This window comes from Legionella stuttgartensis, assembly GCF_977063405.2.
The window spans coordinates 115,344-230,686 of record NZ_CDRUHA020000108.1 but is presented as its reverse complement, the minus strand read 5'-3'; the positions used below and the strand labels follow the sequence as shown (position 1 = coordinate 230,686).

Genomic DNA, 115,343 nt, shown 5'->3' with positions numbered 1-115,343 from the left:
GAATCGAGTTATAGAATTTTTAGGAATACAACGTGGCGGCTTTCACCGCCAGGCTATATGCTAAATAGTCCGCGAAAATATTGTAGGTTTTCAATAGTGCCTAAGAGAACTTCATTTCACCATCTTTATAAGTCACTTTAATTGTATCACCTGACTTGAATTTCCCGGTCAATATATCTTGAGCTAAAGGATTTTCAAGCTGTTGCTGGATGGTGCGTTTCAAAGGCCTTGCACCATATACCGGATCAAAACCTGCTTCTGCTAAGTGTGATAATGCTTCTTTCGTTACATCAAGATGGATATCTTGTTGTTTCAAGCGTTTTTGCAAGTAACTAATTTGAATTCCTGCAATTTTCGCAATTTGATCTTGAGCAAGAGCATGGAAGACCACTGTATCATCAATTCGGTTAATGAATTCAGGACGAAAGTGTTGGCGTACCATTTCCATTACAGCATCTTTAATTTGGTCGTATTTAAATTTATTGCCCATTTCTTGAATCAAATTGGAACCAAGATTCGAAGTCATGACAATAATGGTATTACGAAAATCAACAGTACGTCCCTGACCGTCAGTCAAGCGTCCATCATCCATAACTTGCAGAAGTATATTGAACACATCTGTATGCGCTTTTTCTACTTCATCAAGTAAAACTACAGAGTAGGGTCTGCGACGGACTGCTTCTGTTAAATACCCTCCTTCCTCATAACCTACGTAACCAGGAGGTGCACCAATCAGACGAGCCACGGAATGTTTTTCCATAAATTCAGACATGTCGATACGTACCATTGCTTCTTCTGTATCAAAGAGAAATGAAGCCAAAGCCTTACACAATTCCGTTTTACCCACTCCTGTAGGACCAAGGAATAAAAACGAACCTATAGGACGGTTAGGGTCGGATAAACCGGCACGTGACCTACGAATGGCATTGGATACAGCATTTATTGCTTCGTTTTGGCCTATAAGGCGATGATGAAGCACTTCTTCCATACGGAGTAATTTTTCTTTTTCACCTTCCATCATTTTGGCTACAGGTATGCCTGTCCATTTGGATACGACTTCTGCAACCTCATCCTCAGTCACTTTATTACGGACTAATTTGTTCTCATGTGACTCAACTTCTGCTACTTGGGTTAGACGTTTTTCAAGTTCTGGAATGCGTCCATATTGTAATTCAGACATTCGACTCAAATCTCCAGCACGACGTGCAGTTTCCATTTCAAGTTTTGCTTGCTCGAGCGCCTCTTTAATTTGAGTAGCCCCATGCATTGTGGCTTTTTCTGCTTTCCATACCTCTTCCAAATCAGAATAATTTTTTTCTAATTCGTCAATTGACTGTTGCAGATCCTCAAGTCGTTTTTTAGAGGCTTCATCATGTTCTTTTTTAAGCGCCTCACGCTCGATTTTTAATTGGATCAAACGTCGCTCTAATTTATCCATGCTTTCGGGTTTGGAATCTATTTCCATACGAATCAAACTTCCTGCTTCATCAATTAAGTCAATTGCTTTATCAGGTAATTGTCTGTCAGTAATATATCGATGTGATAAAGTAGCTGCTGCAACGATCGCAGGATCAGTAATTTCAACACCATGATGCACTTCATAGCGCTCTTTTAAACCACGAAGAATAGCGATGGTGTCTTCAACACTCGGTTCATCAACCAAAACTTTCTGGAAGCGTCGTTCTAAAGCGGCATCTTTCTCAATGTATTGTCGGTATTCATCCAAAGTCGTTGCACCGATGCAATGGAGTTCGCCGCGTGCTAAAGCGGGTTTTAGCATGTTTCCCGCATCCATGGCACCCTCAGCTTTTCCTGCACCAACCATGGTATGAAGTTCGTCAATAAAGAGAATAATTTGACCTTCTTGTTTCGCTAAATCATTAAGAACTGCTTTGAGTCGTTCTTCAAATTCACCGCGATATTTTGCTCCTGCAATCAAGGCGCCCATATCCAAAGAAAGTAAGCGTTTATTTTTTAGACCTTCAGGAACTTCGCCATTAATAATGCGTTGTGCTAATCCTTCAACAATTGCAGTTTTACCTACACCAGGTTCACCAATCAAAACAGGATTGTTTTTTGTACGTCTTTGTAATACCTGAATGGTTCTACGAATTTCATCATCACGACCAATTACCGGATCAAGTTTGCCTTGTTCTGCTCGGGCGGTTAAATCAAGAGTATATTTCTCTAAAGCTTGGCGTTGTTCTTCGGCATTGGCGTCATTAATGCTTTCCCCGCCTCGCAACTCACTAATTGCATTTTCTATTGCTTTGGCTTCGCCGCCAGCTTGTTTAAGCATCCTCGAAAGACTACCGTCTTCGTTTATGGCTGCTAGAACAAAAAGCTCGCTGGAAATAAAATTATCCTTTTTTTGTTGAGCCAGTTTATCTGTAAGGTTTAAAAGACGATTTAATCCGTTGGAAATATGGATATCACCTCCCATCCCGGATACTTTCGGAAGTTTATCTAATGCTTGGTCTAAAAGAGTCCTTAATAAAGGGATGTTGACGCCAGCTTTACTCAGTAGGGGTCTACAGCTGCCTCCTTGTTGATCCAAAAGGGCTTTCATTAAGTGCTCTGGTTCGATGAAGCCATTATCTCGTCCTAAAGCGAGAGATTGGGCATCTGCCAAGGCTATTTGAAACTTTGATGTTAGCTTATCCATTCTCATGATATATAACCTTCTAATGGGTTAATGGGTGTTAATTTTCTTGTATCTACCGTAAAATGAGGCCTATTTTAATTTTTTCAAGTGATGATTATGACAAACAACCATTCTCCTAATTCTACTTCGGATTCTCAAGCATTGCTGAATCAAATCATTATTGATTATATGAAAGAAGCAAAAAGGAAACGCCGATGGAAGTGGTTTATGCGTGTTATTTATTTACTTATCATTATGTTTATAGTTTATCAAGTACTTATAAGTACCAATGAGGACCTAGGTACTAATATTAAGCCCCATGTCGGTATTATCGATATAACGGGTGAAATGGCAGAATCCAAAGCCAATTCTGATGATTTCGCCAAGGGATTGGACTCTGCATACAAAAACTCTGGATTAAAGGCGGTCATCGTACGTATTAATAGTCCTGGTGGTAGTCCTGTGCAGGCTGAATATATGTATAACCTGATAAAGTTTTATCAAAAAAAATACCCTGATATAAAAATTTATGCTGTTTGTGTGGATGCATGTGCTTCTGCTGCATATTATGTTGCTGTTGCTGCCGAAAATATTTATGCAAGTCCGGCAAGTATGGTTGGCTCAATAGGTGTTCTGTATAACGGTTTTGGTTTTGTGGACCTAATTAACAAAGTTGGAATTACACGCCGATTACAAACCTCTGGTGTAAATAAATCATTGTTGGATCCGTTTACTCCTGAAACAGATTTTGCAAAGCAAAAACTACAGGTTATGCTGGATCAGGTTCATGAGCAATTCATTAATCGAGTAAAAGAAGGTCGAGGAAACCGTTTACATATTGATGATGATACATTCTCTGGACTTTTTTGGACTGGAGAGCAAGCTCTGGCAATGGGGTTAATTGATGGTTTTGCGAGTAGTGGGCAGTTAGCTCGTGAAGTAGTTAAGGTTCCTGATGTTATTGATTATACCCATAAACAAAATCTTTTTGATCGGGTGACGAAGAATCTAGGGACTGCACTGGCGGATGAACTTCCCTTAAGCTTTGGAGTGAAGCCGGGGTTTAAATAAAACATAATCCTATCTTTTGTAGCCCGGATTATCCAGGCTACAAAATGAGATTATGAACTCTATAATTTACTTCAAAACAGGAGAAATGGTTTGTAGTAATGATTTAAATACTTTAGGTGTTCCAGCTACAATGTCTCCATGTTTGAGAAAATCATCCCCACCTTGTAAATCGCTAATCAAGCCACCTGCTTCTCTAATTAGTAATGATCCTGCCGCTATATCCCAAGGACGTAAACCAAACTCCCAAAATCCATCAAGGCGTCCGCTGGCAACATAAGCTAAGTCAAGCGCAGCAGATCCAGTTCTTCTAACGCCTGCGCACTTGCCAAATAAGGCTTCGAATGTTGGTAAATATTTTTGTGCGATGCTGATATCGCGAGCTGGGAAGCCAGTTCCTAACAGCGAGGAAACGAGTTGAGTTTGTTTGGAAACACGTATTCTTCGATCATTTAAGCGTGCCCCGCGTCCTCGGCTTGCAGAAAAACACTCATGGCGTAATGGATCATAGATAACGCCATGCTCTATTCTTCCTTTAACTTTCACTGCTATTGAAACAGAGAAGAAAGGGAAGCCATGTAGATAATTCGATGTTCCGTCTAATGGATCAATAATCCAGATCGACTCATTATCACCTTCTTGAAGACCGCTTTCTTCAGCGAGGATCCCATGATCTGGATACGCTTTATGAATTGCATGAATAATAGTTTGTTCGGCTTTGATGTCTACTTCGCTAAAATATTCATGGTTATTTTTAGCAGTAATTTTGAGACGATCCACTTGCTCCATATGTCGAATTATGATTTCACCGGCTTGTCGTGCTGCGTTAATTGCTATATTTAAAAGTGGTTCCATGAATATACTCTTTAATCTACAAAACCGGTGATTCTATCATATTTTTTTTGTGCAAATAGAGTTAAATATGAAAAAAGCAAAAATCGTAAAAAAGGAAGTTCAATGATATGATATAAAGATCTCAATGCATTAATAAAAGTTTGTATATGAAGTTAAGTTCAATTCGCATTATTCTAGTAGCAACATCTCATCCAGGTAATATAGGCTCTACAGCCAGAGCAATGAAAACAATGGGATTAAATTCACTCTATCTTGTTACGCCGAAATCGTTTCCTGATTATAAAGCAAAAGAAATGGCCGCTGGTGCCGATGATCTTTTAGAGAGTGCTGTAGTTACTGAGACTTTAGAGGAAGCCCTAATTGGTTGTCAGCTAATTTTAGGGACTAGCGCGAGACCAAGAGGGTTGTCTTTGCCGGGCTTACTTCCTGCATCCTGTGCAGATTTGGTAAGTAAGCAAGCAGAAGATACTCAAATTGCGATAGTCTTTGGGCGAGAACATGCAGGTCTTACTAACGAAGAACTGCTAAAATGTCATTATCATATCCATATTCCTAGCAATCCTGAATATGGTTCGCTTAATCTGGCACAAGCAGTACAGATTGTTGCTTATGAATTGCGAATGAAGTTATTAGCGCCTAAAGCAGAAGTTGCATTACGCCAGGATGAATATGCTACAGCGGATGAAATTGAACAGTTTTATGAACATTTAAGAGATGTTTTTATTGAGATTAAATTTTTAAAAGCGTCAAATCCTCGTCGTTTAATGCAACGCGTACGACGATTATTTAATCGCATAAATTTGGAAAAAATGGAAGTCAATTTATTACGTGGTATGTTAAGCCAAGTACAGAAATCGCTGGAATGGGCAAGCAAAAGGGGCGGGAGTGAGCGAGATAATTAAAATACCAATCTATTTTGATTATATGGCAACAACACCGGTTGATCCGAGTGTAGTAGAGCACATGATCCGTTATTTAGGACCAGATGGGGATTATGGCAATCCTGCTTCTGTAACTCATGAATACGGGCGAGTGGCTGCTCTTGCAGTAGAGCATGCACGTTTACAGATCGCGGATTCAATCCATGCATCGACACAAGATATCGTATTTACTTCAGGTGCTACAGAAGCGAATAATTTGGCAATAATAGGCGCAGCTCACTTCTATAAGAATAAAGGGAAGCATTTGATTACTATGAGTACAGAACATAAGGCAGTACTCGATAGTTTTAACCGCTTGGAAAAAGATGGGTTCGAAATAACCTATCTGCTTCCTGAAGCAAATGGTTTACTCGATATTGAGAAGCTAGGCCAAGCATTAAGACCCGATACTATTTTGGTATCCATCATGCATGTGAACAATGAAATTGGTGTAGTCCAAGATATTGAGGCCATTGGTACTTTATTACGTAATAAAGGAATTATTTTTCATGTGGACGCCGCGCAAAGTGCTGGAAAGATTCCCATTGACCTCACTCATCTTTCTGTAGATTTAATGGCGCTATCGGCACATAAAAACTATGGTCCTAAAGGTATTGGGGCACTTTATGTGAGGCATAAACCACGAATTCGGCTTCAACCACAAAGTTTTGGTGGTGGGCATGAAGGTGGTTTACGCTCAGGAACTTTGGCCACGCATCAAATTGTTGGAATGGGAGAAGCATTCGCATTAGCCGAGCGCCTACGAGAAGAAGAGCAAGCACGACTTTTAACCTATCGTCAGCGTTTATGGAACGGCATTAAACATTTACCTGGCATTCAGATTAACGGGGATGAACAAAAACGAATCGCTGGTAACCTGAATATAAGCTTTGCTGGCTTAGATGGGGATTCGCTACTTCTGGCATTAAGTGATTTAGCTCTGTCAACAACATCAGCCTGTAGTTCTGCCAGTATTCAACCCTCTTACGTATTGAGAGCTTTAGGATTAAGTGATGAGTTAGCACAAAGTACAATTAGATTATCTTTAGGGCGCTTTACTAAGGAAACAGAAGTGGAGCATGCAATAAATGTTATTTGTACCCAGGTAACTCGGCTACATGAAATGTCACCATCATGATGTATAATAAAACTGTACAAGATTGTTTTTTTGCACCAAAACATGTGGGTGTTGTCGCTTTAAATGATCATTCGGTAGTTGTTAAAAACAACCAAAAAGGTCAGGGTGTTATTGAACTCTATATGCTGTGTAATCCAGATGGTACAATTGTACGAGCTTGTTTTAAAACCAATGGTAATCCGTATGTAATTGCGAGCTTGGAGTGGTTATGCAGGCAGCTGGAAGGAAAGACCATAAATGCTGCACCACAGATTGATTATCAGCTTATTGTGAACGAATTAGATATCCCTGTCGCTCAGTATCCCATAGCATTAAGGATTATTGACGTTTATAAAGAAGTATTGCTTTTAATGAAGAAGATAAATCGAATCGAGAGGTAACAAATGAGTGTAGTAGTGCATCATGTAGAAAGTACAGTGCCTGAAATCAATTTTACAGAAGCAGCGGTAAAGCATTTGGTTTCTTATTTGCAGAAAAATTCTGAATATACTGGGATTCGTTTGTCAGTAAAGAAAACTGGATGTTCTGGTTTATCTTATGTAGTGGATTATGTACTGGCCCCTCAGGAAGGTGATTTGGTGCTTCCTTTAACTGAAAATTATGGTGTATGCATTGATAAGTCCAGTTATCCCTTTCTAAAAAATATGAGTGTTGATTATGTAAAACAGGGATTAAATTATAAATTCATTTTCAATAATCCCAATCAAACAGGGCAATGTGGATGTGGAGAAAGTTTTACAGTAGATTAGAATGCACCCCGAGCGAAGGGGTGAACTCCTGATTTGAGCGAATGGAGAGCCCTCATCATGTCTTCTAATTCATCTTAAGTTTTACGTGCCTTATAACAATACCTACGTCCCGCGGCTCATGGATTGAGGCGCTAAGTTCGCTTTTTCCTTGATGCTGCGAACAGGTCGCAGCACGTAGGGCTCTGTAGCTCTCAAATAAAACTTAAAGTAAATTGGAGCGTTCGGCATGACGTATGGTTATTTGGATTGACAGTGCGTCAATTATTGGAAAAACGAAAACTGGACTGATGTTCTTTAAGTTGTTTCCTACTTAATTGCTCCTTATTTGAAAAAAAGCTTAGTAATCGATTAAATTCATTTTTGACAGAACCATCAAAAATTAGCTCGTCATCTGTACCCAGAACCACTGGCTCGCTTAGATCCTGATAAATGAGTGATGCTGGGTGGGGTTCTTTTTCGAGGTGCCAGTTCAATTTACTATGGCAGCTGGGGCATACCTCGATAGGTATCCCAAGCTTTTTGATACGGTCTTTTTGTTCTTGAGTAAGAAAAATACAATGACCTAAGCGTACTTTTCCATGCAATGGATTCTTATCTTCACTAGGATGCAGAGATCTCCACTGTTCTAATGCATTTAAAACTGAATCGGTATCTTGTCGCTCTCGCTCACTATCAGATTCACCAGCATGAATAGCAATCGCGATACCCTTATTTAAAGCTAGATGAACTAACTTCGTGAGATCTTCTCCTGCAAGTGTTCTATTTGCTACAGGATTTCCTGAAATATCTAAACCTACTAATACTCTATTAGGACTTGTTAATATGCGATCGATAAAATAGCTTGCATCTTCTAAAGTATGAATGGTTCTGTCCAGACTCAATAATCCAACAGCTTTTTTATTAGTTATCTGTTGATTGGCTTGTATTAGTCCGGATACAAATGCATCGATATACTTATCTCGTGTTTGATGTTCCATTTCTTTTGGAGTTGTTCTGATCTCGAGGTACTTCGCCTCTGAGCTTTGTACTACATCGACAACACCATCAGAAATATCAGCAAGCGTTTGAATAATTTTGTGAACCAGCCCAAATTGTTTCCAAATGATTGCGATTAGCTCATTAGAATAGCCACTTTCTGGTTGTTGAATAGTATTTAGGAGGTATTCTGAGCGTATACGAATTAATTCTTCATATAATTCAATGCAATTATTTTTTTTGGCTACCTTTTCTAGAAAAGCCAAACTAAAACTGCCATTAAGGTGACAATGCAAGTCACCTGTATGTTTTTTTGTCATATTTGTCCTTAAAAATCAAATCTCAGTTTATTAGAATAACTCTAAAATAAAAAGAAAATTACAATTTTTAGAGGAAAAAATAAACAAACTTTCTGATTATTTTACGCTTATGGGAAAGAAATAGCTGATATAAACCAATTAATTACTAAATTCGCCTTGTCGATTTAACTTGTAAAGTGGTAAAATTTTTTTTCTTAATATTTCCTTAAGAAATGAATATCATTAAAACAATATTTACACTCTTTGAGATGTTTGGTACTATATAGTCCAGAGTGTTCGGTGAGTGTATGTACTGGGCATAATTTTATTGATTTAATTAATTTGTACTAGGAGACTTAAATGAGCACAGATACAATGGTGCAAAGCAGCGAAGCACTTACTCATCAAGTAATTCATGCTGTTAAGGGCTATTTAACCAGTGTTAGTAATAAAGATTCTAACTTAAACTTATATCAATTAATCGTTGAAGAAGTTGAAGCGCCGTTATTTCGCACTGTAATGGAATTAACTCGTTATAACCAATCAAAAGCTGCACGTGTTCTTGGTGTAAGCCGTGGTACTTTGCGTACTAAATTAAAGCGTTATTTCGATGACGAATTTATTGGAACTCGTGACTTCTAATTGATTAAAGCAATCTATTTCCCTGTTTTTTTCATATTAAATTTAGCAATATAGTGGTCTTTGACTAGGCACTCTGCTACTATTGGTAACAGAGTTGGTCAGACAATCGCTCTTTGTTTTACAAAGGGAGGAAAGTCCGGGCTCCAAAGGGTAGAGTGCCAGGTAACGCCTGGGAGGTGTGAACCTACGGAAAGTGCCACAGAAAATATACCGCCTCTTTGAGGTAAGGGTGAAATGGTGCGGTAAGAGCGCACCGCGCGTTTGGCAACAGACGTGGCAGGGAAAACCCCACTCGGAGCAAGACCAAATAGGAGTCCATTTGGCTGAAAAGTCATTACGTGTGACCCGCACGGGACTCGGGTAGGTCGCTTGAGGTATGCGGTGACGCATGTCCCAGATGAATGATTGTCCATGACAGAACCCGGCTTATCGACTGACTCTTTTACTTCATTGCCCAACCATCTTTCCGCTGTTTTAATTTATTTCTTTAAATTTCAAAATCTTCAAACTGTTAGGTATTTTTTATTATCCTCAAAGGCAAGACCTTGCTCTTTTTTATAAGCTTGGAGCTTCCCCAGTTCAGGCAGCCCCTATTTTTAAGTAAAATATTGATCCCTCCCTTTAATTATTATCCATAATGATTGAAATATGTTCAGTCAATTATACAAATAGTGTATAATATGATCACCATGTTTTTTATACGTCAAACTTAAAATGAAAAATCAGCAGCTACAAATGCAAAATCAGCAGCTACGAGCCATTTATATTAACCCAAGTGAAATCTTATCTGAGCCGACGCTCCTTGAGCAAATTCAGGAGCTTGCCGAAATAGGGTTTAATAAAGAATTCGAAGAAGACATCAAGTCAAAAGCAGATAAAATTGAGTTATATATGTCCCCCACAGAATACACTGAGGGCTATTTGGATTTCCTAAATTCCATGCTTTCAGCTTTGTCTTTAGCAAAAGAGGATATCAATACAGATATTATTCGTCAGGTTCGTGCTAAAAATGAACATTCTGCAAGGACAAATCCTCTATATAAAAGTATTAAAAGTGTTGAAAAAAATGAGACTCTCAAAAGCAATGTTAGCGAACGACTTGATGCATTTATTAAAAAGTTAGGGGTAATTCGAAATCAACAACTAATCCTCCAAGCTAAGTCTTTAGTAAAATCAGCAAACGATGATTTCGTTGACAGCCAGGCTAGCTTGATATCAAAGCAAAAGAGTTACGTTCAGTTGATTGCAAATTCAAAATATTCGCTTGAATCACTTACTAAGTTTGATCAGGAGCTTCAGCTTTGGTTTGTTGAGAAATTTTCTTCCATAGCAGAAAAACTTGATGAAAAAAAACGCATTATAGATAAAGCTCTTAAGGTATGTGAAGCAAACCCTGTTGATGCAGAAGCGATTAAGAAAGAGCAAACTGAGCTAGCTAAACAAAGAGAAAGCTTTGAAGCGAGTAAGAAACAAGCCGAAGATTTAATGAGTTTAATGGCCCAGCTTAAACAAATAAAAAATATTGAATCCCAGGTTGCAAAAAGTGCTGAGGAGTTATTAATACCTTCAGATGCCATCAAACTTCAGGAATTTCTCAAATTCATTACAGCTCAAGAAGAAGAAATAAAGCGTGTAAAACAAAAAATTAATGGTACCTCAGAAATACATACAAAAACTCTTCAAGCTATTGGAGTAATTGAACAATCCATTCAGGAAAGAAAGAAGCAGGCCGAAAATGAGTTAGAGGCTATTCGAAATCAAAAATTGCTCCTCCAAGCTAAGTCTTTAGTAATATTAGCAACCGAAGATTTGGCTAAAAATAATGGAAATCTAGAGTCAATTCAAAAACGCTATTTTGAATTACTTATAAAAGCAGACTATTCACCAGAGGCATTTGAAGAGTTCGAGCAGAACTTTGAAATTTATTTTGGTGCTCAATCTATTTTAACATGGAAACAGAGTTTTGATAAAAAAAAACGCAGCATGGATGAGATCTTAAAGGAATGTGAAGCAAGCCCTGAGGAGATTAGGAAGGAACAAAACGAACTCAATGGTCTTATAAGCAAATTTGAATCCATCCTAAAGGAAGCAGAACAGTTAAAAAACTTAAAAGCTCTGTTTGAACAAATCAAGTCGATTGAAGCTGCTGTAAAAAAACAAGAGGACCAGTTAAAACCAGAAGATGTTGATAGTCTTCAAGCCTTTATCCAATTTACCAGCGCTAAATTGGAAGAAATAAAGGAGCACAAACAAGGGTTTAAAGGGGAAATTCCTCTTCAGACTGCCAAGACTATTCAGGAAATTGAAAAATCCATTCAGAAAAAGAAGGAAAATGCTGAGTCTGATTTGCAGAAAATTAAGCATGCACGAATTGAAGTGCAACAAGAAGTTAGAGAAGAAGTAAGTAAAGTACCCGAGAATGGTTCCAGTGTCGAAGAGAGAGAAAAAAAGGACCCAGGTTCCAATGGGGAAGGTGAGAAAGTAAATAATGAAGTAGCACTCGCAGAAGAAAAGAAAGAGAGACTGAAAAATAGACTGAGAGAAGCGATTTCATTGATCACAAAATATAAAGAGATTCTAGACGGCGAACAAAAAAAATGCTCCATAACACTTTTCCATCAATCACGAAATCAAGCGAAACTTGAATACTGCAAGTTATTAGAAATAAAACTTGGATCGAAAGTTGATACTATAACTTCTGAGAGCAACATATCTCAAATTATTAATGAGGTTCATGATAGCATAATCAAAGACTCCAAGAACAAGATTGCTAAAAAGGAGATCACCAAAGGGGGCAGTTACTTTGGTACTAGTCGCATGCTTAGTTTACAAAGGCTTTTGGATATTAATGACGCTTGGGGAAAAGGACACTCCAAACTCTTTGGAATTTCAATTCGTGATGATTTTCATGGGCTTAAGTCCTCTGGTGTCGTTGAGAAAGAACGAGCGACTGTGAAACAGTTTTATCTTGGCGGAATTGGAAGTGATGAGAAATTCCATGAACTAAGAGATAAAGCCTTCCCACCTGAGGCCTCTAACAAGAAACAATCTTATACTTAACCTCAATTATTTTGAACTCAGGGATGAGCGCATTTTTACTGTCTTAAGTTTTATCTTTATATAATGGACTATGCCATAAAGATCTCGAAAGTACTCACCCAGATTGACTCCAGAAATTATTTTACAAGGCGCGTTAACGAGCTGAAGTAAACGTCAATTTCAGAATATTGCCTTAAAAAGCGGGGACCACTCATTTTTTGTCAGGGTAGCTGGATGTAGCGAAGCGAAACCCTGGTTTTGCTGACAAAGAGTTCCTGACGCTTTTACACTTGCTGAAAAACTAGTCCATTTCTATTTCGACGTCCCGCGGCTTGTCCGCGGGATCCAGATATTCTAAAACTTTGGCCCCACAAACAAGTCGTGTAGGGTAGGCAAAGGTTTAATCAGAGAGAATAAAGAGTCCTCGAGCTAATTTCTTTTCTTGTTCGAGTATTATCCATCACCAGCTAAATGTTTTTTTAGAAGGACATTGATTTGCTCGGGATTCGCTTTTCCTTTGGTTTGCTTCATGATTTGGCCTACAAAGAATGCGAGTAGTTTCTCTTTTCCTGCTCTATAATCTGCTGTCTGCTCAGGATATTGTTGAATTAATTTAATAATCATTTCTTCCCAAGCCGCAGTATCATCTACTTGTTGATATCCTTCACGTTCAATAATGGCTTCAATATCCTGTTCACCTGCCCAAAGTAAAGCGAAAATAGCGCGTGCATTGTTTAGAGAAATAGTTGCGTCATGTAATTTATTTAAAAGATGCGCCATGAGTTCCGCGGATATACGTGGGGTATTAAACGTTAAGCTCTCTTCATTTAGAGCGGCAGCATATTGTCCTTTCAACCAGTTAATAATCACTTTCTCAGAAGCACGACAGTGTGCTTTAATCGATTTGAAGAACTGATAAGCTGCTGGGGATGACAGAATAAAATTAATGTCTTCTTCATTTAGAGACGGTATATTTTTTAATTCAGCATGAATTTTATCAGGTAAATCCGGTAAATTATTTTTTACTTCCGCAATGAGAAATCGGGTGATTTGAATTGGTAATAAATCAGGATCTGGAAAATATCGGTAATCGTTTTCGTTTTCTTTACTACGCATCGGATGTGTCGTATGCGTGTCAGGATTATAAAGACGCGTTTCTTGGATTATTTTCTGACCACTTTCAAGGACATCCTGATGTCGTGCTTGTTCATAAGCGATGGCTTTCTCGATAAAACGAAATGAATTCAAATTCTTCAATTCAGTTCGTGTTCCTAATACAGAAGAGTTTTTAGGTTTTAAGGATAGATTAACGTCACAACGGAAACTTCCTTCTTGCATATTTCCATCACAAATCCCTAGAAATTGCACTAATTGATGTAGTTTTTTAAGGTAGCTTACGGCTTCATGGCTTGAAAACAAACAAGGAGCAGTGACTATTTCCAATAGGGGGGTGCCGGCACGATTAAGATCAATACCACTATAGCCCGAATGCACTCCATGCAATGATTTACCTGCATCTTCCTCCAAATGGGCGCGTACAATCAAAATATCTTTTTTGCTGCCGTCACTTAAAGTAATTGCTAATTTACCATTACTCACTATAGGTTTTTGAAATTGACTGATTTGATATCCTTTGGGCAAATCAGGATAAAAATAATTTTTGCGCTCAAAAACAGATTGATCATTAATGTCTGCTTGGATAGCTAAACCAAACTGAATTGCCATAATTACTGCTTCCTGATTCAACACCGGCAAAACCCCAGGAAATCCTGCATCGATAAAGCAGGTTTGAGAGTTAGGAGCAGAACCGAATGCAGTAGATGCGCCAGAAAAGAGCTTTGATTTTGTTTTTAGCTGAGCATGGACTTCAAGGCCAATGACTGTATCCCATTCCATAATTCACCTTTATTGCTTTGGACTGGCCAAATGCCAGTTGGTCTGTTGTTGATAATGATGGGCAATCTGGAGCAAACGACTTTCACCAAAATGTTTGCCCATGAGTTGCATTCCTATAGGTAACCCTTTAGCAAAGCCTGCGGGTATGGAAATCGCGGGAAGTCCAGCAAGATTAGCAGCGACAGTAAAAACGTCAGCCAAGTAATTTTGAATTGGATCAGCAACTTTTCCACCCAGTTTAAACGCACATGTTGGGGTTGTAGGGCCCAGGATAACATCAACAGATTTAAGTGTAGTAACAAATTCGTCCTGGATAAGACGACGAATTTTTTGTGCTTGTAAATAGTATGCATCATAATAACCCGATGAAAGTACGTGGGTACCCGTCAGAATTCGACGCTTCACTTCAATCCCAAAGCCTTCACTTCGTGTATTTCGAATCAGCTCTGTTAGTGTAGATGCATTGTCACTGCTATAGCCAAAGCGTAAGCCATCATAACGTGATAAGTTGGAGGAAGCTTCAGCACACGCAACTACATAGTAACAAGGTACCCATAAAGGTTGAAGCTCCAAATTCAAATGAATAATTTCAGCTCCCATCTGTTCAAAAACCTTAACTGCTTCGCGAATCGCTTGCTGTACTTCTTGTTCTACCTGCGGTTGAAAAAAACACGAAGGCAAACCAATTTTTAGTTTAGCAAGGGGGTTATTGAGTTCCGTATAATAATCGGGAATTGTGATCTCAACAGAAGTAGAGTCATGGGGATCAAAACCTGCCATAGCTTGCAGTACCAATGCAAGATCCTCAGCACTTCGAGCCAATGGACCTGCTTGATCCAGGCTGGATGCATAAGCAATCATGCCATAGCGGGAAATGAGTCCATAAGTGGGTTTAATACCACTAATTCCACATAAGGCAGCAGGTTGTCGTATTGAACCACCAGTGTCAGAACCTATAGCGAAAGGAACTAAGCCAGCCGCTACAGCAGCGGCTGAGCCTCCAGACGATCCACCTGGAACACGTTCTCTATCCCATGGATTTTTTACAGCACCAAAGTAACTGTTTTCATTGGAAGATCCCATGGCAAACTCATCCATATTGGTTTTACCAATCAGAATGGAACCTTGTTCGCGTAATTTACTGGATAAGGTTGCTTCATACGGGGATTGGAAATGCTCCAGCATTTTGGAAGCACAGGTGGTCGGCATCCGCTTGGTGCAAAATAAATCTTTCAACGCCATGGGGATACCCGTAAATGTTTTCCTATGGCCTTTTTTTAATTCGTGATCCGCTTTTTTTGCTTCAAGAAGCGCATGTTCTTCATCTATACTGATAAATGCATTTAAGTCTTTATGCTTTTGGATTTGCGTTAAATAATGTTGGGTTAATTCAACACTAGAAAGTTTGCCCTGATGTAAAGCCTGCGATAATTGTTTTAAGGATAAATTTTCCATGATTATTTACTCTGATCTATAACTTGAGGTACTAAATAAAGATCTTGCTCAAATTTGGGGGCGAGTGATTCTAATTCATTCAGGCAATTTTCTTCAGTAACCACATCAGTTCTTAAGCGTTGATTTAAAGCAAGAGGGTGAAAAAGTGGTTCTACTTCTTGGGTATTAACAGAACGTAGTTGGTCGACAAAATTCATTATTGCATTAATGTCTTCAATGAGTTTTGGTGAGTGTTCTAAATCTGTATCCAGATAGGCTAGGTGAGAAATCTTCTCTAAATCTTTTGCCGAGATGGTCATAAAAAAATACCTTAAAGAGTTAACATCTCATTATACCGATGATGTTATAACTAAAAAATATAATTATAGCCTGAAGTGCAAATATAAGTATTCTATTGCAACAATAGCTTTTCATGTCGTAATGCTTATTTATAGGGAAAAAATATTTTTCGTTTCATCATGTACTTGCTTTGTATGATTGGTTTTGCTTTTAAAAAAATCACTCACCAAAGCTTTGACACCTGGAGTAGGAGAGGCTGGTGGTTTGACAAGAAATTGATATCCCTGGATAGGAAGAAGTCCATTTTCAACCGTTCTTAACTCGCGCCCGTTGATGGTCATCGCCCCAAAATGAAACAATTCATTTTTGTTATCGACATAAACAGTATGATGATCTGTCGCATCGAAACACCTTACATCAGAAGCGATGCAAGTGAACCCTTTATGGTTTTGACTGGGCCCCAATTGTCCTTTTGTATTCAACCCACTGGCAATTAATGACTTATCATGAGTCATTATCAAACAACCTAAAGCAGTGGCCTTAATTTGTTCTGCTCTAATATCTGGTAATTTAGTCCAAGTATCAATAAACAAATTTTCTGGGTTTAATCCCAATAATCCGGATTCATTATTTCCGCATACATAGACTTCTCCTATTGTAGTTAAAAGAAGAGCATGATTATCAGACACTGAAATATTTGCAACGTCTAAGTTAGTCGGAGGTATGGGGGTCCATTCGGGTAAAAAGAGTGTAATGCGTCCAAATTGATAACTATTTAATTTATTACCCATTAACTCAAAAGGTTTACCGGATGAGTCGGTATAAAATAATGCGCTTGTATGATTTACAGTAAAAATAGTTTTTACCGATGGTACTTCTATAAGAGTGGGTACGTAATAGCTTGAGGTATTAGACTCTGGTTTTATTTGCTGTTCGTCATTTCTACCCATAGCAAAGACTTTACCAGACATACTTAATAGCATGGAGTGTGAAAATCCGCTTGAAATATGATTAATACGCTCTGGAAGAGGAGTTTCGGTTAATACACTAACTTGTTTGATATCTAAACCGAGTCCAAGTTGTCCTCGTGAATTACTTCCTATAGCTAAAACACGTCCTCGACTTAGAAGAATCAGAGTGAAGTCTTGCCCACAACTTATTTCTTTTATTTTTAACTCATCGTTTAAATAATTAGATGCTAAAGTATTAAATGCTTTGGACACATTTTTCAGTTTTTGTATTTCAATTAATGAGAGTTGATCAAGAATTTGAAATAAAACTTCTTGTGGAAGTTTCATCATATCCATGTGTTGCAATAGCTTTAGATTTAAACTAGGTATACCCATAAAATGTACTCCAAGTATCTTGTTACAGGTATGCCATAGTTCAAACTAAACTTTATAAGTTTTTTGGCTTTCTGCAGAAAATGAATGTTCCTCATTTTCGTTTAAAAAATCAACAATTTTTTTCAAAACATCCAGGTTTGTTGGATTGATGGTCTCATTAGACTGAATTAAATCATGTTTTTTGAGATATGAGAGCCAAAACCCCTTTGATTTATCAAATGCAGGTAATAAAGAGGATAAGGATTCTTCATTTTTATTAAATGAAACACCTTTCCATATGAAGTTGTTCGAATTTCTCTCAATACACCGTGCAAATACTGATTGAGTCGCTATTTTTATTGCTGTTTCAGGGGTAAGCTCGTTATTTCTTACTTGAGTACTTAATAGGTTAAGTAAATCGAGTTTTACACAGTTCTTCGATGTATTTTGTATAAATTCTTTTGAACAATCTAAAAATGTGATGGCAACTTGTTGTTTTCTATCCAGCTTTTCAGGCTGATTTGTTTTAGAAGTGCAAAAGAAGTTTCCTCTTGTAGAAGATGCTTTTGTTAGCTGTTGGATAAAAGACATACTTGAAACAGCGGTATCTTCTGCTTTGCTGTGCTTAACTTCCTGTGAGTCATAGCAACAAACCAAATTGCTTGTCATATCGGGATATGGGTAGTTACTCATCAAAAAGGCGCCATAACCTAGTTTGGTAAAGCCCATAACTACAGCCCATGGATCTACGATGGTGCATTGAGATAAATCTGTTAAGTTATCTGAATTATGATCGAGAAGAAGATATGTATGAGAGCCTAAGTCGTTTTGATGACTTACCATCTTGATATGTATAGGAGGTAATAGCCCTTTTTCTATTGCAACTAATAAATGATCGGCTGCTAACTGAGCAAATGTATGACATGCACCCATCCCCATACTTCGTACTGTGTTCGCTGTTTTGGCAATCGAGCTTCGATCATAGCTTACAAGAGCCCCTCCTAATCCAATAACAGGTGGACCTTTAATATTTTGTTTTGATTTTGCCAAAACAGTTTCTCTTGCAGATGGTTCAATGCATTGATCAAATCTGGCCGCATCCAGGGAGCCATATTGACCGAGATTTAAATGCCATAATTGAGTAGTTACTGGCGAGGCAATAAAAATGCTTGGATTGTGTTGACGGTTGATTGAGGGCAATTGACTAAACAACGGATCATTTATCACTAACTCAAGGACTTGTAATTCAAAAGAAGATAATTTTTTGATGTTATCGTTAATGTATTTTTGCGGATTATTTAAAAATAATTGCAATTTTTCGTCAGTGTCAATTATTTTAAAAAAGTGAGGCATAGTTAATGAGAACGCAGAGTATTCAAACATTTCGCTGGAAATAATTTTTATTAATTCCATTATCAAACTTTCAAGGGTTCTATCCTTGTTTTTTAAGAGCTTTAACAACTCTTCTCGAGACTCTTCGTATTCAAGACCTTCATAAACCTCTAGAACCAATTGTTTTACTTTTTCTGCCTCATAATCGCCATCAGCGTAGCACCGTTTTTTTATACGTTGAAGAAGCGATTCATTAAAATCGCTCAACTCTTTAATTTTTAATGTATTAAATTCGCTTTTTAATTTTAAAATTTTCGAATTGGGACTTTGTGTCGTAGTGACAGATTCATATTTGGTTTTCATGCTAAACAATTCAAAATAATAAGGCTCAAAGCCAACTATAAAGTGTATTTATTAAGGAAAAATTACTGATTTATTAAGGATTTATTAACTAAAATGGAAATTTCAATAGTTACAACGACTTGCGATAAAATATACAAAGTGAAAAAAATACAATCAATTGTGTTCTATGTTGTTTTCAAGGCGTTGGCCCAGTTTTAAAGATAAAATTAAAAGAATATGTAATCCATTTTTATTGATAAAATTTATGGTTTTAAAGGTATAAAAATGAGTCGTTAATTTATAGGGACCTAATTTTAGTAGGAACGCTATTAATAGCTTGGATGAACTGAGAAAAATCCGGGAAGCAAGGTTTCTGCTTGCCCAGATTAATAAAAACGATGCATTACTTTTTCAGGTAAGGGAACTCATCATTCAATAGTTGAATTACATTGTCTAATTGGTCCTTACTTTTTACGATAAGAAGTACGGTATCATCGCCAGCAATTGTGCCTAATATACCTGTGTTTTGGGTACTCTGAAGAGAATACGAAACAAATTTTCGGTCAATAAAAAACGCTAAGCTATTCGCATTCCCGGGATGTGTATGAAGTACAATAAGTCCATAATCTGATATTTGCATGTTCAATACCAAAGGCAGGTTGGGCATACTGAAATCCACTACTTGGTAAGTACCGCCTATTTTGGCAATTTTTAATTTTTTCAATCTTCGCGATAGAGTTGCCTGGGGGATAGTGAAACCTCGTTCCTTTAAGCTATTTTGTAAATCAATTTGTTCTGCAATTTTCTCTGTTTGCACAATATTTAATATATGCCCATCTAGAGCAGCATCTTGACTCATTCATATCTCCGCTTATTTATGATTAAGTGAATACAAAACCATTTTAAATGAAATTATATTCAAAATCTCTTGACAGAGCAAGTTGAGGTTGATAAATTTGAAAAACGCATAAAAACTGGATTTATATTCAATGAAACATATATTTTTTATTTTTTTAGCCGGTCTTGCCCTGTTGGTTTCTCTTTGTTATGCCAAGGTGTCTGAGGATAATATTCAGTATATTCATTTTGCTGTGGCGGCAGAATATCCACCTTTTGAATATAATGATCATGGTAAAATCAAAGGATTTGATGTAGATCTCGCGCGTTTGATTGCAAAAAAACTTGGAAAGGATGCATTTTTTGACACCATGCAATTCAGCAGTATTTTACCTGCCTTAAGCTCGGGACAGGTTGATGCAGCAATTTCTACGATTACCATTACCGAACAGAGAAAAAAGAATTTTGATTTTACCGAACCTTATTATTTCGAAAGTATGGCGGCTGTTTTTCCTGAAGAAAAGCCGATTAACGATGTGTCACAATTAGCGGATAAGAAAATAGCGGTGCAACTAGGTAGTACGATGGAAATTTGGTTAAAAAAGAATATGCCAAATGTCAAACTTCTAGTAATGGATAATAATAATCAAACTATCGCTGCTCTAAAAGCTGGTCATGTAGATTTGGTCCTGGTTGATGGAGTTCAAGGTGCAGTATTTAGTAAAAAAAATCCTGGATTAGCCTTTGCTGTTATAGCTAAATCAGCCGATGGTTATGGTCTAGCACTAAAAAAGAATTCTAAATTAACTCAAAAAATAAATCATGTTTTGCACGAACTGGAACAAAGTGGTGAGTTGGCTGCACTCAAGAAGAAATGGCTGGAGGACACAAAATGGAAGAGTTAAAACAAAATGTTCTTTATATTGGTGAGGGAACTTTAGTTACTTTGGTACTGTTAGCTGGTGGTTTATTGATAGGGACTTTACTGGGAACTTTAATGGCGTTACTACGATATCAAGGGATTATGAAGCCTATAATAAATGGATTTATTTCGGTAATGAGAGGAACTCCAGTAATTCTGCAACTTAGTTTTATTTATTTTGCTGTACCTGCATTAATCGGTGTCAAAGCCAATATTTTAGTGGCAGGACTTTTAACTTTCGGCTTGAACAGTTCAGCATATATTGCAGAAATACTGAGATCAGGAATAGAGCATTTGCCTAAAGGCCAGTTTGAAGCAGCAAAAACGTTACAAATCCCTAGCTTTTATTTGTGGAAAGATATTGTTTTACCTCAAGTGGTTAAAAATATTTTTCCTGCATTCATTAATGAAATGATTGCTTTGCTGAAAGAAACTGCATTGATCGCGACTATAGGGGGAATGGATTTGATGCGTAGGGCGCAATCAGTTGCCGCAGAGCAGTTTACCTATTTTGTCCCTTTGTGCATTGCAGGTTGTTTTTACTACGGTATGGTTCTCTTGATTGAGTTCCTAGGAAAAAAATTGGAACAAAGGAGGCTGTATGTTAGCCATTAACCAAGCGAGTAAATATTTTGGTGCTCTACCTGTATTAAATAATGTCAGCATAAAAGTACAAGCTCATACGGTACTGGGTTTAGCAGGACCTTCGGGAGGCGGAAAATCCACGTTGCTGCGTTGTATACAGCAACTAGAAACTTTGGATTCAGGCACAATTGAGGTAGCCGGTCATAGTGGTTTTATGTTTCAGGATTTTCAGCTTTTTCCACACATGACAGTGATGCAAAATTTGGTGTATGCACCTCGTTTACAAAACAAAACAATAAATCATGAAGAACAAGCACAGGCTTTACTTCTGAGTTTAGGCATTAGTGATAAAGCCTCTGCTTATCCTCATCAGTTATCTGGAGGACAAAAACAACGCGTTGCTTTAGCACGAAGTTTAATGATGAAACCTAATTTATTACTTTGTGATGAGCCTACATCTGGCCTGGATCTGGCAACAATTGATGAAGTGATTATCTTATTAAATTCAGTGAAGTCTTTAGGAGTTACAATGGTTATTGCGTCCCATGATCTCGATTTTCTCAGTAAAATATCAGATCGCTTGGTTGTTCTAAAAGGGGGGCAGTTAGTTGCAGATGTAATACCTAAGGAATTGGCTGAACCTATTTTACATTTAAAACAATACTATCAGGAGTAAACCATGACTGAATCGATTAAAAAAATTGTCCTTGCCTATTCAGGAGGCCTGGATACTTCAGTAATGATTCCATGGCTTAAAGAGCATTACCAGCAAGCAGAAATCATCGCCATGGTTTGTGATTTAGGACAAAGTGAAGATTTGGAGGCCATTAAAGAAAAGGCTTTAAAAAGTGGGGCTTCAAAAGCCTATGTGATGAATGTACAAGATGAATTTGTGAGTGAGTATTTATGGCGCTTAGTCAAAGCGGGAGCGCTTTATGAAAATCAATATGTTTTAGGTACGATTTCACGACCTTTAATCGCCCAAAAATTAGTTGAAATTGCAATGCTGGAAAAGGCAGATGCTATTGCCCATGGGGCTACTGGAAAAGGTAATGATCAGGTTCGCTTTGAATACACGGTAAAAGCTTTAGCTCCTGAGCTCAAAATTATCGCACCATGGAGATCTTGGAAGATTAAGTCAAGGCAAGAGGCGATTGAATATGCGAAAGCGCATGGAATTGAGGTACCAGTAACGCCTAAATCTCCTTATTCTCGTGATCATAATCTTTGGTACATTTCACATGAAGGGGGCGTTCTAGAAGATCCAACACAACCTCAACCTGACGATTTATTGCTGATGACTACATCTTTGAAGCAATCACCAAATCATTCAGAGTTAGTGAGCATTGAGTTTAAGCAGGGTGTGCCTGTCGCTCTGAACGCAAAAAAAATGAGTTCGGTGGAGCTACTTAAAGAACTCAATAAAATTGCTGGCTCTCATGGAATTGGAGTGGCGGATATTGTTGAAAACCGATTAGTGGGAATGAAAATCAGAGGCATCTATGAAGCACCTGCAGCGGCAGTTCTTTATAAAGCACATCAGATGCTCGAAAGTTTATGCCTTGATCGTGCAACGTTACATTTAAAACAATCTTTACAACAAACTTATGCCAATATTGTTTATGAGGGACGATGGTTTTCTCAAGCCAAAAATGCATTGGATGCGTTGATTGATGTGACCCAAGAGCATATGACTGGAACCGTCAGTGTGCAGTTATATAAAGGGAACATAATACCTCATGGAATGCATTCGCCATTTAGTTTGCATGATCCTGCTTTGGCGACCTTTGAAGAGGATGAAGTTTATAATCAACAGGATGCTGAGGGATTCATCAATTTATTCTCTTTATCAGCGCAAGTGTATGGCAAGGTACATAAAGGAGAGAAATAATGACGCATAAAACATGGGGAGGGCGGTTTAAGAAGGAACTCGATCCTAGAGTCATGCATTTTAATGCTTCTCTGTCTTTTGATAAGGTGCTCTATGCCCATGATATAGTGGGCAGTCAAGCGCATGCTAAAATGCTTGCACGACAAGGGATTATTTCTGACAGTGATGCCGATTTGATTTGTAATGGATTGAACGAAATAAGTCATGAAATCGAACGGGGTGTCCATGAATTTGATGCATCTAGTGAAGATATTCATATGTTTGTAGAACAATTGTTAATTACTAAAATTGGTGAAGTTGGAAAAAAGCTGCATACAGGCCGCAGCCGTAATGATCAAGTTGCTCTGGACTTAAGATTGTACTCCCGTGATGCTGGGTTACATATTAATACGCTTCTCCAAAATTTAAACCAGATTCTGGAAGAGCTATCTAGACTCCATGCTGATGATAAAATCCCAGGGTATACGCATTTACAACAAGCTCAACCCATTTATTTAGGACATTTTTTTGGTGCCTATTTAGCAATGTTTCAACGTGATTTAGAGCGCTTGCAGGAATGGCAGGCGCGAATGAATCGTTCTCCTTTAGGTGCTGGGGCTTTAGCAGGAAGCACTTTACCTTTGGATCGTAAGTGGGTGGCAGAAACTCTGGGTTTTGATGGGGTGATTGAGAATACTCTGGACGCAGTAAGCGATCGAGATTTTATCATTGAATTTTGTGCTACTGCTTCAATCATTATGATGCATTTGTCACGTTTGGCTGAGGATTTAATTCTTTGGGCAACACAAGAGTTTGGTTTCATTACTCTTGATGACTCTTTTGCAACGGGTTCATCCTTGATGCCTAATAAGAAAAATCCCGATGTCTTGGAGTTAATTAGAGGTAAAAGTGGTAGAGTTTTTGGGCATTTAATGGGTATTTTAACTGTAATGAAAGGGTTACCCCTTGCGTATAACAAAGACATGCAAGAAGACAAAGAATGTTTGTTTGATACAGTAAATACGTTGGCTGTTTGTTTGGATATCATCACTCCTTTTCTGGGGAGCGTGCAATTCAATACCAAGTTAATGGAACAAAAAGCCAACGGTGGCTATTTGAATGCCACTGCGATATTAGAGTCTTTGGTATTACAAGGAGTGCCTTTTAGGGATGCACATCATCAGGTAGGTTTGTGGGTTCAGGCCGCAATTGATAAAAATTGCTCTCTTGATGAGATTATTAAAAACAACAGTTTGTAGTGTTTAACACGGGTGTTGTATCGTTCTGAATATAGCGCAACCATTATGTTTTTTCCCTTCCCCCTTGGGGAGAATGTGCCCTTCAGTTGGATGAGGGGCGATGATGGATGAATAATTGCCCTCACCCTAGCCCTCTCCCATTATTGGGAGAGGGTATTTCATAATAACTAAGCTTCATCCTATCTACGAGCTTCTTGCAGAACACCATTTTTAAAGTAGAATGACATGTACACCATATTATTCTATCGAGTTAGTTATTCATGTTGCATTACAAAACCCAAGGGGGCGTTGAAGTCGAGTGTTCTCAAATTACCCTAGATTATCAACAGGGTATAGAGAATCTTCTTGAACATTTAGATTCACAAAGAGGGGCCTTATTTGCTTCAAGTTTTGAATATCCAGGACGCTATACATGCTGGGATATAGGTTTTTATAATCCGCCCTTAGCTTTTATTTGCAAGCAGAATCTAATTCAAATTGATGCTTTAAATCAACGTGGTAAAATCCTTTTAAAGTTTATTAGTCCATTATTGGAACATGAACAGTTTTTAGAGCTCGTATCGCACAGTGATGCAGTACTCCAAGTTAAAATCCAATCTTCAAGTGAAGTCTTTAGTGAAGAAGAGCGTAGCCATCAACCCTCTGTATTTACAGTAATTCGTCTGATACTGGCCTTTTTTAAACTAGAAGATGAGTCTTATTTGGGGTTGTATGGCGCTTTTGGTTTTGATTTGATTTTTCAATTTGAGGATTTACCAAAACATAAACAAAGAGAACTATCCCAACGTGATATGGTTCTTTATTTACCTGATGAAATTTATGTAGTGAACCATCGCAAAGAAGAAGCACTTCTTCTTCGTTATGATTTCCAATTTCAAGGTCAATCAACGAAATCATTTAAGAGGGATGGTGCATCTGCAGCATACCAATCACCAAATAAACCTGAAAAAGTATGCGATCATTTACCCGGAGAGTACGCCCAGGTTGTAAATAAAGCTAAAGAGCGTTTTGCGTGTGGTGATTTGTTTGAAGTAGTTCCAAGTCAGACTTTTTACACTCATTATGAGGAGCAACCCTCAGCTTTATTCAAGCAAATGCGTCAATTAAATCCATCTCCTTATGGTTTTTTTATTAACTTAGGTGATGGAGAGTATTTGGTTGGTGCATCTCCAGAAATGTATGTGCGGGTCCAAGGAAAAAGAGTAGAAACTTGCCCAATTTCTGGAACTATTAAACGTGGTGCAGATGCAATTGAGGATGCGGAGAACATACAGATCTTGTTGGATTCAAAAAAAGAAGAATCTGAATTAACTATGTGTACTGATGTAGATAGAAATGATAAGTCGCGTATTTGTGAAGCGGGATCTGTAAAAGTAATAGGTCGCAGACAAATTGAAATGTATTCTCGAGTGATTCATACCGTAGACCACGTTGAAGGCACTTTGAGAGAAAATTTTGATGCGGTTGATGCTTTTTTAACTCATATGTGGGTCGTTACTGTGACTGGTGCGCCTAAAATTTGGGCTCTTAATTTTATTGAGGAACATGAAAAATCTCCTCGTAAATGGTATGCAGGTGCTGTAGGTTGGTTTGGTTTTAATGGAAATTTAAATACAGGCTTGATTTTAAGAACTGTGCGTATAGAGAAAGGTGTGGCCGAAATTCGAGTAGGAGCCACCTTGCTTTATGATTCAGTTCCCGAATCTGAAGAGCAAGAGACCCGCTTAAAAGCATCTGCTTTTTTAGATATGCTGCAAAAACGTGGAATCAATCCTCCGCGCACTACAGAACATTTCCCATTAACGGGAAAAGGCAAGCAGGTATTACTAATTGATCACCAGGATTCTTTTGTGCATACTCTGGCGAACTACCTCCGTCAAACCGGGGCGGAAGTAAGTACCGTTCGTTTTGATAAAGCCTTACAGTATTTACAAAATCAAAAATATGATCTTGTCGTTTTATCTCCAGGGCCTGGAAAACCAAGTGATTTCAATTTATCCCAAACAATCGAAACTGTTGTTTCACTGGGTATACCTCTATTTGGGGTATGTTTGGGCTTGCAAGGAATTGTTGAGCATTTTGGTGGGATTTTGGATATTTTAACGTATCCCATGCACGGTAAACCATCAATCATCAACGTGATAGATAAACCAGAATTATTTTCTGGCCTGGAAGCCAGTTTTAAAGCGGGAAGGTATCACTCCCTTTATGCACGATTGAATGCAGTGCCGAAAGAATTAAAAGTTACTGCTATGAGTGATGATGGTGTTGTGATGGCCATTTCGCATCAGCAATTGCCCATTCACGCAGTTCAATTTCATCCTGAAACTATATTGTCTTTAGTTAATCAAGCAGGGCTAAAAATTATTAACAATTTGATGGGGATGGTTTAAGACAATGCGCAATAAGATATTGATGCTTTATGCTGTATCTTTTGTTTTGGGTATTGTGGTTGGTCTTGTCGGGTCAACATTTCGATTATCAATCGACATACTTGGTAACTTATTGAATAATTTTTTTCAGTTTCTTAGTCTTCATGGATGGCCAGCTGGTTTGATTTCGGGGTTGGTATCTATGGTTATGGTTTATGCTGCCTATTTTGCTGTAAAGCATTATGCTCCTCAAGCATCGGGAAGTGGTGTTCCTGAGATTGAGGGCACTTTGCTTCATTTAAAAACCATATTTTGGCGTCGATTATTACCTGTAAAATTCTTTTTTGGAATTTTAGCACTTTCTGCCCAGATGATTTTGGGGCGAGAGGGGCCCACAATTCATATAGGTGGTGGTTTGGGGGAAATGCTCGGAGGCTTATTTAACCTGACCCGACGTAGAAAGGACAGTTTGATTGCTTCAGGAGCTGCTGCGGGCTTAGCTGTTGCATTTAATGCTCCTTTAGCAGGAGTCATTTTTGTCATGGAAGAAATGCGCAATCAATTCAATTATTCTTTTACCAGTTTCAGTATGGTAGTTATTTGTTGCCTTACCGCTACAGTTATTCTTGATTTAATCATTGGTTCTCAACCAACGATTCCAATGGATGTATTTGAGTTTCCTCATCTTGATTCGTTATGGTTGTTTGCTCTATTTGGCATTGTGGTGGGTTTTGTAGGACTATTATTTAATCTCTCTTTGATGAAAACCCTAACTCTGCTGGATAAACTGACTTCAAAACAAAAATCATGTTACGTCCTTATCGTAGGGTTTTTGATTGGTGTCTTAGCAGTTTATCATCCAGCCGCCGTTGGTGGTGGAATGCATATCATTCACCAGGCGTTAACCTTGTCACCTGGATTTGGCCTTTTATGCTTTCTTTTAGTAGTACGATTTATAGGAACGATGGCATGCTATGGAACATCGGTTCCAGGAGGAATTTTTGCTCCTATCCTTGCCATAGGAACTCTTCTTGGTTTGGCCATATTCCATATTTTAGAATTTTTACATATTGATTTATTAACCCAACCAGGGATGTTTGCAGTTGCCGGAATGGCTGCACTTTTTGCTTCATCAACCCGCGCTCCAATAACCGGAGCAGTATTGGTAGTGGAAATGACTCATAATTATTATCTAATTTTTCCAGTGATGATGGCATGTATTACCGCAACTATTGTGTTACAGCTTACTCCGAATGGACCGATTTATGAGCAATTATTAAATCGCGCTCTTCGTTTGGATGCTAAGAAGTTAAATAAATAATGAAGTTATTGACGAAATTGTAGGCTGGATGAAACGAAGTAGAATTAAGGGCGATCTTGTGTATTCGAAAACCCGGGTTCTGCGTCGCTTCACCCGGCTCCACTGTTACAATATATAAGCTTAAAAAATCAATCTATATGCACGACAATTTTTCCGAAATGAGTACCTGATTCCATATGTTGGTGCGCTGCTTCAATTTGCTCCAGCTTAAACTCTGAGTCAATGATGGGAGTTAATTTTTTTGCCCTAAGATCTGCATCCCATGCGTTATGCGCTTCGTTCCACAGTTTGTTTTTTTCTTCAAGAGATTGGGAGCGGAGCACAAAGCCAATAATTTGCAATCTTTTACGCATAATCAGAGCGAGATTGCATTCCACTCTGCTTCCTTTGATGCACGCGATCTGGATGAGTTTGCTTTTAGGTTTTAGTAAGTGCAGATGTTTATCAAAATAATCACCACCTACAAAATCAATGATTAAATCTACACTATGATCCTCAATTAAGTCTTCAAAATCTTGCTTACGGTAATTGATGACTTGATCGGCGCCGAGTTTGTGCGCCTTTTCCAATTTGTCATCAGTTCCTACCGTAGTAATAACATGTGCATGACTTAATTTTGCCATTTGAATTGCCAATGAAGAGATACCACTTCCTGCTCCATGAATCAGTAAGGTTTGTCCTGATTTAAGCTTTCCTAGATCAAACAAAGTGGCATACACGGTGGTTAATGATTCAGGAAGTGCCGCAGCAAGCGCGTAACTCCAAGAATCAGGAACATGATGAGCTAGAGAGGCTTCAACAGGACAAAACTCAGCATAGGCACCACTACCAACTAATCCATAAACCTTATCGCCAGGTTTAAATTGAGTTATATTTGGCCCGACTTCAACTACTTCTCCAGCAACCTCTAAGCCAAGAACCTCAGACTCACCAGTGGGTGGTGGGTATTTACCATAACGTTGCATAATATCAGCTCGATTGAGGGCTGTTGCTTTAACGTGAACTAAAATTTGCGACTTACTGCATTCAGGTTTAGGACCGTTTTCAATGATCAATCGATTGTGTGGTCCAGGATTTTCTATGTGTACGTAGCGCAAAATATTTTCCTTGATTAACGATTAATTGGAGCCCTGGTTTGTCCAGCGGAACCAAGGAGTTTTAGTAACCGAGCATTCCTTGATTGCACTGTGCTGTACTCAGGCTATTTTTACTACTTTACTTAAACATCCATACCTATATAATGCTTATACAGACCCTCTTATATATTGGGCAATGGCTAAATTCAATCACCAACGTCTTTCTGCTTGGCTTTTTATAGTTCCACAACTTGTTGTTACCCTGATGTTTTTTATTTGGCCTGCATGTAATGCATTGTTGCAGTCCTTTTTTTATACGGATGCTTTTGGCCTCCATAAAAAATTTGCAGGATTTTCCAATTTCGTGGATCTTTTTCTCGATCCGAGCTACGGCAAAGCAATAGGGGTAACCTTTATTATTGCGATTAGCGTGACTTTTTTCACGATGAGTTTAGGGCTCTTTATGGCCATATTAGTGAATAATAGAGGTAGGACGCAAGGGGTTTATAAATCTTTATTAATTTGGCCTTATGCCATAGCTCCTGCAGTAGCAGCAATTTTGTGGCGTTTTTTATGTCATCCTACCTTAGGATGGTTGACCCATATTTTACAGTCCTTAGGGATTGATTTTGATTATGTGAATAACGTCAACCAAGCATTTGCTGTGGTAATTCTTACAGCAAGTTGGCAGCAATTCAGTTATAATTTTTTATTTTATCTCGCTGCACTTAAAGCAGTTCCTTCTTCTTTAATTGATGCAGCAATTATCGATGGTGCTTCTGGATGGCAACGCTTTTGGCAAATTATTGTTCCACTTTTATCACCAACTACTTTTTTCCTGTTCATTATGAATTTGATGTATGGTTTTTTTGATACGTTTGGCATTATTCAAGTGATGACGCATGGCGGCCCTGGTAATAGTACGACAAATTTAATTTATAAAGTCTATCAGGATGGGTTTGAAGGAATGGATTTGGGAAGTTCCTCAGCCCAATCGGTATTGCTAATGTTTATTGTCATCATTGTTTCTTTAGTGCAATTTAAATACCTCGAAAAAAAGGTTCATTACGCATGAAATCATATGTCGCTCGTATTTTATCACATGGATTTTTATGTTTTTTTGTTTTTTTGATGTTGTTGCCTGTTTATTTGGCATTTGTTGCTGCCAGTAATGAAGGCAGCGTCATGATGCAGTCTCATATTCCTATAGTTCCAGGTTCTTTATTATTCCAAAATTTAAAGGCCGTGATGACACAAGGATTGTCAGTTACAGGTGGGGAACCTATTACCTCCATGTTATTGAACAGTTTTTTTATGGCTATGGCCATTGCTGTGGGGAAGATTATTTTTGCCCTAGGTTCGGCATTTGCTTTAGTTTATTTCGATTTTCCTTTTAAAAAATTATGTTTTGCCTTAATTTTTACTACCATGATGTTGCCCATAGAAGTCAGAATCGTACCTACATTTCAGGTGGTTGCTTCTTTTGGATTATTAAATTCCTTTACCGGATTAACGTTACCTCTATTTGTGTCTGCAACAGGAACTTTCTTGTTTCGGCAATTTTTCAAAACCATACCTCCTGAGCTTGTTGATGCAGCAAAACTAGATGGAGCAGGGGCCGTCCGTTTCTTTTTTGATATTGTTTTACCTTTATCTAAAACTCAAATTGCATCATTATTCGTTATTTTGTTCGTGTACGGTTGGAATCAGTATCTTTGGCCATTAGTGATTACTACTGAAACAAAAATGGCAACAGTAGTTATGGGCATTCGTTATTTAGCAGGAGTGGCAGATCAAGTTCCACAATGGCATTACATTATGGCTGTTGCATTGATTGCTTTGATTCCACCTTGTATGGTGGTGATGTTAATGCAGCGCTGGTTTGAAAAAGGGTTAAAATAAGCATGGCAACAGTCAGTCTAATTGAAGTTTCGAAGAGTGTTGGATCAACATCGATTCTGAATAACATAAACGTTAGCATTAAAAAAGGCGAGTTTATGGTAATTGTTGGCCCTTCTGGATGTGGAAAAACTACTTTATTACGTTTAATTGCAGGTCTGGATGATATAACTTCTGGATCCATTGAAATTAATAATCAATGTGTTAATGAGATACCTGCAGCAAAAAGAGATATGGCTATGGTTTTTCAAAACTATGCGCTTTATCCTCATATGACCGTATTCGATAATATGGCGTATGGATTAAAAATGAGGCGTTTTAAAAAAGAAGAGATTAAACGCCGAGTACATGAAGCAGCACAATTATTGCATTTAACCCCTTATTTAGAGCGAAACCCCCAATCACTTTCTGGAGGACAAAAGCAAAGAGTTTCCATGGGAAGGGCTATGGTGCGCTCACCAGCAGTTTTCTTATTTGATGAGCCCTTATCGAACCTTGACGCAAAATTGCGAACAGAAATGCGTCATGAAATTCGCCGCTTACACCAACAACTAAATACTACCAGTCTCTATGTAACACATGATCAAACGGAAGCAATGACCATGGCGGAACGTGTTATGGTACTTAATCAAGGTATTGTTGAGCAGATAGGAACTCCCCAGGAACTGTATCAAAAACCAGCTACTTTATTTGTGGCAGGATTTACAGGACAATATCCTATGAACTTAATATCTGGTAGTTATGATAAATCGAGCCACACTGTACATACAGATTACGGGGTTCATTATCCAGTTCCTGAGCTAGTGCAAAATCTTGAAGATAGAGATGAATTAGTTCTGGCGATTCGAGCTGAGCATGTTTTGCTTTGTTCTGAAAATAATCCGCAAGCCATCCCAATCGATGTTGAGTTTGTAGATGATATGGGGGCAGATAAGCTCGTACATGCAAAATGCATCAAAAACGATCGAGCCCTTAATTTGCGTGTTGCTGCGGATCAACCCATCCCAAGTGGACAACTGTGGGTGGAGCTACCTAAAATTAAGTTACATCTTTTTCATAGTAAATCTGGAAAACGTATTGGAGAATGGCGTGAGTAAAGAAAAAAACGAATTAAAACCAATTGATACTCCGGTTTATCGCTATTGGTCTGCATTATATATGTCTTTCTATTCACGCCTTCTTTATGTAGATGTTGGAAAACGGTGGAGGGGACTAGGTATTTTTTATTTTTTGTTGGCTATTGCCGTATTTTCTATCCCATTTGCTGTGAGAATGAGTTTCAGTTTAGATCAATCTTTTAGAGAACAAATTACCGATCCTCTATCAAAAATCCCTGTTTTTTATATACAAAATGGCGAAGTATTTCTTAATAAGCCGATGCCATATTTTGTCAAGAATGACAAAGGTGAAGTAGTTGTGATTATTGATACTACTGACAAAATCAATGATTTTACTACGAATTACCCTTATCTTACGATTTTGATTAATAAAAATAAAATTTCTTTGAAAGTGCCAAGCCTTACTTTGTTTAATATGCCTGAATCAAAGCCAAGCAGAGGGGCTCCTATAGTGCAATCCTTTGATAAAGGAACAAATGTGGTGTTTGATGGTAAAAAGTATGCGGAAAATAGTTCAATACAAAAACTGAAATTTTTCTCAGAACTATTGATTTATCCTATGGTTGTAGCTATGTTTTTTTCTATGTTTTTAGTTATTTTCCTTGTATTAGGATTTTTAGGGCAAGTTTTTTCGAACGTATTCTTTTCATTTAATGTAAGATTTGCCCAATCATGTAGACTTTTGGCTGTTGCTTCAACTCCTATGTTATTAGTCTTGTTCATTTTGTTAATTTTTAATTTTCTTTTTCCAGGTTCAGGCTTCATTTTATCTGCATTACTTGTCATATATTACAGTTTTTCCCTGTATTCTTTACGCGCAGAAAGCAGAAGAGTTGCTCGATTATAAGGTGATAATAGATTGTTAAACCAACTTTGAATTGAGGTCAAATTTGTTTCGAAAATTTTAATTAGAATTTTTATATGGGGTATAGACAATTGGTGACATCATGAAAGAGTTGATTCATTTTGCACATGGAAATGGCTTTCCCGCTTTATGTTATAAGCAAATGCTAAATCATCTCGAGAACGAATTTGATTACTGTTACATTGACAGGATAGGCCATGACCCTTTATTCCCAGTTAGTGAAAATTGGCACAATTTAATATCAGAAGTACTAAGCAGCATTAAAAAGCAAGCCAATCGTCCTGTTATTGCTGTTGGACACTCTTTGGGTGGTGTTCTAAGTTTATTGGCGGCGATCGAGCAACCTGAATTATTCAAAGCGGTAATTATGCTGGATTCCCCTTTAATTGGTACTTTTAAATCAAGTATGGTTCGATTGGCAAAAGCCCTGGGTATTATTGATCGAATTACTCCTGCATTTAGAACCCGAGGACGTAGGATGTATTGGAAAGATCATGATCAATTAATGGATTATTTAAAGACGAGAGATTTATTTAAGACTTTTACAGATGCGTGTTTAAATGATTACATTACCTACGGTTTAGAGTATAAAGATGATGGTTATTATTTGCGCTTTGATAGACATATTGAATATCAAATTTATCGCACTATCCCACATGTCATTCCACATTTTGAAGGTAAGTTATTAATTCCAGCAGCATTAATTTATGGTGACAAAAGTACTGTGGTTGGTAAAATGGATGTGCGCTATATGAAAAAATATTTTAATGTGACAAGCATTAAAACCAAAGGGACCCATTTATTTCCCATGGAGCACCCGGATGTCGTGGCAAAACAGATTATAAAAATTGTGTCTGGTTTAAACTGAAATAGTACTTGGGGTCAGAAGACCCAAAATAATTAAGGAGAATAATGTGCTACATGCTATTTTAACGCTCATGGTTATTGGAGCTGCAGGGATATTGCTTACCAGGCAGGCCGCAATTTCAGTGTGGGCTATTAGCTTTGCTCTATTTACTGCTCTTGTCTTTGCTTATGGTTCTCCGGGGTTGGTGACTCAAATAATACTTGTTTTGATTGAGCTGATTTTAATTGCGGGTGCAATAAAGCCTTTAAGACGAATATTATTATCCAAATATTTTTTTAAAACGGTAAGTAAAGCTATGCCTGCTATGTCAGCAACTGAGCGAGAGGCTTTGGAAGCTGGTACTGTAAGTTGGGAAGGTGATCTATTTAGTGGCGCCCCCGATTTTTCCATACTGAGAAATGCCCCCACTGTTCGATTGACTGATGAAGAACAAGCTTTTCTTGATGGCCCTGTAAATACTCTATGTTCTATGATCGATGACTGGGATGTAACTCACAATCTTACTGATTTGCCTCCAGAAATCTGGCAATTTATTAAAGAAAATCGATTCTTAGGCATGATCATTCCGAAGCGTTATGGCGGTCTTGAGTTTTCTGCTACTGCACAAATGTCGATTTTAGTTAAAATCTATGGTCGTTCAATAACCGCTGCTACAACGATTTCTGTACCTAATTCACTAGGCCCAGGTGAGTTATTGCTTAAATATGGAACGGAAGAACAAAAAAATTATTATTTGCCACGATTGGCTGATGGACGAGAAATTCCATGTTTTGCTTTGACTGGACCTAATGCTGGCTCTGATGCAGCATCAATCCCAGATAAAGGGATAGTATGCCATCAAGAAGTGAATGGTGAAAAAGTATTGGGTATCCGATTAAATTGGGATAAGCGTTATATTACTTTATGCCCTGCAGCGACAGTAATTGGATTAGCATTTAGACTATTTGACCCAGATAATTTATTAGGTAAAAGTGAAGATATAGGTATTAGTTGTGCATTGATACCTGCAAATACCCCAGGTATTAAAAAGGGTCGCCGCCATTTTCCATTAAATACCGGATTTTTGAATGGTCCAACTCAAGGCAAAGATGTATTTATTCCAATGGACTACCTTATCGGTGGAGTGGCCATGGCTGGATGTGGTTGGCGCATGTTAATGGAGTGTTTGAGTGCTGGTAGAGCAATATCCTTACCTTCGAGCGCGAACGGTGGTGCACAAGCAGCTGCTCTAGCCTCCGGAGCTTATGCGCGCATTCGCAAACAATTTAATCAACCAATCGGTAAGTTTGAAGGGATTGAGGAGCCTTTGGCCAGAATTGCTGCGAATACTTATATTATTGATGCTGCTTTAACAATGGCGGCTGCTGCCATTGATAATGGAGCTAAACCTTCTGTAGTGGGTGCTATATTAAAATACCACACCACCGAGCGTGCAAGACAAGTCTCCTGTGACTCTATGGATATCCATGGCGGAAAGGGTATTTGCCTTGGTCCTAATAATTATTTAGGAAGAGGTTATCAAGGATCACCTATTGCAATTACCGTTGAAGGGGCGAATATATTAACTCGTAGTTTAATTATTTTTGGTCAGGGAGCAATTCGCTGCCATCCTTATGTATTTAAAGAACTTGAAAGTATTAGACATAATGACTTGGTTGAATTTGATAATGCATTTTTTGCTCATGCCGGATTTATTCTTGCTAACTTTACCAAATCAGTCATCTTTGCATGGACTGATGCATACCTATCCAAAGCACCGGTGAGTAGTGTGAAGCGATATTACCAACTCGTGCATAAATACAGTGCTAACTTGGCATTTCTTGCTGATTTTTCAATGACTGTTCTAGGCGGGGACTTAAAGCGTAAAGAAAAATTATCTTCACGTCTTGGGGATATGCTGAGTTCATTATATTTGGTTTCAGGCGTCTTGAAACGTTTTCATGAAGACGGTGAACCAAAAGCAGATTTACCTTTAGTTGAGTGGAGTTGTCAGCAATTATTGTACGAATGCGAGACAGCAATGCATGGCGTCATTGTGAATTTTCCAGCGCGTTGGGCACGAATTGTTTTACGCTTGATAATCAAACCTCTGGGTAATCTAAGAAACAAACCAAATGACCAATTAGGTCATAAATTAGCTAGAATGCTAATCGAACCAGGAGAGACTCGTACTCGTGTAACTCGTTTGGTTTATAGTAAGGCTGGAGACAATTGTCCTTTAGGGCGTATGGAGGAAGCCTTCCATAAAATTTGTGCTGCTGAGGAGTTAGAAAGAAAGGTAATGCGAGCAGTCAAAGATAATGTTTTAAAATCACTTACCTTGCTTGATCAGATCAATGAAGCTTTATCTTGTGGGTTATTAAATGAGATAGAGGCTAAGCAATTAAAAGAAGCCGAGTTGGCACGACAAGATGTAATTAAGGTGGATGATTTCAATGATGAGGACCTGCGCCGGCCTCATACAATAAAATCCAATAAAGCAAAAAAAGCTGTAGTTAATAAAGACGATATAGAATCAGAGATGATTTAATTCCTGATTGCAGCGGAGAGCGTATTTCGCTGGAATTCATAACTAGTACAGACCGGGGTCAGCAGTGGCCCCTTTTTTTTATTACGATATCCTGCCATAGACTTTCTGTTCTTTTTCATTTTAATTAGCGAATAGACTATACTTAGACAAAGTTATTCATTCATAGTAAATACGATTGTCTGCAAGCAGAACTCCTTAATGTTAGGGATAATGTAAATTATGGAGGTTAGCATGAAACCAAGGTCAGTGAAGGACAATATCACGGTGGCCAGACTAGTGGGTTTATTCATGCTACTAATATCCACGCTGACGTTTGCAGATCCTCCTAATCAAGTCGCCCGATTAAGCTACATTAACGGAAGTGTGAGTTTTGTACCCGCTGGGGAAACTGAATGGGTTGATGCAGCCCTTAATAGACCTCTCATCACCAATGATCAGATATGGTCAGATACCGGAGCGCTTGTTGAAATGCAATTGTCGGGAGCTGCTGTACGTATGGGAAGTCAAACGAATTTAAAAATTTTGAATCTAGATGACGAAACGGCCCAATTTCAGATTACACAAGGAACCCTTGTTTTAAGCATCAGACGCATCAATGCGAATCAAACTTATGAAGTTGATACACCAAATTTAGCCTTTGTCATTACAGAACCTGGTTATTACCTTTTCGATGTCACCACCGAAGATAATACAACGACAGTAAGTGTGAGAATGGGACAAGGGGTAGCATATGGAGAAAATGCTTCAAATACAGTTGGGGTTGGTTCTTCATGCACTGCCACTGGTACTGATTTGGAAAACTTTCAGTGTACTACTCTTGAGGAAGCCGATGATTTTGAACGCTGGAGTTTAGAACGCGATAAAATGACCGGTACAGTCTCAACACAATATATTTCTCCAGATACTATAGGATATGAAGATCTCGGTAATTATGGATCCTGGACTGAAGATAAACAATACGGTCCAGTTTGGTATCCAAATAATGTAGAAGAAAATTGGGCTCCTTACCAAGAGGGGCAGTGGATATGGCTAAGTTCTTGGGGATGGACTTGGGTGGACAATCAACCTTGGGGATTTGCACCATTTCATTACGGACGTTGGGCTTTTATTGAAAATCGATGGTGTTGGGTACCAGGACCAATAGGAGCTCGTCCTATTTATGCCCCTGCATTGACCGTATTCATTGGCGGTAATAACCCACAATTTATGCTTGATGGTGGATATGGCATTGGTTGGTTTCCTCTAGCCCCAGGTGAACCTTATATTCCTCCTTATTATGTTAGCCAAAACTATTTTAATCAGATCAATCTGAGTAACACAGTGATTAATGTTGCTTACATCAATAATATTTATAGAAATAAAAATATTAAAATTAATTACAAAAATGCACAGATTGCTAATGCAGTTACCGTTGTACCAACTAAAGATTTTATTGACTCCAGGCTGGTCAATAATTTTCGTTCACGCGTCCCTCATCAATTACTTATTAATGCAAAAAAATTAAATGTTGCTCCTTTGAGCCCACAATCTAATAGTGTATACGGAGGCAAGGGCTTTAGTAAGGCAATACCTCCTGCCGGAGTAATATCAAGGCCAATTATAGTTAAAACACAACCTTCTTCAGCAACACCTCCTTTTTCAAAAGTACAACCTCTGCTTTTAAAAAATAAAGGTAAACCTCTAACTCCAGCCGAGATTCAGAATATAAAAGCTGGAAAAAATTTCCAAGCTGTTCAACCTGCTGCACCTGGTAAACCGGCTATTATTAAGCAATCACCTCCGGTATTGGTTCATCCAGTTCCTGGTACTTATCAAACTCCAGGCGGACAGCCAGGTACAAATATGCAACCCGGCACAATTATTCCTCATGGTAAAAAAGTGCATCCATATCCTAATGTACAGCCAGGCGTGAATGTGCAACCGGGGCCGAATGTTCAACCAGGACCCAAACTTCCTCATGGTAAAAAAGTGCATCCATATCCTAATGCACAGCCAGGCGTGAATGTGCAACCGGGGCCGAATGTTCAACCAGGACCCAAACTTCCTCATGGTAAAAAAGTGCATCCATATCCTAATGTACAGCCTAATCCAAATGTACAACCGGGACCGAATATTCAGCCAGGTCCAACTCTTCATCAGGGGCCAAAAGTATATCCAAATCCTAATGTTCAACCAGGACTCAAAATTCAACCGGGTCCAAAAATTTAGCCTGGTCCCAAAATTCAACCCAGTACAGGCGCTACACCGGCGCCAATTATCCACCAAAAACCTAAGAGGCCTCCTGCTTCAGGTATACAAAATCAGCCAATAGTTAAGCCATAGAAAAGGCTTATAAAGCATCAAAAGAAGATATGGTGTGTTGAGATTGATGGTGCTCATTTGGAAGTGAGATATGGATATATTTTCAAGAGGGAAAAGAACTCAGGGACATGGACAACATTTAGGATTTTCTCAAATAAACCCATCAAACAAGATTTAATTCCATTATAAAGAAATCATCTAAAATAACTCAAAACATGATCTAATATTTACTTTGTTAAAGAAATAAACTCTAGAAATTTTGCTTTGTAAAAGAAAAAAAGAATTATTTAAAATAGTTGATCATTGGCCGAATCGACTTCGGAGCAATATCCCTTATTTCAATATAAGGTTGTATGAAAGCCTAAGCGTTTTCCTTAGCATCATCTGGCATCGTGATGTTTAGTTCAAGCACTGAATTATCTCCCATACGCTCAAGGTTCACACTCACTTGATCACGCGTTACATGTACGTATTTAGCAATGACAGCGAGAATTTCTTCCTGAAGCTTAGGTAGATAATCAGGAGTATTACGTTGAGAGCGTTCGTGAGAAATTATTATTTGCAAACGTTCTTTAGCAACAGATGCCGTAGCACTTCTTCTACGTAAGTAATTGAAAATACTCATACCGTCACTTCCTCCTTGTTTTTGCTGAATAAGCGACGCAATAATCCTTTGCGATCATTACTTATGAAGCGCATTGGTCTTTCTTCACCAAGAAAACGAGCAATTGCATCTTGATAGGCAATACCGGCATCACTTGTTTCGTCAAGAACTACTGGTGTACCTGTATTTGAAGCTTTAAGTACTGATTTTGATTCTGGAATAACACCAATTAATGGAATAGCTAATATTTCTTTTACGTCCGTAACAGAAAGCATATCACCACGCTCGACTCGCTCTGGGTCGTAGCGTGTTAATAATAAATGTTCTTGAATTGGTGTTTTATTTTCAATTGCTCTTTTAGTCTTACTAGCAAGTATTCCAAGTATTCTATCTGAGTCACGTACAGAGGAAACTTCTGGATTCGTTACTACAATTGCATGATCAGCAAAATACATAGCCATTAATGCGCCAGTTTCTATTCCAGCAGGGGAATCACAAATAATAAAATCAAATTCTTTTGCAAGCTCATTAAGTATTCTTTCAACACCTTCAATGGTTAATGCATCTTTATCTCGAGTTTGTGATGCAGGAAGTATAGAAAGGTTTGCAATTCGCTTGTCTTTAATTAAGGCCTGATTAAGATTTGCTTCGCCATTTATAACGTTAATAAAATCATAGACAACGCGACGTTCACAACCCATGATAATATCGAGGTTTCTTAAACCAATATCAAAGTCAATAACGACCGTTTTATGCCCTAAGAGTGCAAGGCCCGAAGAAATAGCTGCAGAAGAAGTAGTTTTTCCTACTCCGCCTTTACCTGATGTAATCACGATTATTTTAGCCAACGCTGAACCCTTCCTATTATTTTTGATTCAACACAATATTTAACCACCAGTGTACACGTTTATTGATAAATAATTCAAGTAGTGCAGAGTGATCTTTGGAAAAACATTTTCCAAAAAATAAATGGAGGTTAGCGACAATTTTTAACAGTTTGTAACATATTATTGATATTTTGATTGTTTAAGAAACTGGAGGAAAGTGAGGCAAATGATAATATAAGAAGTTTGAGGTAAACACAAATATAATAAGTCTATAATTATAATGTAAAATGTTGGGTTATTGTAAATTATCTGTTTAATTTGTCCACAATTTATAGTAAACTATTCGGTTAATTTAACTCCTCTAGTGAGAATAAAATGACTCTTTCTATTGTGCAGCAATCATTAACCTTCGATGATGTTCTTCTTGTTCCTGCACACTCTTTAATTCTTCCTAAAGATGTGTCTTTAAGAACAAAATTGACTCGTGCTATTAACCTAAATATTCCACTTGTATCATCCGCCATGGATACTGTAACTGAAGCTCGTTTAGCCATTGCTTTGGCACAAGAGGGCGGCATAGGTATTATTCATAAAAATATGACCATTATGGCACAGGCTGATGAAGTCCGAAAAGTGAAAAAATTTGAAAGTGGTATGGTTCGAGATCCGATTACAGTGACTCCTAATATCACCGTTAAAGAATTACTTGATGTCATGGCCAAATATAATTTCTCTGGTGTTCCTGTTGTGGACGGTGAGAATTTGGTCGGCATCGTAACCAGTCGTGATATTCGTTTTGAAACCAATTTATCTTTGAGTGTAGAAGAAGTAATGACTCCTAAGACAAAATTGGTAACCGTCAAAGAAGGGGCAAGTCGTGAAGAGGTGCGTAGCTTATTGCATAAACACCGTATAGAAAAATTGCTTGTCGTTAATGAGGCTTTTCAACTACGTGGATTGATCACAGTTAAGGACATACAAAAAGCCAAAGAAAATCCTTTTGCATGTAAAGATGCTGCAGAACAGTTACGTGTAGGCGCAGCCGTTGGCGTGGGAGAGGGCACTGATGAGCGCATTGAGTCATTAATTGAGGCAGGTGTTGATGTACTTGTTGTTGATACAGCGCACGGACACTCACAAGGTGTACTTGAACGTGTAAAATGGATTAAGAAGCACCATCCAGAGATACAGGTGATTGGAGGAAATATAGCTACAGCTGCTGCGGCTCGTGATTTATATACTGCAGGTGCGGATGCAGTAAAAGTGGGTATAGGTCCTGGCTCTATTTGTACAACGCGAATAGTAACTGGTGTTGGTGTGCCGCAAATAACAGCTATCGCAAATGTGGCACAAGAACTTAAAGGAAAAATTCCAATAATTGCTGATGGTGGTATACGTTTTTCTGGTGATGTTGGTAAAGCTCTTGCTGCTGGTGCAGATACTGTAATGCTTGGAAGTATGTTTGCAGGAACAGAAGAGTCACCAGGTGAAATTGAGTTATATCAAGGTAGAACTTATAAGAGCTATCGAGGTATGGGTTCAATTGGGGCTATGGCTTCGTCACAAGGTTCGAGCGATCGTTATTTCCAAGACGCATCATTAGGTTCTGAAAAATTAGTTCCAGAAGGAATTGAAGGACGTGTTCCTTATAAAGGATCGGCGCAAACAATTATTCATCAATTGTTAGGTGGTTTGCGTTCTTGTATGGGATATACAGGATGTGAAAATATCGAGCAACTACATACCAAGGCAGAATTTGTCCAAGTGACTAATGCAGGAATGAGGGAGTCACATGTGCATGATGTCAGTATTACAAAACAGGCACCAAACTACCAGGTGGATAATTAATAATGAGTGATTTAAAACAACATCCTTTACTGATTCTTGATTTCGGTTCTCAATACACACAATTAATCGCCCGACGAGTGCGTGAATTAGGTGTTTATTGTGAAATTCATCCCTTCAATATCACACAAGAACAATTCACTGCGCTTAATCCTTGCGGTGTCATTTTATCCGGTGGCCCATCCACTGTAACCCACCATGAGAACCCACGAGCACCTCAGTGGTTATTTACTGCAGGTTTGCCTATTTTAGGAATCTGCTATGGGATGCAAACCATGGCAGTGCAATTAGGTGGTGAAGTGCAGTCTTCCTCCATTAGAGAGTTTGGCTACGCTGAGTTGAAGTTGCATGGTCACAGCAAATTGTTTTCCCAAATTGAAGACCGACTGAATGGTGATGGTAATGCATTATTAGATGTCTGGATGAGCCACGGGGATAAAGTGACTAAATTACCGCTTGGTTTTAAGGTGATTTGCGAGACCCGAAACGCTCCAATTGCTGGAATGGCTGATGAAAATCGCCAAATGTACGGAGTACAATTTCATCCAGAAGTAACCCATACGCTACAAGGAATGCGCATTTTATATCGTTTTGTTGTAGATATTTGCAAGGCTTCGACTAATTGGACTTCTACCCTCATTATTGATGAAACAATTAATGCAATCCGTGCTCAGGTTGGTTCTGATCGAGTTTTACTCGGCTTATCGGGCGGTGTAGATTCGTCTGTTGTGGCTGCTTTATTACATAAAGCAATTGGTAAACAATTGGTTTGTGTTTTTGTAGATACTGGTTTGTTGCGTTTTAATGAAGCAAACGAGGTTATGGAGATGTTTGGCAAACACATGGGTGTTGAAGTTATTTCTGTCCATGCTGAAGAGAAATTTTTTAATGCTCTAAAAGGGGTTACTTGTCCTGAAGAAAAAAGAAAAATTATTGGACGTACCTTTATTGAAGTATTTGATGAAGAAGCGCTAAAAATTCCGGGTGTTTCCTGGTTGGCACAAGGAACGATTTATCCGGATGTTATTGAATCGGCTGCAACAAGCACAAATGGTGCCTCGGTGGTAATTAAATCTCATCATAATGTGGGTGGTTTGCCAGAAACATTGAATTTGAAATTATTAGAACCTATTCGTGAATTATTTAAAGACGAGGTTCGTAAAGTAGGCCTTGAGTTAGGATTGCCTCATGATATGGTCTACCGCCATCCATTTCCTGGTCCAGGTCTAGGGGTTCGAATTTTAGCAGAAATTAAGAAAGAATATGCAGATATATTGCGTAAAGCGGATGCTATTTTTATTGAGGAACTCAGGAAGGCCGATCTTTATCATAAAGTCAGTCAAGCTTTTGCTGTATTTCTACCGGTCAAAAGTGTTGGCGTTATGGGGGATGGACGTAAATATGATTACGTGATTTGTCTTCGTGCTGTAGAGACCGTTGATTTTATGACAGCACATTGGTCACAATTGCCTTGGGATTTCCTTGGCCATGTATCCAATCGAATTATCAATGAGGTAGACGGTGTATCTCGTGTAACCTACGATATTTCAGGTAAACCACCTGCTACTATTGAATGGGAGTAATTTCCCTGGAGTAGTGGACCATTAAGTTAAAGAACTAAGTGTCTACATCCTGCGGTTTGTCCGCGGGCTGTAGAATAAGATTTATAACCATTAACTTAAACTAAATAATGAACGATCACTATTGGATGCAAAAAGCCTACGAACAGGCAATTCTCGCCCAAGCTGATGGGGAAATCCCGGTTGGTGCTGTATTAGTGAGCAAAGACAATCAGTTAATAAGTTCAGGACGAAATTCCATCCAAAAAAGTCACGATCCATCAGATCATGCAGAGGTGTGTGCAATTAGATATGCATCACAACAGTTAAAGAATCATCGATTATTAGATACAACGCTCTATGTGACTCTTGAGCCTTGTGCCATGTGTGCTGGATTGATTGTGCATGCACGGATTAAACGACTGGTTTTCGCAACCCGAGATTTTAAAGCAGGAGCTGCAGGGTCGGTTTATAACTTATTACAGGGCTACCCTTTAAATCATAAAGTTCAAATTGATGAGGGGATAATGCAAGCGGAATGTTCTCTATTACTTACTGATTTCTTTCAGATACTGCGATAAATTTTTTGAGAGCTGCTGTTCTTCTATTAGAGATTAAGGCTAGGGATTATCTTCAGGGCTTCATATATGGATAAAATATGAGTCATTCGATAATGATATTCACTAAAAATTTGAAAGGTACAAAATTATAGAATGAAATTTTCTTTATTTCAGTTTAGGCTGGTTTCTTTCCGGTAATTCCTGTTCCTTTTTCGCAACCGACTGCCCTCTAAAAAATCTTAAGGTATCGTGTTCGACAGGCGCCATTTTTTTATCAAAATTTATAATTGCTTGATAAAAGTCAGTTGTTTCTGGCTTTCGTAATTTTTTTGGATTATGTAAGGCTTTCTCAGCAACTGCTAAAATTTTTACGTATTTTTCAGCTGGACTTAAAATAGGGTCAGTAGCAATTTTGAAAATACGTTCAACACGGTGCGGAACAATCTTCTCCTCTCCATCAACAATAATGGGTTTGCCCCCTCCTAAACCAAAAAGGCCTGTCCTCCATATTCCATTTTTTATTTCACTAGTGATGAGATCAATTACAAAACTATTGAAGAATGCATGGTATTTCATCTTGGGATTATTTTTGGGTTTATAAGTACTAACTATATCTGGGTTTGATTCCCAAGGTGCCTCTACTTTTTTTAATTGGTCATCTTTGTTTAAAAAATAAAAATTGATTTGCCCTCGTTCATAATAGGGTTTGAATTGCTCCCAATAGCGATAAAGAAAGCGAAGTTCAGCAAAAGTAATCTTGTCGAATTTTTTTTCAAAACACATCTTATAATCTATTTTGTTCAAAACAAAATGTAGCTTATGCTCGTTATTAAGCACCCAAAAAATACCCATCTTTGACATTTTTTTAATGAAGGGCACTTTATCATTTCGCTCTGTTAAGGGTGAAAACTGTTCAATTTCATTTTTTAAAATACTGGCATACGATTTAAATTTTTGTGCAGGGTCATAAAAGGGATTGGTAGATTTTGCAAAACTGGGATCGAGTAGAGGTTCAAGAAAGGGATCAATAGTTGCATTGAATAATTCATCAACCCTGGTTGCGAAAACATCTTTCCCTTCTCCCCTCAAAAAATAAAATAAACTAATACGTGAGCCACTTATTCCATAAACGAGATCTCCTTCTTCAAACCCATCTAAAAGGGTATCTAGGTTTTCTTCTATAATCTTTGGAATAAATTCTTTTAAATAAAATGGATAATGAGGTTCAGTGGGGTTTGTTATTACTTCTAAAACATGGTGAGTTTCTTCTTCTATTTCATCAGGGACTTCTTCTTCATCACCAAGATAGTCTAAAGTATTATAGCTTTTTTTAAGCTCTTCAATTTCCTCAATATTGAAGTTCCTGTATTTTCTCAATATTGATGCTACCTGTTTTTTTTTCATACGATGTCGAAATTGGATTCTTTCCTTAAGGTTAGTTAAATTATGATCTGTAAGCAAGTTTAAAGGTCAGATTATATATTTCTTAATAAATTTGGCTCGTATAATAATCTGTGGGATGTAACATGGTTTAATTTGAACTGACTAATAATTCATGGATGAGTTTTTGTTTTAAAACTTCTTTCTCATCATTATTTAGTGACTGATTTTGTTGGTTTGTAATATAAAAAGTATCCTCTGCACGTTCCCCAGCAGTTACAATTTTTGCGTTATGCAAATGAATATTTAATGTTGAAAATACTCTGCCTATTGTTGCCAGTAATCCAGGTCTATCTGCGGTAACTAGAAATAAACGGGTTTGATTATATGATCGCTCATCATAGTAATGTATTTGAGTTTTGACTTTAAAATGGGCTAAAGCGCGAGAAAGTCTCTTGCGAACAACGACAGGTAATTGATTCGTTTTAGCTAGATGAGTGCATAAATCGTGTTGAATATCTTGAGAGCGCTGTTTATCAAAAAATGCTTGGTTTTGCTCATCCAAAATAATATAGGTATCTAGATCATATTGATTGTTACAGGTAAGAATCATTGCTTCTTGGATGGTAACGTTGTGATTACTCAAAACAGTAGTAGCAATAGCAAATCGATCATCTCGATGAGGCATATAAATAAAAACCTCGGTTCCACCCTGGCTATGATGAGGCATAATCATGACCAAGGGGAATTTTGTGCAAGCAAGAATTGCTTTGGTATGGCGTGCGATGACTTCAGGGGATTCATGCAAAAAGTATCTGTCTTTGAATTGTTTCCACAAATCGTCAACGGTCTTTTCGGCTACACCTTCGTTAAGTAATATTGATAAAGCATGTTGCTTGCGTGCTTTGATAAGCGCAGTCTCATCCATCAACTCTTGTTCTCGATGTAACATATGTTTTGCAGCACGATACAACTCTTTAAGTAGAGAATCTTTCCAGGAGTTCCACAAAGTAGGATTAGTCCCACATATGTCTGCAACTGTCAGTAAATAGAGATAATCCAAATAGTGGGGCTGGGGTAAGAGTTGACAAAAGTTCTTTATGGTATTGGGATCATAAATGTCTTGTCGTTGAGCTGTTTGTGACATAAGGAGATGATTGCGTACAAGCCAAACCAATAAATCACCGTCTTCTTTTTCAATATTATGATGTTTTGCAAAATATGATGCTTCAACCGCGCCTAATTCTGAATGATCACCGCCGCGTCCTTTGGCAATATCATGGAATAATGCGCTTAAGTAGAGCAGTTCAGGTTTGTCTAAATGAGACATAATTTGCACACAGAGTGGAAATTGCTCTGCATAGCTTTTTTCTTTGAAACGAGACAGATTGCGAATGACAAATAGTGTGTGTTGATCTACTGTATATACATGAAATAAATCATACTGCATTTGTCCAGTGACCAGCGCAAAACATTCCAGATAATGTGCCAGAACACCGTATCGGCTCATTCGATGCAATGCTTCATATGGTCCATCTTCGACTTTAAGAATACTCATAAATAATTCTGTTGTTTCTGAGGATGCTTTAAAACGTTTATTCATCAGATAAAGTGATTCTCTAATTAATCGAATAGTATTGGCTCTGACTCCTTCAATATCAGGTCGTTTTGCTATCCAAAGAAATAATTTGAGCAGGGCTTGTGGATGATGAATGAATACGCGTGTGTTTCTTGCTTCAATGTAATTATTGGACAGTTGAAATTCATTATCTAGAGGAAACAGCTTTTGCTTGGGAGAATGAGCGATGGTCTCATCAAACCATTGTAATAACATCTCATTAAGTTCTCTGTTACGTTTAATTACTTTAAAGTAGTCCTTCATGAATTGTTCTATGGCTAATGAATGAGGTTTATCTTTATAGCCAAAAAACTGAGCTAATTTGATTTGGTAATCAAAGGATAGTCGTTCTTCTGCTTTTTCAGCTAATACATGTAAAGCAAAACGTACCCTCCAAAGGAAATGCTGGCAATAGGTAAGCTTTTCATATTCTTTGTCCGTAATGAATCCATAATTGATGCCATCAGCTAGTTTTTTAATATTAAAATGTCGCTTACCAATACTGAGCAGGATCTGCAAATCACGTAGGCCACCAGGGCCATACTTAACATTAGGCTCCAAGTTATAAGCTGTTTCACCATATTTAGCATCACGTTTTTTTTGTTCTTGAAGTTTAGCTAAAAAGAAATCTTGGCTAATCCACATGTGTAGAGGATGTATTTGATAAATTAACTCCTCCATTAAAGGGCCACGTCCGCATAATAGAAACATATCCATGAGACTGGAAACAACGGTAACATCTTGACTCGCAAGTTCAGCACATGAGGAAACACTAGTGATTTGATGACTGAGATCTAAACCAACATCCCAGCAATCCTGGATAAAATTTTGTGCACGATTTAATTGGGCTTTAGAAACCTTATCAGAATGTAACAATAATATATCTACATCAGAATAGAGCAGTAGCTCTCTTCGTCCATAGCTGCCTAGTGCTAAAAGACAAAAAACGTCATGATCCAGCTGATTTTTAGTAAATAAATTGATGACCAGCTCATCGATGAAGGTTACTAGCTTACGAATGATTGTGGTGATATTGGTTTTATAATCGAATTCTTCGCGTAGTTTTTCTTTAAATTGTTTTAGGTTATTTTTAAGATGTTGTAATTCTGGAGTCATCCCTTGTTTCTCTGCATCCTGTGCATGGGAAAAGGGATGATCCTTTATGTATTTACTTTCGTTCTTCATCGCGCAAAGTCAAAATTTCTACACCATTATCGGTTACCAATAAGGTATGCTCCCATTGGGCTGAAAGACTATGATCTTTAGTAACTACGGTCCATTGATCCGGTAATAATCGGGTATGATACTTTCCGACATTGATCATCGGTTCTATAGTGAAGGTCATGCCTGGTTCCAGCTTCATTCCTGTTCCAGGTATCCCATAGTGCAACACTTGCGGATCTTCATGGAAAATACGTCCGATCCCATGACCACAATAATCGCGGACCACTGAGCAACGATTTTTTTCTGCATGTTGTTGGATGGCGTGACCAATATCACCTAAATGAACTCCTGGTTTTACCATTTCAATTCCAATAAACAAACACTCATGAGCTACTTGGACTACATGCTTTGCCTTGACTGATGGAGCGCCAATAATGAACATTTTACTGGTATCGCCATGATAGTCGTCTTTAATTACAGTAACGTCAATATTAATAATATCACCGTCTTTTAAAACTTTTTTCCCTGGGATCCCATGACATACTACATGGTTAACTGAAGTGCAGATTGATTTAGGGAAACCATTATAATTCAAAGGAGCTGGAATTGCTTGTTGTGTATTCACAATGTAATCATGACAAATGGTATTAAGTTCATCGGTAGTGATACCTTCTTGTACATGAGGACCAATCATCTCAAGAACGTCTGCAGCAAGTTTGCCGGCAACGCGCATTTTTTCGATTTCATCAGGGGTCTTAATAGTAACTGCCATAGAGTGTGAATCCAAAAGTGTTATTTGATTGTTCAATATATTTTGTTCCAATATATATAGTGTAGGCTAACAAAGAGCTGTAAGTATCGAGCGATTTGGAACGAACGTCATATTAGCATAACCGATTATATATGTCACCGAATCCAAATTTGAGTCAGATTTCTTGTTCAAATTCGTAGGTTTAATTCTGATTTTGTTCATTGAATAAGTGTTAATTTTGCCTGGCTAGGATTTAATATGATCACACTGTATACTAATTGATTTTTGATCGGAATTTATCTATGCCTAAAAAATTGAAAACAACCATTGCAAGAAATCGAAAAGAAAAAAGGGAGGTTTCATTTCCCGTAAAATTCAAATCGAATCAAATACATGAGAGTTCATTCTTTTCAAAAAAATGGAAAAAAGAAGCTGATAACTTGAGAATATTAAAGAAATTAATACAAAGTCTTGGTATTGAAAACATGTCGGCTGAAAACTATATTCCCTCTACAGTAGACCAGCCAGAGCTAGTTCAAGTAATGCCAGTTAATTTATTAAAAGAGTTTGGTGGTCAAGGATTATATACTCAAATCGATATTCCAGTTGGCACATGTTTAGGGGAATATACTGGAGAACTATATCCGACAACAACCTCATTTAAAAAATATGTAGAGGAAACCTTGGGGGCAGATTGGAGTTATGCAATGACTTTGGGGTATAAAGTCATTGATGGGAAAGATAAAGGGAATTTTACGCGATATATCAACTTTTCTGATGCTCAGGCCAATGTTGAATTTCGAGAAGATGTAATAAATGGTATAAAATGCGTCAAAGTAATTACTACAAAAGATATTCCTAAAGGGAAACAGCTTCTGGTTGATTATAATTGTTACGATGAGCGAGCTTCCAAGGAATTTTTTTTTCTTAGTCCAGAGGACAGCTGGCGATCCTCACAGGAAGTGCTTGACCTTAAAGCAAGTGCATATCGATTCTATATAATGCAAACAGCGCTTCCTTTATTAAAGTTAAAGGAAAAAGATGGTTTGTATGTCACTAAAATTGGTGAAGCCATTTTTTCTGGTAAACAACTACCACTAGACCAAAAAAAGGTTATCCAAGATGATATTAATCTTCCTTTTCTTAAAACAGACTTAAAAGGAAAGGTACTGGACTTTAATCAGACTGATTCATTTACTGCATTGATGTTGGCCAGTTATTTAGGGCAAGTAGAAAATGTGAAATGGTTGGTTACGAATCATGCCAACATAGATCAACAACAAAACCATTCCGGAAATTGTGCATTATTTTTTGCATTATCGGGTTATGAAGCTTCTGAGACAATAAAGCAACAACAGGTATACATGGATGTTTTGTGTTTTCTGATTGAATCACAAGCAAATATCTTCGTTCACGATAGAGAAGATAAAACGTTTCTCCATAAGGCAATTGATACTCTTTCTTTAAGGGATTTCAAAGTACTAATGGGCCATATTGTAGGGCAAAAACAGTTCAATCCTGAAGAAGTATTAGACTATATTGATAAAAATGATCAGGATATTTTCGTGTATTGTCTTGCGAATAGAGATTTTGAAAAAGCGTCTGTTTTACTTGGACTTTGCTCTGATTATTTCAGAACGGATTATTTTAATTATGGCAGCAAATATGAAGAGAAAATCGGTAAAGATTTATTAATAAAATTAATAAATGAGTTTGATCAAGATGAAAAAGGCGCACTATTAACACTTTTAACTAGTCCTAAATTGAAATTGGACGTAGACTTTATTGATTCACTGAATTTAAGCAAAGAGAAAAAACTCTCCTGGCCAAAGTAAGGCAATAATGATAGCCCGGATGTCGTGTGTAATCCGGGCGAATACTCATATCGGAGATAAGATGTTTTCCTGCGGTCTTCTTTTTTCGGCTTCAATCAAACTATGTGTATCCACTCCCATTTTTTTAAAACTATCCCCGGGGGAATTGTTATATAAATCATAGTATCTCCATATAAGGCCAAATAATTGCCGGGTGTATCATAAACATTCAAAAATCACATTTCTATGTCATGAAATTTATTGCGCTTACTTTCATTTCGAGTACTATACTTTATTAAAATCTGGTGCCTAACTCTTAGGGAAAAGAAAATGAAACCCCGCACATATGCTTGTATATCTGCCTTAAGTTTCCTGATAAGTACTTCTGCTTTTGCTTTTGAAGGCCACGGCGTCGGAGGCGGCTACCATGGTGCGCCACCCCCCAATACCGGCTATCACAATGGCTATGATGAAAATTACAACAATTATCATAATAATAATGGATGGTATGGGGGAAGTGTAAATGTGAATACCTGGGGTGATGGGGTTTTGTACGATGATGATTTGAATGATAACACGGATGAGGTTGTTGGGGTGCCGGATGAAGGTTATTATGATCCTTCGTGTCAAACTATAGATGATTGTAGTACAGGTACTTGTGCGTTGGTAAATACATGTGATCAAGAATAATTATATGAATAAAAAAACATATCAATGGGCAGTAATCGGTGCGGGGCCTTCAGGGATCGCCGCAGTGGGAAAATTATTAGACAATGGAGTTTCGCCAGAACATATTTTATGGTGTGATCCTTATTTTAAAGTCGGAGATCTGGGTCTGTATTGGCGAAATGTTTCAAGTAATACTAAGGTCAAATTGTTTAAAAATTTTTTATTGGCAGTCCAATCTTTTCGATACCTAGAGGCTCCCGATTTTCAATTAAATCATCTGCCTATAGAAGAAACATGTACCTTGAGATATGTGGTTGAGCCTCTACAGTGGATTTCAGATCATTTTGTGCAAAAAGTCCAAGCAGTAAAAACAACAATCCATAATATGTTTTTATCAAAGCGTTTATGGTCTTTGTGTTCAGACTCACAAACCTACCAAGCTAAAAATGTAATATTGGCAACAGGTGCCTTGCCTTCAGCTTTAAATTATCCAGGCCTTAAAGTAATTCCTTTTGATATAGCAATTGATAAAGAAAAGCTCTCTTCTGTAGCTCGGCGTGATGAAACTTATGGTGTATTTGGCTCCTCACACTCTGCAATTATTATTTTAAAACATCTTGTAGAGCTTGATGTTAAAAAGATCATCAATTTTTACCGGTCTCCTTGCAGTTATGCGATTGATATGGGTGAGTGGATTCTTTTTGATAATACTGGACTAAAAGGACAGAGCGCTGCCTGGGCTCGAGAACACATCGATGGTGTTCTACCTCCTAATTTGGTGCGATACAATGTCAGCGAACCCAACATTGCTCGTTTTTTACCTGAATGTGACCAAGTAATTTATGCGGTAGGTTTTGAGCAACGTAAAAGCATTGTTATTGGTGATTATGAATATTCTCGCCACAATCCCTATGTAGGAATAATTGGTCCAGGGTTATTTGGTCTAGGTATTGCATATCCAGAAACTAAAGCGGACACGTACGGTAACGTAGAGTCTCAAGTAGGTTTATGGAAGTTTATGGTATACCTTAACAAAGTGATGCCCATTTGGTTGAAGTATCCCACTTAAATTTAGTTGAGACCAAAGATACTGATCCCTGAACTACAAGGATCAGTTCGTCAATTTAGTTCACTAGGTGCACTTAACTTTCAAAATTATATTTTTTCCTTGCTAATACGCTTTTCAATCTGAGCAACACCTACTAATATAGATCGTTTTATAATGAAGAAAAAATAATCATGCAAAGAATAGCTTTATTATTCTGTTTTTTAATAGGAATATTTATTTGGCCTAATAATGCAGAATGTGCGCTCGAGCGTGATTTTCAATCTTGGTTTAATATCACAGCTATTGGAAAAACTCATAGTGAAAATAAAATACTAGGGCGTGTACGGTATTGGTTAGAAGGGCAGCAGCGCTTTGGTGACGATAGTAGCCGCTTCACACAGACATTATTTCGCCCAGGAATAGGTTATGCGTTAACAGATAATCTTAGTATATGGCTGGGCTATGCATGGATCTATACAGGCATACCTTTTACCCCTAACCCATTTGAGGAAGATCGTATTTGGCAGCAGCTTTTATGGACCAAAACCAATCGATATTTGACCTTTACTAGTCGAACGCGCACAGAACAGCGATTTTTAGAAAATAACCCTAAAACAGCGTACCGATTTAGGCAACTTATTAAAGTTTCGGTTCCACTCAAACAATATGCCAATTTTAGTTTTGTCACTAGCGATGAACTATTTCTTCATAAGAATAATTTTGTAGGTAGAAACAGTAGTGGTTTTGATCAGAATCGATTTTTTGTGGGCTTGGGTTATAAAATAAATCCGAAAGCTACTACTGAAATTGGCTATATGAATCAATACATTCGACGTTTTGGGGTTCCCAATTTTCTAACGGATATTGTATCCATCAACTTTTTACTGAGTTTATAAAGCGAGATTTATGAAGTTCATTTTATTATAATTTCAGAATGAAGTTTAAGTAAAAAACCCGCAAGTAATTTCTTAAACATCATCCTGATGGAGGGATATTTAATGACCACCGCCAGGCCCACCTGTGCCGCCGGTCCCGCCCGCACCACCAATTCCCCCATACCCTGTTTGTTTGGTGTGAGCTGCTTCTCCGTCTCCGGCTTGTTGTGTATGACATCCAAATATCAAGGAAGATAAAAGTAATAATAATGTAATTCGTCTCATGCATGTCCTTATTGCGTTTAAAGTTTTAGTAATTTCACTTAAGCATTATAACTATTTTTATGATTGGAAAAATAGATATTTAATCTATACGAATCGTCAATCAGAAAATGGTCCTCTCAAGAAATGAGATAATATCTTGTTTTAAAAGTATGGATTATATATCTTCGATATTTGTTTGATGTAAACGATAATGCCAAAATTTCGGAAAGGCCAAACAACAAGCTGCCACACCTATAACGCATAATATACCACCTGATATTAACGCAGCAGGAATGCTAAAACTGGCAGCAATAAACCCAGCACGTGTATCACCTAATTTAGGCCCGCTTAAATAACTGATCATTTCAATTCCAGCTAATCGCCCACGATATTCTGTTGGAATTGTATTATTCCACAACGTAGTTCGAAATATTCCGCTTATCGCATCAAAAGCTCCAGAGAGTGCTAAGAAAAACAGCACAAACCAAAGGGAGTTTGATAAACCAAACCCAATGATGGATACGCCCCACAAGGCTGCGGCAATGGCAATGGCTCGGCCATCATGATTTATTTTTGAAGTCCAGCCACTGAAAAATGAAACAATCAATGCTCCTAAAGCTGGTGCAGAATAAAGTAGACCTAAAGTTTTGGCTCCACCTAGAGACTGGGCTATGGCAGGAAGCAAAGAGTTTGGCCATGCAAAAACCATTGCGATAAAATCGATAATATAGCTACCCATTAATTCTTGCCGATTAAAGGCAAAAGAAATTCCTTGTTTTAGAGAAGATAAAATGGAGGGATGTTCCTGCACGAGAGGTCTAGGTATAGTATGGATTCTGATTAAAGCAATTAATGATAGAAAAAAAGTCATTAAGTCGATAAAGAATGTGATCACAATGCCATAGTGAGCAATAATAAGCCCAGAAAGAGCTGGGGCAATAATCATACAAAAACTGAATTTGAATGTAGCCAGAGCTCCTACCTTTTTGTAATCATTGGGGTTAACAATTTGTTGTATAACACTGTCATATGCAGGACGATGTAATCCGGTAATTGCTGACATCGAAGCCGAAACGATAAAAATGAGACTCAGAGAAGGAGACGTTTGATAGGAGTTAAGTGCAAGCAGGCAGCATCCTACGGCAAGAAGTAACTCACTGATAATCAATAAACCTCGCCGATTGTAGCGATCGGCAAATACCCCACCAATTAATGCGGTGATTAATAGCGGTAATAACTGAGCTAAACTTAGTAATCCGACTGCGAGGGTCGATTGGGTAATTTGATAAATTTGATAGGGTAGCGCAACATTGCTGATCATAGTACCGATAAATGAAATGAATTGCCCCAAATAGAGTAATCTGAAATCACGATTTTTTTTAAGCAGGGAAAGGTCTAGGAACGAGCTCATTTCGAATATCCAAAGGTGGTTAAGCAGCCGAGTAATATGGAGGTAATAAAAGGAAGATTTTATGCTTTTTAATTGATTCAGTACAGTACAGAAGCCCTAAAAGATAATTATCAACAGATTTCTCTAAGATAATTCAGAATCATTATCTTTATTATTTTGTTCTTTATTTTGAATCAACAATGGTTCAATGAAGCTAAGTGAAGTGGAGTAGGTCATCGAGATTTTTTCTTTATCAAGTGCTTTTTTAATGGTTGTGAGCACCTCATCAAGTGAGCGACGTTGCTGACTAGGTTCGGGATTTGTCCACCAATATATAGTGAAATCAATTCCATTAGAGGAAAAAGAAACAACATATACTTGAATATATTTATCTTTAGAAACAGTCTTACATCGGTCCATTGCTTTTTCAATAACAGATCGAGCTTTTTCCACATCAGTGCTGAAATCAACACTACAGTTAATTTTTACACGTCTTAGTTTTGTATCGGTAAATACTTGCACTGTACTCGTATATATTTTCGAATTGGGGACAAATAGCCGGGTACCATCTGTTTTGCGCAGATGGGTATTTTGCACAGAGATGCGTTGAACATAGCCTTTCTGTGAGTCAATGCTAATAAAGTCCCCAATGCTGAATGGTTCTCTGAGTAATAAAATGATGCCTGTAAAAAAGTTTTCAAAAGTATTCCTGAATGCTAAGCCGATAGCAACAGAGGTTAATCCTAAAGTGGCTAAAATATTTGCAGTGGTAACTGATGGGATTAAGATGGCTGTAATAATTAATATCCCTATAAACCATACAATGATAATAGTTAATTTATGAAAAATTGTTACTAAATTGGCGCGAATTGCCATTCTAGGCAAAAACGAACTTACAAGACGACTGATCAATTTCGCAGCAAAATAGGTTATTATTGCAAAAAAAATTGCAAAAATGATGTTAGGAATCAGAGCAATAATGTTTTGCGCAAATTTATTTAGAGTTTTTAGAATAAGCTCTAAATAGTTCATGTCGAATTTCCTTATTCTATCTTAATTAATATGTATATAGTTAAATCCGAACTGTTGATTTTAGTGTAGCAAAAAATCCGAAAAGAAAGTAATAAGTACAATCTGTATAATCTTTTGAAATAATACGATTTGTTGTGTGAGGCACATGAAACTTAGGTCAACACATTATAATTGTGCCGTTATCTCCTCGCTTTCTTTTTTTAATTCATATAGGATATGAGTGAACTACTCTATTGTTATATAAGGAATTATGGCGATAATACGACAAGATCCCAAGTCAAAAGCTTCAAGAAGAGTGTCTTTTGCCAGTTTTGTTGGAACTACAATTGAATGGTATGATTTCTATCTCTTTGGGACTGCCTCCGCTTTATTTTTTAATATTCTTTTTTTCCCTAAAATTAGTCCCATCGCTGGAATTATGGCTGCCTATGCGACTTATGCAGTCGGTTTTTTTGCCAGACCCCTTGGAGGGCTTATTTTTGGTCACTTTGGGGATAGGATAAGCAGAAAGAAAATGCTTGTTTTTACTCTATGTCTTATGGGAGGCTCTACATTTTTAATTGGATTACTTCCTACTTATGAGCAGATAGGACTGTTCGCACCGTTTTTACTGGTGATTTTGCGCTGCATTCAAGGAATCGCAGTGGGTGGTGAGTGGGCTGGCGCCGTTGTGATGTCTGCTGAGATGAGTCGAGAAAAAGAAAGAGGGTTTTATTCAAGTTGGCCAAACTCAGGGGCTCCTTTTGGATTAGTCATTTCCATCGCAATATTCCTCGTATTTTCCGCACTACCCAAGGAGCAATTTTTATCTTGGGGATGGCGTATTCCTTTTTTACTTAGTTTCATTGTTGTTCTTGTTGGCCTCTATATTCGTTTGCAGATTATGGAAAGCAAGATTTTTATTGAGGCAACAAAACATAAGCGCCCTCCAAAGACTCCTGCTTTAGAAATGCTACGATCTCACTTTAGGAACTTCTTATTGGCAATCGGAGCGCGTTTAATTGAAAGTGCTTCATTTTACGTTCTAACTGTTTTTATCTTAAGCTATGGAACATTTGAACTGCATATCTCGAAATCAATTCTTCTCTATGCAGTGATGGTGGGAGCTATTTTTGAAACTTTTTTGATTCCTTATTTTGGTTCACTTTCTGATAGAATAGGAAGGCGTCCGGTTTATATTACAGGTGCTTTATTAATGGCTTTATTTGCATTTCCATTCTTTTGGTTATTGCAAACAAAAAATCCAGTATTGATTTTCTTTGCTGTAAATTTTGGAATGTGTATTCCCCATGCAATGATGCATGGCGCTCAGGGTGCATTTTATTCAGAACTTTTTAAAACACGTATTCGTTACAGTGGAACAGCAATTGCATATCATTTATCCGCTGCATTCTCTGGTGGATTAGCTCCATTGATTGCTACTGGTCTAGTAGAATGGGCTCATGGAGATACTTGGCCAGTGTCGGTATATCTCATTATTATGGCTGTGATTACTATAATCAGTGTTTATTTATCTGTAGAAAGGGCACAAAAAGATATTTCGGCTTAATTTATGAAGATTAAATGGGCTTTGCTTTACCCATTTTTCAATGAAGATATTCTTCCAGATTATGAAGTAATAAGGTGCTGCCTTTACTCGTAAAAATACCGAGAAATTGTTGCAAATAAATGTCGCTTATCATGAAAGATTCTAAATATATTTTAGATAAAGCCATGTGATCCGATATTTTTTGCAGTTTCTTCTGGTAAAAACTTGTTAAGCGTTATTAAAAATTTATTAGGAATTTCTTTATATTCCGGGAATATGTGTTGATAATAAGAAAGGTCCTCAATAGTCTGACTCACCGTATTTTTAATGTACTCCTTGACATACTCTTTATCTTCGAACAAACCCATCTGGCGCTTTAAATTTGATAAAATATTCAGTACATGCTGTTGGTATGCCTCAATCAATTGGTGAACACTGGAGTTCATCTCAAATAAATTAAGGCCTAATGTGCATCTTCGAATAGCGGAGTCCAACCTAACTACATTTCCATTCCAATAATCATTGTAGCGTTCTTCAAATGTAGAATTTTCGAATTTCATATAAAACCTTTTCCGGTATGCGATTAATCTCGGAAAATATTTTATATTAAATACAAATAATGTCTATAAAATAACCAATAGCAAAGAAAATGGTTTTTAATTATATAAAAAAGATAAAAGCGTGTTTGAGGCTGGAGCTAACGGTTATTTAATATTCATTTTTTAATGTCTCTTTAGAAGACATAACATCTTCCCATAAATCTCGAATAAAGTCGGAATCTTCTAACTCATGTATCGTAACAGCTGGGGGCAGAAGGGGGTTCACGTCTGCAAAATGATTTTTTACTACTTCTCCGTTTAGAAAGTCTTTTAAATCAGTTACATAAGCGATAATGCGTTCTTCGGGTAAGCGTTCGATAATGGCTTCATATTTTTTTACAAAATGAGAAACTTGCTTAGGTGATTCTTCTGGATTTAAATCGACTAAATGATCTACTAGGGGCTCGTATAAAGAAGATAACTCTATAACTCGTTCTGCTACTCCTACAATAAGCCCACTTGTTCCATTTTCAACTTCCTTGTCTTTTAGAAAGCTTGTAAATAAAACATCGAGGACAACTGTTCCTCCATAGGTAATAAGTGGTTTGTTACCTGAGATGTATTTTGCGAGTGCTTCAATGGTTACCCTGTCGAAATTTCCTCTTATTGGTAAGCCATTATCAGGAAAAGTGCCATGAATTCTATAATAGGGGACATTATGATCTATTGTTGAGGCTAATTTGCTAATAACCTGTGGTTTGGTTTTAAAAAAACTGAGGAATTGTTTTCCAATACTCATACCACCACTCCGGATAAATAAAAATACTTCAATAATCGAAATTGATTAAAGTAGAGTGCGTATTTTCGATGTCACCATGTACTAATTATAGACATTATTTGGCTTTGCAAAAAAAATGAAAAACAAAGTGAACTGTCCTATCATCCAATTTATTCCATTTGATCTCTAGATTGTAATAAATCCTGTATAGGTTGAGGCAGTATCGAACGCATTTTATGTGTTATCTGTGCCTCATTTTTTTGCCAAATAATTCCTAAGTAAATAATGGCGAAGCCGATAGCAGTCAAAGCGACAGGGAATAAGTAACTGAAATTAAATACCCGGAATGCTAAATATCCTAGATAGCAACAGGTACCTAAAGCACCAAATATTACAAATACTTTTCTATTTAAAATTACCCCAATTAAGATCAGTAAGAGATTAATACATAGATATATAAATTTAGACAGTTCACTATCTGAATGTTGGGCACTTAGACCTCCCCAAAAGGTCATAACTCCAAATATATACAACCAGAAAGCATAGTCTGCTGATTGGCTTGAGCGAACGTCCACCCAAAATGCAATTAATATGGTAATTATTCCAAAATACATAGAAACCATAGCACTTAGTTCATAGGTATAAGTATCTGGAGCAATCATGGAAGTAAGATCCATAGACATGTACCAAAGAGTAACTGCAATGGGCATAATCATAAAGGGGTAGCGATAGAGCCATGCCATTATAATTCCAACGATAAGAGTTCCAAGCTCCATAAAGATCCAGTTCCATTTGACATAGGCATGATAGTCTTGATAAACCGTATTATCTGGTGGCCACCAACCCATACCTTGTTGTAGTCCGTAGATAGCAAGCGGGGTAAGGCAAATTACAAAGGTTGCACATATTCCTGCCGGTATTTTATAACCCGTATCATGTAACTTGTGAGTCAGCGCGATACCTAGAATGGAATAGCACAATGAGAGAAATAAAATTCCCCAGCCTCCATACATTTCCCATCCTAAATTCATGAATATTGTCATAGCACCTATGGCTATAAGCCCACCTAAATAGTAAAGAACATTCGTTAAATTAAATCCTGGGCTTTGTTCGGGGAGGTTTTTTATGAATTCAATTAAATCATTGGCTTGTTTTTCAGAGATAATATTAGCCTCAATGGCTTTATTCATCATATGCCGGGAAATTTTCATCATATCTCCATAGATGTGGAATTGTTCTCCAATAGTAAAATTATAGCTAGACGAATGAAAACAAGGGTGTTTTTTTCTAATTTATTTGATCTAAGAACATTAATTGAGATTATTCCCAAAAGATTTAACGTTCAGGGAAGTGTGCTCACAATCGAACTTATGATTCTGCGTAAAAAATTAAACGGCAGGATTCTTTGTGGAAAACATAATCGATTTATCAAATCTTAATAAGGCAGGAATAATTTGACTGCTATTTTCACATTGGAGTTTTTTTCTTATATGTTCAAAATTCTTGTCTACCGTACGTTTTGAAATTTCTAGTATGCTGGCTATGCGAGGCAAACTGAAACCAAAATAATATAGGTAAATAATTTCCTTCTCTTTATGAGTCAGTTTTTTACATGCTAAAAAGCTAAATGGCAACTGCGTAAAATCAAAGGTTTTATCAAAAAATTCAGATAATGATTGCGATTTATTCGCGTAACTTAATATTTTATTATGTAAATTGAGTGTTGGGGATTTTTTATTTTCAAAAATTTCATTCACTTTTATCGTGAGGTCTTTGGGTAATATTAATAAATTTTCTTTACTTAAGAGCCTACGACATTTATTTGTTATGTCTTCACAAACTTTATCTAATATACCTAAATTATTTAATATAAAATTATTTGACTTAATTGGATCAGAAGTAGAAGCGAGAGTAACTATTTCTGTAGAAAATTTATTAGGGGTATTATTTCTTTTTATAAAATCATAAAAAAAAGTGTAGCCCCGGGCTGTCACAACTCCTTTCAGTTTATCATCTAATAAATTATCTCCGACAATGCTGGAGACATAATATTCATGATCCAGTATCTCAATATCACTTAGTATTTGCTCTGCGTAGAGCTCATTATGAAAAAAATCACTTAATAAATATTGCTCCGACATGACCTGGAAATAGTTACCATTTAAGTCATAATACATGTAACCCCAATTACAAATGGGTGATTCATCGAAAAGATGATGGTAGGCCTTATCGAGCCAACCTGTATACATTTTCATTTTATAAAACTGAAGCATGTCAATCCCTATACTCTTTGATCAAATTATAGCCTCAATTGGAACATATAATTAACAAAAGTGTGATTTAAAAAAACTTAGAACAAAATTGAGCATAATTGTTCCATAAGTGCCTCAAAATTAGTCTAAAATGAAAAGTAAATAGATAAGGAAGTCTCATGCATCTAAAAGCAATTTTAGTTTGCCTCTTATGCTCAATGCATTTGTTTGCGCAACCTGTACTTATTGGTACATCAGACTCAGGCCCTCCTTTTAAAATGTTATTAAAAGATAAAGCCCATTTTTATGGTTTTGAAATCGATCTTATTAAGGAAATCTGTCAACGTGCAGAACTAGATTGTCATTTCACGAGCATAACTTTCAATGATTTATTTAATAAAGTACAAGATGGTCAAGTTGACTTGGCAGTAGGTTCGATTGTTATTACTACTGAGAGGGAAAAAAACTTTCTTTTCAGTTTGCCTTATCTTATTGGTGGTGGGCAATATGCAACCAAAGCCTCCAGTTCAGTTAAAGAAATTAATGATATCCATGGCAAAATTGTGGGAGTAGAAAAGGGAACTGTTTTCAAGGCTTGGATTTCATCGCAATTTGGTGATTCAGCTCAAGTGCAAGAATATAATACTCTAAATGAGGTATTGCAGGCACTCAATAACGAAGAGGTCGATGTAGCTTTGTTCGATAAGGGTGTGGTTGAGTTTTGGCTTGCTAATAGTAGTGGGGGACTTAGAGTGGTCGGGGCTCCAATTGGTGCAGGTTATGGGTTTATGGCTAATAAAAACCATAGGGATCTCATTGATACCATCAACAAATATCTTATTGAATTAGAAAATGATGGGACTTATTTGAAGTTATACCGACGTTATTTTTAATAATAATTACTACTATTTGTAACGTGAAACATTCTATTGGTTCTATTAAAGTTCGGTAGGCTCAATTGAAAGGAAGGATTCTCTCTAATTCATTGACCCAACCTTAACTTATCATTGGATTGAACAATTTTTCGGGGATTCTTTCTCTTGCTCCAGTTCAGCACCGGGTGTTTTTTCTTGTTTTGGGATTATTTGTAATGTTTTTTTGAGTATATCTAGCATTGCTCCTAGGTTAGCTTTTCGTCCTGCCTTTAATTGCTCTGGACTTATATTGCTCTGAGATTAATCTGCTGTTAAGTTATTGCAGACTATAAATGTATCTCTTTTTTTTGAATTTCGCTTAAACTGTCGCTAGACGAAAGCTTTCTATTATTAAGTCATGATTAAGCTAATTTAGCTAAACAAATGTTATTCACGATTATATTGGAATGAGCCGAATAAATATTTTTATTGGCTTGAGTGATGAGCCGAATAGGTCTATTATTAAAATCAAATAATGAGCCGAATAAAATGATTAATTGGCTCACAAAGGTATAACATATGAATAACACCAATATAGAATGGATTTGGCAATCCGTAGATTGGCCAAAATTTCATTGGCAAGATGCGATTATACAGCCTTTGCTACGAGAAGTACGATTAAAGCAGGGGATTCTCATAGGCAAAACTGGGGCGGTAACGGAAGATATCTCTTTAGAATCGGCTCTGGATACTTTATTACAAAATATTATTGCTTCTTCAGCAATTGAAGGGGAACAATTGAATGAACAATCTGTTCGTTCTTCGCTTGCAAAACGCATTGGATTGCATTTAAAGCAACCTTATCCGACCACTGAGCGCTCGGAAGGTTTAGCACAAATGATGTTGGATGCCATTTATAATTTAAACACACCTTTATCACTAGAGCGCCTACTCCAATGGCATAAATGGTTATTTCCTGATAATACACAGTCTTTGTTATATCCAATCAAAGCAGGACATCTACGAGGTGAAGAGCCTATGCAGGTTGTTTCTGGGCGTATCGATAATCCTACTGTGCATTATGAAGCACCACCAAAAGCACAATTGGAAAAAGAATTATCTGCGTTTACCGATTGGTTTAACCAAAGCGCGAAGGAGTTAACATTTGATCCATTATTAAGAGCAGCGATTACCCATTTTTGGTTTATAACACTACATCCATTCGAAGATGGCAACGGGCGGATCACACGAGCTCTAACCGATTTGGCTTTAGCGCAAGAGGATAAGCAGAGTATCCGCTTATACGCTATGTCGGCCACCATTCTTGCTCATCGTAATGATTATTATCAAATATTAGAACAAAGTCAGCGCCAGACTACAGATATAACATTATGGCTCTCTTGGTTTTTAAAAACTCTAGAAAATAGTATTCAAACTGCAATCAATAAGATTGACCAAACCCTTGCTAAAAGTCGTTTTTGGCAAACTTTTCAGGAGTGTGAGCTCTCCAAGGAACAAATAAAAATTATTAATCTGATGTTCGATAATGGAGATAAAGCGTTCGAACATGGAATAAGTGCAGCACAATATAAGAAAATTACCAAAGTAAGTAAGGCTACAGCGACTAGGCATCTTGCGGATTTGCTAGAGAAAGGGTGTATTGAAAAATTGCCTGGAGGAGGGCGGAGTACTCGATACCAAATTAAGACAAAGTTGATGAAGTAAGATGGGCTAGATACGGCTATGTGCTTATATTTGGCCCCGTAGGTTTGAGAGTCTCTGTCGCATCTGAGGATAATGCTCTGAGACCTTGCATTTTTTCTCTGTAATCTTGTTGAAGTTGGGTACTTTTCTCAGCATCTTTTAACTCATAAGATAATTTATCTAAAGCTTTAACTGCATGATTTAAAGCCTTTTTAGTTTTGCTGAAATAGCCAAACTCATCATTTTTTTCCATTCCCTCGATCATGCTTATTAATTGTTTCCGTACTGTATCTACACCGCCTTTATCTTTTTTACCAACAATCTCAATGTTTTGTAAAATAATATTTAAATGCTGTAATTTATCATTTAATTTCTCTACTTCACGGTGCTGAGGTCCGTATTTTATTGATGCTTTGTTTTTATCTGCTTCAACTATCTTCTTTCGTATATTAATTTCTTCTTTTGCTATAGCGAGATCCATCTCTGCTGAAGTATTTATTAGGGAACCAAACTTAAACTCTTTAATATAATCCTGTAATGATACTCGTTTCTGCCCTGGTGCAAAGATTTCATCTCCGCTGGACCACCCTTGGAACACTCTTTTTGAAACTAAAATGGTCCCTTTATCATCGGGCTTTGCATCAATCCAATGATGAGAACCTTCTGGATCTTCTTTCTTTAGTACCAGATCATTGGTGATAATCATTCTTAGATTGTCTTTACTATGACTTGTAAACCATTTTTCTGCTAATTTTGATCCCCATTGCCCGAAATTAAATCCTTTTTTCCCATAGGCCTTGGATTCAGGAATTTCAGTATTATTCAAATCAAGAGGATTTGGTGGGTCTCCCTCGGGGAAATTTGACGTTTTCCAGGCTCTTCTTGTTCCCATAAATGTAACAACTTTTCGAAATAAAGATGAGTCTTCACCATCAACTCGGCAAAATATGGGCTTTGTATTAGGTAATTTTTCAATGTCCTTAAGTAATTTTGGACCTCTTGCTGGATTAAGATTAGATGAAAACGTTTCGGGGATGACTACACCGAGTAATGGCAAACCACTGGTATCCGAGGGGGTAACCAAGACTGCCTCCCGCACTCTATCTTTGACATCCTCCAAGATACTACTTTTTGAGTGTAAATCTGAAATACCTGTATATCCTTTATTATTTGCAGCCTGAATTACTAATTTTCTCATTTGAGAGACTTCTCGAATAACACCACCATCAACAGATACCACATCATTTCCAGATGTATCACCTTCTATTTTAGGAAGAAGTTCTGTTGATTTCTCTACAGCCGCTTTAGCGGCAAATGACTTTCCACTACCAGAGGGACCTGCAACAATAACAACAGGACGTTGTGTCCATTTCTCTCCTTCATAATGGGTGGTCGATGTTCTAAAAACTGCATTCATGTATTCAGTACTGTTCATCTCCTCTTCTAATGCTTTTTTATACAACTCAACACCATCTTTACCGAGAAACTTCTCCATTGAAATAGTAGCCCGGTCGGGATTAGTTTCTCGTGTTTTGGGATCTCCGCCATATTTGCCATCTTTTGAAGCATTTTTTTCTGCAATCAATTTTATAAGCTGTTTTCTAAAGAAGGTAGGATCATTGACTTCTTCTTTGTCCTCATCAATTGGAATACCGTGTTCTTGCTTATATTGCTTAACTTTATCTTCATACTTAAGTTTATATTCAACAATCCCGTCATAAAGTTTTTCTGTACTTTCTGATGAAAGACGAGAAGCTACAAAATGACTATCTATTTCCTTTTGATTCGTATCAGCATTGCTTGGAGATGACGATTTATAATTCCCAATCTGTGCCATTAGCTGCTCAGATTGAGTTTCCTTGTCAACTTTATTGAAACTCATAATTTGCTCCACCTCAAAGTTACTTGCTTGGAATCGATTATTAACATCTTTTATTAATTATAGTTTACGATTAGGGGGTGATCTATTTTTGCTCAGTTTGAAGTATGGGGCTGAGTTCTATTTCACTCAATTAAAGAACATTTAATGATCAGTAAGTTATTTATTTGTCCTATAATTATCTTAATTTCATTTAAAATGATCCAACATCATGCGCCAAAGTTTTTTTAGGATGAAGGAATCCAAGACCTCTAAAGAGGATTCTCTAAAACGATTTTTTAATCATTTCCCCGAAAATGAATTTTGGCGATTTTTTGTGGAACGAACGCGATATGATTTTAGACCAGAGTTATATCGAAAATTGTTTGCTAAAATGAACGGGATATCTGAAGAAAATGCAAAAAAAATCCCAGTTTCTGAAATTGAAGATCTTGTAAAGGACATCACGATAGGTCAAGTATACCAGCTTGTAGACCAATTGGGTGACCACGAGGCTTTAACTGCCCTAAACAATTTATTTCATGCTCAAAATAGAAAAGATGAGCGCATTGCTTCACTTTTTAATAAACATCAAGGTTGGCTGGGATTTGAAGATAATGAACCAGGCTATTTATTTAATGTCACTAAAGGATTTTGTTTTGTTGTTGAAAATGTATTGTCTGGAGAACCCTTTACCTTAGATTTCATTAAGGATCTGCATAAAACCAGTACTCAAGGGGTGAAAAATATGTTGGCTCAAATCTCGGGTGAATTTCGCAGTAGGGGCGCTTCATGGCAAATGGATTCTAAAATGGATTCACTCGAAGGATTAATCGAAACGATTGATTATCTAAAATCAGTAGAGACCAAAATGGGAACCGCAGGTCTCGATATTTATATACAAAGTAAGGATGGGGATGAAGATATCTCGAGTTTCCTCACTGAAGATACTCATTTACTAGCTAATAAAATATGGAATGCGTTAAAGGATGGAGCGATTATTTACTATAATGCTCGAGAAAAAAAAGAGGTTGATTCAAGTAAGTTTCTACATAGCGTATGTTCAGAGCATATTCATGAGTTAGAGGACACATTAGAAAAGGCTGAAACCAAAAAAGAGAAATTGACTGCAATTTTTACTTACTTAAAGCATGATGTATTACATCATCCCTTCCAAGATGGGGTTGGTCGCACCTATTCCATGCTTTTATTACAATACTTATTAATGCGTGAAAATCTTTTGCCCGTTTTAATTGTTAATTCAAATATTATTCCAGGCTATTCCGTAAGAGAGCTTGTAGACGAGTATTTACGAGCAGAAAAAGAAATGGAGAAAATCCTGGATTTTCCACACTATATTTCAAGTGAAGAAATGGTAACCCCTAATGTTGATACAGCAGAGCTTTTATCACGTCTGAGTAGTGAGGAAGCAGCCACTTTTGCCGATGCGCTCTCTCAGTTTCAGGAAGTAAAAGGGCATTATTTGGAATGGAATAAAACACGAGAATATGAGAGTTCCTCATTTCGGTATGATCAAACTTAGCTATAGAGCCGTCATCGGGGTACGAACTATTTTAGACTATACTAAGTAGATATAAACAATCAATTTTTGGAGTGCAAAAACTGATTCGGCTTGGAAATTTATTGTTCTCACACAGTAACACTCATGGAAGGCTAGTGATATGAGAATGAGATTGGAAACGATTGTTCATCAAGGAGTTGATATAACCGGTCATTATCTAGCTCCCCAACAACAGTATAAAGTATTTCGCCATCAAGGATTCGTATATGCTGTCAGGTATGACGATAATCCACCTAAAGCGACGGAATACATTGCGATGTGGCGGAGTCATAACAAAGAATCAGCTCATTCAAGAGTCCCTTTAGATAAAGGCTTGCAAGGAGTAGTGTTTACAAAAACAAAAGATAAAGCTGCTAAACATTTTAAAACGAGCTATCAAGATGACGATCCTTTAAAAAACTTGCACGATTCTCAAGAAATGAATCTGAAACTTTTAAATCAAAAATTTGATCTGCACCACCTTAAAATTGATAAACATTTCATTATCGGTTTACATAATAATAAAAGGGCATTGGATAAAAAGTTAGATAGGGAACATGCTCATATTGAATATATTATGCCTAAAATAGAGGAAACTCAGCATATAAATGATGATTCATTAATTCAATTTATTCATGCACTAAAAATAGCAAACGAGCATGGGTATGCGCATCCAGACTATTGCCTTTCTCCCTATCATACGAGTTTTCAAAATGAATTTTATACCGAAGATGGTATTAAACTCTTTGATCTGGATATGGGGCTTCACGAATTTTCCTCGTCTGATTTTTCCACGGATCAAAATGCTGTATATTCACGAGATCAATGGTTATTGGTATATAACCATAAAAAACAAGCAACGCCACATTGGCGTGAAGATAGTCAAACCTGGTATATGAAAAATCCAGGTAAAGCTTTATCGGAGCATCCTGTAGAACTTCTTGACCTTGTTTCGGATGGCACAATTTTATTGCCACCCGATATTGTCAAAGATTTGGAAAAACAAGCCTCACTTTTACCTCCAAAACCTAAAACCTCTTCTCCTTTTATTTCCGCGGTAAAGAAGGGCGACCTCAAGAGTGTACAACAATTAATCGCACTAGAGGGTTCTAGGGCGGAATCCAAAGAACATCGACCTCTTAAAGAGGAGTTCGATCAAGCACTCATCCTTGCAGCGAAACATAATCATATCGATATTGTAAAAGAATTACTTTCAGCTGGTGCAGATGTTAATGCGAAAGAAAATGAATATAACGCCATGCGATTTGCGATTGAAAACACAAATATACCTCTGGTAAAAGTCTTGCTAAGAGCAGGAGCAAATTCAGAGTTTCTTCTCGAAAAAATTGAGGATTGGGACAGTATGGCATTTCGAGAGATATTACATGAGGTAGGGCTTAATCAAGCTGGGGACGCATTACTAACATTAGTCGAAAACCATAATTTTGGTATGGTGCGAAAATTAGTAACAGCTGACCCTAAATGTCTTTTTATAAATCATGTTGGAGAGTCTCAAAAAACACCACTGATGTTGGCAGCTGAAAAGGGGGATAAAAGAACTGTAAAACTGTTACTTAGAGCAGGTGCGGATGATTCATTACGAGATGCAAATGGAAAAACTGCAGAGGAATTGGCTATGCCGTCGGTTCAATTTAATACATTACTTGCCGAAGTATTAGACGAAAAAAAGGGTGCGTATAGGCAAAAATGCATGCAGAAATTAACTCAGATATATGCATGCCGATTTAATGATGATGTAGGAATGACTGAGTTTATTCGCGCTAAAAAAACAGCAATAGCAAATTGCACAAATTTAAACGAGTTAGTTCAGCTTCATAAAAATTTAAATGATATCTATAAGCAATTAAAACCTGTATCAGATGCCCTAAAAACAACACTCACGGATCTTTCCGCAAAAATGGAGTTTGGAGCGAGTGCTAAAGCAAAAAGTATTGAAGAGGCTCTGGTAAATGTTCCTGTGGAAGAACGAAACCTTGACTTTGATTACGAGTCTCCCGCTAAAAAAAGTTTCCCTGTTTTAGCGGAAATGGCAAGGCCTAGGGGATTTTGGGGCAAGCCTGGTGAAGTAGAGGTTGATAAAAAAAGTGGGGTGATCGTTGAAGATAAAGCGGCCAAAACGTATACAGAATTTAGAAAAACTATGGCAACCTTACGAAAAGTGAAAGATAATACTTTGTCTTCTGATTCTGATTTCTCGCCTTAAATCTACGTGTATATCCATAAAACGTATGTTGGGCCTTGACCAATTTTGCTAGCTCAAGCCAATCAATGAGAAAGTTCAGCCAAATAAAAGGCGGCTTTTCCCGCCTTTTCATTACAATTATTAAGATATTATGAATGCGATGATATGTCGAACGAGGATGATCTCAGAAGTGGTTCTCTCATACTTTCAGAATCCGACAATCCTACTCCTTTGCCATCAGATTTCATTGCGGATACTTGTTCTTTGAATTTATCCACGTGGTTGGATTCGGATGACGCGATGCTCGATCCAACTCCCGGATCGGGGGAAGAATATATGGGCGCTTTCGGTGGGGTAAAAAGCGATTCTTTATCATCAAAAAATAAATAACGCCCTGTAACGAAACGGTTGCCTAGAGAAATAAGGGCACAAAGTGTTCCTACCCCACTGACTAGCATAGCTATATTTTTAAAAAATGCTGCATTTGAATCATTTTTAAGAGTAGAGTCCATACCCTCGATTGCATCATAGACATCATTTTGAAACTGATAAATATCTTGAGTCTTTTGGTGCATGCTTTTTCTTGAGAACTCGTTAAGTTTTTCTTCTAAACAATCTGCCAAATCATGTTTCACTTCCGTATTGTGTCTCTCAGTTTCGGTCATGCGTTCATGTGGCTTGAATGATCTGAGAAGCTCAATGTTTTGACGCACTCGCGTTTCAAAATCTTCTACATATTTTACAGGTAAGTTTGAAAACGGATCCTGTTGATTATCCGGATTATAAGATCCTGCGGTGACCGCATCACGATAAGTTAAACCTGGATGTCTAATGGAGACATAATTGCCTAATCTACGATCTGTTGGATATGCAAGCCCCGGTCTTATATTATTTTTAAGTAATATCTCTTCAATTTCTTCAAACAATTCCTCATGATCTTCTTCTTCGCCAGGCAACATATAGACTGAAATCTGCATGCCCTCTGAAAGTCGTTCGTCCTCTGCAAGAATTGGACGCATCTTAAGAAGATCAGCCGCATATTTCTCATCTATGCGTTGAAATAACGTTCTTTTATATTCGTCGATAGACAAAGTATCTTTTCTTGCACGCAGAGAATCAATTTCGGTGGGGAAGAGGCCTTCAGCGAGATGCTCTAATTCAGGTGCTTCGAGGGCTCCCTTTAAATAATTTTCAGTAAATATTTGACGCCTTTCGTCAGCTTCCATATATGTTTTATAGTGTTGTTCCCTTATTTCACGAAGTTTATTCAAATCGACTACTTTAAACTGTTGCGCGCCATTATAAAGCTTATCATGGATTAAATCCCAGGCTCTTGGGAGATCGTCAGGATGAATACTAATATGGGCCTTCCAATTTGTACCTATATCATTCGCACGTTGCCCTCGCAAAGTTTTATCTGTAAACATGACAAAACTAGTCGTATTCAAAGCTATATCAAACTTACTTCCACTTTGATCATAAGCCTTTTTAAACTCCTTCTTAACCGCCTTGTTGGGATCAACTATTTGTTCATATCGTGCTTTCATGGCAATACCTAAAAAGCAAAGGGTTTTATAAAGTATAGTACAGGGGGATATGGGGCATGTTTAATAGAAAAGAAACCTGCATGTGGAGTTGAAATTTTAAAGCTTCATTCCATGCTCGATACAAGTAGTTCAAGTTAATTAATGTTTAAAATTCAGGAGTTGCTTTTAATGCTATAATAATAGCATTGAGCTTACGGAGGAGAATAAATAATGGTTATTGATAATCTTACACCGATTATTTCATTAGTTGCTGGAATTTTAATTCTGGTTATGCCACGATTATTAAACTACATTGTCGCTATTTATCTTATTATTGCGGGCATTTTAGGTTTAGGCATTTTGCATTAAGTTAATTTTTACATTAACTGCATGAGTGTCTAATCTGATAGTTTATTTTGATAACTAATGTGTACTTATTTCAGGTCTTGATTATTCTCAAATTGGACCTTCAAAGGAACTATTTCTTTTATCAAAAAAGTCGCACTTCGATTACTTCTCTTTTTTTTCCAACTTGTGACCATCTAAATGACGTTCCTCGCGTTCATTTTCTTGTTTCGCGAGTTGCTTTTCTTTTTTGGTTCTTCCAAATTTAACACGATTTTCAGAACCGGTTTTTTCTTTTTCCAAACGAACTTTAGCTTTTCTTTTTTTATTAAGATTAACGACGTTTACCATAATACTCTCTATCATATAATGTTGCTTATACTATAGCGCATAAAATACGCGCAAATCATCTAAATACACAAATACATCAACAGAATTTGAGATTCTTATGCAATTTAAAGATCTTATCCTGCCGGAACAGTATCTTGTGACAAATTCAATGAACACTCCGAAAAACGAAAATGTGCATATTTTATCGATATCCATTAGAATCTGCCTGTGATTGCAAAAGGTAGATAATATTATGAAAGCAAAAGTAGAAGATAAATCTCCCATAGTAGACAGCGAAATACTGGAATTTATTAGAAATATCTCTGAGCCAGTAAGAACATGGGAAAGTTTCTATTTTCCTTTAAAGGAAAAGGGTTATGTTTACTTCAATGTTCAAACTCTGCAAAATTACCATTTTCAATTTTTAGACCGCATAATATTCACAGATCACGGCATAAAAAAACGTGGAACGATCATTGGAGAACATGAAGGCACATTATACATCAATCTTGATACTCATTTTTATGCTCAAGCGGTGCTACTGGATGGAAATGAAAAATTACCCATTGAAGTGGACACGAGTGGAAAAACAGATTTCCAATCGATCAGCGAGTTCCAACATAAATATCTTGGCTTTTATCTGACAACACATAACCAATATCTGCGAGATTCAGAATCTAAAAAAGGAGCAGGGTTTAGAAATAACTTTTGGGCAAAGATGGAGAGAAATGAAGCGTATATTAAAAATACTCAACTGATAGAGAAAACCTTGGACAGAGTTAAATCCTATAATGGGTTTAGCTAGCATAAGTCGGACCAAGCCCGACTTAACTTGGTTAACGGTTATAATCTTGCACTTACTCTCGGATATTCCTCTTCTGTAATATGCTCCACCTCTGCGGCCAATGGCTGATCTGGCTGATAATCGGGTCCTAACAAACCGTTGCGCGTGGTGTAGGTGGCTTTTCTCGTTGGCATAATTCGCAGTCCATGTAGCGTCATGTCCACCAGGAATTGAGTCAACATTTGTTTTGCAAATGGATTTGCCGGACAATGTCTGGGCCCGGCTCCAAACGAGAATAGGTCTGCATCGCCCTCAAGCCATTTCTCTGGAGAAAACGTTCGATTTGGTCCCTGCATAGGTCTAAAAAGAAACATCAACATTTCGCCTTTCTGAAATGATACTGTTTCTCCATTAATATTCGTTTGAAATGGTTTGAGTACTGCTCGAGGAAAATTGGGAATAGGAGTTGCTTGCCATAGCGCCTCCTGAACAACCGCACGTACATAGGGCAAGTGGGCCATGTGTTTGTATGTAAAGGGTTCTTTATTCAAAACACGAGTGATTTCCTCCCGCATCTTGTCTACAACATCAGGTCTTTGGCTGAGCACGTCGAGCATATAAAACATCGTTGCCCCTATGTTAGAAGAGGCGAAAATCGTGAGAGGTCCGTGTTCACGTATAAAGCGATCATTTTCGATAAGGTCCCGCACAATTTTTGCTTGTGAATTGCTTTCCTCAAAGTGTGTGCATTCATCAAAATTTATCTGTGGGTGCAATTGTTCGGCACGAAATACACCTAAATCCCAAATGTAATTATTTCCTTTGCAAATGTTTTCAATATTTGAAAAAAGAAGTTTCTGTGCAATATCGGCCATTGCTCTGCTGGTCACCCGAAAGTCAGATCGTAGGCTGGGATGGGCTAAACGGCTTAAGGGATCCATACTTGCTTTTGTAATTAGGCGAGTTGCTTCCATGAACGTTTTGTGTGTATCTGATGGTAGAGCGGACAGATCATAAGTACCTACAAAGCATGCAGCAATGCAACCTATAGTATGCCATGCGACAGAAGCATACAGGTCATCAAATCCTCCATTGGATGTTAGTTGCATGGAGGCAAAGGTACGATTATTAACTGCAGCGATTTTTTCGAAATTGATCGATCCACGTACAATAGTATTCAAAAAAACTTTGCGTGGCTCAGAAGCCTTTGCTCCATCTTCCGCGAAAAAAACTCTTCCTACCATATGCGTAAAAGGTTCAAGGATGTCTCCACGCCCAAGTTCTGGATGTTTTGTCAGCAGTTCTTTTGCAATTTTGCCATCTGTTACCATGTATACGCATTGAGTACCGATGAAGATTTTAAAAAATTTTTGTTTTGTGCGTGCAGCCATCTCGTAAAAGAAAGGAGAGGCTCCTTGATCCAATAAACGTCCTAAGTTACGCCATCCTTGTTGGTGCTGAGGTACTACTTTAGAGGCTGTTTCTGCTTCAGATATGTCAGGCAATGCTTCATGCGGAGACGTTGCTGACTTTCTTGTTGTATTTAGGGAGTATGGGCATGTCTTTGTGCTCGTTTTTTTCGGGTCAAATAATTTCGCTTTCATTCTTTTGGAGTCTCCCTTCGATAATTCAAAAAATAATGTTCTTATGTGGAAGATTCATAGAGTTTCATGATCTATGCTTCTATCCGTGTACCATTCAACACTTTGTTTTTTTTTAATCAGGTAATAACATAAAGATATATTATTTTCTATAACCGGCTGATTATTAATTGGATTAGGAAAAGGATCTTTAATAATTAAGTCACCAATTCCAAAATTGAACACCATTAAATCCTTTTTTAGCAGAGATTATGTATGCCAACTACTAATAAGCACTCCTATTTGTATTCTTTCTTTTAATTTTTAGGGATTATTAGCTATTTTGCCCTATGGAGATAGGAAAAAACATCATAAAAATGATGATTGGAACATTTTTTTGCTGCAAATCTGGATAAAATACTGTACAATATATGACTAGTTTTTATCCATTAACTTTAAATAAGAGCGCTATGAATGATTTAAACCTTTATAGAAATATTGGTATCTTCGCCCACGTAGATGCCGGAAAAACCACCACTACCGAGCGTATTCTAAAGCTCACCGGTAAAATCCACAAAATAGGTGAAGTTCACGATGGTGAATCAACAACCGATTTTATGGTACAGGAAGCGGAACGCGGTATTACCATCCAATCAGCTGCGGTTAGTTGCTTCTGGAAAGGTCATCGCTTCAATATTATCGACACCCCAGGACACGTGGACTTCACTGTAGAAGTTTATCGTTCACTAAAAGTTCTCGACGGCGGTATCGGTGTTTTCTGTGGTTCTGGTGGGGTTGAGCCTCAGTCTGAAACTAACTGGCGTTATGCGAACAATTCAAAAGTATCTCGTTTGATTTTTGTAAACAAATTGGACCGTATTGGCGCGAACTTCTTAAAAGTAACTGAGCAAATTAAAAAAGTATTGGGTGCACATCCATTAATTATGACTTTGCCTATAGGTTTCGAAGACAGCTTCGTAGGTGTTGTCGATTTATTAACTCGCCAAGCCTATGTTTGGGACGAATCTGGCCAGCCAGAAAATTACAAAGTTACTGATATTCCAGCCGATATGAAGGACGATGTTGAAATCTATCGTGCGCAATTAATTGAAACCGCACTTGAGATGGATGACGAATTGCTGATGGCTTATTTAGAAGGAGAAGAGCCTTCATTGGAAGAAATTAAGCGTTGTATCCGTAAAGGCACGCTTGAATTAGCCTTCTTCCCAACTTATTGCGGTTCTGCCTTTAAAAATAAAGGGATGCAGTTATTATTGGATGCGGTGGTTGACTATTTACCGGCTCCACATGAAGTTAATCCACAACCTTTGACTGATGCTGAAGGTGTGCCAAACGGCCAGTTCGCTATCGTTTCTGCTGATGAGCCATTCCGTGCCTTGGCATTTAAAATCATGGATGACCGTTTTGGTGCGCTAACGTTCATACGTATCTATTCAGGAAAACTAAATAAAGGTGATACGATTCTTAACTCCTTTACTGGTAAAACTGAACGCGTCGGCCGTATGGTTGAGATGCAAGCAAATGATCGTATTGAATTGCAAAGTGCTGAAGCAGGCGACATTATCGCGATAGTGGGCATGAAAAACGTTCGCACCGGTCATACTCTTTGCGATCCAAATAATGAGTGTACACTGGAAGCGATGGTTTTCCCTGAGCCAGTAATCTCTATTGCAGTTACGCCAAAAGATAAAGGCGCCACTGAAAAAATGGCTATTGCTATTGGTAAGATGGTTGCAGAAGATCCAACGTTTAGAGTAGAAACAGATCAAGATTCTGGTGAAACCATTCTGCGTGGTATGGGTGAATTACATCTTGATATTAAAGTGGATATTCTGAAACGTACATACGATGTTGAGTTAATAGTAGGTCAGCCTCAGGTTGCTTATCGTGAAACCATTACAAAAATGGTTCAAGACAGCTATACCCATAAGAAACAATCAGGTGGAGCCGGTCAATACGGTAAAATCGACTATACAATTCAACCAGGCGAGCCAAACACTGGATTTACGTTTATTACATCTGTTGTGGGTGGAAACGTTCCTAAAGAATTCTTCCCTGCAATTGAGAAAGGGTTCCGTTCAATGATGGACTCAGGAACTTTAGCTGGTTTCCCTGTACTGGATGTTGTAGTTGACCTTACTGATGGTGCTTACCATGCTGTTGACTCTTCAGCAATTGCATTTGAAATCGCAGCGAAGGGTGCTTTCCGTCAATCAATACCCAAAGCTGCTCCACAATTGCTTGAACCAATCATGAAGGTTGACGTTTATAGTACAGAAGAAGATGTTGGTAATGTGATTGGTGATTTGAACCGTCGTCGTGGTATGATTTCGGGTCAAGAACCAAGTGCAGCTGGTGTCCGTATCAAGGCTGATGTTCCACTTTCAGAAATGTTTGGTTACATTAGTACATTGCGTACTCTTACCTCTGGTCGTGGTCAATTCTCAATGGAATTTTCTCACTATGCTGCTTGTCCAAACAACGTAGCTGAAGCAGTAATCGCCAAAGAAAAGGAAAAGAAAGCTGCTGCTATGGCGTAAGCACGTTAATACATTTTAGAAAGCCCTATCAGTTGTGGACTGATGGGGCTTTTTTTTTAATCCAAAAAATTAGGCATTTAATATAAAAAGATTTTTTGAAGTAATGTTCAATGTGATACGCTGATTTAATTGATCCCAAGTACTCTCCCCGGATTCTCCGGCTTTTCCCTTTAATGCTGATGTTCGTGGTGTCTCATTAGTGCTTGATGCAACAGGTTTTCCTGTGGTTAGTTTTTATCGAGCGGATAAAACCAATTGAAATTGCTACATTGTGGGGATGCTGATTGTGCTGGGCAAAATAATACATTAACAGTACTGGATCCAGGCGCTCAAGCCGCCGATCACCGTGCTACATCAGTTATTTTAGACGCTGGTGGCAACCCAGTGATTGCAGCATATTGGGATACCGAAAACTCTGCGTTAAAAGTTTTGTATTGTGGAAATTCCTGCATGTAACGCTGGTAATACTATTGCATCGCCTGTAACTAGGGCGAACACTGGATTACAATCTTCGATCGAAATCGATAGTTCAACAGGGTATCCAATGGTGAGCTTTGGAACAAATACTACGATGTCGATACGGTATTGTGGTAATGCATCATGTACTACCGGGAATGTAATAACGGCTGTTGATCCAACGACAAAAGGTACGATAGTGCATTAGTGCTTGATGCAAATAATAATCCGGTTGCTAGTTACTATACTCCAACCGCTAAGCATATCAAGGTATTGCACTGTGCAACCAAAAGCTGCCAATAAATTAAAGTAATGATTGTTCATGTTGGATAACAAGGAGGATTAGTCACAATGACCTAACCTCCTTGCTCTGGTACGCTTAAAACCCACTAAAGTGTATTACCTACGTCACTTTTTAACATAGGCATTGAGTAGCTTAAGTCTTTCTCAGGGCACGCAGGCTACCATTCATTTCAGTTTTTCTAATAAAATAATATCTGAGCCACGGATATGGGAAATTTTTTTTGCTGTTACTAACGGATCTTGTAGGATTTTTTGTATATCTGAAAATAAATCAAGACCATGATGTTTTAATGAGCGTAATAAAAAATAAGCCTTACCATTATTAGCAAGGGAGTTTTCTAGCGCACGAATATAACTCTCAAAAGAACTATCTAAATAAAATCTACAACGATTTTTAAATTGGGAAGGGGAAAGAACTCCGTGGCCTAATTGGAAATAGGGTGGATTACTAATTGTCAAATCATATTTTCCTTCCCACTTTTTTTCATGTAATTGATCATAATTTAAAAGATGCCACCGAAGTTGTAATTCAGGCCGATTGACGGTAGCGATGTTTTGATGAAAATATTCAGTATAAATATCCTGGACTTCAATAAAATCAATTTGTCGTATTGCTTGAAGGTGCCATGATAGTTCGAATCCTATGACTCCACAGCCCGCACAGAGATCTAATACCCTTAATGAACCAAGATCTGGTTGGGTTTTCAATTGTGTTGCAACAAATTTTGCAAGCTGAATTGAATCAAGACTGAAATGATATTCGTCCGGTTGTTTGTAATTATAAGTAAAAGGTACGTCTAGTTCGCTCTGCATCGTTTCAATCATTTTGAAATTCTTTGTCAATTATATCCTTTTATTGCATCAATGATTAGCTGCATCTACTTGTCATTAAGTAAATTGTGGCTTGTTGTTTTCAAAGCAATATTCACATGATTTATAAGCACCAACGATACCTATTTTTTTTGAGAATGCTTGGTCTTTAGGGTTCCTAAGGAGCAAGATAAAGTTCTTCAAATCATCAATAGTTAATTCTTTTCCTTTACCGTATTGTTCACGTAATAAAATTTGCTCTTCCGAAGTTTGATGAGACGCTTTGTCATTTCCCAACCACCAAGCTAAAGTAAACGTACTATACCAAGATTGGTAAATGATAAATTTTAATTCTTCTCCATTGTATATTTTTTCTATAACAAACGAATGGTAGTCTTTGCCTATCTGTAACAGAAATATATTATTATCACATTTATTGTCTAGTAGTTTTTCTTGCAGTACATGTTCAAGAAAATATGGGATAGAAAATTGTTCTGGTTGCTTTTCAAATCGTTGTCTTCCGCATAAATAATTTATCAACTCATGTGCTAAATCTTTACAGTAATGTTTTTTGAGTTTTCCTTTCCTTATTCTTTCTTGTATGCGAGCGAATGTGCTTTTGGCACTTAATTGCTGATTGGTATTATCTAAAAAAAATTTATACTGCATATTAAAACTATCAATTTTGAATCCAAATCACCCATAATTTTATATTAAATTTTAGATTATAGTGATAAATAGATAGCATATTGGTAGAAGTTTGATGATTTGGGTCTGAAATTTAGATAGCAACTGTTAACTTATCTAGGTATCGTTTCGTCATATGAAACAACCTCTATATATTTGTTCCAATAATTAAGCCTGAATCCTTGCCTCGACCTACGCTTTTTCGATGTTAAGAGGGATTCATCCCCTGGAGTAGGTCTTGCATAGCTTTTTCAAGTTTCTCTAATACCGATTCTATACCATATTCTGAAGCCTCAAAAAGTAATCCAGAAAATATTGCTTTTTTTGCCTTGAATATATTAGGGACAACTGCATCACGAATTATTTTGGTTTTCTGTGATTCTAAGGCCTCAAGAGCATGGAGATATTCTTGCATCTCCGGGTTTGGATTAATATATTTTACTCCTTCACTAATCAGATTTTTGGTTATGAGTTGAAACATTTCATAATTCATTGCTTGTTGATATAGCGGTTCGGTAGAGGTTTTCTGACAACTTTGTAATAACGCAAAGAGATTATTAGCAGTCAAATGAGTATCTTGTTCTATGGATAACGAAATGAGGGTATGAACATCCCTAGAAAATGCAGTGAGTCCTTCTAATATTCTAATATTTTCTGGATTTTCGAAATCAGCCCATCTGCTAAAAGTTAGTACTTGCTGATGAGTCATATTGAGAACATTTTCAATCCATTTTAATTCATAAGCATCAATTTCTCGTTGTGCACCTGTTCGATCAATGCTCAATAAAACCTTACTATGCTGTCGTTTGTGTTCTCTACCCACTTCTTTTATGGATGTTTCTCTATGAGTAAGATACACCATTTTTTCAGGAGTAGGTTTTACAAATTGCTCGTGTAATACATTTTTATTGGCAATCACATCAATATATAGTCCAAAGTCGTCAAGTAATTTTTTTTGTAATTTTTTGGCAAAACCTACTCCTTCGCATACACACATCACAAGTGTCAACCGAGGGATGACATTAGGATCTTTAAATTCAGGATTTGTTAGGAGTTTTCCAAAATAAATAGCAACATCATTTAAAGTGTAGATCGTTGCATCCCCTTTTTGTTTATCAAGTACCATATCAACTAATTCTTCACGTCCATGTGCTGAAAAATATATTTTGGTATGGTTTGTAATCGGTTTGGGAAAGAAATCACGACCCTGCAAAGTTTTAAGATCGCATCCATTGGGTAATTTTACGAGTATTGCGGGGTCTTCATGTATTATAAGCGTATCAATATTTGCTGTTATTTGATCTTGGGTCAGATTGATGTAAATGAGTTTATCATATTTGGAATGCATGACAGACTCCATTCTTTATTCAGTATATTCTTAAAGTATAGAACTATTAAAAAGATTGATGGATTTAGTGACTGTCTTGAACAAACCTGTTCAAGACAGTAGCTTTTATATAATTCCTTTGAAGTTAAGGTTCTTACCATGGCTGCATTTTGAAAGGCGATGGATTAAATAGTTCCTGTTTTTCATCATCCATTTCAATTTTCTCTTCTATAGAAGTAGGCTGTGGTTCCATGGCAAGAGGATTTGGAGCACAACTTTGATCCTTTGTGAATGGGGCTTTTAATTGTGATGTTGGCACTAAATTATTGGCTAGCCGTTGAATAAATGCATCATATAAGTTTAACGTGGGCATGCTAATATGAAGAGCAATTATGTTACCTTCTTTATCTTGAGTAATGCGCGGATAGTCATCGGAACGATGATTTTCTTCTTTAAACTTATGGAAGTCTTTTATAATCGCTTCCATGAATTTTTTTAACTCTCTTCTTTGTTCTTCCGTTAATGAGTTAGGTTCACAAAGCAATTTAATGGTAAGCGTCTTCGATTCGCGATCACTGTCAACCAGCAATCGTCCTTGAGCGATCAATGCCTCAATTACTTTAGGGTCAAAACTTAGTTCACCTAAAGACTCCGGAGCAAACTCGACCATCAATTCTTCTGGAGTTTCTACTACTTTGCGAGGTTTAGTTAGAAAGTTATCTTCACCAAGACGAGCTTTTTCTTCGGGTGTCTTATCAGATTTGGCACTATCGCTTTTACCGTCAGCGCTACCGCCTCCATGTCCAGAACAAAGAGGCTTAGGGGCGATTTCTTTAAAACAAACCCGACAACGTACTTTTGCAGCTTCCTCCGCGGCTTCCTTTTTTTCTGTTTCTTTTCTAAATTGTTGTAAAGCTAATGCTATAGAAGAGATTTTAGGTTCATCTTCCGTTATGGATTTCGAAACAGGCGGATGTTTTTCGTTGGCTTTTTTCATGAGAATTCTCCAGTACACGTTCATAATGATAATTCGAATAAAGATCGACTTATCTGTTAGTATACCGAGTTACTAAAAATCAATTGTATATAAAATGTACATTGGACGTCGTATGTTTGCTTCCAGGTATATATCTATGTAAAACTTAATTGAGACAGTATTTCAGAAACTCTTTTCTTTTTGTTATTTTAAAGAAAGCTTAGGCAGAACGAATGAACGATAAATCCATATTGCTTGTAGAGGATAATATCAAACTAGCAAATTACCTTAAAGAAAGTCTCCAGGAAGCCGGTTATGATGTTTCTATTGAAAAACGTGGTGATAGAGCAGTCTATCGCATTATCCGTGAGCAACCCGCCTTAGTACTATTAGATATCATGCTTCCTGGGATGAATGGGGATCAAATATGTCACACCATTAGAGAGGACTATTTGGGAAAAATACTCATGTTAACTGCAGTTCATGACATTGAAAGTGAAGTATCCTCTTTAAACTTAGGGGCAGATGACTATCTAACCAAACCTTTTGCAGACGGGGTTTTAAAAGCAAGGATAGAAGCATTATTACGCCGACCTAATTTAGTTAATATTCAAAATCAATTTCAATTTGGAAATTTTTCTATCAACTTTAGTACTAAGAGTGTTTATCTCTTTGGTGAAGAAGTTTCAATAAGTACTACTGATTTTGAAGTTCTTGCTTTGCTGGTTAAGAATCATGATAGGCTGCTTAGTAGGGATAGCATTATGTATGCACTTTCTGGACGCGAATATGATGGAGTTGACCGAAGTATTGATTTAAAAATATCTCGTTTAAGGAAAGCATTAAACGATAATAATAACCAGCCTTATCGTATAAAAACAATTCATAAAAAAGGATATGTATTTGTGTCAGAGGCTTGGGAATGAGGAGTTAATTTTTGTAGCATATTTAAAAACAACGGATGTACAATTTATATACATTTGGCTCGAGAATTCTTGATAAAATTAAAATATCAAATTTATTTTAAGTGGAATTCGATGATATGGCTACTCCTCCTTTAATGATTGCATTACAAGTAATAACTAAACTTGGTCATGTTCCTGCTGTTAGTTATGGTTGTGTTCAATCTCCAAAAAAAGATGAACATGAGTTTATACGAACCTCAATGTCTGTTGGCAAAAAATCTAACGACTCTGAAATGGACGTTGATGAAAAAACCAGGTTTCCAGCATCTTCCCTCAGCAAAATTGTGTTTACTTATTTGGTATTGCAGATAGTCAAGGATAAGCAAATCGATTTGGACGAACCATTACATAATATATTACAATATGAGCGATTCTTAGTGGACGGTGAATATCCAAAGAAAGCTAAGGAACTAACGGCGCGACATGTATTGTCACATACTACAGGCTTGCCGAATTTTGGGGGAAGTTTATCTTCAGCGCTCGTCTTTGATCCTAAGTCGGAGCTGGGTAAGGGATACTCCTATTCAGGTGACGCTTTTCTATACTTGCAAAAAGTCATCGAAACCAAAATGGGTAAAGATTTAGAAGCGTTAGCTCAAGAGTATGTCTTTGGTCCCTTGAGAATGGGACGTTCTACATTTATGCCGCCATCTGAGGCCGACACCAATGTTGTAACTGTTCATACTGAGCTTGGAAAACCGACTTCAATTTATGTGGGCGACCCTCATCTTAATGCGGCTGGATCATTACTCACTACGGGGGAAGATTTCTCGAAATTTATGGCTGCCTGGCTAGAGAATATGAATGATCCACTTATAAAGCAAGCATTTGAACCAAGGAGCACAGCAGACTTCATGACATGTGGTTTAGGCTGGCATATCTATAGACATAAAGATGAGCTAATTGTATATCAATTTGGTGAAAACCCAAATACTCGAGCTTTTGCTGCGATTAATCTAACGACAAAAAAGGGGGCCGTATTTTTTACGAACTCAGAGAATGGGATGAGTATTGCAAATCAAGTGTTCAACTCCCATGATTTACTAGTTATTGGAAACATGCAAGAGCTTTATAAACACTTACATTATACTCAAAGTGATGAGCCAGGATGGCAAGAAACAATTCTAGGAAAAGTTGCTGAAGTTGAGGACCAATTTGAAGAGGCTAGAGGTTTTTTTCAAAGAGCCACGGAGTTAGCACCTAAGGATGAAACCAAACTGAGACGTTTAGAATGGTTTAATGCGATACATTATCTTTTTCCAGCGAAAAAATTTATCTCGTCATTAAACGCGTTGGTTGGAAATTACAAAAATCGCTATAACGATGATGTGGAGATGTCTATACGAGAGGGTAGTTTGATCTTCAAACAATTTGATCAAGAGATGAAACTGGTGCGGATAACTGAAACTGACTTTCTACCTGAAAAAGACCAATCGTTCAAAATTAGATTTGATGGAGAGCAAATGATCATTAGTTATATCCACGGTGGCCGAGATAAATTTTTATCAAAAGACCCCTCACCAAAATCATTATTACACTATAAGGACGAAATGAGACAATTAAGGGAATCACAGCCAGGTGATCTGAATACAGAGACAAAATCCGAGTTTTACTTGTGAGCTTTACAAAGAATTAAACACTTTGTCTTGGTAGCTCAATTGTGAATCGTGCGCCGTTTAATATCGGTGATTGTGTAGCCATGACTTTTCCTGCATGTAGAGTAACAACTTTCTTAACAATAGCTAAGCCTAACCCAATATGTTTATCTCCAATTTCGACGTTTTTAGCAATGGTATATTCAGAAAAAATGTCCTCCACACTATCATGGGGTAAACCTGGGCCATCATCATCGACGTGAATGAAAATATGATTATCATCCTGGGATAGGGTCAAAGAAATGTGACGCACTGCAAATTTCATGGCATTTGTAATCAAATTAGTAACTGCATGTTTTAAAATATTTTTGTCGATGTACGCTTCTAAATAATTTAACTCCGTAACATGAAATGTAATTTCAAATCTTGATGAAGAGTAAGGTTCTAATAACATCCTTAACCATACTATGATATCTGTTCTGGATTGTTTTAATTTTAATTCACTTGAATGCATTTTTGAGTAGATTAAGAAGGTGCTTACGATGCGGTTCATATCAGCAATATCTTCCTGGATGCTGTTTACTTGTTTATTGAGTAATCCATCTTCTGCGTTGTTCCTTTTGATATTCTCTGCCGCCATTTGTATGGTTGACAAAGGCGTTCTAATTTCATGTGCGACAAATCGGCACAGTTGTTTATGTGATTCAATGAGCTCTTTTAATCTCCCACCCATGTGGATGATATTTATATAAAGCCCATACAAAACAGATGTGGTCCCTATTTTCTGATGAAAGTCGAAGTTCCCTTGACTAAAGTGCTTTGTTATCTGGTATACCTTCTTCATGTTTTTCACAAAAAGCAGAGAAAAAAATGTAATAAGACAAAGAGATAAGAAAAAGAAAGCTAAGATAAAATAGTACATTACATCACTAATTCTTGTTGTAACTGGCAGGTAGTTAAGTGGGCCAATTTTGAGTATTCCACCCCTAAAACCATAGTAGAGACTACTAATTTGTGACGAATTTTTATTTGTTTCAAATGCAAGACGATCTGTTAATAAAGAATTAGTTATAGTACTTGGCAGGAGTTTACTATTGGTTTTATAAACATGAAGTGGGAAACCATATATTTTTTCTAAATTTAATAGTTCTTTAGCCCAGGTATTTTGGGGCTTTGATAGTAAATGTTTAACGATTTGTTTTAAAGTAGGGGTCATATAATGAAAAATGACTTGGCCTGGATCCGAAAAATAATAAGCTAAAGCGTAAGAACTGTCGCCAATTTCTTTATATGCGGTATGTTGTACGAGTACTAAGTTGAGAAATTGGTAAGTTGTACCTGATAAGTAAATTATCTCACCACTCTTTAACTGATTATTTTGTGAAGAGGTGAGATTCAGGCGGTCGATCGCTATGATATGGACATCATTATTCGTTTCTTTCTTTATTATATCGTTCCAGTTTGATGTTGGATTAGTAATTAATTTATTTTCTAAACTAATTAAAAGTCCTTGTGACATCGTTTTCCCTGCATTATTAACAATCGCTGACTCAACCGACTTTAAATATTTAAAAAATGCCAAAGCAAAAATTAAAAATATCACAAAGAATGCAGTTAAAATTTTAATATATACATTAAATTTCATTGATGCACTCTACTTGTTGCGTGATTCGGAGTTGAGGGAATATATTCTTCTATTCGCTTAATCATGTAGGGGAAAAACGGATTGGATGAAAGTCTAAGGATTGAATCCAAACTCATGATAAGTACATTTCGTTCACCCCGCGAAGCGGTGGTTCCTAATTGAATACCATATTTTTTCGTTTCGGAGGAAATGCCATATAGACTATCGGTTACAGGGAACGGTATAGCAACGTGTGACAAGGAGTAAACATCGGGTGGATAAGCCAATCCTATAGGGGAAACACGTTCATTTACTGTTCCAGCTTCAGTGACTCGTTCGACAGCATCGATACTGTCCAGATTCGCATTAGTGATGATTACGGTGCGAAATTTTCGCGGAGGGGCATTTAAAAGCTTTGTCACTGCCATATCTGCGGAAGGACGTAATAAAAGACCCAATTTAGCAGCTCGATTCAAATCAAATAATACTAATTCACTACCATTTGCAGGAAGGTTGGCATAAAAAGCAGTAATTATTGCACGAGTACTCACTGTAAAATCCATTACAGACTGGAACGTCAATACAGGTGGAAGTTCGATTAGTCGATTTTCATTGGCAAGACGAACTATTTGTTGTTGTAATTCTGCAGTTAAACGATGAGATTGACGTGCTCCATTAACTGGAAAAGAATTGTATTTAAATGGATTGAATTCAGGAAGTATACTGAGCCAAGCTGCTTTTGCAAATGGTGGCAAGATAGCCGGTAGGGCCGCAAATCCCACAAAGCGAGCGAAGCGGGTGATTCCTATCATGGGTGAAATTAAGATAATTCTGTCCGGTCGTGCTAATTGTTTATTTTCAAGAGAATCAAGAGCATATTTTAATACCAGTGCTCCGCCATTAGAAAAACCTACGAGATGAAGAGGTTTAGAGGGACCTATGCGTCTTCGAGCTTCACGTATGGCAAGCCTGGTTGCAGCTAACCAATCTTCCCATTTCACATCCGTTAGGGCAGCAGGTACTGTGCCGTGAGCAGGTAGTCTAATAGCAATGGCAACATAACCATGGGCGACATATCGTCTGGCAATATGACGCAGACTATAAGGTGAATCAGTTAGTCCATGTAAAAATACAACCGCCCCAACAGGGGGACTTTGCGGTTCAAGTATATAAGACCGATTCCAATCAGTGGAAAATTTTTCGGGATAAACTGGGCTTCCGGCGAAATATCGATTAATCGGAACACGCTCGTTGCTGTTTAATTTTTCAGTTACTTCAATTCGTATCGTATCAAAAAGAGCATTTTCTATTTTTATGTATTGGAACCAATTAATTTTATCTAGTTCTTTCGCATGTAGTTCTTTGGGGACATAAGTATGCCATAGTTCTAAGGAGGGGCCACGCTGTGAATCAAATATCCTTAACCCGAGTAAAATTACAAGAGATAAGCAAACAAGCTTAGTGAGTGATTTTAACAATTTAAATAATCTAGCTCTCATTGGTGGGCTCTTTTGATAATCAGACCTAAGATTTCTTCATTTAAGGATATCATTTAGTTTTAATAAAGTATCCCTATTAAAATTAATAGTGATAGTGTATCAATCCCTCAATAATTGGTTGATATAGTTTTTTCATAAACAACCGTATGAATTTGATATTTTGGACTAAATTTATGACTCGAAAAAAGTGCGATTGCTCTAGTACATAAAGTACCATGGGTTTTCAAAACGCATTATCTTCTGACATTAAAGCGCTGGTTGCCTTGGGAAGATATTACATCGCTTGCGCGTAATGAATGGATATGTTGGATTGAGTCTGCCAAAAAACAGGAGACCAGGGAGCCACGAATTGAGAAGGCATGTAATGACCTTAAAAAAGGTAAGCGCCGTCCTTGTTATTGGCCTGGCTGTCCCCATCGATAAATAACCAAAATTATTGGCTTCCCTCTAGGCTTGATTACGCTATGTATAAAAATCTCAATAGGAATGAATTGGATTGAGTTTGTTGCCCAGTCTAACCAAACCTATGTATCTATTCTACGCAATTATAAGCCCTGAATGCTGCATTGTTCCTTCATCGATAGAGTCATTTGCAAGAAACGTTTCTAATGAGTCATAAAATTCTTTTACATAGCTTATCTTTTTTTCATTTTGATAAGCAAAAGGCCCGGAAATATTAGTTTTATTTGATGTGCCGGTCTCAAATAAATTTTGGCTATGAAGATTACGAATATTGAGTAATAATCTTCCCTACGGAAATTTATACAATTTCTTCGGATTATTCTCCGAACTGCCATCTGTGGATCTAAAAAATATACGTAAGACTCATTAGTAATCTTTTTTGCACCGACAATTACAGTATGGGGAGCAAGCGGCGACTTTAGTTCTTCCTTTGTATCCCAACCATAGATTACTCTTTTACCAAAGTTTTCATTTAGTTGATGAGGTGGCTGAATATATGTATGTTTTCCTGCTTAAGCCTACTTTGTTAGAAGGGCCCCAATAGTTAAGCCCTTCGTATTGGACAAAGTAGTTGCCTAGTTATTCCTTACTAGCAGGATAACTATCTCCAGGTTTCGCCCCCACAATGACTATTGTTGCACCAGTTTTAGTATGGCTACTAAAACAAGTGTAAGCGGGTAGAATAAAATATTCTCCCTTTTTATAGGTCGTTGTTTTACCATTAAGATGAAGGTGAAGCGTTCCCTCCATGATGACAACCAGTAACTTCTGTTTATAGAAGTGTTTGGGATGGTTGTGGCCTTTAGGGAGTTTTACGATTCCTCCTTTAAATTCATTAAATAAAATTGCTTGTCTGGTGGATTTGCTATAACTATTACCGATTAATCTCCATTTCTCATGATTTGCTGTTCCCGATTCAAAATGTTCGGCATTGCCTTTGCACTCAGCACCTAAAGCCGAAAAACTTAGTAATAAGAAGAGAGGAAATAAAGTTAGTCGAATAATCCAGTTCATGATTCTTCCTTAATTTATAGACTTACGATAAGGTATAGCAGCTACTGACGTTTTTGTCTAAAAGAGAGGCAATAAATTCAAATATAGATTAATGTATTGATAGTTCTTATAAGGCCGTTTGTTTCTTACTGCTTATAAGTTATAAGGGTAAGATTTTGATAGCAAGGACATGGAACACACTTTTGACAACTGAACCGATTTTCAGAGCAGTTGTCAAAAGCGATTATCTTCATTTCTGATTCCCTGGATGAGAATCCTTCAACCGTTCAATTTTAGGTATAGTTACTCCTATCAGAGTGTCACGTGTAACTATCGTTTGAAGTTGTTCCTCGGTCCAGTTCTCAGTACCTTCAGGTCGCATAGGTAAAACTACATAACGAGTTTTTTGATTGGAATCATGAACCCTTACCTCAACATCCTCGGGTATAATTGTGCCAAATTCAGCAAGAAGCTGGCGAGGCCAACGTACCATTCTACGGCGATAATTCATGCGTTCATACCAAGCTGGTGATGTGCCGAGTAGTGGTCTTGGGTAACAAGAACACAGTGTACATACCATAGTATGATGAACTTTTGGGGTATTCTCGCATACCAGTAAGAATGTATAGTCACTGGGTGTTCCTTCGCCAGTGGGTTTGAGCCAATCGATACCTATTTCAAGGCATGCAGCTACTGCATCCTTGAGTAATCTTTTTTTAAACTCAGGATCCACCCAAGCGCGAGCAACCAAGCGAGCGCCACCCATAGGGCCTATACTTTCATACCATTCCACAAAACGACGATGATCGTCTGCCGTAAATAAACCCTTCTCAATACATAGTTCACGTATTGCTGCTTCTAAAATAGTAAACTCTTCAGCTTCTTCACGCTCTTTTATCGGGTGCAGATTGACATACTCATCTCCATGATTGTGTTCATGATGATGATCGTGTCCCTCGCAACAAGTTGAGTTTTTAGCTTTCTTTGTCATGAAATTCTCCAAAAATATATTTATATTTTCTCAATCCATCGCTCAGATAGTTCTGTTTCTAACGTATCATTGGCGGGACCGCCGTAGTCTTCCCACAGCTCTGTCATTTTAAAACGAACCATATAAAAGGGCTCTCTTCGTCCTTCATATCTACCCCATGCTTCATCTTCTGGAATAACCCAAGAGGGTCTAATCATAACGACTTCGCCTATTTTTCCGCGAGTATATCCCTGAGTTCGTGTATGAAAGAGTGAGGGTAAATCAATAACCTTTACTTTATCGCCAACCTTATATTTAGTGCTCATTTACAGGCCTCCTCACGTTTCTTAATTTGATCTAATTTCAACATCAATTCATCCGGGGTTATCAAGCCTTTATCAAGTAACATTTTCGTTGCAGCCAATAACCAGCGAGCGTAATAAGGTGTTCCACAATAGAGAGTTACACCCAAGTCATTTTCACGCCGTCTACGCTCTTCTGAAACCCAATGACCTCTCCAAGCCAAGCATTCAGCAGTCGCATGTGTATACATTTCCCAAAGTTCGGTATCATGAAGAGACTTATCAAGAGGACCATCGGGTTGACCACCAATATCATGAACTACATGGAGTATCGCTTGAGCAGCTTCAGGGGTTAATGAAAAGGGTAAGTCCATCTCCCCCCGTGATACGGGAACAAGTTTCCTAATTATCTCCACTAAAGATGTGTAATTTTCTGCTGCGTGAGACATATTAATATCCTCCTATTTCCAAACTACTTTACTCTGTTGCTCGACTCTTTGTTCCAAAACCGCAAAATTCATCCATCTGTAAATAAGAATCGAGATAATCCAACTCAGAATAAAAAACAAAACAATGAAAAAACCGATACTATTAAATCGTGCATTCTGTTGATTAATGAAATCCCAAAGTGAACCTTTTAAACCCGATTTTTCGGCTATTAAATGCAATGCCTCTATTCCTCCAATAAAAAAAGCAACCAGAGCTGAAGCGAGTGTGATCGTTAAATTGTAATAAAGCTTTTTCACTGGATTAAAAAACGCCCATCTGTAAGCGCCTAACATTAAAACCCCATCACTTGTATCAATAAGTGCCATACCCGCCGTGAAAAGAGCAGGAAATAAAAGTATGGACCATATTGAAATCCCATTCGCTGCTTGTGAGGCTGATAGTCCAAGAAGACCTATTTCAGTTGCGGTGTCAAAACCAATCCCAAAGAGCAGTCCTAAAGGGAACATTTGCCAACTGTGAGAAATGAGACTGATGAATCTACGAAAACGTTTAACAAGAAATCCTTGTTGATCAATTACTTCATTAGTATCCTTTTCGGTCAATATCTTCCCTTGACGAAGTTGTTTAAAAATCCTATAGATATCAAGAAAAATAATAACGTTTATTAAGGCTATAAATAAAAGAAATATGGCAGAGAATGAAGTACAAAGTATACCTCCAATTTCATGCCATTGAGCCCAGTTGGAATTCATGAATGCTTTAGTAGATAAGGCGATTACTATAGTTGCTATGAGAACAACAGAAGAATGGCCTAGGGAGAAAAAGAAACCTACCCCAACCGGTTTTTTTCCTTCTTGCGTCATTTTACGTGTAACATTATCAATTGCTGCAATATGGTCGGCATCTACCGCGTGGCGCAAGCCAAAACTATAGGCCATCACCGCAGCTCCAAATAGCAAGGGTGAATTATAAAATGCGTAAAAAGTCCAAAGCCATACTACAAGATTAAATACGACTAAAAATACATACATCATCATAATTTTTTGGCTAAGACTTATTTTGTTATAATCAAAGATCTTTTCCATAATCCCTCATTCAATACCATACAATAATGTTTGGTATTATTTAATTATAGATCTCATTCGAGAAAACTGATAAAAAATTGCACAGTTTATTTGTGTTTACAATAGAGGCGTATGGTATGAAGGATACTGTGATATCGTCGAAACGTTTAATTCAACGTTAAGAACTTTAAACGCCTCCAAGATCAAACTACTAAACGTCCAAATTTATAAATTACTCATTTGACCAGCTTTTTAAACCTTTATTTGTATTTGACTATAATTAGACACAGAGAATAAGAACACATGTTGATTTGTTTATTTAATAGTTTTCTAGAGGTTCGAATGAAAGAATATTTGCATCATAATCATTTGGCTCAGATTAATTATGCAAGGGGCCTAATAATGGTATGCCGCTGTTATTGCTTCATGGAGCCACACATCGATGGCAATCTCTTTCGTCCATATCGCTCGAGCTACGTACCTTTTTTCATGTTTATGCTCCGGATTTTCGTGGTCATGGCAAATCCCAAAAAAAAACAGGTCATTACTTTTTGGATGATTATTTGGCAGATATTCAATTTTTCATCCAAGAGGTGATAAAAGAACCTGTACTATTAATTGGACATTCTTTAGGGGCAATGATTGGAGGGATGCTTGCTGCAACTCAACCCTCCATGGTGAAAGCGCTAGTCCTTATGGATCCGCCTTTAAATTTAAACTCTCTTCGTCAATTAGCGCTAGGATTTTATTTGTTAAAAATAACCTACAGGGAAAGATTGAAGATAATGGGTTAAGCATCTAAAAGTAAACATTTTATGACACATTTCCCCTGTATGCCTCATCAAGCCACATCCATGTTACATCAAAAATACTTAATGAGCTCTTAATGTGCACTTAATCTACATATTATACTATATAAGCTCTTTAATTATTCAAAGGGTGTTTAATGTTATCAAAGGTGGTCAAAACATCATATGAAGGGCGATTCTTTGTGCCGACAGTTGAACTAAAAGAAAGAATAAAGTCAAAACAGGAAGTTACTCCAAAAGATTTTACCATAATAGCTTATTCTAGTTCAGGTAACGATGAACATTCCATTGAGTTATTAGAACAAACTATGGTTGCCTTTCCCAAAGAAATGGTTAGAAATTTAGTATGTTTGTATCCAGAGCGACTTATTGAACATGAGATACTCGCTCAGTTACAAGCAACCATAAAATTGGATAAGCATGTTGATGATGAAATGGATACATTTGGACATGCTTTTACCAAAGTACAAAAAAAATTAGAGGGAGAGGTATATGATGGAATTACTTCTAAAATAACTATATTACATGCCCATCTCTACGTAGATATTATAAAATTTTTTGATGACTTAGAACTTGGAAAATTAAAAGAAAAATACCCTTTTTCCTCTGATGAGTTGGAGTCCATGAAATCATTTTATTCGTCAATTTCAGGAAAGGAACCCTGGGAAAGCAATAAACAACTACTTAAAACGATATGCGCTCAGCGAGCTATGGCATCGATTTATACTCAAAGAGCACGGGCAATAATTGAACCTATTGTAACCAGTGTTATTCATGATCTTTGTGAACAAGGTGATTTAGAGCCATTAGAGTATCTAGAAAAAGAACGAGCCGTAGCATTATTTACTACTGGAGGAGTTGCTTCTGGAAAAGGAAGTTGTCTTAAACTCGTGGCAAAAGTTATAGGACAATATGAACCCCAATCTGTTGCATGGAATCAACTCGTTCATCATAATGCGGATAGACTGAAGCCTTTTCTGCAAAAACCAGAAGTGGATCCCCTGAGATATTCTCAATTTACCTATGAAGAAGCCTTATTGGTTAAAGAAAGAGTGATGCAAATTATTGCAAAAAAAAGCAGTGAATTGGGTGGAAAAAGGTATCCTTGTTTCCTTCATGATCAAACCAAATTAAAACCCGATGAGCTTAGAGAGGCGAATCAACGCTATGGGGAAGTAGATATTGTCGCGATTTCTACTGATGCAGCTGCTGCAATCGGACGAGCACATGGTCGAGGGATAGATACACAACGATACGAGCATACAGAGGGATTACTAGGATCTCATCAAGCTGTTCCTGGAGAAATGATGAAGTCATTAAATCAAGAGGAATTAATGGGTTCTAATGTATCTGTGGCGATTTTTGATAACAATAGTCCTACAAGAGAATTAACTATGTTTGCTTCGGTTAATATGAGAGAGAAAGAGATTATTATTTATAATGAGGAAATGATGCAAAATTGGATTAAAAAAGAAAACATTAATCCTAAAGCAAGACCAGGTGAATCTTTATATATAGAAAAACCGGTTCGTGCAACTGACGAATATTTTGGTCCTTTAATTGAGAGGGGTTTCGAACTTAAATATCCAACGGAAGATGCTTCTTTGGCATTTAAAGTATAATTTACCTATATACTTAGTTTAATATATAACCTGATCCAATGTCATAATTTATTCACAAGGAGTTAATATGAAATCGAAAACAGCTAGTGATGCGCAAAAATCTAGCGATAAATCAAAGAAATGGTCTTTTTTAGGTGCGTCCAAACAAGTCTTAGATGAAGAAAAAAATTTAAAGAACTCAGAAATAGAAGCAGTTAAGGATAAAAATGAGAGTATTAATAATCTAGATAATATTGTTGAAGCGGAACCAGATATAAATCAACTTCTTAAATATAAATAGTTGGCATATAAAAGGGGGGCTATCCAAACAATCTATGCCTCATACTATTGAAATAGAAGAGTTGCTCTTTTGCCATCAACTCTTCAGGTTTCATTATAGGAGTCACTCTATACATTGCATACTTCTTAATAATTATTATTCAGCATAAAACTCAATAAGTTTGCCTTCATGATGGATAGATATTTGGGATTTTTGATATAACTAGATGAAAATTATTTGATGAATCCATTCGATTGATGGCTCCAATATTCATAGTATACTTTTTTTGCATCGATCAATTCTTGATGTGAGCCTGACTCAACCACTTTACCATTTTCAAGCACAATAATTTTATCCATAGCTTTCAATGTCGAGAGACGATGAGCCACAATAATGGCTGTTTTATCTAAAATCAAAGTTTCTAGTGCTCGCTGAATAGCTTGTTCAGTGACTGAATCAAGTGCGGAGGTGGCTTCATCAAGCAATAAGATGGGCGAATCTTTTAAAATGGCGCGAGCAATAGCAACTCTTTGTCTTTGACCTCCTGATAATTTCACACCTTGCTCACCAATAACCGTATCATAGCCTTGCTCTAGTTTCATAATGAACTCATGACAATTTGCTTTTTTGGCTGCTTCAATTACCTCCTCTTTAGTTACTTTTCCACAACCATAGGCAATATTCTCAAAGATACTGCGATGAAATAAATTGAGATGTTGAGATACAGTTGAGATTTGAGAGCGAAGTGACGTTTTTTTAAAATCCGTGATATCAATCCCATCAATATAAATAGCTCCAGATGTTGTATCATACAATCGCATTAATAATTTAATTAATGTTGTTTTGCCTGCTCCAGAACTTCCAACGATACCAATTTTTTGTTTGGCAGGAATAGTTAAACTAAAGTCATTAAATACCGAAAGCATTTTTGGATAAGCAAATGATACATTTTGAATGTTTATTTCCCCATCTTGGATAATATGGTTTATTGCATTTTCCTTGTCTTGGACATCAGGATTATCTTCTAACAGACTTAATCCATCTTTTATCAAGCCAAGGTTATAAATGAGTTCTAGAAAAGCATTGCCCAGACTATTGGTTAGTCCTGCGATTGCGGTTACAGAAGTCATCACAAATACAAGTTCTCCAACACTAACCAACTTATATTCATAGCCTATGACAGAACCAATCAAGTAAAAAGCAACTAATCCATTCATTGCTAAATGTTGAATGAGCATTACTTTCGCCGCATGCTTATTCCGAATACGTTCGGTTTTAACTAAATTGTCTATGTTTTTTTGCAATAAATTTGATTCGCTTTCAATGGTCACATTTTGGATTACCGTTTGAATATTCGTTACCACATCGATCATATGTCCATTAAAGAGGCTGCATGCATTAGCAAAAATTGAAGCTTTTTCACGGCCAATTTTGGCTGCTCGATAGGTATAAATGATAATAGCACTCCCCCAAATCCATAACACCAAGCCAAAATAGGGAACCACTGTAGAAAGAAGGATCCCCGTGATTAAGATGGCTAGTGATTGTGGGAAAATAATTGTAAAGATATTTTGCGCTATGGGTTCAAGGCTAATGCATGCATTGGTCACTTTATTGGAAAGAAACCCTGATTGTTGATGCTCAAAGTAGGCAATGGATTGATCCGTTAAATGGGAAAATAGTTTATTTATCATGTGCGACTTATGGGCTGTCATGCTGAACAACATGAACAGTGCATGAACATAATAGCCAAGACTACGTAAGATATGAATAGTGATATACAAACCCACTGGAACACCTGCGACAAACCAAATTGACATTCCATTTAAACCATTGTTTTTGATTTGATCGATGATCGTTCCTAATAGATAGGCCATATAAGGCAGGGTTATAGCCCAAAATATTCCAAAGATTAGGAAAAAAACTGTGCTCCATTTATGTTGGTTTATATAATCAACCATCAATTGGGAAACATTGTGCATTTGTTACCCTTTTTATACAAAGAACCTATGATTTTATTGTAGGTTTCTTATCTTTGGCGATCAAGCGATGAGTTTTAGCGATATGCTTTATTAGGTTCCATAAACTACCATTGCTTCAGATGGTTGAACAGATTTTAGTCTAATATATAAGTGTGGGATTTTCTTCACGCAGTGAAATTCATGAGCTATGAAATTACAAGCGTATAGATTGAGATAATTACTATGGTTCCAACTGAAACAACAGGTATTGTATTGAAATATGAGGAACTTACATCGTTTTTAAAATATATGTTTGAGGGTACATACTTAGCAGATGAAATGGAAGGCTTTGGACACTGCAATGGATTTTCCAGCTTATTCATGAATAGCATGCGCCAAGGTGAGAAGGGGAGATCAGATTTTTATCGACGGATAGAAATCATCAGAGAATTACTTAAGATAAAGGACCAAACGTCCTCTATTAGTACTTTAAGTACGGTTCCTGAGCATATGCAGGACCTTATTCGAGAAGTTGTATTGTCTCTTCAACAAGAGACCAACAGTCAAGAACCTTCTTTTTTTGTAAATGGTGATCTACCTATTCTTAACGATTTGACTTCATTTGCACAAGAACTAGTGGTCTACCATGATCCAGCGTCGTTTACTGCTTTGTTTGAAGGTTCTCCTAAAGAGCCTGTTGGCCAAGTTGCTGAGCTGGTATATCCTTTAATGTTCACTCCAAAAGAATATAAAAAGTGTAGCGTCGAAAAGTTTTCGGTTGGTATATATAATAAAACAGAATTTTTACATTACTTTGATCGTCTCCATAATGCATTAGAAACAGAACCCACAAAAGAAAACGAATCACCTAATCCTGCAGTTTCCTTTTTAATGGGGACTACTACGCACTCCATTAGTATTGGTTATGATACGACAACTAAAAAATGGTTTATATCCAACAGCGAGGACATAAAAAAGGACTATTTAATCGATGGAACCCCAGATACTGGAAAGCTTGCTGAATGGGTTTTTAACGCCCTGGTAAGAAAAGATGTAGATAAGTATATTGCTTTTTCCTCTACAATATTTGCTGATACTACAAGAGTCGAAGTAATAAAGGAAACTCTTAAAAAAGATGCTGCTTGGCAAGTTATCCACGATCCCACACGAAAAGAGTGCATTAACTATCTTAGTTATAACGATATAAGACTACTTCATATACTAGTTGCAGAGGCGGATTTAAGCACGATTGCAAACTATCTCGACTTTGTAAAAAAGCTAACAACAAACACTTCACTTTTTTTTAATACGACAAATTATTTAGATCAAATCCTAAACGCTCAAGATAAATTTGGATATACACCTTTAATGTTTGCTATTGATAAAGCGGATTTTGAACGAGTAGAATTACTACTTCAATATAATCCTGATTTAAATTTAAAAAATAAAAATAGTGAAAGTGAAGGCCAAACAGCGCTTGAAATAGCTCAACATAATCTAAAGCAATATCGTGAGAGCGGTGGGGGCAACAAGCAAATCATAGAATCGTACTCAAAAATAATAGACGTCTTGGAAAATCACTTAAAACTTAGCCCTACAAGTAATAAACATTGAATCTAAGGGCAACTATTTGAGATAAAAAAAGGGCCTCTAAACTGTAAATTATAGCGCCCCTAATCATTTAATTTTTTAGAGTAGGATTATCCTGCTCTGAGGGATGCGTTGAGCATATCTGCATTACATATAGGGTTAAATACAGGGGAATATTTTTCATTTAGGAGAAAATTAGTTACATATGGTTGAATATTTTTTGGTTGTTCCATAGATAGTTGTTCTTTAATGTAGCATTCTATTTCTGCATGATTTTCAATTGGATTTTGTATCCAGGACTTCACTTTATCTGTGGATATTACAAAGTTAAGTACAATCTTATTATGTCTGATGTTGGGCTCCAGAAGTATGGTGAAGTAATATTTCTTTTGACTAGATGAATATCTGGCAAGATAGTCACCTGGATTGGTAAGTAAACACTTCGCGGCCTCGGTATCAATATTGCCGTGATACAATGGAAATTTCATCTCTTTTTTTATTTCTTTTTTTACCTTGAAGAATGCTGCTGCCTGGGGATAATTCCATAGCTTGGAGTCATTGTGTTCGCTGCAGTGTTCACTTCGTTGTTGTTTGAGCACATTCCCATAAAATAACAAAGCGCGCGCGAGCATCATTGCTGTGTAAATTTTGGATAATTGTTCCGACAGTCCTGCACTGCAAGTTCCATGTTCAATAATTTCATTTAACTGAGAATATATGGGAGCCCCTATGTTTCTCAAATTAACAAAATCAGAGTCGGCAAATCTATTTAATGCTCTCATTAAGCTCGAGTCTTTGGGGGTAGATACTTGATAGTCCTCCTCTACAAAGGTATGAAATAAAAATAGTGCAAATTCAAACTCATGGAATTGAGGAGTATTTCCAGAAAAAGCCCATTTATGTTTAAGGTGAATATTTTTGGCCTTATTTAAAATATTTTCAAACAGATTACAAAATGCCTCATTGAATAATACAGTATCTTTTACTGACGGACCTAGAGTTTTGCTCATTTGCTCTATACAGCGTGCATATACATTGGGGAACGTAGTAAATATGTTTACTAGATCGTCTCGTGAAAAACTTTCAACCCACTTCACGCTTTGCTTTGTAATTTCACTGCCGCTAATATAGTCGTCTAACAACCCCGTTTCAGCAAGACGATTTAGAAGCATAGCTTCTGTATAGGTCGAATTGTTGGAGGTGATAATGGTTCTGGGTTTCTGCTGCTCTTCGTTTTCCTTTTCAGTATCTTGGTTTTCAATTTTCTTTCTCATATATATCCACTTTGTTGATGCTATACGTTGTTCGATTTTTTGCTTTCATTCTCAACTACCCATATTTCATTTGCTGCTCGCAGGCCTGATAGGTAAGCGCCATGTACTGTGGCGGGGAATTTAGCATTAGTTGCTTCTCCTGCAAAAAACAAACGTTGCTTTACAGGTTGGGCTAAGACATTGTATGCATTACCATCACCATCTATTTTAATAAATGAGTAGGAACCATAACTAAAGGGATCAGAATACCAATGAGTAATTTTATAATAACTAGGTTGAGGTATTTTCTCACCATAGATAATGCGTAAATGACCCATTAAATCGTTTACTACTTCTGCATCACTTTCCAGTTCCATTTGCTCTGCCTGTTTTCCAGAGACAAAAGCCATAAGCGCAGGATTTTGATTGATTTTGTAAAGATTGACAATTTCGAGCCAGCGCGCGCCTTGTGCAGGAAGGTAATTGATTTCATCCACCGCACTATCCCAAAATACATGAGAAAATTGCAGATAAACCCTGTCCAAGACCCCCATAGCTAATTTAGACATTGCCATCTTTTTAGTATCAGGTAAATCGGGATGAAAATGAATAATCCCTTTTTGCAATACACCTAAGGGAACGGTACATAAGACATAGCGCGCTTTATAGCGTCCATGATTAGTAGAAACAATTATGGGGAGATTTTGATAGTCTATGTCTTGCACTACTTTATTGAGTTCTATCTTGAGTCCTTTAGCTAAGTTAACAGGCAATTGCGAATAACCATTAGGAAAAACTAAATCCCCGCCTTCAAAACTATCGTCTTGGTTGAATTCAAACATAGAAAGTTGTGATAAGTCACCTGCGTATTCATATTGAATAGAGGCAAGCAACCTATAATGAAGCAAGCGAGCGTCTTCTTCATTTAAGTTTTTCTCTATTACATAATCGTTGTATGCATTTTCTACACTAATATCTTGGTTATCATTTTCTTGGTGCTCATTTATGTAACGCATGAATTGATTTTCTAATTTGTCCATGTAAGCGTTTATTTTATCACTCAAAGGTACTCCATGAGCATTATATATTTTTGCATTATCGAAGTTGTAAGGAAGCGTTTGTAGCCCAAACTGTTTACTAAGAGCGGTGATAGGGTTCCCTTTTGTCCCCTGAATCCAGCCAGCCCCTAGTTCAAAAGGCTTTAATTGGGAATAATCAGTCCAGACTCGACCTCCGATACGATCACGAGCCTCAAGAATTAGAACAGATAATCCTTGTTTTTGTAATTGACGGGCAGCAGTAATTCCAGAAACTCCAGCGCCAATAACAATCACATCAATGGGCTTATTTGTCGCAAAACTGATAGTGCAAGGAAGTAGCAACAACATTCCTATAAACGTGAAATGGAGTCGGAGTGCTAGTTTTTTCTGTTTCAATTTTATCATCCCATTATGTCTGCAACGTGTGGCAGCCCAAATAGAGCCTCTGTTCCAAGTTTCTCATCCAATACATGTAAAATCATTTTTTAATTTTTAAATTGAATCATTATTTTCAACAAAAATAAAATATATAGAAGGGCTACTACTTCGTTAAAATGGAAATACATTACACTTGTCATCATTAAAAAGTACTTCATTTTGCGCTTCACATTAGGTGTTATTCCCTTAGGTTCTCCTATTTTAATATCAACCCGTTTTATGGAAAACGTCGCATTGACTGTTATTATCAAGTCCTTGATAATGTTTGATGGAGATAAAAAAGTAAGTGATGATGGTTTGATTAATGCGAGGTTGTCGCCTGACCATATATGGACTCTAGCTCTAACTCACTCATGATTTTTGTACTCCATACTTACTTTTTTATGTACGGATACAGCTATGAAAAAATATTATTTGATGAACAAGAAACTCTGTGTGTTGTGGATGTGTCTTTCTACGCCCATGGCTATGTCTTCCTCTGCAAATCCTTTATGGACTTTTGTTCCTTTGACCGACACTAAAGTAATTATCATTGGAAATAGTAAACAAACTATAAAATATAGAGTCACGAACCACTCGAAAAAAACACACTCTTTAGTAATGACGCCTATACCAGGTATAAGTCAATTAACAAGCCCTGGATATTGTACAGACGTATTCACCTTAGGATATAAAGAGTCTTGCATTTTAAGTCTGTATATCGATGGCAGGGTTTTGAAAGGTAATGTAGTTGGCGGACCAAAAGTATGCACCCAAGGCAACGCCCATCAATGTTATCAACCAAGCGAAGAAAATTTACTTAATATAAAGAACATACAATCATTATGTGATACAAATTCATGTACGGAGAAACTCTCGGTTTTTGGTGGTGAAAAGTCAACTTTCGATAATTATTTTACCATAGTTAATGGATATCATGTTGGGACACAAGAATACCAAGAGTACCTACCAAAAAATGTTTCTTTTATCCCAAAAAATAAGGAAAATCCGTCATTTATTAAATTATCAGCGAAACCTTCAAGTGCTTTTCCTTGTATTGGAAGGGGATACGTAGATCCAAATAATCGGGCTATAGTATCTACTGGAACATGCACTTACACGTCAGGAGCTTTTTATTCATATCGTAAGGGGTTTTATGTTAATAAAGGTTCTAAGGGTGAAACGATTAATCATGGTGGTATAGAGATTAGATTGAGAGTTGAAAAAGATGATCCCAACTTAACAATGGACCAGCTTTATCAAAAAGGGGCGTGGCCTGCTGTATGGATAATGTCACCCTACATAGATGATACATTTCGCTTTAATTCAGAAAAGTTTACACCAAAAAATCTTTGGCCATCTGCTATGGAAATTGATATTTTGGAATTAATCAACGGCGGTTGGACGGCAACTACTCCTATTATTGGTTCAATACATTATGGTTATTTAGCAAACGCAACTGCAACCTCATGGAATTATATCAATAATATAGGTGATTTTGACCGACCAATAATGCCCTTATATCCTGCAGCAGATTCATCTAACTGGCATAACTATGGCTTCATTTGGGAGAAAAAGGATGGAACCTCGATTACTCGTTATGTTCTCAGCTGGTACTATGATGGTATTAAGTACACTTCTATTACAATAACTCGTTGTAAAAGTGAGACCACAGGTAATATGATTTTTAGTGCAGAAAGAGAAGTAAACGGGGTACAGCAATTAATATGGTGTACAAGTTCTAGCCCAAGATGTTGTACTGTTGAATCAAACAGATGCAATCTAGCATTAAGTGTTCCTATGCCTTTAACCGAAGCGGAAGTGATGTTCGACTCATTAACCCATGGATTTGACAAGGGTTATTATTTGAATGTTAATCTTGCTGCTGGTGGTGAAGGAATAGGTGTGTATGACCCTAGCATACCGGGTTTCCCCGCGCCTTCCTTTGGAAAAGCAAATATGCAAATTAGCAATATCAATCGCTTTGTAATTAGATAAAAATTGAATAATGGCACGCCCCGGAATAGATAGGTCCAGGGTTAGCGCCTATCGCTATTGTCATTCCCGCGAAGGCGGGAATCCAATCCTTGAATTTTCAAAAGATGCAAATGTTTTATGTATCTCCGCTGGTTGTGATTATTGAAATATCTTTAGAAAACAATAAAATATAACATTCGTTTTAAATAACACCCACCATGCTTACTATAAAAACATTAAAAAACCTCCTGCATATTTATAAAAAACAAGAAGCTATTTTTTCTTCTACATTAGATGCTCAAACTCTGGATGCGATGCAACAAGAGTCTGACTATGTGTTCTTCTTTTTTAATCAATTCACTCATGGGGACGAGGATACTATTCTTCCCCAAGAGATTATTAGTCACATTAGGCGTTATTTCAAGAATCGTTGGGAGCTACTGAAAAAATCGAATCTAGTCTATACCCGTCATCCTTTTTTACCTGCTAATCAGTTCTGTCTCAAAATAGCGGAGGTTATTGCCGGACCTGACGAAGCAATATGTCAAATTTTAATGCCTGGGCTTGTTGGCTTAAATCGAAAAGGTGCTGATCTTAAATTTGAAACAGAGACAGAGGGGCATTTTGAGCTTGAGAATTATGTTATTAATCATGCATATAACAGGTTAATCCCTGTATCAGAAGTCTTTCAAATGGCTAAAGTGGATAGTAATCTCGTGATTGCTGATTTTCAACCACCTGAGAACCAAGTAGTCTATCAATTGAGCGGTAGAGACATGCTAAATTTAGAGCAGGTTGCAGGAAAAGCCAGTGAAACATTTATCAGAGTATTGAAGGAACACCATAGAAATAGATATGACGATAAGTCATTCGGTTTTGCTCTAGGTCAATTGGCTTTGGAGCTTAAAAAAGCGTCAGTTGCTGATTCAGGTAGTGAGGGATGGGCTGATAATGAGGTTGTTGCAGGAGCGATTAAAACGTTTTATGAACTTTGGCGCAAACTTCCCAAAGATATCAGTTTACCTGAACCGCACAAAACTCTGATTAGTAACCTCTGCCTTAAAAGTTATGGGGGTTCGAATCTTACGATTAAGAGCTATTTACTGGCTTTATTCGTACGCCATAAGGATTGTCCGCTCACTGAAGAAGAATTTGTGCAACAAAAGGCAGAAGATATTTTCCCTTGCGCCTTTCAAATTTCCAATTGTCTTTTCGAATTTCTCAATCAATACCCTGAACTCTATAAAATTCCTATTCATGCGGAAGCAACAAAAGCGAAAGAGGATTTACCCTCTCTGGCTTCTTTATTGGATGGGGTATTAAAAGTCTTAGCTCATCGTCCCCAAATGCTGGATGGTGATGATAGCGGGTTATTTTCCCTATTAATTCGATTAGTGCGTCAAAGCACGGGATATAATGTGTTCATTGCAGCCGATTTTATAGCGCCGGGAATTAAAGATTATGAACATTTTAACTATTTGACCGATACCCCTGAGCTTTTTAAAACAGTAGCCACACGTGCTCAGTCACGCCTGGATAAACTGCCCTATATGACTAAAATTCATAAACTGCTTTCATTTTTTTCTGAAGAGCAACAACAAGTCATTGTAGAGTCAAAATTTTCAGAGTTGGCGGGGGAATATAATACACCGGAAAAATATCAATTAATAATGTCCAAACTGGGCGAGTCAGTAAAGAAAAGTTTCAGACAAAAATATGCAGAGCAAATAAAAAATCATTGTATTTCCTTTGAAGCATGGAAAACTCATTTTATGCTTTGGAAAAGTGATACCGCAATTCAAGAATTATTATTAGAGCAACTTTTTTCTCAATTTAAGAATAATATAATTGATAGTAATGTATTGTTTGATCTGTTAAAGGCGACCAATGAGGAAGGACGCATAAAACTTGTTACCGAATTTAAATCACTCATTAACACCAAAGGTTTATTTGAAAAATGTTTGGGTTATATGTCTAATTCCAGTTATGAACGATTTTTAAATTTATTCCGTTTGGATTCTTTTATTTGTTCTCTCTCAGAACTGCAGTCTGTTGCCACGCTATTTCCTTCAGACAAGCTTCTAGATATTATTTTCACTCAATTTACCCCTGAAAAATTAAACTGCAAGGAAGAGGAGTTGACTTCATTAAAGTGTCAACTAGAGGTAATTACTGGTGATGAAGTAAAGAAACAATACCATGACTCTTTATTTATTTGGGCAAAAAGTTTGAAACCAGACGAACTCGAGTACTACATTACTGAAATTATCGATAAAAAATATGCTCCTGCACTTTCTACTTTTAGACTAAGAACATTTCCTGTAAAAGAGTATTTAAAAGCGAGTACGCATGAAAGTGGTGATAATCGATTAGCGTATATTTTATGTTCAGGAGCGCAAAGTGGAGCTTTAAATATGCTGCTCATCCAGGAGCTTACTCCTTTAATGTTGCAGAGGCATTTCATACCCGATATAGAAATTGCAATTAGAAATAAAAGATTTGAACAAGAAATATCTAATTTTACTCGTGATATAGAGTTTTTTGCTAAGAATGATAAACGATTTACCCATCCTTATAGCGAGGTGGGGATGTCATTATTTTATCGTGCTGTTTATGATTGGGTAGATAGTTTCCCTAAAACCACATTTAAAAGTCTAATTATGTCTTCATTTAAAAAATATGAAGCACAATCATGGGGAAGTATGTGGGGATCTTCAAGACGCTCGAGCGTTGGGAGTTATTTTGATAGTCATACTGATAGTTATTGTAATGCAAAAGCATTAGCTATGTTTTTCATGAGTGGTCCAAATTATTCAACACTTAGTGATCTTATATTTCAAGAAATAGTTAAAGAAATGAAAAAGGAATTTGGAAAAGGCCCTTCTTGTTCATATAAAGAACTAAAATATCAATTAGTGGATAATTTTGATTTAGAAAAATATAGTCATTTTTATCTTAAACACCTAAAAGATCATAGGGAGACCATTCAAGCGTCTCATCGTGAGTTATTACCCTCTACAAAATTTAGTTACAGTGGTTGTTAATAGAGATTGGTTTCAGTACGAGGAAAACTTAATTTAAATAAGAACTGGTCTATATTAGATCACCCGCTTTAAATAAAGCGCTAATATTTTTTAAGTATTTCATTTATAATTATTTTTAAATAACAAGTTTGTAATGGAGAACAATGTATGTCAGCTACTAAAAGATTAACTAATTTTTATGGATCTTTTTTTTGGAACTGCACAAAATTAGCTATTTCCCCCTATCGATTAACAATTAAGGCTTTCCTGGACTCTGAACATCCTGATCCAAATGACCTTGCTTTAGGAATCGGTGCTTGTCTTGTTTTATCCACTATCGTTCCTATTTTACCAGCAATTAGCTCCGTAACTATTGCAATTGCTTCTATTGCAGCGGTACTTGCATTAGCAACTATGTTTGTCACTTACCCCTTTACTATATTGTCTGATGCATGCAAATCCGATCATTCACATAGTCACGAATTCGTAATTTGATAATTGGTGGCTTAGTTGGATTAGCCTAGATGTTCGGACAACATTTTTAATTAAATTTTTACTAATTAATTCATTATTGGTCTCTTTTTAGAGGATTCAAGTGAGCACTATATCCGTACAATCTGAAGCGCGTCTAAAATGTTGCACTCACTTCGTGTTCTTCACTTCGTATTTTGTCGAACATCCGCTCTCCTTATTGGGCAGGGGCGGGGCGCACATTAATGCTGATTTACGCTTAATGTGGATTAGGAACCGAGCTTCTAAGGTGTGACACCTAGTTGCGGTTGCTGTGGTTCTAACTTAATTAATATTTCATTAAGTTTTGAAATAACAGTACCAATGTCAGGACGCTGAGTCGGATCTTCCTTTGTCATTTCTTTTAAAATCTCTTTTATCTCATTACGTAGGTCAGTTTCTTCTGATAACGGAATAACCTGTGAGCCTTGGATGTACTCAAATAAATTAGATCCCATCTTGTCTGGATCGTAACATCCATTTTGGTGTATTTGATCAAGTGCGAATTTAACAACCTCCGCACCACTCTGTGCATTTAACTTTTCAGGAAAGTAAAAGTTAGGATCTAAATCTGGATTTAGACACGCTATTAACAACACCCCAAGTTGAAATATGTCTCTTGCAGGAGTTACTAAGATGGTATTTGAAGATGTTATCTGAGCGAGCTCTGGGGGTAAAAAGGCAGGGCTCCCATAAATAGTATCCTTTTCACCAACTTTTAAAGCACTATCTACATCTAAAAAATTAATTTTAGAATCCGTCATAGATAAATAGGCCCGTATATTCTCTAATTTAATATCTCTGTGAACAAAATTTTTATCTGAAATTTGTGTTTTATATGCTTCCAATATAGGGAGGATGACACGTTTAACCATTGTTGCAGTATCAGGATCATTATCAGCAATGAAATTGACAACTTCTGTGTCTAGATCGCTACCTTTTAACTTATTCATGAGTGCATAACTTTTTGAAAATAAACCGAGTTGAGCGTGTGATTTTTTAACCTCGATAGGAGGTTGCATGCCTAGATGACTAAAGTTTTTCGCTTGCTGATAAGCTGCAACTGCTTCTGAGTGGCTATATGGAGCTGCACCTGTATCCAGTATGTTCTTTTGAGCATAGTGAGTGTTTTTTACTCTAATAGCTTTTTCCTCACTTGGTGTATAGGTAACCGCACCACTCGCTTTATCAACCTCAATATAACCCATAGTTCCTCTAGCCTTACTGAAAGCTCCTTTTCCTAGGAAGTCTTTACTTATAACATAGTACCTTTTAATGTTAGAATTGGTGTTTTCTTGATCAAGAATCAAATTATGAGTTATTTCTAATTCGAGAGAGGGGGTTACCTTATGTTCTCCCTTCTTTTCTAGAAAAGCTGAATCATTCTTAATCAGATAATCACCTAATGCTTGTGCTTCTTGTTGGGAATTATTAATCAAAGTGGGATCAATTTTAAGTTTCATGGCTGGATACAAATTAATACAACATGTTTAAATTATAGGCCATATATTGATAATAGGTTCTGAGGGGACTACGAGATAGAAAAATCGATTAGTTGATTTAATCTAAGCTAATGAACTATCTCACATATTTTTTAGAAAGGGCAATATCGAAAATTTTTTGTTGTTCAAGATTCAAGGAAAGGATAGATTCGTTGCTTATGAGCTTTTTTCCGGACTTCCAAATAACTTCTATAAAATATTGATATTTAGAAGTCCTGATTTATTTTTAATATGCTTGTACTTCCGAGTGAATCTTATGATCACTAAGAGTAAAAAAATGTTTTTTAGATATTTTAATTTTTCTTTTGAACTGTTTTTCCAGTAATTTTTCAATTGCCATAAAACAATCACGTAGAGCAATATATAAATTGGGGTTCTGCTTGCTACTGCTAATTTCCTTGCCAAGTAAAGTCATATTAATGCTTACACGAAACATTATCCCTTTAAGTCGATTATTTTGTTCCCTATCGATGACCACTCGGCAATGATTTATTTTTCTATAGAATCTCTTGAGTTTGTTATAATGCTTATCGATATAGCATTCAATTGCTGATGAGTATGAAATAGATCGAAATATTATTTGAACTGATGACATAGCTTAAATCCTCTTAATTTAAATTAATTTTTAAAACAAAAAAATTTTCAATTTAATGGTAAGAGATATGATTCATATATTACTAAGTAGTTGTTATTAATCCTCCTTATTAAATGCGTTGTTGATTAATCTATAGAGACATTTAAGGGAAATTTCAATGCTGGTTTTAAAAAAATTTTAGTAAAGATTACTCTTGTAAACTTAGGAATAATCCCTATATTACGACACCCATAAACATAAATAATAGCTTTGATGGCGCGAAGCATAATCAGTATTTTTTCTATTCTAGAATTATATGTAATAACCTATTTTGATTAATTTTTTGGTAATTATACCTTCAGAAAGAAATAGCTTTTTAATTGTTTCAATTGAATTCCTAGATCTTTGGATTTTATTCTTATGATTTAATCAAACCTTGATCTCGCTTGGCGGTATCAAGGCTCGCCTGATACATGGCTATGTATTACTCCCATTTCTAAATCTATACTTATATGTAGAGGTGGAGTGTTATGGGCGAGACAACGGCATTCTTTTTAGAAGGATTAAGAACATTTAAAGATGGGACAGGAGCTCTATTTCCAGAGATTGACTTGACCATGTCATTTGCTGAGATAAACAACGCTCAAATCTATGATCCGATTGAATCTTATACTGTAGAACAAATTTCACAGTTTTTAAAAACATCGAGTGTTGAGGAACAAAAAATATTTGTTGCTTATTTATTGTCTACATTTACACGAAAAGATAATCCCAATTCCGAGAAAAACCTAGAAATTGCCATTAAAGAAGCCATAATAGACCCTTTTGAATTCTTGGTTGAAAATAACTATTTTGATTCAATTCCTACGTGGGTAACCCAAATAAATCCTCAAAATTCTCTAGAATTTGTTGGAGGGGTTATCACCCAATATTTTGGAAGCGACGAAGAGCAATTCAAGGCGCGATGTGAATCTTATACTAAAAATATCATTGCAATCTCTAACACCATATCTAAGGAAAATATGATCCATTACTTGAAAAACAATCCGCAAGTCCAATTAGTTTTCGGTTTGTTTGGCCGTCTCCATCTTCCTTTGTTGGACGAACAAGGAATGATACTTGAGAGTAATCCTAATTATCGACAAATCGAGGTATTTATTGATGACAGAAAAGTGGTTTTTCATTTATTTGGTGGCAAACATGGTAGCACTGAACAACTATTAAACATAATTACCAAGGCGGAACAATGCGGTTTAGTTACGGAAGCCCCATCTAAAAATCCGGAAGCTGAGATAAAATCGTCCCATCAGAAGATGGAATCAATGATGGGTGGTTCATCAACGGCATCACATTTTTCCATTGAACATGAATCGAATGAACAAAATAGATTTAATAAAAGTGACAACAAAGAGCCTGATTATACCTTTTCAAAAATGAACACTAAAAGAGAAAATGTAACATCCTATGAATTTGATCCTTTTAAAGATGAGGAAGAGGATTTGAGTTTCTTTCAAACAAAAACTAGAGATCAGGTGGTAGAGCCGCCAGATTTTGATCCTTTTAAAGATGAGGAAGAGGATTTGAGTTTCTCTCAAACAAAAACTAGAGATGAGATAGTAGAGCCGCCAAATTTTGATCCTTTCAAGGATGACGAAGATGATCAAAATTTTTCTCAGGTCTCTCCAACCCTAAGTGAAAATAAAAAAGGAGAGCAAGAAAAATTTAATCCTTTTACCGATGAAGAAGACGAAGAAAGTATTGGTTTCCATGGTCCATAATTTATCCTATTGAGCTTCTCCATGTATTTGAATACTTACATTTCAGTAGCCGGTTTTCTAGATCTGATATTTCATATTTTTTCTTTGATCTTCGATACCAGGCGTAGGTTAGGTCATCGATCCACATAAAGAGTTAGAGTGCTTTGTGGATGAGTGAAGTGCCCCTGGATTTGGGGAAGAGCCGAGATTATTTGTTAGATCAAAACGCCACGCTTTGTGCTCTTCGCGTTCGCATTTTTTCGAACCTCGTTCGGTTCGAATATTTCCGGGCCAAAGACATAGGAGGTCTTGGCTACTATTTGGAGTGATTTTTGCTTTTATTGTTTTTATCGAAAAATGGCGCGCCCGGAAGATAGAATATCGAAATAATAGTTCACAGAGAATAATGGAAAAACTTTTGGTATTTAAAATTACCAAAAAGTTTTCTTAAATGATTTAGCTTTAAGAAAATATTTTTACAAATCCGGGTTAATGATTTTCTTTTCTTTGTTTAAAGGTTCCAATGGGACGATAAGCCATATAATTACATATGCAAGAAAAGCCGCCCCTCCAGCTAAGAAAAACACAATAAATAAAATACGAACCCAAAATGGATCAAAATTAAAATATTCTCCCAACCCCCCACAAACACCTGCAATAATTTTATTATCCCGGGATCGCCAAAGCTTTTTATAAGGGGGAGCCGTGTTATTCATTGCATCTCCAAAAATAAATTTCAGAAGTCATTTAAAGAGTATAGAGTATTTGTTTAATAAATGAGTACCATCAATCTTTCTAAGATCGTTACTCTTTATTTTTAATTTCTAAAAAGCCTTGATACAAGGAACAATTCTCTCGAATATTAGCACAATCACCATGGGCTTTATAAAATATAATATCGTAATCCCAATTGAATCTGATTGCTATAAAGGGTGTTGAAACTGGTTGGTGTTCCAATTAAACCAATATTAAAAGGACCTCCGGTATCATAGTGTCCGGTATTGGAAAATTTACCCAGATCTACAAATTGGTAATTAAAGTCAAGTAACAAACGATCACAGAGAGCATAAGATAATCCGGCACCTACCTGCCAAGCGAAGTGATTTACTGTATGACCGAATTCATTTTGCTGTACGAAAGGCCAATAAATGCTATTGGTTTTATTAGAACTCAGGCCAATACCCGCCATTAAATAAGGCATAACTGGGAGGTTTATGTCCAGGTCATAATAACCATTAGCCATAACGGTATAATTTTTGAGTTTCGCAGTACCTATTTCAGGTGCATCATCCGTTGCTTGGAACGAAATAGAAGGGCGATAAGTAAATGTAACATCAGTTCTCAATTGCGGCATGAACCGATAACCAATCCCAACACTATAGCCCAGTCTGTCTTCTATATGCGTATCGAGCGCACTGATTTGAGTATTTGAAAGATAACTCGCAGTAATGGCAGAGGGGTCATTAAAGAAGTTGTAACCTAAATCACCCCTTATATATAAATTTCTGAGTGGTGTATCTGTTCCCATGGTCCCTGAAAATAAGTTTCCAGAAAAGATTAGACCCGAAATAATATAAATTATATTTTTTTTCACTAATTATCCTTAATTTGTAGACACTTACTCTATTACTATAACGAGATTAATTTAATGATGTAAACTGTCAATCAAGATTAATTGCAATTTTAAAGTGTACGGCTCTTAGGATCTGGCTTGGACATTATTGATGTCATATAGGGATGCAACATCCTATCGAGGTTAAAAAATCTCACGCAGAACTCGTTTTATTTTCAAAAAGTTAAGCGCTTATGAATAAGTTAAAGGGTAGCGATCTCGATGCAGAAATTATCGATTTTATTAGGTGATACTGATCCTGATTGCAACCATGGTTCAACGTGTCATGCTTCCTATATTGGAAGCATATAAAACACAAATTTCCGATAAAAATTTTGTTCATAGAGATAATGACTCGAAAGAACATCACAATTGGTGTAGTGCATAATTTGCCAATGGATTTTCAAAAGGTATCATCTTCTGATACGAAGGCGCTAGCTGTATAAGAGAACATTACACCGCTTGCCCGCAATGAATGATTCTGTTGGATTGAGTCTGCCAAAAAGCAGAAGACTAGGGATTGCCGAATTGAGAGGGCATGAGATTAGAGGATACCAGGAAACGAAGCAGAAGTCGTTTTGCATGGGGTACATCGACAAACGCATCACGTGCATGGAGAATAACGTGGTTATTGATAATTAGTAAATCTCCTGCTTTCAGAGTGAAGCGTAATTCTAGATCAGGGTGAGTAGCAAGACGATCATATAAGTCAAACAAAGTTTTCGCTTCAGGATCAATTGTAACTCCGGGATGGCGGTCTGCACTTCGGAAATAATCTGAGAGATAAACCGTTTTAAGTTGACCCTCATGGTGTGCACAAGGTGTTATCCATACAACCGGGGGAGTCCCTGGAGCTTGTTCGTTGCGTAAGTCGAGTAATACAGGTTCAAACAATCGGTGTATCAGATGTGGTGATTCGTTACGTAATGCATTGAATACTGAAACGGAACTCGTCAAACGACTTTCCCCACCTTGTGCCGCAGGTCGGATGGTAAGAAGCCCAAGTAGGTCAGCGCCGTCGCAATGAGGACGAAATTCCCGGTTAGTGAGATAATTACGTGCATAGTTGATATTCGCCTCGGGGCGGTTACATATTTCCCCAATGATGTCATTTTGTAGGTTTTGGATGCCTAAATGGCCAAATTGACTGCCGAAAATTGCCATAAATAATTTAGCGCGTGATATTGACCAACGCTCAATCGGAATACCGCGGATCAGGATAAATCCTCGCCCCTTAAACAATGCAGTGCAACATTCATCAATAAGTAATTGTAAATTGGTATTACCCCAGTCTCCGGGACCGATTTCATCAAACCTGATATCTGCTGCTTCGACTTCATCAATTAAAGTATCTATAGCGTTTATTTCAGCTAAAGACACATGATGTGCGATTGTTTCAAGACGTCCAATTTCCTTAACTTTCCAGGCGCATTCTCCTTTAAGCTCTTGTGTAGGAATTGACGTATGTTTTCTATTAAGAAAATGAATGCCTTGTTCTAAAGCGGTATATGTTTTCATACGGAGACTTCTTTAGGTTCGGTACCTGGGATCAATGCGCTCAAGTTTTCGCAAAAAAGAAGGCCAGGCAAATGTACCCAAGGTTCCATCGTACCAAGCGCTCGTCATTTTTTGAACCTTTTCAGGAATGCCCTGGATTGGTTTATTAAGTTCTCTGTTATGAGTTGTGGCGCGCAACTGTATGGAGCAAGCAGATTCTAAGTAGTAAATCAGTAACCAGGCAGCCCCACAGTTAGGCCCCACCGCTAACGTTCCATGATTGCGAAGCAACATGAGATGTTTGGAGCCTAAATCATTAACCAGCTGCTCCCCTTCGTGAGAATTAAGTACAATACCTTCATAGTCATGATAGGCAAGCTCGCCACCAATAATCATGGCATGCTGCGTTAGTGGTAATAACCCTTCTGCGCACACAGAAAGCGCAACACCATCTAGAGTATGAAGATGGATAATGCATTTTGCATCGTCACGTGCCTTATGGATTGCACTGTGGATGGCAAAAGCTGCTGGATTTATCATTTTGCTTCCCGACCCAATCAAATTGCCTTCTACATCAACCTTAATCAGGCTTGAAGCGGTCACTTCTTCAAACATCAAGCCGAATGGACTTAGCAGGTAATGGTGTTTGCTCCCAGGTACTCGCATTGATATGTGAGTGAAGATCAGATCGTCCCAACCTTTCAAGGCAACAAGACGATAGAGTGCGGCTAGATCGATACGTGCGCTCCATTCGTCAATAGTCATGCCTCTAGGGCAATCTTTATAGTGTTCCGCAGCAGTTGTCATTCCTACCTCCTTCTGCCCAGGGCTTTTAACGAATAGGAAAAATGAGCTTATGAATTAGACTTGTTCCGATCTTTTTCTCATAAAAATATAGCATATATTTGCAAGCTAAATGTAACAGCGATTTGTGTGGCCCTAGGGCATAATTTCAAACATATAATATCAAATTATGCCTTAACTCAATGGAAGTGAGACTACGCTTACTGCGTTTTACTGCTTAAATTTAAAAGACAGAATTAAAACAGGATGCAACGTGGCTGAGTTGTAGCTAGCTGGTTTTTATGCAAAGATGCACATTGATTTATTAAGGGTAAAATCAACTTGGTTATGGTAGGTAATACAGCACTTCATACTATGGTAATAATAAGACACTGATACTGGCCTTTTTTTCTCGGGATCTGATATAGGTACTGACCTTAAAATCAAGAAAAATTTTAATTAAACGCTTGCTTTAAAAGACACCAAGCATTCATTAAAATTTTTTGCAGTAAGAGCAGGATGAAGTCTGGAAAAATCGTCTGTTCTGCCGCGCTAACTAGCATTCAAATTGATCTAATAATTCAATCTGTTCATTAAGATTCATCATCAGATTTTGCCAATATACCGGCGTATTAAACCATGGAAAACTCAAAGGAAATGCGGGATCGGCCCAACGTTTTGCGATCCATCCTGAATAATGCAGCATGCGTAGTGTACGCAATGCTTCGATTAAATGACGTTCACGCGGGTTAAAATCATGAAATTGACAATAACCCTGTAAAATCTTCTCCAGTTGCAAATCCATTTGTTTTGGTTCACCTGAAAGTAACATCCAAATATCCTGTATCGCAGGGCCCATCAGACAATCATCTAAGTCAACGATATGAGGACCTGATTCGCTCCATAACACATTTCCTGCATGACAATCGCCATGCAAGCGTATTTGATCAATATCACCTATAGACTTAAATATTTGATTTACTTTATGTAATGCTGTTTCAACTGCTTTGCAAAAGTTAGAGGTTAAGTAATCAGGAATAAAACTCTGTTCAAGGAGAAGTTTGTAGGGATCATGGCCATAACTTTGGGGATTTAATTGGATGCGATGTTGAAATGACTGGCATGCACTAACTCTATGTAAGCGCCCTAAAAAGCGTCCCATCCATTCTAGTTGTTCGCTATTATCCAATTCTAGTGCATGGCCGCTGCGCCTAGGAAAGAGTGCGAATCTGAAATCACAATGATGGTGTAAGGTTTGGTCGTTTATAATTAGGGGGGCAATAATGGGAATTTCATGTTGTACTAACTCAAGTGAGAATTGATGCTCCTCTATAATAGCTTTTGAACACCAGCGATTCGGTCTATAAAATTTAGCAATGAGAGGCTCGGCATTTTCAATGCCTATTTGATAAACGCGGTTTTCATAGCTATTGAGTGCGATTAGGCTGCCTGTGCAAAGAACCCCCGTGCTTTCAATTGCATCCAAAATGGTATTGGGATTGAGTTGCGCATAGGGTGTTTGATTCTCGTGATTCAAGTACGAATTCTCTGATGGATAAGTATAGGGATGTATTATACAGAAAAGTAACAGTTGCTTGGCTACTTTCGAAGCCATAGACGCAAAAAATTTGATTTTATGCCAGGATGCACAAATATTTTTGCGTCTTAAAGGAGGGCTTTTTTAGCAGAGTTTATTGTATTGAACAAATTTCTTCGCTTTTGGGTACTGACTCTTGTTCTTGTTCTCTAATTTCTGTTTGAACCTTTTTAGGCTCTGCTTGTAAGGTCTGTTTTAGCGCGGTTAATAGCATTACAAGATGGTTTTTTCTTGCTAAATTTAATTCGTCAGGTGACATCTTGCTGGTTGCGGTATCTGCAGTTAAGTTATTACAGACTATAAATGTATCGCCCTTTTTTTGAATTTGGATTCCAGGAGTTTTTGGCCCACTATTTATAGCCAAGGTGTTTTCATTAACTTTATACATTCCAAAGTCAGGATTAAGGGGAATGTTTTCTCTCAAGGGAAGTTCGGAAAACCAATTCTTAAAAGAATCATAAGAGGTTAGAACGACGTGTGTACCTGTGCTTTG

The 115,343-nt window shown here is 37.2% G+C and carries 96 protein-coding genes and 1 other RNA gene (1 of these 97 only partly in view); 49 read left to right on the top strand and 48 right to left on the bottom strand.

The features are described 5' to 3' along the window. Positions 1-100: 100 nt before the first annotated feature. Positions 101-2,671 (bottom strand): ATP-dependent chaperone ClpB, encoded by a 2,571-nt coding sequence (gene clpB, locus ACWTEW_RS34620; RefSeq protein ID WP_454782521.1) that lies wholly within the window; start codon positions 2,669-2,671, stop codon positions 101-103. A gap of 90 nt (positions 2,672-2,761) precedes the next feature. Here clpB and ACWTEW_RS34615 point away from each other — a divergent pair, with 90 nt between their 5' ends. Further along, on the top strand, positions 2,762-3,715 hold the full coding sequence (locus ACWTEW_RS34615; protein WP_454782520.1) for a S49 family peptidase: 954 nt from the start codon (positions 2,762-2,764) through the stop codon (positions 3,713-3,715). Between the two features lie 66 nt (positions 3,716-3,781). On the opposite strand, the gene ACWTEW_RS34610 is transcribed toward ACWTEW_RS34615, so the two are convergent. After that, positions 3,782-4,567 (bottom strand): inositol monophosphatase family protein, encoded by a 786-nt coding sequence (locus tag ACWTEW_RS34610; RefSeq protein ID WP_454782519.1) that lies wholly within the window; start codon positions 4,565-4,567, stop codon positions 3,782-3,784. Between the two features lie 146 nt (positions 4,568-4,713). Here ACWTEW_RS34610 and trmJ point away from each other — a divergent pair, with 146 nt between their 5' ends. Genes trmJ through ACWTEW_RS34590 form a run of 4 tightly spaced genes read left to right on the top strand, consistent with a single transcriptional unit; the run spans position 4,714 to position 7,374 of the window. Further along, positions 4,714-5,469, top strand: a complete 756-nt coding sequence (trmJ, locus tag ACWTEW_RS34605) for a tRNA (cytosine(32)/uridine(32)-2'-O)-methyltransferase TrmJ (protein WP_454782518.1) — start codon at positions 4,714-4,716, stop codon at positions 5,467-5,469. Further along, positions 5,453-6,625, top strand: a complete 1,173-nt coding sequence (locus ACWTEW_RS34600) for an IscS subfamily cysteine desulfurase (protein WP_454782517.1) — start codon at positions 5,453-5,455, stop codon at positions 6,623-6,625. The genes trmJ and ACWTEW_RS34600 overlap by 17 nt, the downstream gene beginning before the upstream one ends. Next, complete coding sequence (locus tag ACWTEW_RS34595) at positions 6,622-7,005, top strand: iron-sulfur cluster assembly scaffold protein (protein WP_454782516.1); 384 nt, start codon at positions 6,622-6,624, stop codon at positions 7,003-7,005. Before ACWTEW_RS34600 ends, ACWTEW_RS34595 begins: the two co-directional genes overlap by 4 nt. Positions 7,006-7,008: 3 nt before the next feature. Next, the gene (locus ACWTEW_RS34590) at positions 7,009-7,374 is read left to right on the top strand and encodes a HesB/IscA family protein (RefSeq protein ID WP_454782515.1); all 366 of its coding nucleotides are present in this window, start codon (positions 7,009-7,011) and stop codon (positions 7,372-7,374) included. Positions 7,375-7,631: 257 nt separating this feature from the next. On the opposite strand, the gene ACWTEW_RS34585 is transcribed toward ACWTEW_RS34590, so the two are convergent. After that, on the bottom strand, positions 7,632-8,669 hold the full coding sequence (locus tag ACWTEW_RS34585; protein ID WP_454782514.1) for an amidohydrolase family protein: 1,038 nt from the start codon (positions 8,667-8,669) through the stop codon (positions 7,632-7,634). A gap of 339 nt (positions 8,670-9,008) precedes the next feature. Here ACWTEW_RS34585 and ACWTEW_RS34580 point away from each other — a divergent pair, with 339 nt between their 5' ends. From ACWTEW_RS34580 to ACWTEW_RS34570, 3 genes are all read left to right on the top strand, one after another. Beyond that, complete coding sequence (locus tag ACWTEW_RS34580; RefSeq protein WP_454782513.1) at positions 9,009-9,290, top strand: helix-turn-helix domain-containing protein; 282 nt, start codon at positions 9,009-9,011, stop codon at positions 9,288-9,290. A 90-nt stretch (positions 9,291-9,380) separates the two neighbouring features. Next, an RNA gene (gene rnpB / locus ACWTEW_RS34575) (RNase P RNA component class A) lies at positions 9,381-9,735 on the top strand. Positions 9,736-10,025: 290 nt separating this feature from the next. Continuing rightward, entirely contained in the window at positions 10,026-12,350 is a 2,325-nt protein-coding gene (locus ACWTEW_RS34570) for a hypothetical protein (RefSeq protein ID WP_454782512.1), read from the top strand. A 432-nt stretch (positions 12,351-12,782) separates the two neighbouring features. Here the strand turns inward: ACWTEW_RS34570 and gatB are convergent, their stop codons facing one another. From gatB to ACWTEW_RS34540, 6 genes are all read right to left on the bottom strand, one after another. After that, a complete protein-coding gene (gatB, locus tag ACWTEW_RS34565) occupies positions 12,783-14,225 on the bottom strand; it encodes an Asp-tRNA(Asn)/Glu-tRNA(Gln) amidotransferase subunit GatB (RefSeq protein WP_454782511.1) in 1,443 nt (480 codons plus the stop codon). A 9-nt stretch (positions 14,226-14,234) separates the two neighbouring features. Further along, the gene (gene gatA / locus ACWTEW_RS34560) at positions 14,235-15,680 is read right to left on the bottom strand and encodes an Asp-tRNA(Asn)/Glu-tRNA(Gln) amidotransferase subunit GatA (protein WP_454782510.1); all 1,446 of its coding nucleotides are present in this window, start codon (positions 15,678-15,680) and stop codon (positions 14,235-14,237) included. A gap of 2 nt (positions 15,681-15,682) precedes the next feature. After that, positions 15,683-15,979, bottom strand: coding sequence for an Asp-tRNA(Asn)/Glu-tRNA(Gln) amidotransferase subunit GatC (gene gatC / locus ACWTEW_RS34555; protein WP_454782509.1), 297 nt, complete (start codon positions 15,977-15,979; stop codon positions 15,683-15,685). A gap of 129 nt (positions 15,980-16,108) precedes the next feature. Beyond that, positions 16,109-17,305: an F-box protein gene (locus ACWTEW_RS34550; protein ID WP_454782508.1), complete on the bottom strand. Its 1,197-nt coding sequence runs from the start codon at positions 17,303-17,305 to the stop codon at positions 16,109-16,111. 45 nt (positions 17,306-17,350) lie between these two features. After that, complete coding sequence (locus tag ACWTEW_RS34545; protein ID WP_454782507.1) at positions 17,351-18,979, bottom strand: hypothetical protein; 1,629 nt, start codon at positions 18,977-18,979, stop codon at positions 17,351-17,353. Positions 18,980-19,361: 382 nt separating this feature from the next. Further along, a complete protein-coding gene (locus ACWTEW_RS34540) occupies positions 19,362-19,817 on the bottom strand; it encodes an arginine repressor (protein WP_454782506.1) in 456 nt (151 codons plus the stop codon). Positions 19,818-19,947: 130 nt separating this feature from the next. On the opposite strand from ACWTEW_RS34540, the gene ACWTEW_RS34535 reads away from it, so the two are divergent. From ACWTEW_RS34535 to clcA, 7 genes are all read left to right on the top strand, one after another. Beyond that, complete coding sequence (locus ACWTEW_RS34535; RefSeq protein ID WP_454782505.1) at positions 19,948-20,700, top strand: substrate-binding periplasmic protein; 753 nt, start codon at positions 19,948-19,950, stop codon at positions 20,698-20,700. Continuing rightward, entirely contained in the window at positions 20,688-21,332 is a 645-nt protein-coding gene (locus ACWTEW_RS34530) for an amino acid ABC transporter permease (RefSeq protein ID WP_454782504.1), read from the top strand. The genes ACWTEW_RS34535 and ACWTEW_RS34530 overlap by 13 nt, the downstream gene beginning before the upstream one ends. Continuing rightward, positions 21,319-21,978, top strand: coding sequence for an amino acid ABC transporter ATP-binding protein (locus ACWTEW_RS34525; RefSeq protein ID WP_454782503.1), 660 nt, complete (start codon positions 21,319-21,321; stop codon positions 21,976-21,978). The genes ACWTEW_RS34530 and ACWTEW_RS34525 overlap by 14 nt, the downstream gene beginning before the upstream one ends. A 3-nt stretch (positions 21,979-21,981) precedes the next feature. Next, a complete protein-coding gene (locus ACWTEW_RS34520) occupies positions 21,982-23,193 on the top strand; it encodes an argininosuccinate synthase (protein ID WP_454782502.1) in 1,212 nt (403 codons plus the stop codon). Beyond that, a complete protein-coding gene (gene argH / locus ACWTEW_RS34515) occupies positions 23,193-24,431 on the top strand; it encodes an argininosuccinate lyase (protein WP_454782501.1) in 1,239 nt (412 codons plus the stop codon). Before ACWTEW_RS34520 ends, argH begins: the two co-directional genes overlap by 1 nt. Positions 24,432-24,691: 260 nt before the next feature. Next, positions 24,692-26,824 (top strand): anthranilate synthase component I, encoded by a 2,133-nt coding sequence (locus tag ACWTEW_RS34510; protein WP_454782500.1) that lies wholly within the window; start codon positions 24,692-24,694, stop codon positions 26,822-26,824. A 4-nt stretch (positions 26,825-26,828) separates the two neighbouring features. Then, positions 26,829-28,124, top strand: coding sequence for a H(+)/Cl(-) exchange transporter ClcA (clcA, locus tag ACWTEW_RS34505; RefSeq protein WP_454782499.1), 1,296 nt, complete (start codon positions 26,829-26,831; stop codon positions 28,122-28,124). Between the two features lie 128 nt (positions 28,125-28,252). On the opposite strand, the gene ACWTEW_RS34500 is transcribed toward clcA, so the two are convergent. Next, positions 28,253-29,221 (bottom strand): NAD(P)H-quinone oxidoreductase, encoded by a 969-nt coding sequence (locus tag ACWTEW_RS34500; RefSeq protein WP_454782498.1) that lies wholly within the window; start codon positions 29,219-29,221, stop codon positions 28,253-28,255. 175 nt (positions 29,222-29,396) lie between these two features. Between ACWTEW_RS34500 and ACWTEW_RS34495 the strand changes: the two genes are divergently transcribed. From ACWTEW_RS34495 to ACWTEW_RS34465, 7 genes are all read left to right on the top strand, one after another. Further along, on the top strand, positions 29,397-30,275 hold the full coding sequence (locus ACWTEW_RS34495) for a carbohydrate ABC transporter permease (protein ID WP_454782497.1): 879 nt from the start codon (positions 29,397-29,399) through the stop codon (positions 30,273-30,275). Beyond that, a complete protein-coding gene (ugpE, locus tag ACWTEW_RS34490) occupies positions 30,272-31,102 on the top strand; it encodes a sn-glycerol-3-phosphate ABC transporter permease UgpE (protein ID WP_454782496.1) in 831 nt (276 codons plus the stop codon). Before ACWTEW_RS34495 ends, ugpE begins: the two co-directional genes overlap by 4 nt. Positions 31,103-31,104: 2 nt before the next feature. Further along, the gene (locus ACWTEW_RS34485) at positions 31,105-32,196 is read left to right on the top strand and encodes an ABC transporter ATP-binding protein (protein ID WP_454782495.1); all 1,092 of its coding nucleotides are present in this window, start codon (positions 31,105-31,107) and stop codon (positions 32,194-32,196) included. Beyond that, a complete protein-coding gene (locus ACWTEW_RS34480) occupies positions 32,189-33,064 on the top strand; it encodes a DUF1189 family protein (protein ID WP_454782494.1) in 876 nt (291 codons plus the stop codon). Before ACWTEW_RS34485 ends, ACWTEW_RS34480 begins: the two co-directional genes overlap by 8 nt. A gap of 100 nt (positions 33,065-33,164) precedes the next feature. Then, a complete protein-coding gene (locus tag ACWTEW_RS34475; protein WP_454782493.1) occupies positions 33,165-33,950 on the top strand; it encodes an alpha/beta fold hydrolase in 786 nt (261 codons plus the stop codon). A gap of 70 nt (positions 33,951-34,020) precedes the next feature. After that, entirely contained in the window at positions 34,021-36,480 is a 2,460-nt protein-coding gene (locus ACWTEW_RS34470) for an acyl-CoA dehydrogenase (RefSeq protein ID WP_454782588.1), read from the top strand. Between the two features lie 231 nt (positions 36,481-36,711). Beyond that, a complete protein-coding gene (locus ACWTEW_RS34465) occupies positions 36,712-38,688 on the top strand; it encodes a DUF6600 domain-containing protein (protein ID WP_454782492.1) in 1,977 nt (658 codons plus the stop codon). A 454-nt stretch (positions 38,689-39,142) separates the two neighbouring features. Here the strand turns inward: ACWTEW_RS34465 and minE are convergent, their stop codons facing one another. Both minE and minD read right to left on the bottom strand, forming a co-directional pair. Then, entirely contained in the window at positions 39,143-39,406 is a 264-nt protein-coding gene (gene minE, locus ACWTEW_RS34460) for a cell division topological specificity factor MinE (RefSeq protein WP_454782491.1), read from the bottom strand. After that, positions 39,403-40,233: a septum site-determining protein MinD gene (gene minD / locus ACWTEW_RS34455; protein WP_454782490.1), complete on the bottom strand. Its 831-nt coding sequence runs from the start codon at positions 40,231-40,233 to the stop codon at positions 39,403-39,405. The genes minE and minD overlap by 4 nt, the downstream gene beginning before the upstream one ends. Positions 40,234-40,587: 354 nt before the next feature. Here minD and guaB point away from each other — a divergent pair, with 354 nt between their 5' ends. The 3 genes from guaB to tadA all read left to right on the top strand — a co-directional run bounded on the left by guaB (position 40,588) and on the right by tadA (position 44,197). Then, complete coding sequence (gene guaB / locus ACWTEW_RS34450) at positions 40,588-42,060, top strand: IMP dehydrogenase (RefSeq protein WP_454782489.1); 1,473 nt, start codon at positions 40,588-40,590, stop codon at positions 42,058-42,060. 2 nt (positions 42,061-42,062) lie between these two features. Next, a complete protein-coding gene (gene guaA / locus ACWTEW_RS34445) occupies positions 42,063-43,640 on the top strand; it encodes a glutamine-hydrolyzing GMP synthase (protein WP_454782488.1) in 1,578 nt (525 codons plus the stop codon). A 107-nt stretch (positions 43,641-43,747) separates the two neighbouring features. Beyond that, positions 43,748-44,197, top strand: coding sequence for a tRNA adenosine(34) deaminase TadA (gene tadA / locus ACWTEW_RS34440; RefSeq protein WP_454782487.1), 450 nt, complete (start codon positions 43,748-43,750; stop codon positions 44,195-44,197). Between the two features lie 144 nt (positions 44,198-44,341). On the opposite strand, the gene ACWTEW_RS34435 is transcribed toward tadA, so the two are convergent. The 3 genes from ACWTEW_RS34435 to map all read right to left on the bottom strand — a co-directional run bounded on the left by ACWTEW_RS34435 (position 44,342) and on the right by map (position 49,110). Continuing rightward, positions 44,342-45,580, bottom strand: a complete 1,239-nt coding sequence (locus ACWTEW_RS34435) for a hypothetical protein (RefSeq protein WP_454782486.1) — start codon at positions 45,578-45,580, stop codon at positions 44,342-44,344. A gap of 127 nt (positions 45,581-45,707) precedes the next feature. Beyond that, on the bottom strand, positions 45,708-48,290 hold the full coding sequence (glnD, locus tag ACWTEW_RS34430) for a [protein-PII] uridylyltransferase (RefSeq protein ID WP_454782587.1): 2,583 nt from the start codon (positions 48,288-48,290) through the stop codon (positions 45,708-45,710). Positions 48,291-48,342: 52 nt separating this feature from the next. Further along, positions 48,343-49,110, bottom strand: a complete 768-nt coding sequence (map, locus tag ACWTEW_RS34425) for a type I methionyl aminopeptidase (RefSeq protein WP_454782485.1) — start codon at positions 49,108-49,110, stop codon at positions 48,343-48,345. Between the two features lie 281 nt (positions 49,111-49,391). Here map and ankI point away from each other — a divergent pair, with 281 nt between their 5' ends. The 4 genes from ankI to ACWTEW_RS34405 all read left to right on the top strand — a co-directional run bounded on the left by ankI (position 49,392) and on the right by ACWTEW_RS34405 (position 53,516). After that, positions 49,392-50,924: a Dot/Icm T4SS effector AnkI/LegAS4 gene (ankI, locus tag ACWTEW_RS34420; protein ID WP_454782484.1), complete on the top strand. Its 1,533-nt coding sequence runs from the start codon at positions 49,392-49,394 to the stop codon at positions 50,922-50,924. Positions 50,925-51,233: 309 nt separating this feature from the next. Further along, a complete protein-coding gene (locus ACWTEW_RS34415; RefSeq protein WP_454782483.1) occupies positions 51,234-51,593 on the top strand; it encodes a hypothetical protein in 360 nt (119 codons plus the stop codon). A gap of 4 nt (positions 51,594-51,597) precedes the next feature. Further along, entirely contained in the window at positions 51,598-52,641 is a 1,044-nt protein-coding gene (locus ACWTEW_RS34410) for an FAD-dependent oxidoreductase (RefSeq protein ID WP_454782482.1), read from the top strand. 170 nt (positions 52,642-52,811) lie between these two features. Beyond that, positions 52,812-53,516 carry a DUF2490 domain-containing protein gene (locus tag ACWTEW_RS34405; RefSeq protein WP_454782481.1) on the top strand — a complete coding sequence of 235 codons (705 nt, stop codon included), beginning with the start codon at positions 52,812-52,814 and terminating at the stop codon, positions 53,514-53,516. A 99-nt stretch (positions 53,517-53,615) separates the two neighbouring features. Here the strand turns inward: ACWTEW_RS34405 and ACWTEW_RS34400 are convergent, their stop codons facing one another. The 3 genes from ACWTEW_RS34400 to ACWTEW_RS34390 form a co-directional block, all read right to left on the bottom strand. After that, entirely contained in the window at positions 53,616-53,780 is a 165-nt protein-coding gene (locus ACWTEW_RS34400) for a hypothetical protein (RefSeq protein WP_454782480.1), read from the bottom strand. A 154-nt stretch (positions 53,781-53,934) separates the two neighbouring features. Beyond that, positions 53,935-55,170: an MFS transporter gene (locus ACWTEW_RS34395; protein WP_454782479.1), complete on the bottom strand. Its 1,236-nt coding sequence runs from the start codon at positions 55,168-55,170 to the stop codon at positions 53,935-53,937. 123 nt (positions 55,171-55,293) lie between these two features. Beyond that, the gene (locus tag ACWTEW_RS34390; RefSeq protein WP_454782478.1) at positions 55,294-56,181 is read right to left on the bottom strand and encodes a mechanosensitive ion channel family protein; all 888 of its coding nucleotides are present in this window, start codon (positions 56,179-56,181) and stop codon (positions 55,294-55,296) included. Between the two features lie 250 nt (positions 56,182-56,431). Between ACWTEW_RS34390 and ACWTEW_RS34385 the strand changes: the two genes are divergently transcribed. Next, complete coding sequence (locus ACWTEW_RS34385; RefSeq protein ID WP_454782477.1) at positions 56,432-57,730, top strand: MFS transporter; 1,299 nt, start codon at positions 56,432-56,434, stop codon at positions 57,728-57,730. A gap of 152 nt (positions 57,731-57,882) precedes the next feature. On the opposite strand, the gene ACWTEW_RS34380 is transcribed toward ACWTEW_RS34385, so the two are convergent. The 4 genes from ACWTEW_RS34380 to ACWTEW_RS34365 form a co-directional block, all read right to left on the bottom strand. Further along, a complete protein-coding gene (locus ACWTEW_RS34380; RefSeq protein ID WP_454782476.1) occupies positions 57,883-58,269 on the bottom strand; it encodes a hypothetical protein in 387 nt (128 codons plus the stop codon). 148 nt (positions 58,270-58,417) lie between these two features. Beyond that, entirely contained in the window at positions 58,418-59,047 is a 630-nt protein-coding gene (locus tag ACWTEW_RS34375) for a hypothetical protein (RefSeq protein ID WP_454782475.1), read from the bottom strand. A gap of 149 nt (positions 59,048-59,196) precedes the next feature. Further along, positions 59,197-60,237, bottom strand: a complete 1,041-nt coding sequence (locus ACWTEW_RS34370) for a DUF2157 domain-containing protein (protein ID WP_454782586.1) — start codon at positions 60,235-60,237, stop codon at positions 59,197-59,199. A 177-nt stretch (positions 60,238-60,414) separates the two neighbouring features. After that, entirely contained in the window at positions 60,415-61,299 is an 885-nt protein-coding gene (locus tag ACWTEW_RS34365) for a helix-turn-helix transcriptional regulator (protein ID WP_454782474.1), read from the bottom strand. A 158-nt stretch (positions 61,300-61,457) separates the two neighbouring features. On the opposite strand from ACWTEW_RS34365, the gene ACWTEW_RS34360 reads away from it, so the two are divergent. Together ACWTEW_RS34360 and ACWTEW_RS34355 are read left to right on the top strand one after the other, a co-directional pair. Beyond that, positions 61,458-62,171 (top strand): transporter substrate-binding domain-containing protein, encoded by a 714-nt coding sequence (locus ACWTEW_RS34360; RefSeq protein ID WP_454782473.1) that lies wholly within the window; start codon positions 61,458-61,460, stop codon positions 62,169-62,171. A 540-nt stretch (positions 62,172-62,711) separates the two neighbouring features. Beyond that, on the top strand, positions 62,712-63,857 hold the full coding sequence (locus ACWTEW_RS34355; RefSeq protein ID WP_454782472.1) for a Fic family protein: 1,146 nt from the start codon (positions 62,712-62,714) through the stop codon (positions 63,855-63,857). Positions 63,858-63,873: 16 nt separating this feature from the next. Here the strand turns inward: ACWTEW_RS34355 and ACWTEW_RS34350 are convergent, their stop codons facing one another. Further along, positions 63,874-65,718 carry a hypothetical protein gene (locus ACWTEW_RS34350; protein ID WP_454782471.1) on the bottom strand — a complete coding sequence of 615 codons (1,845 nt, stop codon included), beginning with the start codon at positions 65,716-65,718 and terminating at the stop codon, positions 63,874-63,876. A 208-nt stretch (positions 65,719-65,926) separates the two neighbouring features. Between ACWTEW_RS34350 and ACWTEW_RS34345 the strand changes: the two genes are divergently transcribed. Beyond that, positions 65,927-67,237: a hypothetical protein gene (locus tag ACWTEW_RS34345; RefSeq protein ID WP_454782470.1), complete on the top strand. Its 1,311-nt coding sequence runs from the start codon at positions 65,927-65,929 to the stop codon at positions 67,235-67,237. Between the two features lie 139 nt (positions 67,238-67,376). Then, the gene (locus ACWTEW_RS34340; protein WP_454782469.1) at positions 67,377-69,479 is read left to right on the top strand and encodes an ankyrin repeat domain-containing protein; all 2,103 of its coding nucleotides are present in this window, start codon (positions 67,377-67,379) and stop codon (positions 69,477-69,479) included. Between the two features lie 128 nt (positions 69,480-69,607). On the opposite strand, the gene ACWTEW_RS34335 is transcribed toward ACWTEW_RS34340, so the two are convergent. After that, entirely contained in the window at positions 69,608-71,005 is a 1,398-nt protein-coding gene (locus ACWTEW_RS34335) for a hypothetical protein (RefSeq protein ID WP_454782468.1), read from the bottom strand. A 210-nt stretch (positions 71,006-71,215) separates the two neighbouring features. Here ACWTEW_RS34335 and ACWTEW_RS34330 point away from each other — a divergent pair, with 210 nt between their 5' ends. Beyond that, positions 71,216-71,353 (top strand): DUF3096 domain-containing protein, encoded by a 138-nt coding sequence (locus ACWTEW_RS34330; protein ID WP_454782467.1) that lies wholly within the window; start codon positions 71,216-71,218, stop codon positions 71,351-71,353. A gap of 141 nt (positions 71,354-71,494) precedes the next feature. On the opposite strand, the gene ACWTEW_RS34325 is transcribed toward ACWTEW_RS34330, so the two are convergent. Then, positions 71,495-71,680, bottom strand: a complete 186-nt coding sequence (locus ACWTEW_RS34325; protein WP_454782466.1) for a DUF4169 family protein — start codon at positions 71,678-71,680, stop codon at positions 71,495-71,497. A 232-nt stretch (positions 71,681-71,912) separates the two neighbouring features. Here ACWTEW_RS34325 and ACWTEW_RS34320 point away from each other — a divergent pair, with 232 nt between their 5' ends. Then, the gene (locus tag ACWTEW_RS34320; protein WP_454782465.1) at positions 71,913-72,464 is read left to right on the top strand and encodes a hypothetical protein; all 552 of its coding nucleotides are present in this window, start codon (positions 71,913-71,915) and stop codon (positions 72,462-72,464) included. 38 nt (positions 72,465-72,502) lie between these two features. Here ACWTEW_RS34320 and ACWTEW_RS34315 read toward each other — a convergent pair whose 3' ends face one another. After that, positions 72,503-73,948: a cytochrome P450 gene (locus ACWTEW_RS34315; RefSeq protein WP_454782464.1), complete on the bottom strand. Its 1,446-nt coding sequence runs from the start codon at positions 73,946-73,948 to the stop codon at positions 72,503-72,505. A 545-nt stretch (positions 73,949-74,493) separates the two neighbouring features. On the opposite strand from ACWTEW_RS34315, the gene fusA reads away from it, so the two are divergent. Then, on the top strand, positions 74,494-76,584 hold the full coding sequence (gene fusA, locus ACWTEW_RS34310; RefSeq protein WP_454782463.1) for an elongation factor G: 2,091 nt from the start codon (positions 74,494-74,496) through the stop codon (positions 76,582-76,584). A 255-nt stretch (positions 76,585-76,839) separates the two neighbouring features. Further along, on the top strand, positions 76,840-77,040 hold the full coding sequence (locus tag ACWTEW_RS34305; protein WP_454782462.1) for a hypothetical protein: 201 nt from the start codon (positions 76,840-76,842) through the stop codon (positions 77,038-77,040). A 468-nt stretch (positions 77,041-77,508) separates the two neighbouring features. Here the strand turns inward: ACWTEW_RS34305 and ACWTEW_RS34300 are convergent, their stop codons facing one another. The 4 genes from ACWTEW_RS34300 to ACWTEW_RS34285 form a co-directional block, all read right to left on the bottom strand. Beyond that, positions 77,509-78,168, bottom strand: a complete 660-nt coding sequence (locus ACWTEW_RS34300) for a methyltransferase (RefSeq protein ID WP_454782461.1) — start codon at positions 78,166-78,168, stop codon at positions 77,509-77,511. A 63-nt stretch (positions 78,169-78,231) separates the two neighbouring features. Continuing rightward, positions 78,232-78,822, bottom strand: a complete 591-nt coding sequence (locus ACWTEW_RS34295; RefSeq protein ID WP_454782460.1) for a hypothetical protein — start codon at positions 78,820-78,822, stop codon at positions 78,232-78,234. A gap of 226 nt (positions 78,823-79,048) precedes the next feature. Continuing rightward, the gene (locus tag ACWTEW_RS34290; RefSeq protein WP_454782459.1) at positions 79,049-80,188 is read right to left on the bottom strand and encodes a hypothetical protein; all 1,140 of its coding nucleotides are present in this window, start codon (positions 80,186-80,188) and stop codon (positions 79,049-79,051) included. Positions 80,189-80,321: 133 nt separating this feature from the next. Beyond that, positions 80,322-81,164 carry a hypothetical protein gene (locus ACWTEW_RS34285; RefSeq protein WP_454782458.1) on the bottom strand — a complete coding sequence of 281 codons (843 nt, stop codon included), beginning with the start codon at positions 81,162-81,164 and terminating at the stop codon, positions 80,322-80,324. Positions 81,165-81,376: 212 nt separating this feature from the next. On the opposite strand from ACWTEW_RS34285, the gene ACWTEW_RS34280 reads away from it, so the two are divergent. Beyond that, a complete protein-coding gene (locus ACWTEW_RS34280) occupies positions 81,377-82,069 on the top strand; it encodes a response regulator (RefSeq protein ID WP_454782457.1) in 693 nt (230 codons plus the stop codon). Between the two features lie 116 nt (positions 82,070-82,185). Further along, positions 82,186-83,727 (top strand): serine hydrolase domain-containing protein, encoded by a 1,542-nt coding sequence (locus tag ACWTEW_RS34275; protein ID WP_454782456.1) that lies wholly within the window; start codon positions 82,186-82,188, stop codon positions 83,725-83,727. 13 nt (positions 83,728-83,740) lie between these two features. Here ACWTEW_RS34275 and ACWTEW_RS34270 read toward each other — a convergent pair whose 3' ends face one another. Together ACWTEW_RS34270 and ACWTEW_RS34265 are read right to left on the bottom strand one after the other, a co-directional pair. Next, positions 83,741-85,348: a sensor histidine kinase gene (locus ACWTEW_RS34270; RefSeq protein WP_454782455.1), complete on the bottom strand. Its 1,608-nt coding sequence runs from the start codon at positions 85,346-85,348 to the stop codon at positions 83,741-83,743. Then, on the bottom strand, positions 85,345-86,826 hold the full coding sequence (locus tag ACWTEW_RS34265; RefSeq protein WP_454782454.1) for an alpha/beta hydrolase: 1,482 nt from the start codon (positions 86,824-86,826) through the stop codon (positions 85,345-85,347). Before ACWTEW_RS34265 ends, ACWTEW_RS34270 begins: the two co-directional genes overlap by 4 nt. A gap of 258 nt (positions 86,827-87,084) precedes the next feature. On the opposite strand from ACWTEW_RS34265, the gene ACWTEW_RS34260 reads away from it, so the two are divergent. Further along, positions 87,085-87,249 carry a YdeI/OmpD-associated family protein gene (locus ACWTEW_RS34260; RefSeq protein WP_454782453.1) on the top strand — a complete coding sequence of 55 codons (165 nt, stop codon included), beginning with the start codon at positions 87,085-87,087 and terminating at the stop codon, positions 87,247-87,249. Between the two features lie 618 nt (positions 87,250-87,867). Here ACWTEW_RS34260 and ACWTEW_RS34255 read toward each other — a convergent pair. The 5 genes from ACWTEW_RS34255 to ACWTEW_RS34235 all read right to left on the bottom strand — a co-directional run bounded on the left by ACWTEW_RS34255 (position 87,868) and on the right by ACWTEW_RS34235 (position 91,088). Then, a complete protein-coding gene (locus tag ACWTEW_RS34255) occupies positions 87,868-88,302 on the bottom strand; it encodes a cupin domain-containing protein (RefSeq protein WP_454782452.1) in 435 nt (144 codons plus the stop codon). Positions 88,303-88,531: 229 nt separating this feature from the next. Beyond that, positions 88,532-89,272, bottom strand: a complete 741-nt coding sequence (scnC, locus tag ACWTEW_RS34250; protein WP_454782451.1) for a thiocyanate hydrolase subunit gamma — start codon at positions 89,270-89,272, stop codon at positions 88,532-88,534. A 20-nt stretch (positions 89,273-89,292) separates the two neighbouring features. Further along, positions 89,293-89,577: an SH3-like domain-containing protein gene (locus tag ACWTEW_RS34245; RefSeq protein ID WP_454782450.1), complete on the bottom strand. Its 285-nt coding sequence runs from the start codon at positions 89,575-89,577 to the stop codon at positions 89,293-89,295. Then, positions 89,574-90,002 carry a hypothetical protein gene (locus ACWTEW_RS34240; protein ID WP_454782449.1) on the bottom strand — a complete coding sequence of 143 codons (429 nt, stop codon included), beginning with the start codon at positions 90,000-90,002 and terminating at the stop codon, positions 89,574-89,576. Before ACWTEW_RS34240 ends, ACWTEW_RS34245 begins: the two co-directional genes overlap by 4 nt. Positions 90,003-90,014: 12 nt before the next feature. Then, complete coding sequence (locus ACWTEW_RS34235; protein WP_454782448.1) at positions 90,015-91,088, bottom strand: HoxN/HupN/NixA family nickel/cobalt transporter; 1,074 nt, start codon at positions 91,086-91,088, stop codon at positions 90,015-90,017. Positions 91,089-91,474: 386 nt separating this feature from the next. On the opposite strand from ACWTEW_RS34235, the gene ACWTEW_RS34230 reads away from it, so the two are divergent. From ACWTEW_RS34230 to ACWTEW_RS34220, 3 genes are all read left to right on the top strand, one after another. After that, the gene (locus ACWTEW_RS34230) at positions 91,475-91,861 is read left to right on the top strand and encodes an alpha/beta fold hydrolase (RefSeq protein ID WP_454782447.1); all 387 of its coding nucleotides are present in this window, start codon (positions 91,475-91,477) and stop codon (positions 91,859-91,861) included. 152 nt (positions 91,862-92,013) lie between these two features. Then, a complete protein-coding gene (locus ACWTEW_RS34225) occupies positions 92,014-93,498 on the top strand; it encodes a hypothetical protein (protein ID WP_454782446.1) in 1,485 nt (494 codons plus the stop codon). 67 nt (positions 93,499-93,565) lie between these two features. Then, positions 93,566-93,778, top strand: a complete 213-nt coding sequence (locus ACWTEW_RS34220; protein ID WP_454782445.1) for a hypothetical protein — start codon at positions 93,566-93,568, stop codon at positions 93,776-93,778. Between the two features lie 212 nt (positions 93,779-93,990). Here the strand turns inward: ACWTEW_RS34220 and ACWTEW_RS34215 are convergent, their stop codons facing one another. Beyond that, on the bottom strand, positions 93,991-95,739 hold the full coding sequence (locus ACWTEW_RS34215) for an ABC transporter ATP-binding protein (RefSeq protein WP_454782444.1): 1,749 nt from the start codon (positions 95,737-95,739) through the stop codon (positions 93,991-93,993). A gap of 222 nt (positions 95,740-95,961) precedes the next feature. Between ACWTEW_RS34215 and ACWTEW_RS34210 the strand changes: the two genes are divergently transcribed. Next, positions 95,962-97,332, top strand: a complete 1,371-nt coding sequence (locus ACWTEW_RS34210; RefSeq protein ID WP_454782443.1) for an ankyrin repeat domain-containing protein — start codon at positions 95,962-95,964, stop codon at positions 97,330-97,332. Positions 97,333-97,418: 86 nt separating this feature from the next. On the opposite strand, the gene ACWTEW_RS34205 is transcribed toward ACWTEW_RS34210, so the two are convergent. Together ACWTEW_RS34205 and ACWTEW_RS34200 are read right to left on the bottom strand one after the other, a co-directional pair. Beyond that, positions 97,419-98,582: an SH2 domain-containing protein gene (locus ACWTEW_RS34205; RefSeq protein ID WP_454782442.1), complete on the bottom strand. Its 1,164-nt coding sequence runs from the start codon at positions 98,580-98,582 to the stop codon at positions 97,419-97,421. Between the two features lie 20 nt (positions 98,583-98,602). Continuing rightward, positions 98,603-99,997: a flavin monoamine oxidase family protein gene (locus ACWTEW_RS34200; protein ID WP_454782441.1), complete on the bottom strand. Its 1,395-nt coding sequence runs from the start codon at positions 99,995-99,997 to the stop codon at positions 98,603-98,605. 441 nt (positions 99,998-100,438) lie between these two features. Between ACWTEW_RS34200 and ACWTEW_RS34195 the strand changes: the two genes are divergently transcribed. The 3 genes from ACWTEW_RS34195 to ACWTEW_RS34185 all read left to right on the top strand — a co-directional run bounded on the left by ACWTEW_RS34195 (position 100,439) and on the right by ACWTEW_RS34185 (position 105,513). After that, positions 100,439-102,016, top strand: a complete 1,578-nt coding sequence (locus tag ACWTEW_RS34195) for a glycoside hydrolase family 16 protein (protein WP_454782440.1) — start codon at positions 100,439-100,441, stop codon at positions 102,014-102,016. A gap of 197 nt (positions 102,017-102,213) precedes the next feature. Continuing rightward, on the top strand, positions 102,214-105,039 hold the full coding sequence (locus tag ACWTEW_RS34190) for a hypothetical protein (protein WP_454782439.1): 2,826 nt from the start codon (positions 102,214-102,216) through the stop codon (positions 105,037-105,039). 147 nt (positions 105,040-105,186) lie between these two features. After that, positions 105,187-105,513, top strand: coding sequence for a hypothetical protein (locus ACWTEW_RS34185; RefSeq protein WP_454782438.1), 327 nt, complete (start codon positions 105,187-105,189; stop codon positions 105,511-105,513). A gap of 260 nt (positions 105,514-105,773) precedes the next feature. Here the strand turns inward: ACWTEW_RS34185 and ACWTEW_RS34180 are convergent, their stop codons facing one another. Both ACWTEW_RS34180 and ACWTEW_RS34175 read right to left on the bottom strand, forming a co-directional pair. Beyond that, positions 105,774-106,991, bottom strand: coding sequence for a protein kinase domain-containing protein (locus tag ACWTEW_RS34180; RefSeq protein WP_454782437.1), 1,218 nt, complete (start codon positions 106,989-106,991; stop codon positions 105,774-105,776). 265 nt (positions 106,992-107,256) lie between these two features. After that, positions 107,257-107,625 carry an HPF/RaiA family ribosome-associated protein gene (locus ACWTEW_RS34175; RefSeq protein WP_454782436.1) on the bottom strand — a complete coding sequence of 123 codons (369 nt, stop codon included), beginning with the start codon at positions 107,623-107,625 and terminating at the stop codon, positions 107,257-107,259. A 509-nt stretch (positions 107,626-108,134) separates the two neighbouring features. Here ACWTEW_RS34175 and ACWTEW_RS34170 point away from each other — a divergent pair. Beyond that, positions 108,135-109,382 carry a hypothetical protein gene (locus ACWTEW_RS34170; RefSeq protein ID WP_454782435.1) on the top strand — a complete coding sequence of 416 codons (1,248 nt, stop codon included), beginning with the start codon at positions 108,135-108,137 and terminating at the stop codon, positions 109,380-109,382. A gap of 455 nt (positions 109,383-109,837) precedes the next feature. On the opposite strand, the gene ACWTEW_RS34165 is transcribed toward ACWTEW_RS34170, so the two are convergent. From ACWTEW_RS34165 to ACWTEW_RS34140, 6 genes are all read right to left on the bottom strand, one after another. Then, positions 109,838-110,077 (bottom strand): PspC domain-containing protein, encoded by a 240-nt coding sequence (locus ACWTEW_RS34165; protein ID WP_454782434.1) that lies wholly within the window; start codon positions 110,075-110,077, stop codon positions 109,838-109,840. A gap of 167 nt (positions 110,078-110,244) precedes the next feature. Further along, complete coding sequence (locus ACWTEW_RS34160) at positions 110,245-110,955, bottom strand: outer membrane protein (protein WP_454782433.1); 711 nt, start codon at positions 110,953-110,955, stop codon at positions 110,245-110,247. 531 nt (positions 110,956-111,486) lie between these two features. Continuing rightward, positions 111,487-112,491 (bottom strand): TauD/TfdA family dioxygenase, encoded by a 1,005-nt coding sequence (locus ACWTEW_RS34155; protein WP_454782432.1) that lies wholly within the window; start codon positions 112,489-112,491, stop codon positions 111,487-111,489. A 12-nt stretch (positions 112,492-112,503) separates the two neighbouring features. Next, positions 112,504-113,277 carry a class II aldolase/adducin family protein gene (locus ACWTEW_RS34150; protein WP_454782431.1) on the bottom strand — a complete coding sequence of 258 codons (774 nt, stop codon included), beginning with the start codon at positions 113,275-113,277 and terminating at the stop codon, positions 112,504-112,506. Between the two features lie 532 nt (positions 113,278-113,809). Then, positions 113,810-114,790, bottom strand: a complete 981-nt coding sequence (locus tag ACWTEW_RS34145) for a serine/threonine protein kinase (protein ID WP_454782430.1) — start codon at positions 114,788-114,790, stop codon at positions 113,810-113,812. A gap of 154 nt (positions 114,791-114,944) precedes the next feature. Beyond that, positions 114,945-115,343: the 3' portion of a hypothetical protein gene (locus tag ACWTEW_RS34140; RefSeq protein ID WP_454782429.1), read on the bottom strand. Its footprint extends 555 nt past the window's final position; the window shows 399 of its 954 coding nt (coding positions 556-954); the start codon falls outside the window, past its right edge; it ends in the stop codon at positions 114,945-114,947.

What these genes read in the sequence shown, in the direction of transcription:
- clpB (WP_454782521.1), bottom strand. Translation starts at nt 2,671, where the DNA reads ATGAGAATGGATAAGCTAACATCAAAGTTTCAAATAGCCTTGGCAGAT.
- ACWTEW_RS34615 (WP_454782520.1), top strand. Translation starts at nt 2,762, where the DNA reads ATGACAAACAACCATTCTCCTAATTCTACTTCGGATTCTCAAGCATTG.
- ACWTEW_RS34610 (WP_454782519.1), bottom strand. Translation starts at nt 4,567, where the DNA reads ATGGAACCACTTTTAAATATAGCAATTAACGCAGCACGACAAGCCGGT.
- trmJ (WP_454782518.1), top strand. Translation starts at nt 4,714, where the DNA reads ATGAAGTTAAGTTCAATTCGCATTATTCTAGTAGCAACATCTCATCCA.
- ACWTEW_RS34595 (WP_454782516.1), top strand. Translation starts at nt 6,622, where the DNA reads ATGATGTATAATAAAACTGTACAAGATTGTTTTTTTGCACCAAAACAT.
- ACWTEW_RS34590 (WP_454782515.1), top strand. Translation starts at nt 7,009, where the DNA reads ATGAGTGTAGTAGTGCATCATGTAGAAAGTACAGTGCCTGAAATCAAT.
- ACWTEW_RS34585 (WP_454782514.1), bottom strand. Translation starts at nt 8,669, where the DNA reads ATGACAAAAAAACATACAGGTGACTTGCATTGTCACCTTAATGGCAGT.
- ACWTEW_RS34580 (WP_454782513.1), top strand. Translation starts at nt 9,009, where the DNA reads ATGAGCACAGATACAATGGTGCAAAGCAGCGAAGCACTTACTCATCAA.
- ACWTEW_RS34570 (WP_454782512.1), top strand. Translation starts at nt 10,026, where the DNA reads ATGCAAAATCAGCAGCTACGAGCCATTTATATTAACCCAAGTGAAATC.
- gatB (WP_454782511.1), bottom strand. Translation starts at nt 14,225, where the DNA reads ATGGAATGGGATACAGTCATTGGCCTTGAAGTCCATGCTCAGCTAAAA.
- gatA (WP_454782510.1), bottom strand. Translation starts at nt 15,680, where the DNA reads ATGGAAAATTTATCCTTAAAACAATTATCGCAGGCTTTACATCAGGGC.
- gatC (WP_454782509.1), bottom strand. Translation starts at nt 15,979, where the DNA reads ATGACCATCTCGGCAAAAGATTTAGAGAAGATTTCTCACCTAGCCTAT.
- ACWTEW_RS34550 (WP_454782508.1), bottom strand. Translation starts at nt 17,305, where the DNA reads ATGGGTATACCTAGTTTAAATCTAAAGCTATTGCAACACATGGATATG.
- ACWTEW_RS34545 (WP_454782507.1), bottom strand. Translation starts at nt 18,979, where the DNA reads ATGAAAACCAAATATGAATCTGTCACTACGACACAAAGTCCCAATTCG.
- ACWTEW_RS34540 (WP_454782506.1), bottom strand. Translation starts at nt 19,817, where the DNA reads ATGAGTCAAGATGCTGCTCTAGATGGGCATATATTAAATATTGTGCAA.
- ACWTEW_RS34535 (WP_454782505.1), top strand. Translation starts at nt 19,948, where the DNA reads ATGAAACATATATTTTTTATTTTTTTAGCCGGTCTTGCCCTGTTGGTT.
- ACWTEW_RS34530 (WP_454782504.1), top strand. Translation starts at nt 20,688, where the DNA reads ATGGAAGAGTTAAAACAAAATGTTCTTTATATTGGTGAGGGAACTTTA.
- ACWTEW_RS34525 (WP_454782503.1), top strand. Translation starts at nt 21,319, where the DNA reads ATGTTAGCCATTAACCAAGCGAGTAAATATTTTGGTGCTCTACCTGTA.
- ACWTEW_RS34520 (WP_454782502.1), top strand. Translation starts at nt 21,982, where the DNA reads ATGACTGAATCGATTAAAAAAATTGTCCTTGCCTATTCAGGAGGCCTG.
- argH (WP_454782501.1), top strand. Translation starts at nt 23,193, where the DNA reads ATGACGCATAAAACATGGGGAGGGCGGTTTAAGAAGGAACTCGATCCT.
- ACWTEW_RS34510 (WP_454782500.1), top strand. Translation starts at nt 24,692, where the DNA reads ATGTTGCATTACAAAACCCAAGGGGGCGTTGAAGTCGAGTGTTCTCAA.
- clcA (WP_454782499.1), top strand. Translation starts at nt 26,829, where the DNA reads ATGCGCAATAAGATATTGATGCTTTATGCTGTATCTTTTGTTTTGGGT.
- ACWTEW_RS34495 (WP_454782497.1), top strand. Translation starts at nt 29,397, where the DNA reads ATGGCTAAATTCAATCACCAACGTCTTTCTGCTTGGCTTTTTATAGTT.
- ugpE (WP_454782496.1), top strand. Translation starts at nt 30,272, where the DNA reads ATGAAATCATATGTCGCTCGTATTTTATCACATGGATTTTTATGTTTT.
- ACWTEW_RS34485 (WP_454782495.1), top strand. Translation starts at nt 31,105, where the DNA reads ATGGCAACAGTCAGTCTAATTGAAGTTTCGAAGAGTGTTGGATCAACA.
- ACWTEW_RS34475 (WP_454782493.1), top strand. Translation starts at nt 33,165, where the DNA reads ATGAAAGAGTTGATTCATTTTGCACATGGAAATGGCTTTCCCGCTTTA.
- ACWTEW_RS34470 (WP_454782588.1), top strand. Translation starts at nt 34,021, where the DNA reads ATGGTTATTGGAGCTGCAGGGATATTGCTTACCAGGCAGGCCGCAATT.
- ACWTEW_RS34465 (WP_454782492.1), top strand. Translation starts at nt 36,712, where the DNA reads ATGAAACCAAGGTCAGTGAAGGACAATATCACGGTGGCCAGACTAGTG.
- minE (WP_454782491.1), bottom strand. Translation starts at nt 39,406, where the DNA reads ATGAGTATTTTCAATTACTTACGTAGAAGAAGTGCTACGGCATCTGTT.
- guaB (WP_454782489.1), top strand. Translation starts at nt 40,588, where the DNA reads ATGACTCTTTCTATTGTGCAGCAATCATTAACCTTCGATGATGTTCTT.
- guaA (WP_454782488.1), top strand. Translation starts at nt 42,063, where the DNA reads ATGAGTGATTTAAAACAACATCCTTTACTGATTCTTGATTTCGGTTCT.
- tadA (WP_454782487.1), top strand. Translation starts at nt 43,748, where the DNA reads ATGAACGATCACTATTGGATGCAAAAAGCCTACGAACAGGCAATTCTC.
- ACWTEW_RS34435 (WP_454782486.1), bottom strand. Translation starts at nt 45,580, where the DNA reads ATGAAAAAAAAACAGGTAGCATCAATATTGAGAAAATACAGGAACTTC.
- glnD (WP_454782587.1), bottom strand. Translation starts at nt 48,290, where the DNA reads ATGACTCCAGAATTACAACATCTTAAAAATAACCTAAAACAATTTAAA.
- map (WP_454782485.1), bottom strand. Translation starts at nt 49,110, where the DNA reads ATGGCAGTTACTATTAAGACCCCTGATGAAATCGAAAAAATGCGCGTT.
- ankI (WP_454782484.1), top strand. Translation starts at nt 49,392, where the DNA reads ATGCCTAAAAAATTGAAAACAACCATTGCAAGAAATCGAAAAGAAAAA.
- ACWTEW_RS34415 (WP_454782483.1), top strand. Translation starts at nt 51,234, where the DNA reads ATGAAACCCCGCACATATGCTTGTATATCTGCCTTAAGTTTCCTGATA.
- ACWTEW_RS34410 (WP_454782482.1), top strand. Translation starts at nt 51,598, where the DNA reads ATGAATAAAAAAACATATCAATGGGCAGTAATCGGTGCGGGGCCTTCA.
- ACWTEW_RS34405 (WP_454782481.1), top strand. Translation starts at nt 52,812, where the DNA reads ATGCAAAGAATAGCTTTATTATTCTGTTTTTTAATAGGAATATTTATT.
- ACWTEW_RS34400 (WP_454782480.1), bottom strand. Translation starts at nt 53,780, where the DNA reads ATGAGACGAATTACATTATTATTACTTTTATCTTCCTTGATATTTGGA.
- ACWTEW_RS34395 (WP_454782479.1), bottom strand. Translation starts at nt 55,170, where the DNA reads ATGAGCTCGTTCCTAGACCTTTCCCTGCTTAAAAAAAATCGTGATTTC.
- ACWTEW_RS34390 (WP_454782478.1), bottom strand. Translation starts at nt 56,181, where the DNA reads ATGAACTATTTAGAGCTTATTCTAAAAACTCTAAATAAATTTGCGCAA.
- ACWTEW_RS34385 (WP_454782477.1), top strand. Translation starts at nt 56,432, where the DNA reads ATGGCGATAATACGACAAGATCCCAAGTCAAAAGCTTCAAGAAGAGTG.
- ACWTEW_RS34380 (WP_454782476.1), bottom strand. Translation starts at nt 58,269, where the DNA reads ATGAAATTCGAAAATTCTACATTTGAAGAACGCTACAATGATTATTGG.
- ACWTEW_RS34375 (WP_454782475.1), bottom strand. Translation starts at nt 59,047, where the DNA reads ATGAGTATTGGAAAACAATTCCTCAGTTTTTTTAAAACCAAACCACAG.
- ACWTEW_RS34370 (WP_454782586.1), bottom strand. Translation starts at nt 60,237, where the DNA reads ATGAAAATTTCCCGGCATATGATGAATAAAGCCATTGAGGCTAATATT.
- ACWTEW_RS34365 (WP_454782474.1), bottom strand. Translation starts at nt 61,299, where the DNA reads ATGCTTCAGTTTTATAAAATGAAAATGTATACAGGTTGGCTCGATAAG.
- ACWTEW_RS34360 (WP_454782473.1), top strand. Translation starts at nt 61,458, where the DNA reads ATGCATCTAAAAGCAATTTTAGTTTGCCTCTTATGCTCAATGCATTTG.
- ACWTEW_RS34355 (WP_454782472.1), top strand. Translation starts at nt 62,712, where the DNA reads ATGAATAACACCAATATAGAATGGATTTGGCAATCCGTAGATTGGCCA.
- ACWTEW_RS34350 (WP_454782471.1), bottom strand. Translation starts at nt 65,718, where the DNA reads ATGAGTTTCAATAAAGTTGACAAGGAAACTCAATCTGAGCAGCTAATG.
- ACWTEW_RS34345 (WP_454782470.1), top strand. Translation starts at nt 65,927, where the DNA reads ATGCGCCAAAGTTTTTTTAGGATGAAGGAATCCAAGACCTCTAAAGAG.
- ACWTEW_RS34340 (WP_454782469.1), top strand. Translation starts at nt 67,377, where the DNA reads ATGAGAATGAGATTGGAAACGATTGTTCATCAAGGAGTTGATATAACC.
- ACWTEW_RS34335 (WP_454782468.1), bottom strand. Translation starts at nt 71,005, where the DNA reads ATGAAAGCACGATATGAACAAATAGTTGATCCCAACAAGGCGGTTAAG.
- ACWTEW_RS34330 (WP_454782467.1), top strand. Translation starts at nt 71,216, where the DNA reads ATGGTTATTGATAATCTTACACCGATTATTTCATTAGTTGCTGGAATT.
- ACWTEW_RS34325 (WP_454782466.1), bottom strand. Translation starts at nt 71,680, where the DNA reads ATGGTAAACGTCGTTAATCTTAATAAAAAAAGAAAAGCTAAAGTTCGT.
- ACWTEW_RS34320 (WP_454782465.1), top strand. Translation starts at nt 71,913, where the DNA reads ATGAAAGCAAAAGTAGAAGATAAATCTCCCATAGTAGACAGCGAAATA.
- fusA (WP_454782463.1), top strand. Translation starts at nt 74,494, where the DNA reads ATGAATGATTTAAACCTTTATAGAAATATTGGTATCTTCGCCCACGTA.
- ACWTEW_RS34300 (WP_454782461.1), bottom strand. Translation starts at nt 78,168, where the DNA reads ATGATTGAAACGATGCAGAGCGAACTAGACGTACCTTTTACTTATAAT.
- ACWTEW_RS34295 (WP_454782460.1), bottom strand. Translation starts at nt 78,822, where the DNA reads ATGCAGTATAAATTTTTTTTAGATAATACCAATCAGCAATTAAGTGCC.
- ACWTEW_RS34290 (WP_454782459.1), bottom strand. Translation starts at nt 80,188, where the DNA reads ATGCATTCCAAATATGATAAACTCATTTACATCAATCTGACCCAAGAT.
- ACWTEW_RS34285 (WP_454782458.1), bottom strand. Translation starts at nt 81,164, where the DNA reads ATGAAAAAAGCCAACGAAAAACATCCGCCTGTTTCGAAATCCATAACG.
- ACWTEW_RS34280 (WP_454782457.1), top strand. Translation starts at nt 81,377, where the DNA reads ATGAACGATAAATCCATATTGCTTGTAGAGGATAATATCAAACTAGCA.
- ACWTEW_RS34275 (WP_454782456.1), top strand. Translation starts at nt 82,186, where the DNA reads ATGGCTACTCCTCCTTTAATGATTGCATTACAAGTAATAACTAAACTT.
- ACWTEW_RS34270 (WP_454782455.1), bottom strand. Translation starts at nt 85,348, where the DNA reads ATGAAATTTAATGTATATATTAAAATTTTAACTGCATTCTTTGTGATA.
- ACWTEW_RS34265 (WP_454782454.1), bottom strand. Translation starts at nt 86,826, where the DNA reads ATGAGAGCTAGATTATTTAAATTGTTAAAATCACTCACTAAGCTTGTT.
- ACWTEW_RS34255 (WP_454782452.1), bottom strand. Translation starts at nt 88,302, where the DNA reads ATGAACTGGATTATTCGACTAACTTTATTTCCTCTCTTCTTATTACTA.
- scnC (WP_454782451.1), bottom strand. Translation starts at nt 89,272, where the DNA reads ATGACAAAGAAAGCTAAAAACTCAACTTGTTGCGAGGGACACGATCAT.
- ACWTEW_RS34245 (WP_454782450.1), bottom strand. Translation starts at nt 89,577, where the DNA reads ATGAGCACTAAATATAAGGTTGGCGATAAAGTAAAGGTTATTGATTTA.
- ACWTEW_RS34240 (WP_454782449.1), bottom strand. Translation starts at nt 90,002, where the DNA reads ATGTCTCACGCAGCAGAAAATTACACATCTTTAGTGGAGATAATTAGG.
- ACWTEW_RS34235 (WP_454782448.1), bottom strand. Translation starts at nt 91,088, where the DNA reads ATGGAAAAGATCTTTGATTATAACAAAATAAGTCTTAGCCAAAAAATT.
- ACWTEW_RS34230 (WP_454782447.1), top strand. Translation starts at nt 91,475, where the DNA reads ATGCCGCTGTTATTGCTTCATGGAGCCACACATCGATGGCAATCTCTT.
- ACWTEW_RS34225 (WP_454782446.1), top strand. Translation starts at nt 92,014, where the DNA reads ATGTTATCAAAGGTGGTCAAAACATCATATGAAGGGCGATTCTTTGTG.
- ACWTEW_RS34220 (WP_454782445.1), top strand. Translation starts at nt 93,566, where the DNA reads ATGAAATCGAAAACAGCTAGTGATGCGCAAAAATCTAGCGATAAATCA.
- ACWTEW_RS34215 (WP_454782444.1), bottom strand. Translation starts at nt 95,739, where the DNA reads ATGCACAATGTTTCCCAATTGATGGTTGATTATATAAACCAACATAAA.
- ACWTEW_RS34210 (WP_454782443.1), top strand. Translation starts at nt 95,962, where the DNA reads ATGGTTCCAACTGAAACAACAGGTATTGTATTGAAATATGAGGAACTT.
- ACWTEW_RS34205 (WP_454782442.1), bottom strand. Translation starts at nt 98,582, where the DNA reads ATGAGAAAGAAAATTGAAAACCAAGATACTGAAAAGGAAAACGAAGAG.
- ACWTEW_RS34195 (WP_454782440.1), top strand. Translation starts at nt 100,439, where the DNA reads ATGAAAAAATATTATTTGATGAACAAGAAACTCTGTGTGTTGTGGATG.
- ACWTEW_RS34190 (WP_454782439.1), top strand. Translation starts at nt 102,214, where the DNA reads ATGCTTACTATAAAAACATTAAAAAACCTCCTGCATATTTATAAAAAA.
- ACWTEW_RS34185 (WP_454782438.1), top strand. Translation starts at nt 105,187, where the DNA reads ATGTCAGCTACTAAAAGATTAACTAATTTTTATGGATCTTTTTTTTGG.
- ACWTEW_RS34180 (WP_454782437.1), bottom strand. Translation starts at nt 106,991, where the DNA reads ATGAAACTTAAAATTGATCCCACTTTGATTAATAATTCCCAACAAGAA.
- ACWTEW_RS34175 (WP_454782436.1), bottom strand. Translation starts at nt 107,625, where the DNA reads ATGTCATCAGTTCAAATAATATTTCGATCTATTTCATACTCATCAGCA.
- ACWTEW_RS34170 (WP_454782435.1), top strand. Translation starts at nt 108,135, where the DNA reads ATGGGCGAGACAACGGCATTCTTTTTAGAAGGATTAAGAACATTTAAA.
- ACWTEW_RS34165 (WP_454782434.1), bottom strand. Translation starts at nt 110,077, where the DNA reads ATGAATAACACGGCTCCCCCTTATAAAAAGCTTTGGCGATCCCGGGAT.
- ACWTEW_RS34155 (WP_454782432.1), bottom strand. Translation starts at nt 112,491, where the DNA reads ATGAAAACATATACCGCTTTAGAACAAGGCATTCATTTTCTTAATAGA.
- ACWTEW_RS34150 (WP_454782431.1), bottom strand. Translation starts at nt 113,277, where the DNA reads ATGACAACTGCTGCGGAACACTATAAAGATTGCCCTAGAGGCATGACT.